Below are 86,456 nucleotides of genomic sequence, written 5' to 3'. Positions count from 1 at the left end.
CCTGATGACGGTGCTGATACCAACCCCATAGCGTGCCGAGGCCTGCCGTCGCGACAGCCCCTCCCGCTCAACCGACGCAACAACCCGTTCGCGAAGATCCATCGAGTAAGGCTTGCCCATCCATGCTGACCTCCTTGTCTCAGCAAGAAGGTTGAATCAGATTTGCACGCCTAAGGGAATCCTCGCCGATTCAGCCTCAATTCATCCCGCTCTAGCTTTCCGCGCAGCGGAATCGTCGCTCACAGGGGGAATACACCATGCGCAAACTCATTCTTTCTCTCGCCTTGCTCGGACTCGCGACTGTCCCGGCGGCAGCCCAGTCGATCGGCGGCACCTACGCTGTCGCCGGCACCAATTTCGACGGATCGGCCTATGGCGGCGAAGCGACGATCACGCTGACCAGCGAGACGACCTGCACGATCCACTGGGAAACGGGCGGATCGTCCTCGGACGGCATCTGCATGCGCAATGATGACGCCTTTTCGGCCGGCTATGTGATGGGCAAGGAAATCGGCCTCGTCGTCTACAAGGTGCACGAAGACGGCTCGCTGCACGGCCTGTGGACGATCGCCGGCAAGGACGGCAACGGCACCGAGGTGCTGACGCCGAAGAAATAAGCTCTACCGCTCCAGCCGCGGTCGTGATCTCGCGGCCTGTCCGGGAAACATTGCGGGCCACAACGAAACGCTGTGGCCCAGTCCTTTGGCGTTGCTGTTTGGAAACCGGCTGTTACAGGCTTAATCCGACACAACACCGGTAACGCCCTTGCCCCTTTCCCCAAACCTTCGCGGCGCGCTGTTCATGATCGTGGCGATGGTTGGCTTTACGCTCAACGACGCCATCACCAAATTCTCGTCGGAATCGATGAACATGGCGCAGGTCATGTTCATCCGGGGTGCCTTCGCCTCGCTGTTCGTCGGTCTGCTCGCCTGGCAGCGCGGGGCGCTGGCCAGGCCGGCCTCGATGCTGCAGCCGCTGGTGGCGATCCGCGTGATCGGTGAGGCCGGCGCCACCGTCGCCTTTCTCGTCGCCCTTGCCCATTTGCCGATCGCCAATGTCTCGGCCGTGCTGCAGGCGCTGCCGCTGGCGGTGACCATGGGTGCGGCACTGGTGTTCAACGAAGGTGTCGGCTGGCGGCGCTGGCTGGCCATCGCCGTCGGTTTTGCCGGCGTGCTGATCATCGTGCGGCCTGGGTTTGAAGGGTTCAGCGTCTATTCGCTGCTGGCGCTGACCAGCGTCGCCTGCTGCGCGGTGCGCGACCTCGCCACCAAGCGAATACCGCAGGCCATTCCGACATTGCTGGTGTCGACCGCCACGGCGCTTGCCATGACGGTGCTGGGCGCGGCGCTGCTGTCACCGATGGGCGGCTGGACACCGATGACGGCAAAAAGCACGGCGCTGTTGGCGCTGGCGGCAGTGCTGGTGCTGATCGGCTACCAGTTCATCATTATGGCGATGCGGGTGGGCGACATCTCCTTCATCGCGCCGTTCCGCTACACCGCCCTTTTGTGGTCGATCTTGCTTGGCCTGTTCATCTTTGGCGACCTCCCCGATCTGCCGATGATTCTTGGTGCCACGATCATCATTGGTTCCGGCCTCTATGCCCTCTACCGCGAGCGCGTCGTCGGCCGGCAAAAAACCGCCGCCGAAAGCGCTGGACCGGACATGGCGCCGGACGGCATATAGGCCCAGCCGATACATACAGACAGTGAGCGATGAGCCGAGACGTTGCAGGGATCATTCTGGCCGGCGGTCAGTCAAGGCGCATGGGTGGCGGCGACAAGAGCCTGCTTACCCTTGGCGGCGACAGCGTGCTGGACCACGTCGTTGCGCGTTTTGCGCCGCAGGTCGGATTGCTGACGCTCAGCGCCAATGGCGACCCGGCGCGATTCGCCCAAGTCGGACTGCCGGTGCTCGCCGACACGGTAACAGGCTTTGCCGGACCGCTTGCCGGAATCCTGACCGGGCTCGAATGGGCTGCCGCGAACACAGGGTGCAAATCACTTGTGACGGCCGCTGGCGATACGCCTTTTCTGCCAAACAATCTGGTTGAACGACTGACGGCGGCGACTGAAAAGCGTCCAGGTTCGATTGCCGTCGCCAGTTCGGGCGGCAAGCGGCATCCGACCTTCTCGCTGTGGCCTATGGATCTGCGCGACGCCTTGCGAAGCTTTCTGGTCGACGAGAACAACAGGCGGGTTTCCGCCTTCATCGACCGGCATGATTTTGTCGAGGTGGACTTTCCGATGCTTGCAGCCGGCGGGCACGAGATCGACCCGTTCTTCAACATCAACACGCCGGACGACCTTGCCGAAGCCGAACTGCTGCTGCAAAGCATGACCCCATGAACAGACGCGTCTTCGGCATCACCGGCTGGAAGAATTCCGGCAAGACGACGTTGACCGAAAAACTGGTCGCCGAGTTCGTGCGGCGCGGCTGGAAGGTGTCGACGGTCAAGCACGCTCATCATGATTTCGACATCGACAAGCCCGGGGCCGACAGCTTTCGCCACCGGCAGGCCGGCGCCACGGAAGTCGCGATCGCCTCCGGCAAGCGCTGGGCGCTGATGCACGAATTGCGCGGCGAGGATGAACCGACGCTGGAGGCGATCCTGGCGCGGCTGGCGCCGTGCGACATCGTGCTGGTCGAAGGCTACAAGCGCGAGGCGCACAACAAGATCGAAACGCGGCGGCTGGAGGCCAGCGACCGGGCGCCGCTCGCGGCAAACGACCCGCACATCGTCGCCATCGCTGCCGACTTTGCGGTTCCCGGCGAAAGCCTGCCGGTGTTCGATCTCGACGATGTGAAATCGATAGCCGACTTCATCGAGGGTACGACTGGTCTCGTTACTTGAGCCGTGACGCAACGGCAGAATAGCTTTGCCGATCGCGATGGTTTTACAGTTGCTTTTTTCCCGGAAAGAGTGGGAGTATCCCGATCAGCGGGCGGTCAAAGCACCGCCCCACAGAGCCGTACGGAACCACGGCCGGGACCATAAAGAGAGGACTATCATGCGTATTGCACTGCGTATCGCGCTCGCCGCATCGGCTGCGCTGCTGACGCTCGGCGTAGCCCAGGCCCAGGAAAAGACCCTGCGGATCGGCACCGAAGGCGCCTACCCCCCGTTCAACAACCTGACCGCCGACGGCCAACTCGTTGGCTTCGACATCGATATCGCCAAGGCGCTTTGCGACGAGATGAAGGTGAAGTGCACCTTTGTCGCGCAGGATTGGGACGGCATCATCCCGGCGCTGCAGGCCGGCAAGTTCGACGCCATCATTGCCTCGATGTCGATCACGCCGGAGCGTGCCGAGAAGGTCGACTTCACGAATAAATACTACAACACCCCGCCGGCGATCGTCGCGCCCAAGGACAGCGACATCAAGGGCGTGACCAAGGAAGACCTGGCCGGCAAGACGATCGGCGTGCAGGCTTCGACCACGCATTTCAACTACTCGACCGCAACCTACACCGACAGCACGGTCAAGCCCTATCCGACTGCGCAGGAATACCAGCTCGACCTGGCCAATGGCCGCCTCGACGCCGCCAATGACGACATCGTCGTGCTGCAGCAATGGCTGGATTCGCCGGACGGCGCCTGCTGCAAGCTGATCGGCGCGATCAAGCCTGACGTCAAGATCCACGGCCCGGGCGCCGGCATCGCGGTGCGCAAGGGCGAGACCGATCTGGTCCACCAGTTCAATGCGGCGATCGACGCCATCCGCGCCAACGGAAAGTACAAGGAAATCAACGACAAGTACTTCAAATTCGACGTCTATGGCGGCGATTCCTGATCGCAGCTTTCTGATCAAGAGAACGGCGGGATAGTCCCGCCGTTCTTGCAAGATGCCGGGCACGAGGGGTGACGCGGCGTGGCTCTCCAAAGAGCGGATGCGGGAGAACAGGCGAGCGGATGCAGAGCGTATGGACGCTTCTCAGTTGGGGACCCGATGGCTGGCTTGACGATATCGTCTCTGGTGCCGCCGTCACTGTTATTCTGGCGCTGGCCACGCTTCCAATCGGTTTGACGATCGGCTTTTTTGTAGCGCTGGGCAAACAATCCGAGGAACCTTCGCTGCGGGTTGCCGCCAACATCTATACGACGATCTTTCGCGGACTTCCGGAGCTGGTGACGCTGTTTTTGTTCTTTTTCGGCGGCCCGCTGATCCTGCAATATCTCGTCAGACTGATAAACCCTGAAGCGACCATCGACATCAACGGCTTCGTCGCCGGCATGATCGTGCTTGCGATCATCTTCTCGGCCTATGCCAGCGAGGTATTCCTCTCTGCTTTCCGGGCCATTCCAAAGGGACAATATGAAGGTGGCTACGCCATCGGCCTGTCATACGGGCAAACGATGCGCAAAGTGATTTTGCCGCAATTGCTCCGCATCGCGTTTCCGGGGCTGGAGAATTGTTGGCTGAGCCTGCTCAAGGACACTTCTCTGGTATCTGTGGTCGGCCTGGCTGAAACGCTGCGTCAAGCCGGTGTGGCCGCACGCGTCACCAAACACACATTCCTGTTCTTTAGCGTGGCCGCAATGGTATTTCTGATCCTGGCCATCATCTCATCCTTCGCCACCGGCGCCATACTGCGCTCGCTTGGCCAGCGGGAGGCACAGCGATGAGCATCGCAGCCGCTGTAGAACGGCCTCCTGTGCGTGCGCGCGGCTGGCCGCGTTCACGAATCGTCGGCCATGTGCTGGTGGGCATCTGGATTGCCGCCGGCGCCGGCATCGTCGCCTATCTGGCTTTGGCCGGGAACAGCGAGCTCTTTGCCAAGTATGGTCCCAGCTACCTGGAGGGGCTCGGCGTCACGCTCTCGCTGGTCGGCATCTCGATTGTCCTGGGCGCAATCCTGTCCCTGCCGGTGGCCTATGCACGCATGTCGCAAAACCGCATACTCTCCGGCATTGCCTACGGTTACGTCTATTTCTTCCGCGGCACGCCCCTGCTGGTCCAGACCTTTCTGGTCTATTATGGTGTGGGCTCGTTCAAGCCACAGCTCGAAATGGTCGGGCTCTGGGGCTTTTTCCGTGAGGCATTCAACTGCGGTGTCTTTGCCTTCGCCCTCAACACCGCCGCCTATCAGGCCGAGATCTTGCGCGGTGCGATTGAAAGCGTGCCGAAAGGCCAGTGGGAAGGTGCTGCTTCGCTCGGCCTGCACAAGTTGCAGACGCTGCGCAAGGTCATCCTGCCCCAGGCGCTGATCGTCGCGCTGAGGCCCTACGGCAACGAACTCATCCTGATGGTCAAGGCGTCCGCCATCGTCGCCATCATCACCGTCTACGACCTGATGGGCATGGCAAAGCTGACCTATGCGCGCACATTCGACATCCAAGCCTATATCTGGGTCGCGCTCGTCTATCTGGTGATGGTCGAGATCTTGCGGCACGCGATCGAATGGATCGAGCGGCGGATCACCATACATCTGAAGCGCTGACCGGTGTGCGCTGCGGCTGTGCCACTCAATCCTGACGCCGCGGCGGCTTGACGAATTCGCCGCAGGGCCTAGACGTTCGGCAAACAAAATCCCGTTTCCCGTCGGAAGGTAGAACTATGGCATCGGTGGCATTTCTCGGTCTTGGCGTCATGGGTTATCCGATGGCCGGACATCTCAGGAACAAGGGCGGCCACGACGTCACCGTCTACAACCGCACCACGGCCAAGGCCGAACAATGGGTTGGCCAGCATGGCGGCAGCTTCGCCACGACACCGGCCGAGGCCGCCGACGGCAAGGATTTCATCTTCTCCTGCGTCGGCAATGACGACGATCTGCGCTCGGTGACGACAGGTGCGCAGGGCGCCTTCGGTTCGATGAAGAAGGGCGCGATCTATATCGACAACACGACGGCGTCGGCCGAAGTTGCGCGCGAACTGGCGGAGAAGGCGCAAGCGCGCGGCTTTTCGTTCCTCGACGCTCCGGTCTCCGGTGGCCAGGCTGGCGCGGAAAACGGCGTGCTGACGGTGATGGTCGGCGGCGAACAGGAGGCGTTCGACAAGGCCAAGCCGGTCATCGATTCCTTCGCCCGCATGGTCGGGCTGATGGGGCCGGCCGGTTCCGGCCAGCTCACCAAGATGATCAACCAGATCACCATCGCCGGCCTCGTCCAGGGACTGGCCGAGGGCATTCATTTCGGCAAGAAGGCCGGGCTCGACATCGAAAAGGTCATCGAGGTGATTTCCAAGGGTGCCGCCGGTTCCTGGCAGATGGAGAACCGCCACAAGACGATGAATGCCGGCAAATATGATTTCGGCTTTGCCGTCGATTGGATGCGCAAGGATCTCGGCATCTGCCTCACCGAGGCCGACCGCAATGGCGCCAAGCTGCCGGTGACAGCACTTGTCGACCAGTTCTACAAGGATGTGCAGGCGATGGGCGGCAAGCGCTGGGACACCTCTTCGTTGCTGGCGCGCCTGGAGAAATAGGATTCGCGGTGGCCGAGCTTTCGCCTCAATCCAGTGCCGACGACATCGTCGCGTATCTGCGCTCGATCGGCTCGGAGGAAAATCGCCGTGGCATGCTGCGCTACGGCATCAAGATCGAACGTGCGCTCGGCATTCCACATGGGGTGCAGCGGCAGATTGCCAGGAAAATAAAGCGCAACCATGAACGCGCCTTCGAACTCTGGCAGACCGGCATCATGGAGGCGCAGTTCATCGCTTCCGTCACGGCCGACCCGAAGCGGTTCACTGCCGCGGATGCGAGGCAATGGGCGGCGTCCTTCGATTCGTGGGATATCGTCGACGGCGTCTCCGATCTCTTCGTCGATACGGACAGCTGGAAGGAATTGATCGGCGAGTTCGCGGCCGACGACCGGGAGTTCGTTCGCCGCACGGCGTTTGCCATGATCGCCTGGTCGGTGGTCCACCGGAAGAAAGAGCCGATAGCGACCTTCCTCGACTTCCTGCCGGTCATTGAAACGCATGCCACCGATGGCCGGAATTTCGTGAAGAAGGCCGTGAACTGGGCACTTCGCTCAATCGGCAAACGATCGATGGAGATGCACGGCGCTGCCCTTGCTGTCGCCGAGCGACTGGCGCAATCGACCGACAAGACGGCGCGCTGGATCGGCAAGGACGCCGTGAGGGAGCTGACCAATGCCAAGACGCTCGAGCGGATCGCCAGAAAAGGCTGATCTGGCAAAAATCCGCTTTGCCGAGGTAAATCGGGAAACGCGCGCCGAGTTCGAAAGCCTGTTCGAAGCGTCTGGTGGACCGAATTATTGCTGGTGCATGGCCTGGCGCCACTCCAGCCGCGAGCACATCCAGAACGATGAAAAGAAACGCATAATGATGGCGCGGATCGAGGCCGGCACGCCCGTTGGCCTTGTCGCCGAGCTTGAAGGCCGGACCGTCGGCTGGTGCTCGGTCGCGCCGCGCGAGACCTATCGCAAGCTGTCGCCGCAACAGGACGAAAGCGAGACTGGCATCTGGTCGATCGTCTGCTTTTATGTGCCGAGAGCCTTGCGCGGCGGCGGGCTGGCGGCGGCGCTGCTCGACGCTGCAATCGATCATGCCTTTGCTAAGGGCGCCAGGGCGATCGAGGCCTACCCTGTCGATCAGGCATCGCCGAGCTACCGTTTCATGGGGTTTTCCGACATGTTCAAGGCCCGAGGTTTCCACGAGGTCGGCGTGGCCGGCTCTCGCCGACATGTGATGCGGCTCGAGCGTTGACGCCCTTGGCCACGGCGGCTTTACTCCACCGCAAAGGGAGCGGCCAATGAGCAACCGTCTCAAATCGACCACGGCGCTCGCGGTCGCGTTGTTTGTGTCCGCCGCCGATGCCTCGGCCGAGACCGCGCACATATTCTGGAAGGATCTGCGTCCGGCGACACAACAAGCCGCCGAAAGCGTCGGCCTGCCGATGATCGCGGCCAAAATGCCCGACCATGGCGAGACGCTGTCGCTCAATCTGCAGGATAAGACCGTTCAGTTAGCCGGCTATGCCCTTCCGGTCGATCGCGATGGCGACGTTGTGTATCAATTCCTGCTGGTGCCGTGGACAGGTGCGTGCAGCCACATGCCCACGCCGCCGCCCAACCAGATCGTGCTGGTCACGCCCGCCCGCCCCTACAGGATGTCGGAGGCCTACCAGCCGGTTTCCGTCACCGGTGCGCTGCAGCCTGGCCTGGAGAAAAGCCAGCTGTTCATCCTCGACGGCGTCAGCGTCATCCAGTCGGGCTACACCGTGCGCAAGGCAGAGGTGGTGAGCGTCGACACGGTGCCGGACACGATCACGCTGCCGGTGAACTCGCCGTGGAGTTTCCTCAACAAAAAGAAGAACTAGCGAATTGAATCTCAAGCGGCGTTGGCGCCCGACTCCTTGTCCAGCACCATGTAGTCCAGCGGCATTTCGGTCGTGTACTTGATCTGCTCCATGGCGAAGGACGACGACACGTCGCGGATCTCGATCTTGGCGATCAACCGCTTGTAGAAGGCGTCATAGGCGGCGATGTCGGGGACCACCACGCGCAAGAGATAATCGACGTCGCCGCTCATGCGGTAGAATTCGACCACTTCCGGAAATTCCTGGACGACCTCCGAAAAGCGGCGCAGCCATTCATGGCTGTGCGAATTGGTGCGGATCGACACGAAGACGGTGACGCGCACATTGACCTTTTCATGGTCGAGGATGGCGACGCGCCGCTTGATGACGCCTTCTTCCTCGAGCTTCTGGATGCGCCGCCAGCACGGCGTGGTCGACAGACCGACTTTCTTGGCGACATCGGCGACCGCAAGCGTCGCGTCCTCCTGCAGGAGGCGGAGAATTTTTCTGTCAAGGCGGTCCATTGGGTGCTCCCTGATGCCTGTCGCCCAAAAGTGCGTAGCGGTTTTGGGACAACGACATGCATAAAAACAAAATTCAAAGCGTGTTACTTCCCTCAGGCGCGACGCGCTTTAAGGAATGGATTGCCTATAGTCCCTCTTATCTGGGGCTTTCACAAGAAAGAAATTCTGCCGGATGGTGCAAAAGCGAGTGATTTCTTGCTGAAAGCTCAACCGATGCGATAGCGGATTTCCGACCTCAGAAACGGCAGCAAATCCATTTCAAACCATGGATTCTTCTTCAGCCAACCTGTGTTACGCCATGATGGATGCGGCAGCGGCAGCACTTTCGGGCTGGTCGGCGCATCCCAGACGGCGCGCCAATCCAACACCGTCTCGGTCAGCGAGGACCGGCGCGCAGTGCCCCTATGCCAGGATTGCGCATAGAGGCCGATCGTCAGCACGAGATCGATGCGCGGCATCAGCGCCATCAGCGGCGCGCGCCAGGCCGGCGCACATTCGCGCCGCGGCGGCAGGTCCGCGCCTTTGGCGTCCTGGCCGGGAAAGCAAAAACCCATCGGCACGATGGCGAATTTTTCCGTGTCGTAGAACTCTTCGCTGCTGACGCCCAGCCAGCTTCGCAAGCGGTCGCCGGAGGCGTCGGTGAACGGCATGCCAGAGATATGCACCTTGGTGCCCGGCGCCTGGCTGGCGAGCAGGATGCGTGCGCTCGACGAAGGCCGCAGCACCGGGCGCGGCTCGTGCGGCAGCGGGCGGCCGACCGGGTTTTCGACGCAGATGCGGCAGGCCAGGACTTTTGCCGTGAGGCTTTCCAGTTCGGAGCTCATCCTCAGGCGGCGGCGCTCGGCCGGCTGGAAATCGCGCCGTGCCAGCGCAGCACGTTGGTGCAGTCTTCCGGCACCTTGATGCGCGCCGGCTTCATGAAGTCGATGGCGATCAGTCCGGTGATGTCGGCGATCGAATAGCTGTCGCCGGCGGCAAACTCGCGGTCTGCCAGCTCGGTGTCGAGGAGTTTCAGGAATTCGACCGCCTTGGGCTTGTTGGCCTCACCCCATTCGGGGATCTGAGGGATTTCCCATTCCTTCATCGCAGGATGGATGTGGCGAAAAGCCTGCGCGACGCAGCTCAGCAGATTGAACTCCATGCGCCTTTGCCACATCTCGACCAGCGCCTTGCCGAGCGCGCCCTCCCCGAACAGCGCCGGCTGCGGATGCAGTTCCTCGAAATAGCGGCAGATGGCAACGGATTCGGTGATGATCGTGCCGTCGTCGAGTTCGAGCACCGGCAGGCGCTGCAGCGGATTGCGCGAACTGACCGGCTCCTGCCTGTGTCCCAGCGCCCCCATGTCGACAGGCACCAGCGGAACCTCCAGCCCCTTTTCGGCGAGGAAAACCCTGACCCGGCGTGGATTGGGCGCGCGCCCACCATCGAACAGCTTCATTCCCTTCCTCCTCGATCTCTTCCGCGACTATAGGGCGCGCATTGATGCGTTGAGTATCACCAGAAGCGAAAAATCTCGCGCAGCGCGTCGCCGATCGAAGCCAGCGTGCCATGCTTTCTTTCGACCGGCCCGTCGTGGTGGGTTTCGCGCCAGTCATGCGGCTCGTCGAAGGTGCCTGCCCAGATGCCGGCCTTGCCGGCGCGGGCGCCGGCTTCCTCGATTTCGAAATCACCATAGGCAACCGCCCAGCCGGCCTCGACCTGGGCGCGGTTGAGATCCTTGCCGTCGACCTTGCAGTCGCCGAGCAGCCGGCCATAGCGGTCGCGTTGCCAGCCGCTGCAGTAGACGGGTTTGCCTGATATCAGTCGCACCAGGGACTGGCGCGCGAGCTTGCCGCAGGGATAGTCAGCGCCGTCCTTGCGGCAGGTCTGCGCATATTCGGGAGCGTCGATGCCGCGCATGCGGATGCGCTCGGTGCCGAGCGTGATCGAATCGCCATCGTTGACGATTGCCGCGCCTTGCGCCTTGCGTGTCTCGACCCGGTCAAGACGCGCCGCCAGAAGGATCAGCAGGCCGAGCAGGATGACGGTCAGTCCGTAGTCCACCAGCCTGCGCCACAGGCTTCGCGGCGGCCGCGGATTGTATCGCCGGCGAGGCCTTTGCGACCACGAACGGCTCATATGGCAAACAGTCTCTTAATCATTCGAACGTAGCTTAAGAATTTGAAATCGCTGCGCGTATGAATTGAAGTTTCCATGCCTTTGCTACGCTCGAACACAGCGGATAAATTCATTGTGGACCGCAGGAAACCCCATCGCAACAGCGATGTGGCGCGCGCGGTGCGCAAGACGCGCGACCGTCTCTCGCAGCAAGCCGGCAATCCCGATTTCGACCGCGAACTGCTGAAGCTGCACGCGCGCGCCATGGTGGGCGGCGCGATCGCCATTCCGTTGCTTGTGCTGGCAATCGCGGCGGCAGGGCTGTTTTCCGGCATGGACGCCAAGCGGATCGGTGTCTGGGCGTTGTTCACCCTCATCTGCTACACCGTCGTCGTGTTCATGGCGAGGCGCATCGAACGCACTGAAGCTTCCGAGCTCAACCCATTGCGAACGCGAAGGGATTTGCTCATCGGCCATTGGCTGTGTGGCCTCGGCTGGGCCTGGTTCGCCTGGCTCGACTGCAGCGCGTGCCAGGTCGACCAGTTTCAGGTGGTCAAGGCGGTGGTGCTGCTGCTTGCCATGGCGGCAACCGCCATCATGGCCTCGTCGCTGCGCGGCGCGCTGCTGGTGACCTTTGCCATTCCGGTGGCGGTCTATGCCTATTCCGGAGCCAAGCTGTGGCTGCCAGTCGAGGCGATCATGGTCGGGCTGCTGGTCGCCGCCCTGCCGTTCTTCGACTATGTCGCCAGCCATCTCAACCGCTCGTCGCTGATGCTCTTGTCGTTCCGCTCCGAAAAGGACGCGCTGATCGCCGAGGTGGAGACGGCGAAATCGATGTCGGACGAGGCAAGGCGGCGGGCCGAGGACGCCAATCTGGCAAAGTCGCGTTTTCTGGCCTCGATGAGCCACGAGCTCAGGACGCCGCTCAACGCCATTCTCGGTTTTTCCGAGGTGATGGCCAACGAGGTGCTCGGACCGATGAGCAACCCGACCTATCGCGACTACGCCCATGACGTGCACGAGTCCGGCCAGCATCTGCTCGACCTGATCAACGAGATCCTCGACCTGTCGCGCATCGAAGCCGGCCGCTACCAGCTCAACGAGGAGCCGGTGATGCTGCTGGCCATCGTCGAGGATTGCTGCCACATGATGGAGCTGAAGGCGCGCAACAAGGACATCCGCATCGTCCAGGATTTCGAAAGCACCCTGCCGCGTCTGTTCGCCGACGAACGCGCGCTGCGTCAGATCACGCTCAACCTTTTGTCCAATGCCATCAAATTCACGGCAACCGGCGGCGAAATCCGCGTTCGCGTCGGCTGGACTGCCGGCGGCGGGCAGTACATCTCGATCAAGGACAATGGACCGGGCATCCCTGAAGAGGAGATTCCGATCGTGCTTTCCGCCTTCGGCCAGGGTTCGATCGCCATCAAGAGCGCCGAACAGGGGACAGGGCTGGGGCTGCCGATCGTGCAGGGCCTGCTGGCCATGCACGGCGGCGAATTCGAGCTCCATTCCAGACTGCGCGAAGGCACCGAGGCGATCGCCATTTTCCCGCCAAGCCGGGTGATGGAGGAATTGCCGGCGCTGCCGACCCAGGCGGTAGCCGCCCGGAGACGTTGATAGCGCTAGAGCGGTTCATCGTTTCACGGAAACGATGAACCGCTCTATCTCTTTGTTTATCGCAATTCCGGACGGAAAACCGTTTCACACTTTTCCTGGGATTGCTCTAAGCTTTGACGGCCGCTGCCATCCCCGAACTGGTAAGCGCGGCGGCTTTCACCAGGCCCGCGGCAAGAGCCGCCCCTACCCCTTCGCCGTGGCTCATGCCGAGATCAAGCAGCGGGCGCAGGCCGAGCCGGGCAGCCGCCCGCGCCTGCCCCGGCTCCGCCGACAGGCCGGCAAGCAGGCAATGGTCGAGCGCACCCGGGTTGGCGGCATGCAGGACGGCGGCCGCAGCGGTCGCCGCAAAGCCATCGAGCAGCACCGGGATCTTCTGCATCCGGGCGGCGAGGATGGCGCCGGCAATCGCCGCGAATTCGCGACCGCCGACCCGGCGCAAGGCCTCGAGCGGATCGCCGAGATGAGCGCCATGAAACGTAAGTGCCGCGTCGACCGCTGCAGCCTTGCGTTCCTGCATCGCCGCATCGGCGCCCGAACCAGGCCCGACCCAGTCGGCGCCGCTACCGCCGAACAGCGCCGCACACAGGGCGGCAGCGACGGTCGAGTTGCCGACACCGAGATCGCCAAGGCAAAGCAGATCGGTGCCGCCGGCAATGGCTTCCATGCCGAAGGCCATCGTGGCGGCGCAGCCGCGCTCGTCGAGTGCTGCGTCCTCGGCAATGTCGGCGGTGGCAATGTGCAGCGCGAGATCGAAGACCTTCAGGCCGAGATCGTTGGCAATGCAGATCTGGTTGATCGCAGCACCGCCTGCCGCGCAAAGCTCGACCGCGTTGGCGGTCGCCGCCACCGGTCGTGGCGAAATGCCGTGCCGGGTGACGCCGTGGTTGCCGGCGAAGACCGCCACCAACGGCCTTGTCACCGCTGGCGGCGCGCGCCCGCTCCAGCCGGCGAGCCACGCGGCGATGTCCTCGACGCGGCCGAGCGAATTTTGGGGCTTGTCGGCTTTGGCAAACAGGGTGCGCACCCTGTTTTCCGCAACGGTATCGGCCGACGGCAGGTTTGCCAGCAGGTTACGAAAATCGTCGAAGGGCAGCGCGCTGGTCATGTCGTTCCTGATCGTCCGTGGAATTGATCAGCGGCATAGCCGCCTTGCCCGGCCGGCACAACCTTCCCTGACATTGGCGCGAAAGCAGTTGCCGGCGGCGCATTCCGAAGGGCTTGCATTGGCGTTGCCGTTGCACCATGTGGAGATGGAACGAGGGATTCCAGACGGACCCCCCAAGAGAGAGTCATGACGGCCATCGAATCCCCGTGCATCCTCGTCTGCTCGATCGACATGAAAACCGGCTTCTGCTTCGGCTGCGGCCGCACGCGCGAGGAAATCGGCGCCTGGATCGACATGACGCCGGAAACGCGCCGCAGCGTCATGGCCGAGCTGCCTGCCAGGCTGGAAATGGTCGAGCGGCGACCGCGCCGGGAAACGCGCCGTGGCCGCATGGCGCGCGAGCGCGGCGTCCTCTCGTGACCCGGCAACGCGCATGAACCGGCTGTTCTGGATCGTGATGTTGGCGATCGGCGTCGGCTTGGTCCTTCTGATGATCAACAATTCCGCCGGCAGCACTTTCGGCATTGAAAACAACGATTTCAGCCGGCTGATCTGGCTGGGCGCCTTCGGCGCGCTGATCAGCGCCGGTCTCATTCGATCGGGCCGGCCGCTCGGCGCCATGGCGCGCAATCTCGGCGCCTGGGGCGTCATCGTGCTGGCGCTGGTTGCCGGCTACCAATACCGCTACGAGTTGCAGGATTTCGCCAGCCGGATTACAGCCGGCCTCGTGCCCGGCAGCCCGCTGGCATTGGGCGTCGAGGACGGCCATGCCACCGTGACGCTGGACAAGGCCGACAATGGCCATTTCGAAGCGCGCATCATGGTGAATGGCACGGCGGTTCGCACCGTGGTCGATACCGGCGCGACCAGCATCGTGCTGACCGCCGAGGATGCCCGCGCCGCCGGGTTCGATCTGGATGCTCTGAGCTTCACCATACCGGTTTCCACCGCCAACGGCATGGCGCGTGCGGCCTCTGTCAGAACCGACACGGTGGCGATCGGTGATATCGTGCGCAAGGACATGGCGGTCATGGTCGCCGCACCCGGCGCGCTCGGCCAAAGCCTGCTCGGCATGAATTTCATCGGCTCGCTGTCTGGCTTCGACGTGCGCGGCGACCGGATGATTTTGCGCGACTAGACCATGATCCCGAAAAGTGGATACCGGTTTTCTCGGACAAACGAGAACCGTTTTGTCCAGAAGATCATGGTCAAACAAAAGATAGAGCGGCGGACCGCCGCTCGTCAGGCTGCCTGTTCGATACCGCCGAATTCCACCGCCGCAAAAGCCGCCTTCAGCACATCCGGTCCCGCACCTGGTCTCGTCGCGTCGGTCGACAGAATCTGCCGGTAGCGGCGCGCGCCGGGCAGGCCGTGGAACAGGCCGACCATATGGCGGGTGACATGGCCGAGTCGCCCGCCCTGCTCGATGTGACGCGCCGCATAGCCAACCATCGTATCGATCAGCGCGGCAAAGTCGAAGGCGGCGGGTTCGCCGCCATAGAACGCGGCGTCGACGCCGGCCAGGATGCCGGGCGTATGGTAGGCGGCGCGGCCAAGCATGGCGCCATCGACATGGTCGAGATGGCGAAGGGCTTCCTCGAGCGATTGAATGCCGCCATTGATGCCAATGAACTGGTTCGGCTTTTTGGCCTTCAGGCGATAGACCCTGTCATAGTCGAGCGGCGGGATGTCGCGGTTTTCCTTCGGGCTCAAGCCTTCCAGCCAGGCCTTGCGGGCATGCACCCAGAGCGCGTCGGCGCCAGCCGCGAAGACACCGTCCGCCAGCGCATCGAGCGCCGGTTCGGGATCCTGCTCATCGACGCCGATGCGGCATTTGACGGTCACCGGAATGTTCACCGCGGCCTTCATCGCCGCAACGCAATCGGCAACGACATCAGGCACCTTCATCAGGCAGGCGCCGAACGTGCCCGACTGGACGCGGTCGGACGGGCAGCCGACATTGAGGTTGATCTCGTCATAGCCAAAAGCCTCGCCAATGCGCGCCGCCTCGGCAAGTTTTTGCGGATCGGAGCCGCCAAGCTGCAGCGCGACCGGATGCTCGGTGGCATCGAAGCCCAGCAGCCGCTCGCGCGATCCATGGATGACGGCGTCGGCCACCACCATCTCGGTGTAAAGCAGCGCACGGCGCGTGAGCTGACGATGGAAGAACCGGCAATGCCGGTCCGTCCAGTCCATCATGGGGGCAACGGAAAGCCGGAATCTTTTGTAATCGCTTGTCTTGTCTTGCATTCCCGGGAACTCGCGCGGCCTCGATCCTTGCGGCTTTTCGCTGACTTAGGTGATTTCGCGCGATTTTCCTAGCCACAGCTGGCCTTGGACCCTGCCTTCACGCGGGAAAACCGGCCTTTCTGAAGCCTGACATGAAAAGCTCGAGGCCGACTTGGTCGGCGAACGGGAAACCTAAAAACAGCCGGAGAGTCAGGTCGTGTTTCCTCGTCAGTGCTTTCTCGACTTCAGCGCGCGCCTTCTGCGTCTCGCCCAAATGCGCGTACGCCGCTGCGAGGAAGCCATGAATGAAGAATTGGTCGCCGGCCTTCTGATACGAACCGACGGCTTCCGCGTACCTTCCAAGCAGGAAGAGGGAGCTGCCCTTCACCTCCCAGAACCATATCGGAGGTAACGGGTCGCGCTGGAGCGCAGTTTCGAGCACGTTCAGCGCCGTCTCGGCCCGTCCGCCGTAGTTGAGCCAGCTTGCGTAGTCCCCCGCTATGTTCACGTCTAGCGGGTTCAACGAGCGCGCTTGCCCGAAATGCACCCCCGCATCGCTGTGCTGGCGCATGTGCGTAAGCACCAGCCCCATGCTCTGGTGACAGACGCCATCGCTCCTGTCGAGAGCGAGCGCCGTTCGTGCCGAGTCCCAGGCCTTCTGTAGCGTGCGCGGATTGTTGTCGTACCAAAATCTGCCAACGAGGGCCTGCGCGAGGAAGGCGTGGCCTTGAGCGAACGTCGAATCGAGCTCGACACTTCGGACGAACAGGGGCTCGGACTTGTCCAGTTCATACCTTTGGAAGTGCGCGCGCCCCTGCAGGTAGTAGTCGTATGCATCCCAATCGGCCGGAGGCTTGCGTCTGGTCCGGCTCGCCGAATCGGCCTCTGTTTGGCCTTCCACCATCGAGGCGATAAGAGCCGCAACCTCGTCTTGCAATGCAAAGATGTCGTCGAGGGCCCGGTCGTACCGTTGGGCCCAAAGGTGGGTGCCGGTGGCGGCGTCAATCAACTGTGTGGTGATCCGAATGCGATCACCGAGCTTTCGTATGCTGCCTTCGACGAGGTAGCGAACTCCGAGTTTGCTATGGACTTCGGCAATGTCCAATGCCGGATGGCGAAACTGAAAAGATGAATTGCGTGCGATGACGAGGAGGGAGCGGAACCTGGCCAGCTCCGTAATTATGTCCTCGGTTATGCCGTCGCTGAGATACTGCTGGTCCTGATCGCCGCTCAAGTTGGCAAAAGGCAGCACCGCAATCGACGGCTTGCCGGACGGCGGTGTCGGTCTGAGGGATGCGCTCTCCACCGGCTCGACAGTCCCGGTGAAGCGGTAGCCGACGCGAGGCACCGTGGCGATCCACTCGCCGCCGTTATCAGCCGGACCGAGTGCCTTTCTTAGTGTCGCGATTTGGACGGTAAGGTTGCCTTCCTCAACGGCGGTGCCCGGCCAGGCAGCGTCCATCAGTTCGGCCTTGGTCAGGATCTCGCCGGGCCGTGCCGTCAGCGCAGCAAGCAGTGTCAGCCCACGATGCCCAACAGCGATCGGGATCTGCTCTTTAAGGAGCGTCCCGATGTCGGGATCGAGTACGAACGGACCAAAAGCGATGCGAGTCCCCTGCATGTGGGCATACTAGACGTTTCGGAAGTTTTCGGAACCGTTTCGACTGGCTAATTCAGCAAAAGCTAACGGAACGGAAGCGGCTCTGCGATATTGAATCAAAATTCGAGTTGGGGGAGTTCCGATGCGTAAGCGTGCCGGTGGGATCCGGTTGTTGTTCATTCCTCCATTGATCGTCGGAACTTCTTCACCTGTTCGACCGTGACGGCATCGACCGTGACGCGCCCGAGCACCTGCACGGTGACACGGCCAAGCTCCTCGTCGACAAAGACGACATCGCCCTCGAATGACATCCTGTCCCCTGGCTTCGCCTTTGGATCGACGATCGAATAGGGATGGATTGTTGGCCGTGAGGATGTGCAGGGTCACGCGATCGTCAATGCGTTTGCCCACAGTGGCGGTGATCGCCACCCTGTCACCGATGCTGATTTCCCGCGCCATCGGTAGGATTCTGTCGCGCCCGGCGGCATAGTCAAGAGGTTGCTAATATGTGATCGCCAGGCTCGGAACTCCGCGGACCATGGATTGTTGAACTGCAGCGGCGGGGTTCGTATCGGGTTCCGGCTGCTGGCCATGGGGCGGGACAACTTGGTCGGCCCGCGTCTTCATCACCGTTCGCAAGTTTTCCCCCCGCTAATGGCGTCCCCCGTTCGTAGGGCTATTGGCAATCGAGGAGCGTCAGGAAGAAATTGGTGCACTCGGCAGGGTTCGAACCTGCATCTGCCCGGGAGGTCCCGCTCTGTCCTAGTTTGAGCTACGAGCGCCAGTTTTGGCAGGCTAAAAGAACAGGGTTGTTCGATCAATTTAGAGATTGGGGTAACCGGCACATGCATTGGAAGTAGGTCAAGGTGCGATGAGCAGGCACTTTCGTTCGCTGCCTCACGGTGGCGGGATTCTCTATTTTCTGTATCGCCCTTTCTCGCACCAATAATGGACAACGACACCTGGTTGCGCCTGAAACAGAGCGGCTGCCATCTGACAATTCTCGCGGTTGTAGGCCTCTGCCTCCGTCGCATCGAACGTCGCAACATGGATCCGCATTTCGGCGGCAGCGGAGCTTCGGTAGAGCGTGTAGATGACGGAATCGTCAGCCTTGGGCGCGCAGCCGGCCAAGGCTGAAACCAACGCCAGGGCGCGGGATAACCTCATTTCATCATCATCGTATCCGCGTCGATCGACCACTCGAGAAAAGTAAGCAAGCGTTTGACGTTGACGTATTTCTCGGGCGGCATCGCACAAAGTCCTGCTCGATGGTCGGTCAGTCTGAATTCCGGTTGAGATAGGTATAGATGCCCGCGCCTATGGCGACGGCGCCCACGGTGATCAAGATGGAGGGCGCGCCCATCAGGGTGGCGACAACCGCCCAGACGATGGCAATGGCGATCGCACCGGCCGTTCCCAAAACCGTTTTGAGCCATTTGGGCATTGTCGTTTCTCCGGCCGGTGGCGATGACGAAGCCTCGCACGAACACGCGCGCTGTCACACTACATGAGGTGACGTGCAATCGAACAGACCGCAGCCTTGAATTGAAGCGCATAGCGAAGCTGCGCCGGCGCCTGTCAGGGCGCGGCGTCGAAATCACAAAGAAATGACCCTATCGCCTCAGCGCGTATACGCCGTCCATGTTTCCGCCGCCCATCGGCAGCGCCATGTCGTCGTCGAGCAGACGGGTTATGCGGGCAAAGCCCGTAAAAGCCTTCCTTGCCTCCTCCGCCGACATCCGGCCGGAAAGGGCAGCTGAGCAGCAATTCAGTGCGCATTGGTAGACAGGCCCGCGCCGCCCTGCCGGCCATTTCTGCAAAAACACCATCGCTTCGGCAACGCTATCGACTTCTTCCACTGGATGTCCCTGCCCGCGCGCAATGCGCACCGGCGTAAAGAAATGCAAGCGATCCATCGTATTCCTCCCGGGTCGATCGCCTCCGCTCGATCGAACCCCATTAAACTCACGACTGGCCATTTGGTTCCAGAAGAATCGGCGGAACCTCAAAAATAATGTGCGCTCCGGACGTCGTTGCCGTGCGTTCGTGGTTTTGTGCGGAACGTAAGGCCGGCTGACGCATTGGGGTCCTGTGATGATTTTTGAGGGACAGTTCATACCATGCGGATAGCCCATGTCGCGCCTCTGCACGAATCCGTGCCGCCGCGGCTCTATGGCGGCACAGAGCGGATCGTTTCCTATCTGACCGAAGCGTTGGTCGAACTCGGCCATGAGGTGACCCTGTTCGCCAGTGGCGACAGCCGGACGTCGGCACGATTGGTGCCGGGGCGCGAACGCGCGCTTCGTCTCGACCCGCGCCCGCTCAAGTCGGAAACCGCCGCACATCTTGCGATGCTCTCCGAGGTGAGGAAGCGTTCTCATGAATTTGATATCATTCACTTTCACCTCAGTCATTTCCTGCATTTCCCTTTCTTCGAAGGCATGGCGGAGCGGACGGTGACGACGCCGCATGGCCGGCTCGACTATGTCGATCTGGCGCCCGCCTATGAGCGTTTTCCGCGCTTTCCCATGATTTCCATCTCGCGCAACCAGAGAACCGGTCTTGCCAACGCCAACTGGCTGGCGACCATCCATCACGGACTGCCGACGGATATCTACCAGCCGACTTTCGAGACCGCGGCAGAAGAGCCGTACCTTGCTTTCCTCGGCCGGCTTTCTCGGGACAAACGCCCGGATCGCGCCATCGAAATCGCCTCCCGCTCCGGGATGAAACTGAAGTTGGCGGCCAAGATCGGCGATGATGACCGCGCCTATTTCCACGAAAAGATCGCGCCGCTGATCGACGGCGATCGCATCGACTATGTCGGCGAGATCGAGGAAAACAAGAAGGCGGCATTCCTCGGCAATGCGGGCGGCCTGCTGTTTCCGATCGACTGGCCGGAGCCGTTCGGCCTTGCGGCCATAGAGGCAATGGCCTGTGGCACGCCGACGATCGCCTGGAACTGCGGCGCCCTGCCCGAAATCGTCGATTCTGGTGTGACCGGTTTCGTCGTCGATTCGATCGACGATGCGGTCGCCTCGGTACCAGGCTTGCTGCGGCTCGACAGGCGCAAGGTGCGTGCAGCGTTCGAAAAACGGTTCTCCGCCATGCGAATGGCGCATGACTACGTCGCCGCCTATGAGCGCCTGATCGGCGTCCAGGAAGCGAGAGCTTCGTGAGCGGCGTCGCGTGGTCAAGGACCTGGAATGAATTCGACGGAGTTGTTGGCGGATGAACCAGCTCGACGAGCGCACGCTCGATCCCGCCGTAGCGCTGGCGTCGCTCGACGCAACCGCTCCGCGTGAACCACACCGGCTGTTTGCGCTGAAGCAAGGCGACTGCTTTGTCGTTGCCGATGCCTATGGCGATATCAGGGGCGCCGGCGACGGTTTTTTCCGCGACGACACCCGCGTGCTGTCCGAATTCCGGCTGACCGTCGGCGGCAGGCCGACATCGCTGCTTGGCGCCTCGCTGAGCCAGGACAATGTGCTGTTCACCAGCAACCTGACCAATTTGCCGATGCAGAGCGCCGCCGGCCGCGACATTCCGCAGGGCGCAATCCATATCGAGCGCATCAGACTGCTCTGGCAGGACCGGCTGTTCGAGCGCATCACCCTTTCGAACTACAGCCGGGAAAACGCCACCATCAGTGCTTCCCTGCACTTTGCCGCCGATTTCCGCGACATGTTCGAAGTGCGCGGCTCGACAAGGGCCAAGCGCGGCATGGCCCATGCGGCGGAGACGGAGGCGACATCCGTCCTGCTTCGCTATGATGGGCTGGACGGGCTGGCGCGCGCGTCGGCCTTATCGTTTTCGCAAGCACCGGATCAACTGGCGGCCAACCGCGCCGATTTCCTGCTTGCCGTGGCCAAGCGCAGCAGCGAGGTGCTCTATGTCGAGGTTGGTCCTGCGATTGCGGACGTGCCGGACCGAGACCGTTTCCGTGCTGCCGCGGCCCGCGCCCGCTTCGGCATGCGGGGCAAGCGCCGTCATGGGGCCACGGTGCACAGTTCCGGCCGTGTCTTCAACGACTGGATCGCCCGTGCCCGCGCCGATGTCGCATTGCTGACCACCGAGCTTGAGACCGGCCCCTACCCCTATGCGGGCATTCCCTGGTTTTCGACAGCGTTCGGCCGCGACGGCGTCATCTCGGCGCTGCAGATGTTGTGGCTCAACCCCGGCCTGGCGCGCGGCGTGCTGGCCTTCCTTGCCCAGCACCAGGCGACCGAAACGCTGGCGTTCAGCGATTCGCAGCCCGGCAAGATCATGCATGAGACCCGCAAGGGCGAAATGGCGGCGCTGCGCGAACTTCCCTTCGGCCGCTACTATGGCGGCGTCGACACGACGCCACTCTACATCCACCTCGCCTGCGCCTATGCCGAGCGCACCGGCGACATGGCTTTCATCGACGGCCTGTGGCCATCGCTCTGCGCGGCGGCCGAATGGACGGAAGAGGCAAGCCGCGAAACCGGCTTCGTCACCTACCAGCGCGCCGCCGAATCCGGCCTTGCCAACCAGGGCTGGAAGGACAGCTTTGACTCCGTCTTTCATGCCGATGGCCGCATCCCCAAGGGGCCGATCGCCCTGGTCGAAGTGCAAGGCTATGTCTTTGCCGCCTTCCGAGGCCTGGCGAAGCTCGCCCGCCGTCGTGGTGAGGACGACAGGGCCGATCACTGGGACGACCGCGCTGAGGCCATGCGGGCCGCTGTGGAGCGCGACTTCTGGCTGGACGATCTCGGTTTCTATGCGCTGGCGATCGACGGCGCCGGCGAGCCCTGCAAGGTCAGGACGTCGAATGCCGGGCATCTGCTCTTTGTCGGCCTGCCTGAGCCGGCGCGGGCACAGATGGTCGCCGACCAACTGCTTTCCGCCTCCTTCCACTCCGGCTGGGGGCTGAGGACGCTTGCCGACGATGCCGTGTTCTTCAACCCAATGTCCTATCACAATGGTTCGATCTGGCCGCACGACACCGCGCTGTGCGGCGCCGGCCTGGCGCGCTATGGCGAGCGGGAAAGCGTGGTCCGGCTGATGAGCGGCACGTTCGAGTCCGCCGTGCATTTCAACATGCGCCTGCCGGAACTGTTCTGCGGTTTTACCCGTGCGCCGGGCGAAGCGCCGATCGCCTACCCCGTCGCCTGTCTGCCGCAGGCGTGGTCGGCGGGTTCGGCCTTCATGCTGATGCAAGCCTGTCTCGGGCTGGAGATCGATGGCTGGGACGGCGAGATCCGAGTTACCCGTCCAAGGCTGCCGATCGGCATCGACACGCTGACGCTGCGCCATCTGGGTGTTGGGGACAAAAAGGTCGACCTGACGTTCCAGCGGGTCGGCGACCGCGTCGTCGCCTTTCTCGCCGACCGCCATGAAGGGCTGGTGCCGCTGATCGTCAGAACATGATCCGATCCGGACTGTGGCCGGAACCAGATCGCATGTTTGTGCGTTGCACAAACATGGGTTCGAACGGCGACCATGCGGCGACCATGTAGCCGGCGAGCGGTTTCAAATTCGAGAAAAGAAGTACGGCCGCCGAACGGCCGAAAGTGAGTTGGCATTTCAATGACAGACTATGGCGTCGACCTGCTCTGGGTTCTGATCCTGGTAAGTCTCGGTCTTTCCACCCTCGCGGTGTTGTTCTCGATATCTCGGCAGCGCCGCAGTCACCTACCGGCCGTTGAACGCACTGCCGGTGAGGACGTGGCCGCGGAAGCAGCGCGCAAGGTGATGCGCGAATTCGAAAAGAACAGCCAATCGGCCGATGCGGCGCTGGTGACATGGTCGCCCGAGACCTTGCGCAAGATCCTGGCCGACGACCTGCCGGAGGCGCAGGTCATCGTGGTGTCCAACCGCGAGCCCTATATCCACAACACCAAGGATGATGGTGGCATCGAATTACTGGTCCCGGCCAGTGGGTTGGTTTCGGCGCTCGAGCCGATCACCCGCGCCTGCGCCGGCACCTGGATCGCCTATGGTGGCGGAACAGCAGACCGTCTCACGGTCGACAAGGACGACCGCGTGCAGGTGCCGCCCGGCAATCCCTCCTACACGCTGCGCAGGGTCTGGCTGACCGAGGAGGAGCATCAGGGCTACTATCTCGGCTTCGCCAATGAAGGCCTGTGGCCGCTTTGCCATATCGCCTTCACCCGGCCGATCTTTCGCGTCTCGGACTGGGAGGCCTATGAAGCCGTCAACCGCAAGTTCGCCGATACGGTGGTGGCCGAAGCGCGCAACGAGCGGCCGATCGTGCTGGTCCAGGACTACCATTTCGCGCTGTTGCCGCGGATGATCCGGGAGCGGCTGCCCGAGGCGATCGTCATCACCTTCTGGCACATCCCATGGCCGAATTCCGAGGTGTACAGCATCTGCCCCTGGCGGGAGCGCATCCTGGACGGGCTGCTCGGCAGCTCGATCATCGGCTTCCACACCCAGTTCCATGCGAACAACTTCACCGAAAGCGTCGATCGATTCCTGGAAAGCCGTATCGAACGGGCGGATGCGGCGATCTCCTATGGCGGCCAGACGACTTTGGTGCACGCCTATCCCATCTCAATCGAATGGCCGGCCGCTCTCCTGGCAAAACTGTCTGACGTCGACGCATGCCGCGCCCATCTGCGCGAGCGGTTCGGACTGAAAGCGGACGTGAAGTTGGCCGTCGGCGTCGAGCGCCTCGACTACACCAAGGGCATTCTCGACCGTTTCCAGGCGCTGGACGAGCTGTTCATGAAATACCCGGAATGGGTCGGCAAATTGGTCTTCCTGCAGATCGCGGCACCCAGCCGCGGCACATTGCCGGCCTACAAGCTGCTCCATGACGAATGCCTGCGCTATGTCGACGAGCTCAACCAGCGCTATGGCAGCGAGGGCTACAGACCGATCATCATGGTGGCCGAGCATCATTCGCAAGAACAGGTCTACGAGATCTACCGCGCCGCCGACATCTGCATGGTCACCAGCCTGCACGACGGCATGAACCTGGTGGCCAAGGAATTCGTCGCCGCACGCGACGACGAACAGGGTGTGCTGATGCTCAGCACCTTTGCCGGTGCCTCGCGCGAACTTCTGGAGGCGCTGATCGTCAATCCCTACGATGCGGCGATGATGAGCGAGGTGCTGTTGCAGGCGCTGACCATGTCGCCGGAGGAGCAGCGCGATCGCATGCGCCCGATGCGCGAAATGGTGCGCGACAACAATGTCTACCGCTGGGCTGGCTCCATGCTTCTGGACGCGGCGCGCCTGCGCAAACGCGGCGATCTCGACCGGGCGACGGGCAGCACCGAGCGGCCCTCGAACACCGACAACATTATCTCCATCTTCGAGCGCAAGCGGAAGGTGGCGTCGTGAGGCGCCTCCAACAGCTATCGGCAGCAGAATTGCCGGAGGGGCGCTGGGCGCTTTTCCTCGATATTGACGGCACCTTGCTGGAACATGCAGATCACCCCGATGCGGTGTCCGTCAGCGACGAATTGCGCGGGCTTCTCGGCACCATCGAACAAACACTCGATGGCGCCGTCGCCTTCATCACAGGCCGCTCGGTTGGAGCCGCCGACAGGCTGTTTCATCCGCTGAAGCTGCGCGTTGCCGGTCTTTACGGATTGGAGCATCGGCTGACGCCTGACGGCCCGGTGGAAGTTGCCGACGCTCCGGCCGATGTCGACGCCCTTGCCAACGAGATCGAGGCCGAACTGGGCAGGCATAAGGTCTATGTCGAGCGCAAAGGCCCGATCCTCGCCATCCATACCCGCGCGGCACCGCATCTGCTGGCCCGGGCAACCCAACTTGTCGAAAAGGCTTTGGCGGAGCTTCCCAAGGGCTATAGGGTGATCCCGGGAAATGCCGGTGTCGAACTCATGCCGTTCGAGGCGGCCAAGGGCGCGGCCGTGCGGCGGTTCATGGCAATGCCGCCATTTGCCGGGCGACGGCCTGTCTTCCTTGGCGACGACGCGCCGGATGAAAACGGATTCGAGGCGATCAACGAAGCCGGCGGCATCTCCATCCGTGTCAGGCCGCGTGGGCCAACCGCGGCAAAATACGTGCTCGACGATGTGACCAGCGCCATAGGCTGGCTTGCCGCCAATTTCGAAAAATCGCCAGTATCCTGAGATTGATCGCCAAGCCGGCAGAAATTCGAATCAAGCGCGACCGTTGAATCAGCCGATCACCCATAAAAGCTGATCGATAAGCGCGATTTGCATTGAATATCTTTAAGGTCAAAGCCGGCAAATGGGCTGCTTGCCGGTTCCCCTGCGTCAGGCCTAACCTGCGCGCAGCCAACGCATGGTGGTGCGTTCGGCTCAAGGGGAGGATTTCACAGTGACCATACAAGGCGCATCGCCTGACCTGTACAATGAGGATCTCGCGCCGGCGACGGTTCGAAATTGGGGACCGTTTTCAATCTTCAACGTCTGGACGTCTGACGTCCACAGCCTGTGGGGATACTATCTCGCTGCCAGCCTGTTCCTGTTCTGCGGCGGCTTCGTCAACTTCATCATCGCCATCGGCATCGGCTCGCTGATCATCTATGTGCTGATGAACATGGTCGGCTATGCCGGCGTAAAAACCGGCGTGCCCTACCCCGTACTTGCCCGCGCCTCCTTCGGCATCTGGGGCGCCAACGTTCCGGCGCTGGTTCGAGCCATCGTTGCCTGTTTCTGGTACGGCGCGCAGACGGCGGCGGCATCCGGCGCCATCGTTGCGCTTCTGATCCGCTCGCAATGGTTCGCCGACTTCAACGCCAACACGCATTTCCTCGGCCATACCGGCCTCGAAGTGATCTGCTTCGTGGTCATCTGGGCGCTGCAACTGCTGATCATCCAGAACGGCATGGAAACGGTGCGCCGCTTCCAGGACTGGGCCGGTCCGGCCGTGTGGGTGATGATGCTGGTCCTGGCCATCTATCTCTGCGTCAAGTCAGGGAGATTTGCCTTCACCAGCGACATCCCGATGGATGTGCTGCTCGACAAGACCAAGGATGCGGGTGTGCCCGGCACGCCGGGGTCGTGGACATCGCTGTTTGCGGTGGCGGCGATCTGGGTGACCTATTTCTCGGCGCTCTATCTCAATTTTTGCGATTTTGCCCGCTATGCGCCCGACAAGGCGTCGCTGCGCAAGGGCAATATCTGGGGCCTGCCGATCAACCTCATCCTGTTCTCGCTTGTCGCTGGCGTCACCACAATTGCCGCCTTCGACGTCTACCACGAAGTGCTGTTGCACCCCGACCAGATCTCGGCGAAATTCGACAGCTGGTTCCTTGCGGCGCTCGCGGCGTTGACCTTCGCCGTGGCAACACTCGGCATCAACGTGGTGGCGAATTTCGTCTCGCCGGCCTTCGACTTCTCCAACGTCTTTCCCCGGCAGATCGACTTCAAGAAGGGCGGCTATATCGCGGCCGTGATCGCGCTGGTGCTCTACCCCTTCGCGCCTTGGGAAGGCAGTGCGGCCTCCTTCGTCAACGTCATCGGCGCGACGATGGGACCGATCTTCGGGGTGATGATGGTCGACTACTATCTGATCCGGAAGGGCGAGGTCGACGTCGAGGCGCTCTACAGGGAAGACGGCGAGTTCCGCTTCCAGGGCGGCTGGCACGTCAATGCCTTCATCGCTGCCGGCATCGGCGCCATCTTCTCCTCGATCCTGCCCAACTTCACCACCGTGCTGCCGTCGTGGTGGGGCGTCTATGGCTGGTTCTTCGGCGTGGCGATCGCCGGCGCCATCTACTATGTGCTGCGCAGCATGGCATTGGGTGCGGGCGCCAAGACGGCGAAGGCCTGAGCGCCGGCTAGCCTTCTCCCCTTGTGGGAGAAGGTGGCCTCGCGAAGCGAGGTCGGATAAGGGGCGTTGGACGGATCGCGACCTTGAAGAATTAAGCGCTTGAGAGTGCTTTGTTTTTCAGCGCCGCGTTTCTTCCAACACCCCACTTCCGTCTCGGCGCTACGCGCCGATCCACCTTCTCCCACAAGGGAGAAGGGAAGACCTAACCTCCTACCATCTCAGCCAACCTCCGCACCGTATTCCAGTTGCGCGCGGTGCCGATGCCGAGGCGTTTGTGGTTCATTGCCGCGAGCAGGCGCGAACTTGGCCTCTCGCGCGAAAATGCAACCCAGATGTCGCCGCCGACCAGCTGTACCTTCTCGTGCTCGGCGGCGTAGGCCTGCAGCGCGGCCACGCCTTCCGCGGGCGCAGGTTTGCGCATCACCCGCACGGCCACCTGGTCGCCTGCCGCGGCAGAATCGCCTGGGAATGGATTGCCGGCGGCGAGCTTCAGCCATTCCTCGGCCGTGCGCACGATGATATCGACGTGGCGGCCGAAGGTTTTTTCGAAGGCCGTTTCCAGCCGCTGTTCAAGCCTGGCGATATCGGTCGCCCGCGCCTCAAAGACCAGATTGCCGGTCGCAAGCAGCGTGCGCGGATTCTTCAGCCCTAGGCCTTCGGCCATCGCCTTGAGGTCAGCCATGACAACCCGACGCCCCTCGCCCAGGATGATGCTGTAGAGCAGTGCGACATAGGCCTGCATCGGTGCCAGCGCCTATACCAGGCGCGATTGCTCCACTGCCGCTTCGATGAAGCTGGCAAACAGCGGATGCGGGTCGAGCGGCCGGCTCTTTAGTTCCGGATGGTACTGGACGCCGATGAACCAGGGATGGTCAGGATATTCGACCGTTTCCGGCAGCACGCCGTCGGGCGACATGCCGGCAAACACCAGGCCGCAATCCTCGAGCCGCTCCTTGTAGTCGACATTGACCTCGTAGCGGTGGCGGTGGCGCTCGGAAATCTGCGTATCGCCATAGATGGTGGCGATTTTCGAGCCCTTGGCCAGGTCAGCCTGATAGGCGCCGAGCCGCATCGTGCCGCCGAGATCGCCGGTTTCCCGGCGCTTCTCCAGCATGTTGCCCTTCAGCCATTCGGTCATCAGGCCAACGACCGGTTCCTTGGTCGGGCCAAACTCGGTCGACGAGGCATGTTCGACACCGGCCAGCGAACGCGCCGCCTCGATGCAGGCCATCTGCATGCCGAAGCAGATGCCGAAATACGGCACTTTTCGCTCACGGGCGAACTTGGCCGCCAGGATCTTGCCTTCCGAGCCACGCTCGCCAAAGCCGCCGGGGACCAGGATGCCATGGACCTTTTCCAGCCACGGCGTCGGATCTTCCTTTTCGAAAATCTCGCTCTCGATCCAGTCGAGCTTGACCTTGACGCGATTGGCCATGCCGCCATGCGACAGCGCCTCGATCAGCGATTTGTAGGCATCCTTGAGGCCGGTGTATTTGCCGACGACGGCAATCGTCACCTCGCCTTCCGGATTGTGGATGCGGTTGGACACCTTCTGCCAGGGCTCCATGCGCGGCTTCGGCGCCGGGTCGATGCCGAAGGCGGCCAGCACTTCCGAATCCAGCCCCTCATTGTGATAGGCCATTGGCACGTCATATATGTGCGGCACGTCGAGCGCCTGGATGACAGCACTTTCCCTGACGTTGCAGAACAACGACAGTTTTCTTCGCTCTTCCTTGGGGATGGCACGGTCGGCGCGGACCAGCAGTATGTCAGGCGCGATGCCGATGCCGCGCAGTTCCTTGACCGAATGCTGGGTCGGCTTGGTCTTCAATTCGCCAGCGGTCGGGATATAGGGCATCAGCGTCAGATGCACGTAGACAGCGTTGTTGCGCGGCAGGTCGTTGCCGAGCTGGCGGATCGCCTCCAGGAACGGCATCGCCTCGATGTCGCCGACCGTGCCGCCGATTTCGCACAGCACGAAATCATAGTCGTCATTGCCGTTGAGGACGAAATTCTTGATCTCGTCGGTGACGTGCGGAATGACCTGCACGGTGGCGCCGAGATAGTCGCCGCGGCGCTCGCGCTCGATGATGTTCTTGTAGATGCGGCCGGTGGTGATGTTGTCCTGCTGGTTGGCAGAGCGGCCGGTGAAGCGTTCGTAGTGGCCGAGGTCGAGATCGGTCTCGGCTCCGTCATCGGTGACGAAGACTTCGCCATGCTGGTATGGCGACATCGTGCCAGGGTCGACATTGAGATAGGGATCGAGCTTTTTGATGCGTGCGCGATAACCTCGCGCCTGCAAGAGAGCCCCAAGGGCCGCTGCAGCGATGCCTTTTCCAAGTGAGGAAACCACGCCGCCTGTGATGAATACATATCGCGCCATGGGAGTCATCGCTTAACGCGGCCGAATTGATTCCGCCAGAGAAAAAACCGCCGCGAAGGCTTTTTCCAGAGAAGGCGCTCTGATCGTGTGCGAGGCAAAACAAAAGGGCCGGCTAGGCCGGCCCTTTCGGCAGAATGGATCAAGGCGTCAGATGATGACTACCTTGGTGCCCACTTTCACCCGGCTGTAGAGGTCCATGACGTGCTCGTTGATCATGCGGAAGCAGCCATTGGAGGCGCTGGTTCCGATCGACTGCGGCGCGATGGTGCCGTGGATGCGCAGATGGGTGTCTTTCTTGCCGTCGTAAAGGTAGATGGCGCGGGCGCCGAGCGGATTTTGACCGCCGCCGGGCATGCCGTCCTTGTACTGGCCATAGTGCTTCGGCTCGCGCTTCTGCATGTCGAGCGTCGGGATCCAGCGCGGCCATTCCTGCTTGTCGCCGACGGCGACCGTGCCCTTGAACTGCAGGCCTTCGCGGCCGACCGCGATGGCGTAGCGGCGTGCCGTGAAGGCCGATTCGACGAGGTAGAGGCGGCGGGCGCTGGTGTCGATGACGATGGTGCCGGCGCTATAGCCGGTGAATTCGACTTCCTGCGGCACGAACTCGGGCTTCACCTTAAACTGCTTCTTAGCTTGCCGCTTGGCGAGCGCCTGGTCGAGGGCACGCGTCTCAGGCAGCAAGGACATCGAGGAAGAAGACGTACCACCGAACAGGCCGGCGAAAAGCCCGCCGGTCTGCGGCTTTTGCCCAATCGGCTCGCTGCGCAATTCGCCATTGTTGCCGGTCAGCGCGACATTCATCGCCTCGGCCGGGATCGGCTCGGCCGACTGGATCGGCTCGATCGGTTCAACCGGCTCGATGATCTTGGTCTTCTTCGTGGCTGCCTTGGCGTCAGCCACCTGCGTTGCCGCGGACTGACCCTTCTTGGCAAGGAAGGCCTCGCGTACGGCGTCGGCCTTGGCTTTCGCCGCGTCGCGCATCGCCAGCTTGCGGGCCTCGAGCGCCTTGGCGCGGACGGCTTCCTTGTCGGCGACGATCTTGGCTTCGAGCTTGCTGATCTGGGCAAGGTCGTCCGACGTCGGATTTTTCTTCTTCTTGAGAAGCTTCAGCTGTGCCGCGTCGCTCTTGGCGGCGACGTTGACGATGTCGGTTGTTACTGCGGCCTTGTGAGCCGAATTGCCCGTTGGCATGGCCGCATAAGCGGGCGCACTCAGGCCGAGCACGGCACAAAGGCCGGCGAAAATGAAGCTGCGAAGCTGCATGGCGAAGATCCGATCGTTCAATGCTTGTTGCCCACGGCGTCGCCCGGCGTCCCCCAAGGACGCCGAAAGTGCCGCGCGCAATCTATAATCGAACTGAAGGAGCGGCCTCAAGCGTGGCGCATGGTCGAATCTTCGTGATCGTGTGGCATTTGCCGCGACTGTGTTGAAACAACAACAGATCGCGGCATCAGACCCGCCGATTACTGGTTCGGGACCTGCGGCGTGACCGGCAAGGTGACGCCATTGGCCGTCGGCGGTGTCGCCGAATCGGTAGCAGGCGGCGTGGCGGGAGCCGCTGCAGGAGCCGTTGCCGGAGGCGTCGCGGCGGCATCATTGCCCGACGGCGGCGTCGGCGCGGTGTTGCCGGACGGTGGCGCTGGTGGCGTGGTGCCGGGCAGCTGGTTGAGCACGCCACCCGAGGTGCCGGGGACGCGATCGAGGATGTCGATCGGCTTTTCGCCATAGCGGGCGACGATGGACAAGGTCAGCGACGTGACGAAGAAAGCCGCCGCCAGGATCGCCGTTGCTCGTGTCAGAGCGTTGGCCGCGCCGCGAGCGGTCATGAAACCGGAGCCGCCGCCAATGCCGAGGCCGCCGCCTTCGGAGCGCTGCAGCAGCACCACGCCGACAAGCGCGAGGACGACCATGAGGTGAACGACGATCAGTACGGTTTCCATAGATTATCCTGGCAAGGCCTTGCGCGGCCGCGATTGCGGCCGGTGATTTGGAGGCGGCTCAATACAATGCTTTGATGGCATTTCCAAGCCCGTGGGGGGAATATGGGAAGCAATGCGCCCTTTGCAACGATTTCGGCCCCGGCGCAGGCCTGCCCAACCGCCCTGACAGGCTGCGCCTACGCAATATTTAGATACGCTTCGGCGATGCCAAGAAAGTCCGCCGCCTTCAGGCTGGCGCCGCCAACCAGCGCGCCGTCGACATTCTTCACGCCAAGCAGTTCGACCGCATTGGACGGCTTGACCGAGCCGCCATAGAGGATGCGCATTTTGGCCGCCGCGGCCGTGCCGAGCAATTCCGCCAGTTTTTCGCGAATATGCGCGTGCGCCTCGGCGACATCGGCGGCGGTCGGCGTCAGCCCGGTGCCGATCGCCCAAACCGGCTCATAGGCAATGACGGTGTTGGCCGTCGTGGCGGTCGGCGGCACAGAGCCGGCGACCTGGCGCGAAAGCACGTCGAGCGTGGCGCCCACTTCACGCTCCTGCTTGGTCTCACCAATGCAGACGATGGCTATGAGCCCGGCCCGCCAGGCGGCGGATGCCTTGGCCTGAACGGTCGCATCGTCTTCGTTGCTTTGCTCACGGCGCTCGGAATGGCCGACAATCACGTGGCTGGCGCCGGCGTCCCTCAGCATCTCGGCCGAGATACAGCCGGTGTAGGCGCCGCTTTCCTTGGCGTGGCAATCCTCACCACCGGCCTTGACCGGGGTGCGCGAGAGAATTTCCGCGGCGTGCGCCAGCAAGGTCGCGGGCACGCAGACCAGCGCTTCGGTCTCGGCGTCGAGGCCGCTCATGAAGCCGTTGCCGATCATCCTGAGCTCATTGAGCGAGGCGCTGGTGCCGTTCATTTTCCAGTTGCCGGCAACGAGCGGGCGAATTCCAGGCGTCATGGGGTTGTTTCTCCGGGCGACATTGGGCTCTATTAAGCTCTCGCCCTCACTACCAAAATCAAGCCACAAAGCAATCGACACTGGGCCGGAAGGGCGCTATTGCGCTTGTTTCAGACTCGGCGCACGCGAAAATGCGCAAAAATCGGAAGTAACAATGCTTGGTATTTTGAGAAACGCGGCGGGCACCTGGGTCGCGAAAGCACTGCTGTCCCTGCTGGTGTTGAGCTTTCTGGCCTGGGGCGCCACCACCAAGATGGTGGGCGGGGTGCTGGCCGGTCATCATTCGGTCATCACCGCTGGCGGCACGACCGTTTCGATCACTGAATATCGGCTGGCCTATGATCGCCAGATCAGCGTGATGTCGCAGCAGTTCGGCCAGCGCATTTCGCGCGAGCAGGCAACCGCGCTCGGCATCGACAACCAGGTGCTGGCGCAGCTCGTGTCGGGCGCCGTTCTCGACGAGCAGGCGCGCACGCTCGGGCTCGGCCTGTCCAAGGACCGGCTGGCCGAACTCACGCGCGAAGATCCGGCCTTCAAGGGTCCCAGTGGCCAGTTCGACCGCAAGACATTCGAATACATGCTGCAACAGGTTGGCATGCGGCCGGAGGACTATCTGAAAAATCGCGCCCAGGTGGCGGTGCGCCAGCAGATCGTCGAGGCGGTCTCGGATGGCCTCAAGGCTCCGGACACTTTCTTCAAGGCTGTCGCGCTCTACCGCGGCGAGGACCGCACCGTCGACTACCTGACCTTGCCGAAAAAACTGGTCGAGCCGATCGAGGCGCCCGCCGACAGTGCGCTCCAGACCTATTTCGATGCCAACAAGAAAACCTATGCGGCGCCCGAATACCGCAAATTCTCCTATGTCAGGCTCGAGCCGCAAGACATCATGGATGTCAGCGCGGTGACCGACCAACAGGTCAGCGATGACTACAACAAGAACAAGGGCCGCTACACGACGCCGGAGTTGCGCACCATCGAACAGCTGGTGTTCAAGACGCCCGATGCGGCGAAGGCAGCGCTTGATTCGCTGAAGACCGGCGCCACCTTTGACAAGATCGTCACCGCCGAGGGCAAGACGCCGGCCGACACGCTGCTTGGCACGCTGGCGAGGGACAAGATCGCCGACAAGGCGGTGGCCGATGCGGCCTTCGCGCTCAATGTCAACGAAGTCAGCCCGGTCGTGCAGGGCGCCTTTGGTCCGGTGCTGCTGCGCGTCACCGAGATCAAACCGCAAGTGGTGAAGCCGCTGGCCGAGGTGTCCGACGAGATCCGCAAGGACCTGGCACTGGGCGAGGCAAGCCGCATCCTGCTGGATGTGCACGACAATTACGAAGACACCCGCGCCTCGGGCAGCACGTTGGCCGAAACGGCCGCCAAGCTGAAGCTGAAGGACGTCACCATCGAGGCGATCGATCGCACCGGCCAGGCGCCGGACGGGACGATCATCAAGGATTTGCCGGTGTCGCCGGACCTGATCAAGGCGGTGTTCGCCGCCGAACCCAAGACCGAGAATGAGGCCCTGACCACGACCGACAACGGCTTCGTGTTCTACGAGGTCGAGGCGATCACGCCGGCGCGCGACCGCAAGCTGGATGAAGTTCGCCAGAAGGTGGTGGCCGACTGGACGGCAGCGGAAACGGCCAAGCGGCTGATCGCAAAGGCCGACGAGCTGGAAAAGCGTCTTAAGGCCGGTACCACGCTCGATGTGATCGCCGGCGAACTCAAGCTCGAGAAACAGACGAAGCGCGGCGTCAAGCGCGAGGCCGACGACGTCGATTTCGGCAAGGAAGGGGCGGCCGCGATGTTCGGCGTCGGCGAAGGCGGGACCGGACTGATCCCCTCGCCCACCGGCGACGGACAGATACTGTTCAAGGTCGCGGAAGTGTTCGAGCCTGCCGGGGCCGATGCCAGCTCGGTGCCGGCCGATGCGCAGAAATCCTTCACCTCCGGCATGTCCGACGATCTGCTCGACCAGTTGGTGGCGCAGTTGCAAACGCAGTACGACGTTCGCATCGATCAGGCCGCCGTTTCCCAAGCCTTGAACAGATGAGCGCGCTGAAGACCCATATCGCCAAGGTCGCCACCGGGGCCGCTCTCTCGTTCGAGGAAGCGCGTGAAGCTTTTGACATCATCATGTCGGGCGACGCGACACCCGGCCAGATCGGCGGCTTCCTGATGGCGCTGCGCGTGCGCGGCGAGACGGTGAGCGAGATTTCAGGCGCCGTCGCCACTATGCGCGCCAAGATGCTGCGCGTCGTCGCACCGGATGGCGCCATCGACATTGTCGGCACCGGCGGCGACAATTCGCACTCGGTCAACATCTCGACGGCATCCGCCTTCGTCATCGCCGGCAGCGGCGTGCCTGTCGCCAAGCACGGCAATCGCGGGCTGTCGTCGCTGACCGGGGCGGCCGACGTGCTGACGGCGCTCGGCGTCAAGATCGACATTCCGCCGGAAACCATCGGCCGCTGCATCCATGAGGCCGGCGTCGGCTTCATGTTCGCGCCGGCGCATCATCCGGCGATGAAACATGTCGGCCCGACCCGCGTCGAGCTCGGCACCCGCACCATCTTCAACCTGCTCGGTCCGCTCTCCAATCCGGCGAGTGTCAGCCGGCAGATGGTCGGCGTGTTCCTCCCGGAATGGATCATGCCGGTGGCCGAGACATTGAAGGCACTGGGCACCGACCACGCCTGGGTCGTGCATGGCGACGGCTATGACGAGATCACCACCACCGGCGAGACCCAGGTGGCGGAGCTCGCCGGTGGCGAAATCCGCAGCTTTACGCTGACCCCGGAAGCGGTCGGGCTGAAGCGCCACACCAAGGATGAGTTGCGCGGCGGCGACGCCGCCTACAACGCCAAGGCGATGCGCGACATGCTGGGCGGTGCCGCCGGCGCCTATCGCGACACGGTGCTGATGAATGCCGGCGCCGGACTGGTGGTGGCTGGCAAGGCGACGACGCTGTCCGACGGCATGGAAGCAGCCGCGCAAGCCATCGACAGCGGCCGGGCGCTGCAAGTGCTCGACAGGCTGGTCGAGATTTCGAACGGATAGTGCGATGGCCGACATCCTGCGCAAGATCGAAGCCTACAAGCGCGACGAGATCGCGGCGGCCAAGCAGCGTGTGCCACTGGCCGAGATCAAGGCGCGAGCCAGGGACGCCGACGCACCACGCGGCTTTCTCGCCGCGCTCGAGGCCAAGCAAAGATCGGGCAGCTTCGCCCTGATCGCGGAAATCAAGAAGGCGAGCCCCTCCAAAGGGCTGATTCGTGCCGATTTCGACCCACCGTCGCTGGCGCAGGCCTATGAGAAAGGCGGCGCGGCCTGTCTATCGGTGCTGACCGATGCCCCGTCCTTCCAGGGCGCGCCGGAATTTCTCACCAACGCGCGCAAGGCCGTGTCCCTGCCCGCGCTGCGCAAGGATTTCCTGTTCGATCCTTACCAGGTCTACGAAGCTCGAGCCTGGGGCGCCGATGCCATCCTGATCATCATGGCCAGCGTCGATGATGCCCTGGCGAGCGAATTGGAAGCGACGGCATTCGAACTCGGCATGGATGCGCTGGTGGAAGTCCATGACGAAGCCGAGACGGACCGCGCGCTGAAGCTGTCGTCGCGGCTGATCGGCATCAACAACCGCAATTTGCGTACATTCGAAACCAGTCTCGAAACGTCCGAGCGGCTGGCGGCGATGGTGCCGGCCGACCGGCTTCTGGTCAGCGAGAGCGGTATCTTCACCCATGACGATTGCCTCCGGATGCAAAAGACCGGCATCGGCACCTTCCTCGTCGGCGAAAGCCTGATGCGGCAGCAGGACGTGGCGGCCGCAACGCGCCTGTTGTTGACGGGCAAGGCGCCCGCCGAGGCCATCTGACGATGACAGCCGCCCTCACCCATCTTGGCGCGCAAGGCGAGGCCAATATGGTCGATGTTGGCGACAAGGAAGAGACGACGCGCACGGCGATCGCCGAAGGCTTTGTCTCGATGCAGCCCGAGACGTTGAAGATGATCCTGGCGGGCAATGCCAAGAAGGGCGACGTGCTCGGCACCGCACGCGTCGCCGGCATCATGGCGGCCAAGAAGACGCATGAGCTGATCCCGCTCTGTCATCCGCTGTTGTTGACCAAGGTCTCCGTCGATATCGAGCCTGATGCAGCACTGCCCGGCCTCAAGGTCACGGCACTCGCCCGCGTCACCGGCAAGACCGGCGTCGAGATGGAAGCGCTGACCGCCGCCTCTGTGGCCTGCCTGACCATTTACGACATGGCCAAGGCGGTCGACCGCGCCATGGTGATCTCCGGCATCAGGCTGGTCGAAAAGACCGGCGGCAAGTCGGGCGACTACAAGGCAGGTCAATAATGGCACTGGTGCCGGTTGCAGAGGCGCTGGAGCGCCTGCTGGAGGGCGCGCAGCCGACGGGCAGCGAAAGCGTCGCGCTGCTGGACGCGGCCGACCGGGTGCTGGCGGAGCCGGTCGTTGCACTGCGCACCCAGCCGCCCTTCAACGCTTCCGCCATGGACGGCTATGCCGCGCGGGCGGTGGATGCCGGTTCAGTTCCGGCGCGGCTTTCGGTGATCGGCGTTGCGCCCGCCGGGCGCGGCTTTGACGGCATTGTCGGCCCGAAGCAGGCGGTGCGTATCTTCACCGGCGCGCCTTTGCCTGAAGGCGCCGACACCATCGTCATCCAGGAAAATGTCCGGGATCTCGGTGACGGCGGCATCGAAGTCACCGAACCGACGGCGGCGGAACGCAACATTCGCCGGCTCGGCCTCGATTTTTCCAAGGGCGATGTCCTGCTGGAAAAGGGCCGCCTGCTCGATCCGGCAGCGTTGTCGCTGGCGGCATCGGCCAACCATCCAACGGTCAGCGTGGTCAAACGGCCGCTTGTCGCCATCATCGCCACCGGCGACGAGTTGCTGCCACCGGGCAGCACGCTCGGTCCCGACCAGATCATTTCGTCCAATGCCTATGGCGTCGCCGCCGCCGCCCAGTCGGTCGGCGCCCGCGCGCTCGACCTCGGCATTGCGGCCGACCGCAAGGACGCCATCGCGGCGCTGGTGAAAAAGGCGGTCGCGGCGGGCGTAGACGTCATCGTTACGCTGGGCGGCGCCTCGGTCGGCGACCACGACCTCGTCCATGACGTGCTGACCGGCGAAGGCATGACGCTCGATTTCTGGAAGATCGCCATGCGCCCGGGCAAGCCGCTGATGTTTGGGCGGCTGGGCGACATCAGGTGCATCGGCCTGCCCGGCAATCCGGTGGCGAGCCTGGTCTGCTCGCAGCTGTTCCTGAAGCCGCTGCTGGCGCGGCTCGGCGGCCGCAGCCATCGCCAGGATATACGCGACGCAAAACTTGGCGCCGCGATGCCGGCCAACGATCTCAGGCAGGACTATGTGCGGGCCGTCGTCAGGGAAGACGCAGGTGCGCTGGTGGCGACGCCGTTCGGCATCCAGGATTCCTCGATGCTGCGAATGCTGGCCGACGCCAACGGGCTGATCGTGCGCGAACCGTTCGCCCCTGCCGCCGCTGTGGGCGCCACCTGCAGCGTGCTGATGCTGCGCTGAGCTTCTCTACTCCGCGATCAAGGTCCGGGTCAGAGGATGGTCCGGATCGACCAAACCGTCGATGATGTTGAAATGATGCCGGTCAGGCTCGACCACCGAGCTGGTCGCGGCACCGAGGCCGGTCCAGATATTGGCCAGCAGCGCACTCTGGCGCAGGAACTCGGCGCGCTCGCCACCGCCGACCCAACAGGTCAGGCGGGCCTTGTGCATCGGCCGCAGCAGCGCCGGGCTTTCCGTCAGCGCCTCGGCCTCTTCGATCGCCAGCGTCTGGTTCATGCCGGTGCGCATGATCGGGCGCAGATCGTGCACACCCGAGATCGATACGACATGGCGAATGCGCCGCGCGACATCGACCGCCAGAGGCGTGGTTGTCGTCACCATCCGGCTGGCCAGATGGCCGCCGGCGGAATGCCCGGTCAACATCAACGGCCCTTCGACCAGCGCCGCCGCCTTGCCGATCGCCGCGCCGACTTCGCTGGCGATGCCGCCGATGCGTATGTCGGGGCAGAGCGTGTAGGACGGCATTGCCACCGCATAGCCGTGACCGACAGCGCCATTGGCGAGGTGCGACCAGGTACTCTTGTCGAACGTCATCCAGTAGCCGCCATGGATGAACACAACGAGCCCCCTGGGCGCGGCATTGGGTAAGAAGAGATCGAGTCGGTTGCGTGAGTTATCGCCGTAGACAATGTCGAGCTGCGCCCTGCCCTTGGCCGAAAGAGCGTCGCGAAAGGCCTGCGCAGGCTCGTCCCATGCCGCGGGCCAGCGGTCGCTGCCGGCGATGTTGGCGCCGTTGGCATAGGCGTTGTCCCAATCGGCAATGTGATGTTCGAGCACTGGCGCCCTCCCCCTGGCGATGTGGCTTTTGCAACGTAGCAATGAGCATGGCGCGGGGCGCCGTCAATGCTTCGAGGCGAAAACCTTTAGGCTTGAAACAATTTTCGGCAGATGCGATGTTGCCTGTCCAGGCAACGCACGCCATGGTCACAAAGCAGGTGGGGACACAGCCGCGAAATGCTTGGACCGACAGCCCATACCGACACATTTACCCGCGACAATCTTCCGCCGCAGGAGCAATGGCCAAACTTCCTGCTCGACGGCTTTGCCTATCCCGATTTTCTCAATGCCGGGGTCGAACTGACCGACAGGCTGGTCGAAAAAGGCCTTGGCGACCATACCGCGCTGATCGGCAATGGCCGCCGCCGCACCTACAAGGAACTGTCCGACTGGACGAACCGTCTGGCGCACGCGCTGGTCGAGAATTTTGGCGTCAGGCCGGGCAACCGGGTGCTGATCCGCTCGGCCAACAATCCGGCCATGGTCGCCTGCTGGCTGGCCGCCACCAAGGCGGGTGCGGTCGTCGTCAACACCATGCCGATGCTGCGCGCCGGCGAGTTGGCCAAGATCGTCGACAAGGCGGAGATAACCCTGGCGCTGTGCGATGTCAGGCTGATGGACGAGATGGCGGCTTGCGCCAGGGACAGCCAGTTCCTGAAGCAGGTCGTGGGCTTCGACGGCACCGCCAACCATGATGCCGAACTCGATCGCGCGGCGCTCGACAAGCCGGTCGTTTTTGCCGCGGTGAAGACCGGCCGCGACGACGTCGCCCTGCTCGGCTTCACCTCCGGCACGACCGGCGTGCCGAAAGCGACGATGCATTTTCACCGCGACCTGCTGATCATCGCCGACGCCTATGCGCGCGAAATCCTCGAGGTGACGCCGGACGATATCTTTGTCGGCTCACCGCCGCTCGCCTTCACCTTCGGCCTTGGCGGGCTCGCCATCTTCCCGCTGCGCTTCGGCGCCGCCGCGACCTTGCTCGAACAGGCGACGCCGCCCAACATGGTCAACATCATCGAGACCTACAGGGCGACCATCTCGTTCACCGCGCCGACCGCCTATCGGGCGATGCTGAAGGCGATGGATGAAGGCGCCGACCTGTCGTCGCTGCGCGTCGCCGTTTCGGCCGGCGAGACGTTGCCGGCGCCGGTTTTCGAGGAATGGACGCAGAAGACCGGCAAGCCGATCCTCGACGGCATCGGCGCCACCGAAATGCTGCACATCTTCATCTCCAACCGTTTTGGTGACATGAAACCGGCTTCAACCGGAAAACCCGTTGGCGGTTATGAGGCGCGCATCGTCGACGACGAGATGCGCGAGGTGCCGCGCGGCACGACAGGCAGGTTGGCGGTGCGCGGCCCCACAGGTTGCCGCTACATGGCCGATATCAGGCAGAAGGAGTATGTCCGCGACGGCTGGAACCTCACCGGCGACACCTTTCTGCAGGATGAAGACGGTTTCTTCCACTTTGCTGCCCGCTCCGACGACATGATCGTCAGCGCCGGGTACAACATTGCCGGGCCGGAGGTCGAGGCGGCGCTGCTTTCGCATGCCGACGTCGCCGAATGCGCGGTGATCGGCGCCGAAGATATCGAACGCGGCCAGATCGTCGAAGCCCATATCGTGCTGGTGCAAGGCGTCTCAGCAAACCAGGAAACCGTCAAACGCCTGCAGGACCACGTCAAGGCAACGATCGCGCCTTACAAATACCCGCGCTCGGTGAAATTCGTCGACGCCTTGCCCAAGACGCAGACCGGCAAGATCCAGCGCTTCCGGCTGCGCGCGCCGAAAGGCGTTTGATACCAGCGCTCCCGATCAGGTGACAGCCGTCTTGACGGCGAAGCGCGCGTCCTTCCAGGCGCCGCTGCGCAGGATGTCTTCGAGCACCTCGACCGCCTGCCAGACATCGGCATAACCGACATAGAGCGGGGTGAAGCCGAAGCGCATGGTCGAGGGCGCGCGGAAATCGCCGATCACGCCACGCTCGATCAGCGCCCGCATGATCTGGTAGCCATGCTCGTGCGCGAACGAAATCTGGCTGCCGCGTTTATTGCCGTCGCGGGTGCTTTCCAGCGTCAGCCCGTAAGCGCTGCACTTGGCCTCGACGAGTTCGATGAACAGGTCGGCCAGCGCAATGCTCTTGCTTCGCACCGCCGTCATGTCGACATCGCTCCAGATGTCGAGCGCGCCCTTCAGCGTGCGCATCGACAGCACCGGTTGCGTGCCGCACAGAAAGCGGCGGATGCCAATGCCGGCGGCATAGCCCGGCTCGAAGGCGAAGGGCCTTGCATGGCCCCACCAGCCGGTGAGCGGCTGCTGGATGTCGGCCAGATGGCGCTCGGCCGCATAGATGAAGGCAGGGGCGCCCGGGCCGCCATTCAGGTATTTGTAGGTGCAGCCGACAGCGAAGTCGGCGTTTGCCTTGTCCAGTTCGACTGGCATCGCACCGGCGGTGTGGCAGAGATCCCAGACGATCAGCGCACCGGCATCCTGAGCCTTGCGCGTCAGCGCCGGCATGTCGCGCAGCTCGCCCGACTTGTAGTTGACGTGGTTGACCAGCACCACGGAGGTGCGTTCGTCGATCAGCTCTTCGATATCAGGCGCGTCGAAACCCGAAAGGCGCAGCTGAGTGTTCTTTCGCGTCGAGACCACGCCTTCGGCCATGTAGAGGTCGGTCGGAAAACTGTCACCCTCGGCGACGATGACCGGCCGCTCCGGCCGCATGGCCATCGCGGCGTGCAGCAGCTTGTAAATGTTGACCGAGGTCGTGTCACAGACCACCGTCTGGCCGGCGGCGGCGCCGATCAGGCGCCCAAGCTGGTCACCGAGCTCGAGCGGCATGTCGAACCAGCCGGCCGTGTTCCAGGCGCGGATCAGGTCATGCGCCCATTCCTCGGTCGCCGCCTTGCGCAACTCGTCGAAAGCGGCATGCGAGGCAGCCCCCAGCGAATTGCCGTCGAGATAGATCACTCCTTGCGGCAGCACAAAGCGGTCGCGCATGGCGCGCAGCGGATCCGCGGCATCCATCGCCTCGATGGCCGCCAGATCGGGAATTCCTGTCATGGTTTGTCTGCTCCCCCAACATTCGACGCAACGCCGGAACGACGGCATCCATCGGTCACCAGCGCTTTTCCACCACCTGGCATCGCGCGGCAAGGTTCCACCGATGACAAGCTGTCCGACCAGGTGCTGAAAATCAGGAGCCAAACCTGCCCAAGGTTGGCGTTTTGACTTCGTTTCGTTCACGGTGCATTAACCAAATCGCCCCGTCGATATGGCTGCAATTGCCCGCCATCTTTGCCGACTGACGGCCGATTCCAATGCCGCCTTTTGGGAACCCAGAGGCGGCAAACGGAAGCAGAATCAAGGCGATGAGGCGCGAACCGGTGAAAGCGCGGCGGTGCCGTTGGCGCGGCGGTATCGTTTCCAGAGCCCTAACATATTCATTAAACTTTAAACGGTTGCGGAACACAACTGGAACAGATAGTGTTTGTTCTGTGTTTGTTTTTCTGATTCTGGTTCGAAATCTCTGGTTCGAAACCCTTGGGGGCCGCCATGCTGACGCGCAAGCAACATGAACTTCTGATGTTCATCCATGAGCGACTGAAGGAGAGCGGCATTCCGCCGTCGTTCGACGAGATGAAGGAAGCGCTGGACCTTGCCTCCAAGTCAGGCATTCACCGGCTGATCACGGCGCTGGAAGAACGCGGCTTCATTCGCCGGCTACCCAACCGTGCCCGCGCCCTGGAAGTGCTGCGGCTGCCGGACTCGATCGCGCCCGGCCTCAACGCAGCGCGCAAATTCTCGCCGAGCGTTATCCAGGGCAGTCTTGGACAAGGCGGCCTCGGGCGGCAAATCAAGCCAGCGCCTTCGCGCATGCCTTCGGCCGGCAATGACGACGATGTGGTCGCCGCCGTGTCGATCCCGGTGATGGGACGCATTGCCGCCGGTGTGCCGATCGACGCCATCCAGCACCAGACGCATTCGATCTCGGTGCCACCGGACATGATCATGGGCGGCGAACACTATGCACTGGAGGTGAAGGGCGATTCGATGATCGAGGCCGGCATTTTCGACGGCGACACGGTCATCATCCGCAACGCCGATACCGCCAGCCCGGGCGAGATCATCGTGGCGCTGGTCGATGACGAGGAAGCGACGCTGAAGCGGTTCCGCCGCAAGGGCGCCTCGATCGCGCTCGAGGCCGCCAATCCGGCCTATGAGACCCGCATTTTCGGCCCGGACCGGGTCAAGGTGCAAGGCAAGTTGGTCGGGCTGATCCGCCGTTACTGAGCCGGCTTGACGGCTGATTTTTCGGGCTTCTTGTAGGGCGGTAGCCCCCTCGCTTCGCGAGAGAATTTTCGTTGGACGTGCCAGGGGCGGTATGGCTTGTCGACGGCAAAGTCGATCTCTGCCGGCCTGGTCGCCGATTGCGGATCGAAGAAGATGGCTGCGCTGCCCGAACGGGCAAGTTGTCGTTTGTTGACGACAAGGACCAGCGGATCGCGGCAAGGGTCATAGGCGGTGGCGTCGTCGATGACAATCAGGGTCGCGAAAGAGCAGGCTTTCCACGCGTTCTTGCGGTCTTCGACATAGGCGACGATCGCGCCGGAGGGATGCCGTGCAAGGCACAGCCCGGCTTTGCAATAGAAGGGCGAGCCTGGCGGCAATTCGGTCGGGTCGGCAATATCGAATTGTTCGCTGCTGTTGTCGAACGTCTCGGGCTCGACGATGGTTTCGGACTTTAGGGCGCGCTTCCAGTTGTCGGTCGTGAATTCGTTCGAACGCGCCCGGTTGAGGGCCAGCTCACCGCCGCCAATCGGCAGCGCAACCAGATGGGCGTCCTCGGAAATCAGCACGTCGGGCGTGCGTGTGTCGGAAATCGTCAGCAGGCCTGCGAGTGCAAATGGCAGTGCTGCCAGCCGAAGCCATGTCGTCGCCATGGTGGCGATGATCAGCGCGATGGTCGTCAGAAACACCGATTTGAGCGAGATCAACCCGACCGCATCGATCGGCGAGCGCTCCGAAATCCATGCCGACAGGGCGATCATCGCCGTCAGCCCCTTGCCCATCAAATACAGTGGTATTCCATCGGCGCCAAACGGCATCGCAAGGGCGCTGATCACGGCCAAAAGCATGACGACGGAGACGATCGGCATGATGGCCAGATTGGCGAACAGGCTGAGCGGCGACACACGCTGGAAATGCCATATGGCGAACAGCGCGGTGGCGCTGCCGGCGATGATCGAGGTCATGGCCAGACCGCCTGTCGCCAGCAGGAATTTTCGACTGAGGAAGGCTGGCAGTGAGCGCCGAGGCGGTGGTGACGTTGCCTTGCCCTCGCGGTAGTCGGACCAACCGGCATAGGCGCCGACCAGCGCCGCGGTGGCGGCGAAGGACATCTGGAAACTCGGGCCGACGACTTCGTGCGGCGACACCAGGATGACGGCGATGGCTGAGATCGCCAGATTGCGCATGGTGAGTGCTGCCCGATCGAACAGCACGGCGATCAGCATCACCGCCAGCATGATGAAGCTGCGTTCGGCTGCAACCACGACGCCTGAAATGACGAGATAGGCAGCGATGGAAATGAGCGCGGCAGCCGCGGCATATTTCTTGACCGGCCGGTGTGAGGAAAAATCCGGAAACAGGGCAAAGGCGCCGCGCAGCAGCGCCATGATGGTGCCGGCGACCAAGGCCATGTGAAGGCCGGAAATGGAGATGATGTGATAGATGCCGGTGCGCCGCATCGCCTCATTGATCTCTTCCGGGATGCCGGCACGCACGCCGACAATCAGTGCCGCGGCAATCTCACCTTCTGCGCCGCCGATTTTGCCCCTGATACGGTCTGCAATGTTCTCGCGCGCGTTTTCGATCGCGGAAGAAAGCCGTGCGGTAAGCCGCGGGGGGGCCACCGAGGCAATGGTTTTTGGGTTGCCGAGAAAGAAGCCGCTGGCGCCGATGCCGGAGTAATAGCTGTCGAAGGAGAAGTCATAGCTGTCCGGCCGCACCGGGCCGGTTGGCGCCATCAGCCTGGCATAACCGGTGATCAGGGAACCGGCGGTCATATCGGCGGGAACCGTGCGCGCCGAGAGCCTGACACGCTCCGGCGCGTAGCGCAGCTTGGGATAAGCGGTCGAGACCACGTCTAGCGTCAGCCTGACGCGGCCGCTTTCCATCTCCTCAAGGCTGACGACGCGCGCGGTCAGCCGTGTTTGAATCTCGGAACCGAGCATTTGCGTTCCGGCGCGCCAGGTCTCCAGCTTGGCGGCGACCACGCCGAGCGCGCACAGCATCGCAGCCATGCAGCACAGATGCGTCCTCGGCCACGACCGCGAGACAATGGAACAGGATGCCATCAGCATCACGAAGGCGATGGGTTGCAGAAAGCCCGGCTCGTTGGCCAGCGAGAAGTAGATGATCACGCCGGCGGCGAGAAAAACCGGCACCAGCAGGAAGGCGACGCCGCGGTCGAGTTCCGTGCCGGCGGCCACCGCGATGCCGCGGCGGATTGCGGGCAATGACGAACGGCGAAGCCTGCCGTGGAAGCGCAACACCGGACCGGTCGCGGGAGCTGGTACCGGCGTGGGACCATCGAGCGATGAAGGGGGGATGCCCAGGTCTGGCACCGGCAGCAAAACCGGCGTTTGCTCGACAAGCGGAACGTCGGCAAACAGCGACCGTTCGCTGACGCTTGTGGTCGCGCCATCGCTGTCGTCCACGCTGCGGCCTCGTCCAGCCATCGGGTCTGCCCCTTGCGCCCTAGACCTCCTATGCTACATGAACGCGCAACGCGCGAAAGTCCGCGAAACCACACCCGCTTCCTACGTTCCCCGAGAGTTCCATGTCCGACAAGGTCGTCACCCGTTTTGCCCCCTCGCCCACCGGCTACCTGCACATCGGTGGCGCGCGCACGGCGCTGTTCAACTGGCTCTATGCCAAGCACACCGACGGCACTATGGTGCTGCGCATCGAGGACACGGATCGCGAGCGCTTCAACGAGGCGGCTACCCAGGCCATTCTGGATGGGCTGACCTGGCTTGGGCTTTCCTGGGACGGCGAGGCCATATCGCAGTTCGAGCGTGCACCGCGCCACCGCGAGGTGGCCGAGGAGCTGGTGCGCCTGGGCAAGGCCTATTACAGCTATGAGACGCCAGCCGAGCTCGAGGCGATGCGCGAGGCGGCACGCGCCAAGGGCCTGCCGCCGCGCTACAATGGCCAGTGGCGCGACCGCGACCCCTCAGAGGCGCCTGCAGGCGTCAAGGGCGCCATCCGCATCAAGGCGCCGACCGAGGGCGAGACCGTCGTGCACGACCGCGTGCAGGGCGAGGTGCGCTTTCCCAACAAGGATCTCGACGATTTCATCATCCTGCGCTCGGACGGCAATCCGACCTATATGCATGCCGTCGTCGTCGACGATCACGACATGGGCGTCACCCACATCATTCGCGGTGACGATCATCTGACCAACGCCGCGCGCCAGACCGTCATCTACAACGCCATGGGCTGGGACGTGCCGTCAATGTCGCACATCCCGCTGATCCACGGCGCCGACGGCGCAAAACTGTCGAAGCGGCACGGTGCGCTCGGCGTCGAGGCCTATCGTGCCATGGGCTACCTGCCCGAGGCATTGCTCAACTATCTGGCCCGGCTCGGCTGGAGCCATGGCGACGACGAGATCATGTCGATCAAGGACATGGTTGCCTGGTTCGACATCGGCGATGTCAACAAGGGTGCAGCGCGTTTTGACTTCGCCAAGCTGGAGTCGATCAACGGCGCGCATATGCGCAAGATGGACGACAAGGCGCTGTTCGATATCTTCGTCGCCACTCTGCCCTATCTCGAAGGCGGGCCGGCGCTTGCCGCACGTCTCGACGACAAGCGCAAGGCGCAATTGATTGCCGCCCTGCCCGGCCTGAAAGAGCGTGCCAAGACGCTCGTGGAGCTGGTCGACGGCGCCGCTTTCCTGTTCGTCGAGCGGCCGTTGCCGATCGACGAGAAGGCAGCGCTGGTGCTGAATGCCGATGCACGCACGGTTCTGCGCGGCGCCCGCGCGGCACTGCAGACGGTTTCGGGCGACTGGACGGCCGCCAATGCGGAAGCCGCGATCCGCGACTACGCGCTGGCCGGTGGCCACAAGCTCGGCGCCGTGGCCCAGCCGCTGCGGGCAGCCCTGACCGGCAAGACCACGTCGCCCGGCGTTTTCGACGTGCTTGCCGTGCTTGGCCGCGAGGAAAGCCTGGCCCGCATCGCCGATCAAATCGATTAGGAGAGATCTGGCCCAAGAAGATTGGCATTGAAAGGTACGTTTCGCAGTGCAACATTAGGTCTTGGTCCAATCTGGCACGGAAATCCCCCTGCGGGCGCCAGCGCGCAGTCCGATGCCTTCGACGTGTTGCGTTGCAGATATCTGCCTTTGCCGGCATGACGAAACAAAAGGAGCTTGCAATGACCGAAGCTGCGACAAAACTGGAATTTGGCGGCAAACCGCACACGTCGACGGCAACGCTGGAACTCGGCGGCAAAACGCACGAGTTCAAGGTGCGAAGCGGCTCGGTCGGGCCTGACGTCATCGATATCGGCTCGCTGTACAGCACCACCGGTGCCTTCACCTATGATCCCGGCTTCACCTCGACCGCGAGCTGCGAGTCCGAAATCACCTTCATCGACGGCGATGCCGGCATCCTGTTGCATCGCGGCTATCCGATCGACCAGTTGGCCGAGCATGGCGATTTCCTCGAAGTCTGCTACCTCCTGCTTTACGGCGAATTGCCGACCAAGGCGCAGAAGGACGATTTCGATTACCGCGTGACGCGCCACACCATGGTGCATGAGCAGATGTCGCGCTTCTTCACCGGTTTCCGCCGCGACGCGCACCCGATGGCGGTGATGTGCGGCGTGGTCGGCGCGCTGTCGGCCTTCTATCACGACTCCACCGACATCTCCGACCCCTACCAGCGCATGGTCGCCTCGATGCGGCTGATCGCCAAAATGCCGACGATCGCGGCGATGGCCTACAAGTACCACATCGGCCAGCCCTTCATTTACCCGAAGAACGAGCTGAACTTCGCCGCCAACTTCCTGCATATGTGCTTTGCGGTGCCGTGCGAGGAATACAAGATCAACCCGGTGCTGGCGCGTGCGATGGAGCGTATCTTCATCCTGCATGCCGATCACGAGCAGAACGCCTCGACCTCGACCGTTCGTCTTGCCGGCTCGTCGGGCGCCAACCCGTTCGCCTGCATTGCCGCCGGCATCGCCTGCCTGTGGGGTCCCGCCCATGGCGGCGCCAACGAGGCAGCGCTGAACATGCTGGGCGAAATCGGTCATGTCGACCACATCCCGGAATTCATCGCGCGCGCCAAGGACAAGAACGATCCATTCCGGCTGATGGGCTTTGGCCACCGCGTCTACAAGAACTACGATCCGCGCGCCAAGATCATGCAGAAGACCGCGCATGAGGTCTTGGGCGAGCTCGGCATCAAGGACGATCCGCTGCTCGACATCGCCATGGAGCTGGAAAAGATCGCGCTGACCGATTCCTATTTCATCGAGAAGAAGCTCTATCCGAACGTCGACTTCTACTCGGGCATCACCTTGAAGGCACTGGGTTTCCCCACCACCATGTTCACCGTGCTGTTCGCGGTCGCCCGCACCGTCGGCTGGATCGCGCAGTGGAAGGAGATGATCGAGGATCCGCACCAGAAGATCGGCCGCCCGCGCCAGCTCTATACGGGCGCGCCCGAACGCGACTACGTGCCGATCGCCAAGCGCTGAGCAGGCCAAGACCGAACCGTCAAAAGCGCCCGCAAGGGCGCTTTCTATTTGTGGTGACCAGGTTTGATGTGGCGAAGCACGACATCGGCGGCGATGTCCCCGGACGGCCTGTCGGTCGTCATGCGCCGTGCGATCTCGGCGAAACCGTCCTTTTGCCAGGCACGCATGCCGGTCTCGGCAAACAGGGCCTCCAGCTGATGGGCCAAATTGTCCGGCCTGACATACTGGTCGTAGAATTCCGTGATCAGCGCGCGGTCGGCGATCAAATTGGGCAACAGCGCCGACCAGACGTTGATGACATGCTGCGCGATCAGGCGCGCAATGGGGTCGAGCTTGTAGCAGGACACCATCGGAACACCGGACAGCGCCAGCTCCAGGGACACCGTTCCCGAGGCGATCAGAGCCGCATCGGCCTTGCCGAAAGCCTGCCATTTGCGTTCGGGGTCGAGAATGATCTCCGGCGTCTCGTCCCAGCGAGCCACCGACGCCCTGACCAGGTCGGCGACATGCGGCACGGTTGGCAACAGCAGGCGCAAGCGGTGCCCCCGCGCGCGCAGTGCCGACACTGTCTTGCCAAAGGGCTCGATCAACCGGCGCACTTCGCCGCGGCGCGAACCGGGCAGCACGAGCAATGTCTTCACACGGTCATTGGACAGGTCGCGTGGCAGGCCTTGTGCCCTAGCAGCACCTGCCAGGCCCGCGTCATGGGTGAGGCGATGCCCGACATAGGTGCCGGGCGGGCCGCCAAGGCGGGAGAGCGCCTTCACCTCGAATGGCAGAATGCACAGGATGTGGTCGACATAAGGCTTCATCGCCACAGCCCTGCCCGGCCGCCACGCCCAGACGCTCGGGCAGACATAGTGGATGATCGGGATTGCCGGATCGGCGGCACGCACCTTTTTTGCCACCCGCAGCGAGAAATCCGGGCTGTCGATGGTGATGAGACAGTCGGGTTTTTCAGCCGCGATCGCCTTTGCCGTCTGGCCGATCCGCTGGATCAGCCGCGGCAGGTCGCGCAGGATGGCGCTAAATCCCATCAGCGCGATTTCACTGCCGTCGAACAGGGAGTTAAGCCCGTGCGCCTGCAAATGGCGGCCGCCGATGCCGACCAGCTGGATGTCGCGGCCGGTCGCGCGCCTGAGCCCCTGGACGATGTCGGCTCCAAGCAGGTCGCCGGATTCTTCGCCGGCAACGATGGCGATCTTCAGCGGCTTGTCAGTGGCCATGCGCCAGCTCCGCTGCAGGCAGACCGACGATGAATAGGCCGAGCGCATTGGCATTGGCGATTGTGGCTGGGCCTTCAAGGACAAGCGAACGCCCGGCCTCGATGGCAATGCCGGCAAGCCCGGCGGCATGCGCTGCGGCAACGGTCTGCGGGCCGATGGATGGCAAGTCGGCACGCAGTTCCTGACCGGGCTTGGCGCATTTGACCAGGACACCGCGCGTGTTGCCGGCGAGCCTGCCATGACCACGCAATTGTGCCGTCCGCTCAAGCAGCCCGTTGGTGCCCTCGATGCCTTCCAGGGCAATCACCCGGCCACCGATCGCCACGGCGGCCTGGCCAATGTCCAGCGCGCCGATGGCTTTTGCCGCCGCGCGGGCAGCCTCGATGTCGCGCCAGTCGGATTTTCGCGGCTCGGCCCTGGTCAGCGAGCCCTCGGCCGCGGCCAATTCAGGAACGACCTCGTGAGCACCGACAAGCTTGATGCCTCGCGCTTGCAGACCTCGCGCCACAACCTTCAACAGGCCGTCGTCACCGCGGGCCAGTGCCCTGATTACCACGGGAATCACGGCGATCAGGCTGAGACTTGGTCGCAGACTGGTCAGCCTTGGCCGGCGCCTGATCTCTCCTGCGAGCACCAGATGTGTAATTCGGCGTCGCTTCAGCAACGGCACGAGTGAGCCGATGTCCTCCAGAGCAAGGGTTTCCTGCTCGTACCCGGCGAGGTCCGGTATACGGTCGACTTCGCCTTCCATCAGGATGATAACAGGCGGATATCCGCGCTCCGCCAGTCCGACTGCCACTTCGACCGGCAGGCTGCCGCCGCCGGCAATGATGCCGACTCTGGAGCCTGGCGCGAGATCTAGCGTCGTTCCGCTGACCTCAGTCTTCGTCATCGGTATCGCCGTCACCACCCTTGAGCGACGGGACGGCGTAGTGCCGCTTGCCGCGACTGGCGATGAAATCGATGATTTTCATTGCGGTCGGCGACGCGGCGAATTCCGCCTTGGCGAATTCGATGTTCTCGCCGACGGTGCGGGAGCGATCGAAGATCGTCCGGTAAGCCTTGCGCAGCACATGGATTTCCGAGCGCGGCAGGCCGGAGCGCTTCAGGCCGATGATGTTGAGGCCGCGCAGGCTTGCGCGATTGCCGACGGCAATGGCAAAAGGGATGACGTCACCGACGACAGCCGAGCAACCGCCGAGAAAGGCGTTGTCGCCGATGCGGACAAACTGGTGCACGGCGGTAAGGCCGCCGATATAGACATTGTCGCCGACCTCGCAATGGCCGCCCAACGTCGCGCCATTGGCGAAGGTGGCGTTCTTGCCGACGACGCAATCATGCGCAATGTGGGCGTAGGCAAGGAAATTGCCGTTGTTGCCGACCGTCGTCTCGCCGCGACTGGAATCGGTGCCGAGATGCATGGTGACGCCTTCGCGGATCGTGCAGTTCTCGCCGATGATCAGGGTGGTTCGGCCGCCCTTGTGCTTGGTGTTCTGCGGCGGCCCGCCCAGTGTCGCCATCGGATAGACCTTGGTCGAGGCGCCGATGGTGGTTGCGCCCAGCACTGAGACGTGGCTGACCAGCTCAACGCGATCGCCAATCACGGCGTCGGCACTGATGTGACAGAAAGGCCCGATACGGGCGCCTTCGCCGATTTGAGCGCCTTCCTCGATGACCGACGAAGGATGGATTGATGTCTGGATTTTCATGAGCATTCGATCGTCAGCCGCTGGTGACCATCATCGCCGAAATCTCGGCCTCAGCGGCCTTGGCGCCGTCGACCAGAGCTTCACAGGCGAATTTGAGCAGATTGCCACGTTTCTTGATTTTTTTGACATAGATTTTCAACTGGTCGCCAGGGACGACCGGCTTGCGGAATTTGGCGTTGTCGATGGTCAGGAAATAGACCAGGGATGGTTTTTCGGCGGCAAGGCTGCGGATGCAGATGGCGCCGGCGGTTTGCGCCATTGCCTCGACGATCAGCACACCCGGCATCACCGGCTGATCGGGGAAATGACCTTGGAAATGCGGCTCGTTTATGGTGACGTTCTTGATGCCGACGGCGGAGTCATCGCCATCGATGTCGATGATGCGATCGATCATCAGGAACGGATAGCGATGCGGCAGGAGCTTCATCAGCCCCAATATGTCAACCGCCTCCAGCGTCGTCGCCGCCGTCATATCAGCTATTCCCCCCGTCGCCCTGCTTGCGCGTCCTGGCCAGCTTGCGCAGCATGGCAATCTCGCGCATGGCTTCCGCCATCGGCTGGGCCGGATAGCCCCCCCAGATCTCGCCGGCAGGCACGTTGCTCATAAATCCACTTCTCGCAGCAAGCTTGGCCCCTGCCCCTATGGTCAAATGATCCGCAAGACCGACACCACCACCCATGGTGACGTTGTCGCCTACAGTTACGGAACCGGAAATACCCGAAAGCCCTGCGATGATGCAATTGCGGCCGATGCGAACATTATGGGCGATCTGCACCAGATTGTCGATCTTGGTGCCCTGGCCGATGATGGTATCGGACATGGCGCCGCGATCGACCGTTGTGTTCGAGCCGATCTCGACATCGTCCTGGATGATGACACGGCCGATCTGCGGGACGCGCTCCGGTCCCTTGGCGCCGCCCACGAAACCAAAGCCGTCCTGTCCGATGCGGGCGCCGCCATGGATGATGACGCGGTTGCCGATCAGCGCATACTGGATGCTGGTGCCCGGGCCGATGTAGCCGTCACGGCCGATCTGGCAGGAAGGACCGATCACCGCATGGGGAGCAACGACGGTTCCGCTGCCGATGGAAGCGCGCGGACCGATGACCGCGCCGGCCTCGATGATCGCACCCGCCTCGACATGCGCCGTCGGGTCGACATGGGCATGCGGCGAGACCCCGGTTTCGCTGGTCATCGGTCCCGGCGTGGCAGCCGCCGGGAAAAGCAGGCGTCCGACCATCGCGAAAGCCTGTTGCGGACGCGGATGGACCAGAACCGCAACGCCCGTCGGCGCCTTGACAGCAAATTCGGCGGGACAGAGGACCGCCGCAGCCTTCAGGGACTGCATCAGCGCAAAATTGCGCTTGCCGTCGACGAAGACGAGCGCATCCTCGCCGCCCTCGTTCGCCGGTGCCAAGGCTGCAATCGATATGTGGGATTGGTCGGAATCGACAAGCATCGCGCCGGTCAGATTCGCGACTTCGCCAGCCGTGTATCGGCGTGAGGGCGCGAAGAACACCGGATCGGTCATTCCAAAAGCAATATCCAGCTAGGTCGGATCACTTTCTTCCGGACCCCAACGGCCCGGAAGCATCGTTACCCGCAGATCAGAAGCGGGTCGATATGCCGAAGTTGAATTCCTGCACGTCGTCAGTCGCTTCCTTCTTGACCGGGATCGCGTAGTCGATGCGGATCGGGCCAAACGGCGATGCCCACATCAGCCCGAGACCGACCGACGCGCGCAGTTGCATGCCGGTTGACGTTGGGTCGACACCAGTGACCTTGCTGCCATAGAGCGTCGCCGCATCGGCGAAGACCGCACCGCGCAGACCGAAGCTTTCCGGGATCACAGGTAGCGGGAACTGGGCTTCGGCCGAAGCATTGAAATACGTTGTGCCGCCGAGATGGTCGCCGCTGGTGCCCAGAGCCACCGGGCCGATACCGCCGTAGGCAAAGCCGCGGATCATGCGGTCACTGCTCTGGAAATGATCGAAGACGCGCAGGTCGTCACTGCCATAGCCATAGATATGGCCGGCGCCGCCCGAAACAAGCCCCACAAGATCCAGCTGCTCTGACAGCGTCTGGTAGACACTGGTACGGCCGGTGACCTTGACGAACTTGGCGTCACCGCCGAGGCCAGCCACTTCCGTGGTGGCAGTGGCGTAGATGCCTTCATGCGGATTCTTCATGTCGTCGATGGTGTTGTAGACCAGTCCAAGGCTGACCGACGACTTGATCCACGGGCTTTGTTCCACACCATCCAGGATCGCGGTGGAGATAGTGCACTTGGTGGGATCGTAAATCCCACTGGTCAAGCAACCGTCTGCAATCGCGTATTTTTCTTGCGCGATGTTATACGCCAACTGGGTCGAGATGCTGTCGGTGATCGGCAGGCCGAAGCGAACCGTCGCTCCCAACGTCTCGCTGTCGTAGTGGTCGTAGTTCCGGGTCTGCTGGAAGATGTCGAAGCCGGCGGCAATACGCCGTCCGAGGAAATAGGGCTCGGTGAAGGACAGACTGTAGTCGCGGGAATTCTTGCCGCCACCCGCCGAGATCTTGATGAACTGGCCGCGGCCGAGGAAGTTGCGCTCGGTGATCGAGCCTTCGACAGATGGACCTGCCGTGTCGCCACCGGTCGAATAGCCGGCGCCGACGGAGAACTCGCCGGTCGACTTCTCGACCACATCGACCACCAGCACAACCTGGTCGGGCTCGGAGCCGGGCACCGTCGAGATGTCGACTTTGTCAAAATAATTGAGGTTTTCCAGCCGCTTCTTCGCGCGCTGGATGAGAACCTGGTTGAAGGCGTCGCCTTCGCTGACGTCGAATTCGCGACGAATGACATAGTCACGCGTGCGATCGTTGCCGCGGATCTCGATGCGCTCGATATAGGCCTTGGTGCCCTGGTCGACCGTGTAGACGACCGAAATGGTGTGGTTCTCGAAGTTGCGATCGCCGCGCGGCGTCACCTGGGCAAAGGCATAACCGGAACCCGCGACCTTCTCGGTCAGCGCGATGATCGAGTCCTCGACATCCTTGGCGTTGTAGACGTCGCCCTTGTGTGTCTGGACCACTGATTCCAGCGACTTCGAGTCGACCTCGGGGATCGTGCTCTCGACGCTGATGTCGCCGAAATTGTAGCGGTCGCCTTCCTGCACGGTGATGGTCACCGTGTATTTGTTTGTCGTGTCGTCGAGTTCGCCGACCGCGGAAACAACCTGGAAATCGGCATAGCCGTGATTGTAGTAGAAGCGACGCAGCAGTTCCTGGTCGGCGCGCAGCTTGTCCTCGTCATAGACGTCGTCACGCAGCACGAAGGACAGGAAAGTCGAGCGCTTGGTAGCGATGACATCGGACAGGCGGCGGCTCGAATAGGCGCTGTTGCCGACGAAATTGATCGAAGCGATCTGGGTGCGGCCGCCTTCATTGATGTTGAAGACCACGTTCACGCGGTTGTCGCCGAGATCCATGATCTGCGTGGTGACAGCGGCGTCGTCGCGGCCGATTCGCTTGTAGGCAGCCTTGACCGCCTCGACATCAGCATCGAGAGCTGCTTGCGAAAACGTGCCGCGCGGCTTCAGCTGGACTGCTGCCGCCAGGGCGTTGTCCTTTAGCTTCTTGTTGCCCTGGAACAGAACCTGGTTGACGACCTGGTATTCGGAAACCTTGATGACCAGCGTCGAACCGACCTGGTTGATCTGGACGTCCGAGAACAGTCCAGTGCCGAACAGGGCCTTGACCGCCTCATCGATATCGGAGCTGGAAAAGGCCTTGCCGGGCTTGATGGTGACGTAGTTGCGGATGGTATCGGCGTCGACACGCTGGTTGCCGCTGACTTCCACTCTGCTGACAACAGCAGCCTCTGCCGCAGATGTGGCAACGAACTGCACTGCGAGCGCGCCTGGCACAACCAGAGCGGCGGACAAAGCCACCGCGGACGCGGCGCTCAGAAACTTGGATGCTGCCTTCATCGGGCTTTTGTACCTTTTCTCGAAGTCCCCACGGCGAGAAAACCGGACGTGCGGTAATTTCTCCTACCGTATTAACCGGATTTTCCCTACACGCAAGGCTTCTGGTTAATTTGTAATTACTTAACCCTGGTGCGTGGCTTTCGCGTCACTCATACCCCCCTGCATGGTAAACGGCGTCTCAACATTGGTCGTGCCGAAGCCAAATTCCTTCATGATTTCAGCACCCAAACAGATCGTTCCAGACAACGAAGACCATGAAGCCGAGCACCAGAAGCAGGCCGGCCCTGTAGACCATTTCCATCATCCGTTCCGACACAGGCCGCCGGATGACAGCCTCCACGCCGTAGAACAAGAGATGGCCGCCGTCGAGGGGGGGAATCGGCAGAAGGTTGAGAAACCCTATCCCGACTGACAGCCCGGCAACGAGTTGCACCAACCACAGGAAGCCCAGTTTTGCCGCCTGCCCCGACATCTTCGCGATCTTGATCGGGCCGCCCAGCTGGCATTTGTCTTCGCGGCCGACGACGAATCGCTGCAGAAACTGGCCGGTGCGCTGAATGAGGTGCCCCGTCTCCTCGACCGCGGCGCCTACCGCTCCGACAGGGCTGTAGGTGATCAGCCTGGGCTGACCGACTTCATTGTTGTTGACGACGCCGATTACCGCCACCTTGCCCTTGTTGCCCAGCGCATCCGTCTGCTCCATCGGTTCCGGCGTCGCCGTTACGGTGACCTCCTTGCCGTCGCGCAGCATGATGAACGTGATGGCATCGCCGCCGCGGCCCGAAACCAGGCGCTGGACGTCGGCGAAGGTCTCGACCTTGCTGCCGTCGACAGCAACGAATCGGTCGCCGGGCAGAATGCCGGCCCTTTCCGCCGGACTGCCGGCAGTAACTTGAGCCACCATCGGCTCCCTCACGGGGCGACCATAGGCCGAAAACAACACGGCGAAGACGGCGATCGTCAGCAGGAAATTGAACAGCGGCCCGGCCACCACCGTGGCCGCGCGCTTCCAGATCGGCTGGGCGTGGAAGGCAATCTTGCGCTCCGCATCGGTCAGCGTTTCCAGATCTTCCGCGCTGGGCTGGCTCGACGTGGCGTTCATGTCACCGACGAATTTGACATAGCCGCCAAGCGGTATGGCGCAGAGCTTCCAGCGCGTGCCATGACTGTCGTTGAAGCCGAAAAGTTCGGGGCCGAAGCCGATCGAAAAGGCTTTCACGCCGATGCCGCACCAGCGACCGACGAGGTAGTGGCCCATTTCATGGACGAACACGACCACGGTCAGCACGAACAGGAAAGGCACCAGCGTGCCGAGGACGAAGCCCTGCGTGCTGAAAACCGCGTGAAGAATCTCGTTCAATTCATGCCCTCAAATTCCATCCGCAGCGCAGCTCGCGCCGCGACTGTGACATTAATCCGGGCGAATCCGTGGCGCGCGCCATTCTTCGCCCTGAAAATGCTGCTCAAGCCGGAAACAACCCCTGCGCCGGATGATCGGCGGTCGCCGAAATCCAGCCGATGACGTACAGGGCGAAAGCCGCCGCGACAAGCCCGTCGACCCTGTCCATGACGCCGCCATGGCCCGGTATCAACGCGCTGGAATCCTTGCGGCCGTGGCGGCGCTTGACCCATGATTCGAAAAGGTCGCCGGCCTGGGCGACGATCGACAGCACCAGCGCGACCAGGCCAAGGACACCAAGATTGCCGGCTCCGGCCGCAGCAGCCAAAAGCACCCCCGCAACCACGCCGCCGACGGCGCCGCCGAGCGCACCGCTCTGCGTCTTGCCGGGTGAAATCGACGGCGCCAGCTTTGGGCCGCCGACAGCGCGGCCAACGAAATAGGCAAAAATGTCGGTCGCCCATACCACCGCGAACAGAAACAGGATCGCAATCAGGCCGGAATGGTCGCCGTCGCGCAACAGCGCCAGCGAAAGACCGGAAACAGCGGCATAGGCAAGGCCAGGAGCATCCCACTGGGTTGTTCCGCCAATCCGTGCGGCGACAGAAGTGACGACAACAAGGGCCACGACAAGAGGCAGCAGCCAGGACGCCGGCAGGCCGGCGATCAAGGCACCAATGAAAACAAGAAGCAGCGCTTCCGGCAGAAAGCCGAGCCCCGCAACGGCGGCCGGGCGCGACATGCGCGTCCATTCATAGAATATCACCGCCGCCATGGCAGCGCAAAGCAAACGGAACGACAACCCGCCGAGCCAGGTCAAGCCAAGGGCAATCGCGGCCAGAACGACTGCCGAGACGACACGAAGCTGGAGATTGCTCATGCCGGCGCCGGTCACGATGCGACGTCTTGGGCGGCAAGTCCGCCAAAACGGCGCTCGCGGCCGGCGAAATCGCGCAATGCGTCAGCCAGATGCTCACGACTGAAGTCGGGCCAGTAGCAAGGCAGGAAGACAAGTTCGCTGTAGGCTGCCTGCCACAAAAGGAAGTTCGACAAACGAAGCTCGCCGCTGGTGCGTATGACCAATTCCGGATCGGGAATGCCTTGCGTGTCGAGGGAGCCGGCAAAGGATTCGACTGATATCGCCTCGCTGGCGAGTTCGCCGCGCGCCACGGCCTCGGCGAGCTTGCGCGCCGCGCGCACGATCTCGTCGCGTCCGCCATAGTTGAAAGCGATGACCAGGGTCAGCGACTCGTTGCCAGCGGTCAGCGATTCGGCCTCTTCGAGTAGGCCCCTGATGTCGGGCTGCAGCCCTGCCCTGTCACCGATGATCCGCACCCGCACGCCGCTCTGGTGCAGCTCGGCAAGGTCGCGGCGGATGAACAGCTTCAACAGACCCATTAGGTCGCTGACTTCGGCTTTCGGCCGCGACCAGTTTTCTGACGAGAAGGCATAGACGGTCAGGAAGGAGATGCCGAGACCGGGTGCTGCGCGTACCGTCTTGCGCAGCGCCTCGACGCCGGCGCGATGGCCGGCGAGCCGCGGCATGCCACGCGCCTTGGCCCAGCGTCCGTTTCCGTCCATGATGATCGCGACATGCGCGGGCGTTGCCATGTTCTCGCTTTCGGGCCAGCCGATGGCCAGACCCTAAACCTGCATGATTTCAGCTTCCTTATCGGAAAGCAGGTGGTCGATGGTGCTGATCGTCTCGTCGGTCAGCTTCTGGACCTGATCGGAGCGCTTGCGCTGATCGTCCTCGCTGATATCGCCGTCCTTTTCCGCCTTCTTCAGGAAATCCATGCCGTCGCGGCGGACATGGCGCACGGCGACGCGGGCATTCTCGGCATAGCCATGCGAAATCTTGACCAGCTCCTTGCGGCGCTGCTCGTTGAGCTCCGGCAGCGGAATTCTGAGATTGGTACCGTCGACGATCGGGTTGAAGCCGAGATTGGATTCGCGGATGGCACGGTCGACCGCGCCGACCATCGACTTGTCCCAGACCGAAACCGAGATCATGCGCGGCTCGGGCACCGACACATTCGCCACCTGGTTGATCGGCATGGTTGTGCCGTATGCCTGAACCTGGATGGCGTCGAGCAGGTTGCCGGAGGCGCGGCCGGTGCGCAGCGAAGCCAGGTCGTGCCTGAATGCGGCGATCGCGCCATCCATGCGCCGCTTGAGATCGTCGAACTCACCACTCATCATTGTCTCCTCGACCCGTTTGCCCGGGTTCACTGCTTGTGTTCGAGCCTCACTCCGAAAACCCGGTTTTCGGGATCTTGCTCCGGATCAATCGTCGGCAACGACCGTGCAACGGCCGCCGCCCCTCAGAATGTCGCCAAAACCACCCTTTTCGTGGATCGAATAGACGATTATCGGAATGTTATTTTCGCGCGCAAGTGCAATCGCCGCGGTATCCATGATCGAAAGGCCTTTGTTGATCACTTCGGCATGGCTGATGCGCTCGAAGCGCGTCGCGTGCGGATCCTTCTTGGGATCGGCCGAATAGACACCGTCGACCTGGGTGCCCTTGAACAGCGCGTCGGCGCCGATCTCAGCGGCGCGAAGCGCTGCGGCCGAATCGGTGGTGAAGAACGGATTGCCGGTGCCGCCGGCGAAAATGACGACTTTGCCCTGGTTCATGTAGGCGGTCGCCTGGCGTTGCGAAAAGCTCTCGCAAAGCTCGGGCATGGCGATTGCCGACAGCACCACGGCGTCGACGCCGATCTTGTTCAGCGACGTGCGCAGCGCCAGCGAGTTGATGACGGTGGCGAGCATGCCCATGTGGTCGCCGGTGACGCGGTCGCCGCCCTTGGAGGCTACGGCCACGCCGCGAAAGATGTTGCCGCCGCCGATGACGACGCCGACCTCGATGCCCAAAGCGCGGGCCTCGGCGATGTCGGCGGCGATGCGATCGACCACCGACACGTCGATCCCGAAATGCTGCTCACCCATCAACGCTTCGCCTGACGCTTTCAGCAAGACACGTCGAAAGAGAGGCTTGGCCGTCATCTGGTTCCTCGAAAATCTCGGCGCGGGAATTCGGGAGGCAAAACCGACCCCGCTTCGCCCGGCGGTGCTGTCACGATGCGTTGACCCGATACACGAAGGGCGCGGCGATGTCACGCCGCGCCCTGTCGCAAATTCCCAGCCGTTTCGCGTGCAGCCGATCAGTTGCTGCTGATGCTGACGGCTTCGCCTTCGACAACCACCGGCGGTGCATAGCCGGAAGGCTTGTCGCCGGTCGCGGTGCCGCCGGTAACCCTGGCCTGTATCTCGGAACCGAAATACGAATGGGGAAACGGTGCCGGAACGCGGCTGACCGCATCCAGCCGATCGCGAAGGTCAGGGGGAAGCGAGAAGTCCAGCGCCGCGAGATTGTCCTGCAGCTGAGCAAGCTTGGTGGCTCCGAGGATGACGGAGGCGATGCCCGGCTGCGTCGCCACCCAGTTGAGTGCGACCTGGGGCATGCTGCGGCCGAGTTCAGCGGCGACGTTTTCGAGTTCGGCCACGATCGCCCAGTTGCGCTCCGTGAATTTCTGGAACCCCGGATGGGTGGTGTTGCGGAAACCATCGAGCCGGCCAACGTTTCCGCTCTGGGTCGGCCGGTATTTGCCGCTGAGTAAGCCGCTGGCCAGCGGGCTCCACACCATGATGCCGGCGCCATGGCGCGTGCCGAAGGGCACGAATTCATGTTCGATGGTGCGCTCGGCGAGCGAGTATTCGAGCTGCAAATCCGAGACCGACTCATAGCCGCGCAGTTCGGCGATCGCCTGCGCCCGACCGGCATACCAGGCCGGCACGTCGGACAGGCCGATATGGCGCACCTTGCCCATGCGGACGAGGTCGTCCAGCGTGCGCATGACCTCCTCGGCCGGCGTCAGCCTGTCCCAGACATGCAGGAGATAGAGGTCGATATAGTCCGTGCCCAGCCGCTTCAGTGAGGCGTCCACGGCGCGCAAAATGTTCTTGCGGCCGTTGCCGCCGCCATTCGGGTTGCCAGGCTCCGCGTTGAAGGTGAACTTGGTGGCGATGACCGCGTTGTCGCGCATTCCACGCTCGGCGATGAATTCGCCCAGCCAGGTCTCGCTGGTGCCGCCGGTGTAGAGGTCAGCAGTGTCGAAGAAATTGCCGCCGGCCTCGACATAGGCGTCGAACATGGCGCGCGCGGTTTCTCTGTCCGCCCCCCAGCCCCATTCGGTGCCGAAGGTCATTGTGCCCAGCGCCAGCCGGCTGACCCTGAGGCCGCTGTTGCCAAGGGTGTAGTAGGTCATGCTCATGATGTCGTTCCGTTCCTGATCCGATGTTCAACGCCGATCCTGCCCGGGGGTCGTCTTGACCCAGGGATTGCCGCGCTCATGCGTCATGCGGAAGGTGAAGCCATCCACTTTCCAGCCTGCGCCGGAACGGATGAGATGGTGTTCGTAGGTGCCCCAGACTTCCCACAGCGGGTCGCCATTGCCTTCCATCCGGTTCCAGGCATAGGCGTTGGAGAAGACGGTCGCAGCGCCGGCGGCCATGACGACCTGATGGTTGGTGCGCAGATGCAGGCTGGTCTTGCTGCCCCTGAGATTCGCTGCCCAGGTTGCGATCAAATCGTCCGACGCGATGGTGGCCGCAGGCTGTCCGCTCAGACTGCTGAAGTCGACCGTGACGCGGTCGGCGAAAAAGCTGCGGGCGAGCCGCCAATCCTGGGCATCGACAGCGCGATCGATGGCATCGGCGATGCGGATGACGGCACGCTCATCGGCGAGCGCCATTGCCCGAGGTGGTTCAGCCCCGCCAGCGCAAGGCTTGCCGCGAAGGTAATTTGCTTCAGCGCACTCATCTGCCTTCTCCTTTGCGCATCGGCCCGCTGCCGATGTGTTGGCGAGAATGTGGAGCAGTTCGCTGACATCTATAAGATTGCATTGTTCGCAAGCACTATGCGATATTGCTCATGAATGGATCGGGACCTGCTCAGCCATCTGCCCGTCATCGTCGCCGTTGCCCGGCGCGGCGGCTTCGCGCTTGCCGCGGCCGAACTCGGCATGAGCCCGTCCGCGGTCAGCCATGCGGTGCGCCTTGTCGAGGAGCGCATCGGCCAGCCTCTGTTCGCGCGCACGACGCGCAGCGTCTCATTGACCGAAGCCGGCAAGGCACTGGTGGAGACGGCGGCCCCTGCCCTTCAGGACATTACAGAGCGAATGGACCGGATCCGTGCCATCAAGGGCCGACCCTCGGGCCTGCTCAGGCTCAACGTTCCCAACATCGCTGTTCCGCTGGCGGTGACGCCGGTGATCGCGGCGATGGCGGAGCGCTATCCGGATGTGACCGTTGAATTGCTCACCGAGCAGGGGCTGGTCGACATTGTCGGCGAGGGTTTCGACGCCGGCATCCGGCTGGGCGAGATGATCGCGCAGGATATGGTCACGGTCCGGCTGACACCGGCATTCAAGGCCGTCATCGTTGCCTCTCCCGCCTATATCGGACGGCATGGCCGTCCACGCAGCGTGGCCGATCTCGCCAACCACAATTGCATCGGCTACCGGCTTGTCCGCTCCGGTGCGCTCTACCGCTGGGACCTGACCGAGGACGGCAAGGATGTCGTTGTGGAGGCGAAAGGTACGGTCATCGTCACGGATTCGCTTGCCGCGATCGACCTGGCGCTTGCCGGAGTCGGTCTAGCCTATGCCTTCGAACCTTTGGTGCGCGCGGATCTTGCCGCAGGCCGGCTGGTGCAGATCCTGCCGCAGACGGCGATCGAGGAGCCCGGCCTGTTCCTCTACTTCCCGCGCCGGGCGGCGATGGCGCCGAAGCTGCGGGCCTTCATCGATTCCGCACAAGAGATCGGCCGGACATCCTTGCGGACACCCGGCCGAGTTGCCTGAGCTGAGAAGCCCCTCTTCAGGGACTATTCTAAAGGACTATTTCTTCACCGCAGCCGCAACTTCCGCCGCGAAATCGGTCTCTTCCTTCTCGATGCCCTCGCCGAGCGCGAAGCGCAGATAGGCGGTGATCTTGGCCGGAGCGCCGATGTCCTTCTCGGCATCCTTCAGCGCCTTCTCGACGGTGATGTCGGGATTGAGCACGAAAGCCTGCTTCAACAGCACAACCTCTTCGTAGAACTTGCGCATACGGCCCTCGACCATCTTTTCGATGATCGCTTCCGGCTTGCCGGACTGGCGCGCCTGGTCGGAGAAGATCGCCTTCTCGCGCTCGACCGCTGCCGGATCGATCTGCTCTGCGGTCAGCGCCAGCGGGTTGGTGGCGGCGACGTGCATGGCGACCTGGCGCCCAAAGGCGTTGGCGGCATGCTCATTACCCGTGGTCTCGATCGCGACCAGAACGCCGAGCTTGCCAAGACCGTCGGCAACCGCGTTGTGGACGTAGGTAGCGACTGCGCCGTGCGGAACGGTCAGCTTGGCCGAGCGGCGGAAGCCCATATTCTCGCCAATGGTACCGACGGCGTCCTTGATGGTGTCGGCAACCGACTTGTCCGAACCCGGATACTTTGCGGCAGCCACAGCCTCTGTCGTGCCGTAGGCGAGAGCAACCTTGGCAACATTGGCGACGATTTCCTGGAAAGCGGCGTTGCGGGCGACGAAGTCAGTCTCGGAATTGACCTCGACGACAGCGGCCTCGCGGACGCCGTTGTCGACACCGATCAGGCCTTCAGCCGCGGTGCGGCCAGCCTTCTTGTCGGCCTTGGAGATGCCCTTCTTGCGCAGCCAGTCGACGGCCTCTTCCATATTGCCGTTGGTCTCGGTCAACGCCGCCTTGCAGTCCATCATGCCCGCGCCGGTCAAGTCGCGGAGTTCTTTGACCTGTGCAGCCGAAATGCTCATTGTCGCCTCTTTGGTTTAAAATGCGCCGACGCACCACCGAATCTCGGTGATGCGCCCAACGCCAGCGCTTAGCGCGCCAAAATATGAGAAATATGAAGGCCGGAGCCGGCCTTCGACTATCAGGCTTCCGGGGTCTCGGCGGCCGGGGCCGGATCGAGCGCAGGCTCGACCGGAGCTTCGACCGAAGCGCCGATGTCGACGCCGAGCGCGCCCTGCTGGCGGGCGATACCGTCAAGCGCTGCCTTGGCGATCAGATCGCAATAGAGCTGGATGGCGCGAGCCGCGTCGTCATTGCCCGGGATCGGGAAGTCGATCTTGTCCGGATCGCAGTTGGAATCGATGATGGCGACAACCGGGATGCCGAGACGCTTGGCCTCGAGGATGGCAATCGCTTCCTTGTTGGTGTCGATGACGAACATCAGGTCGGGCGTCGAGCCCATGTCCTTGATGCCGCCGAGCGCCTTGTTGAGCTTCTCGCGCTCGCGATCGAGGTTGAGGCGCTCCTTCTTGGTGAGGCCCTGGGCCTCGCCGGCCAGCATCTCGTCGAGCTTGCGCAAGCGCTGGATCGAGTTCGAGATCGTCTTCCAGTTGGTCAGCATGCCACCGAGCCAGCGGGAGTTGACATAATACTGGGCCGAGCGCTGTGCGGCGTCGGCGACGATGTCGGACGCCTGGCGCTTGGTGCCGACGAACAGCACGCGGCCGCCCTTGGCGACGGTGTCGGAAACCTGCTTCAGCGCCTGGTGCAGCAAAGGCACCGTCTGCGAGAGGTCGATGATGTGGATGTTGTTGCGGGCGCCATAGATGTAAGGCGCCATCTTCGGGTTCCAGCGGTGGGTCTGGTGGCCGAAGTGAATGCCAGCTTCCAAAAGCTGGCGCATGCTGAAATCAGGCAGTGCCATTCTTAGTTCCTTTTCCGGTTAGCCTCCACGGACACAGGCATTTTTGGACTTTGTCCTCGAACGCCACCGGAGGTTTCAGCCGGATTTCTCCCGGGAAGACACCAAAGTCCGTGTGTGGAATGAGCGCGCATATAGAGGGGATGCGCGATAAAGGCAAGCGCTGTGGCGCCCTGCGGTTCAGCGTGCGGCGATCAGCGCACCGGTGCCAATCATGGCGCCACCGGCAAACCTGTTCATCAGCCGCATGCGCCGCGGTGTCCTGAACCAGCCCGAGGCTCTGCCTGCAAGTGCCGCATAGGCGCCCATGGTGACAATGTTGACGCTGATCACCACCGCAATCACCAGCAGCCCGTCAGCGAAGGTCATGGTGTTGAGATCGAGGATCAGCGGCATGATGGAGGCGTGGAACAGGATCGCCTTGGGGTTGCCCAGCGCGATCGAGGCGCCGAGGAAAAACGATCGCGACAACCTTGCCTGTTCTGCCTGCAACCCATCCGATTGCGCGGCGGCCGACCGCCACATCCTGATACCGAGAAAAACCAGATAGGCGGCACCTGCATATTTCAGGGCGAGAAACACCCATTCGAAGGTCTGGGCCAGCGCCACCAGGCCCAGCAGGGCCAAAGTGACCAGCACCGCGTCTCCGGCGGCGACGCCGAGGCCGGCCATGAAAGCCCTGACAAAGCCGCGCGACACGCCGTTGGTGATGACGGCAAACATCGCCGGACCCGGCGTGGCGGCGGCGAGCGTGATGGCGACGCAATAGGCCACAAAAGCCGTCAATGTCATGACCTTATCTTCCCTTTCGGTACCCGCACGCGCCGGAAGATCGCGACGATCTCCTCGCGGCTGCATTCAATCGCGCCGAGCCGTACCGCGCGATCGCGTTCAAAGCCGGTTATGTCATAGTGCGGCGCCGATGTCTTCGGCGGACCCTGGTAGGACGAGCGCTTGATGCCAAGCTTAGCCGCGAAACGATGCAGTTCGTCGGTGTCGTCGGCCATCAGATGGCACCAGCGATGACCGACCCATTTCCAGATCGCCGCGTCGACATAGACCGCCATGACGGCTTGGCAGGGCTATTTCGCCGGACAGGGCTTCGACTGATCGAACAGCGACAGATTGACCAGCTTGCCGGTCATCGAGAAGTCGCCATAGTCCATGACGAGGTCGCGCGTGATGCCGTTCTCGTGCAGCTTGAAGCTGATCCGGTATTCCGGCACCTCTTCGCCTGACTTGTCGGTCTCGTCGAAATAGGCGATGTCGACCGGCCAGTATTTGTCGGTGGCAAGCTTGGCCAGCGCCGGCGCTTCCGGATCGGCCTTGTCGGCATCCGTCTTCTTGCCGACGACGACAGTGGTGGTCATCACCTTGTTGGCGTCTTCCGAACCGTCGAAGAGATTGGTTTCGTAGAAGCTTTCGCCCTTTTCGGCCTTGCCGATCAATTCGACCAGATGCTGGGTCGGAAACTGGGTGGCCGCCAATTCAAGGCTGCTTTTCTCCGGCTTGTCGATATCGACCTTGAGCCCCTTGGTCTCTTTCGTGGCGATGCCCTTGACCTCCTTGTCGAGGTTCTGGTCGACGAAGGACTTCGTCACGAACGAGAAGGTCTTGCCTTCGGCATCCTCGAAAGTGGTTGTCTGCTGGTCGGTCAGCCTTGTGTTGTCGTTGGTGGCGATCTGGGTGACGAAGCGGAATTTCACCGTATAGCCTTCACAAGGCGAGCCGTTGAACTCATAGACCATGCGGCCGGAAATGCCTGTAATGCCGGAGCGATCGGACGCCTTGTCGAGGGTGAGATCATAGACGGCGCGATGCGCCTGCAGTGCCGGCACGGCAAAGGCGGGAGCCATCGAGAAAACCGCCGGCAGCAGAACGGCGTGAAATGCGAGGCGCGTTGCGCGCATTGAGGTGCTCCGATCGTCGCGGCTGATGGCAGGCCGCAGGGAAAGATGGTCCAGCTTAAAAAAAGTCGTGGCGGAAGCGAGGCAAAAATAGCAATTTCGGCCCCGCCTGAGCGGCGTCACCAAGCAATAGGGAAATACCATGAGTGAAACAATCGAAAAGCGGCTAAGCGATCTCGGCGTGACGCTTCCGGTCGCCGCCGCGCCCGCCGCCAACTATGTGCCCTATTGCCGGTCCGGCAATCTGCTGTTCACCGCCGGACAGCTGCCGCTGAAGGACGGCAAGCTGCAGGCGAGCGGGCTGCTCGGCCGCGACGTCGACACGGCGGGCGGCAAGGAAGCGGCAAAATGCTGCGCGATCAACATCTTGGCGCAAGCCAAGGCAGCCCTTGGCGATCTCGAAAAAATCCGCCGCCTGGTGAAGATCACCGTCTTCGTCGCATCGACGACCGATTTCGTCGAGCAGCATTTGGTTGCCAACGGCGCCTCCGATTTTCTCGTCGCCGCACTCGGCGAGCGCGGCAAGCATGCCCGCTCCGCCGTCGGGACCGCCTCGCTGCCGCTTAATGCCGCAGTGGAAATCGAAGCGATCTTCGAAGTCGAATGAGCCTGACATGACAGACCTTTCCTGGCTGACCGCCCGCCCCGTCGCCCATCGCGGCTTTCACGACATGAACAAGACACGCTGGGAGAACACGCTTTCGGCCTTTGCCGCGGCTGCCGAACGCGGCTACGCGATCGAATGCGATGTGCACCTGTCGTCGGATGGCATTCCGGTCATCATCCACGATGGCGATCTCAAGCGGCTGACCGGCCAGGACGGCTTCGTCTGGCAGCGCACGGCAGCGGAGATGACGACGCTCAAGATCGGCGCCACATCAGACCATCTGCCGACGCTGCAGGAGGCGCTCGATCTGGTCGATGGCCGCGTGCCGATGGTGGTCGAGCTGAAAGGGGTTGCCGGCCACGACGAAGGTCTGGTGGCGAGCGTCGGCAGGCTGCTCAAGCGCTACAAGGGCAAGGCGGCGATCATGTCGTTCGACCATTGGCTCATCCGCGACTTCCCCAAATACGCGCCCGGCATCCCCGGCGGACTGACCGCCTATGGCAAGGACGTCAAGCTGATCGAGGCGCATTTCGCCATGCTGGCAAACGAGATTGCCTTCACCTCCTATGCCGCGGGCGACCTGCCGAACCAGTTCGTCTCGTTCGTGCGCGAGAAGCTCAAGATGCCGGTAATCACCTGGACCGTGCATGACCAGCCGGCGGTGGACCTGACCTTCAAATATGCCGACCAGATGACGTTTGAAGGGTTCGAACCCGATCACGTCAAAGTTGCCTGAAGCCGGGCTTGTACGGACCCGCGCGGAGCTTAAATAAGCCTCATGGATCAAGGTGATGAAGGCGACGGGCAAGCGGTGGATGCAGAGTATTCGATCCGCGTCGCCGCCGGTATCGGCGCCTTCACCTGCGACGAATGGAACGGTTTTGGCGGCACCACGCGCGGCGACACAGAAAACGGCTACAACCCTCTCGTTTCATTCGCCTTTCTGGGTGCGCTTGAGGATTCCGGCTGCGCCGTGCGACGCACCGGTTGGCAAGGCCATCACCTCAGACTGGAGACGGCGCAAGGCAAGCTGCTCGGCGCCGTGCCGTGCTATCTGAAATCGCACAGCCAGGGCGAATATGTGTTCGACCATGGCTGGTCGGATGCATTCGAGCGCGCCGGCGGGCGCTATTATCCAAAGCTGCAATGCGCCGTGCCGTTCACGCCGGTCACCGGTCCGCGCCTGCTGGTCAGCAAAGGCGAGGACAGCCGCACCGTCAAAGCCGGCCTGGCGGCCGGGTTGAAGGCGGTGACAGAAAAGCTCGGCGTGTCTTCCGCGCATGTCACCTTCGCGCCGCAGGACGATGTCGAAGCCCTGGTGGGGGCGGGATTCCTGCATCGCACCGACCAGCAATTCCACTTCTTCAACGAAAGCTTTTCGACCTATGACGACTTTCTCGCCACGCTGGCTTCGCGCAAGCGCAAGGCGATGAAGAAAGAGCGGCGCGAGGCGCTCGCCGACGGCATCTCGATCGACTGGCTGACCGGCAAGGATCTGACCGAAAAGGCCTGGGACGATTTCTTTGCCTTCTATATGGACACCGGCAGCCGCAAATGGGGGCGGCCTTATCTCACCCGCGAATTCTTCTCGCTGATCGGCGAACGCATGGCCGAAGACATCCTGCTGGTGATGGCCAAGCGCAACGGGCGCTACATTGCCGGCGCCATCAACTTCATCGGTTCGGACGCGCTCTACGGGCGCAACTGGGGCTGCATCGAGGACCACCCGTTCCTGCATTTCGAGGTCTGCTACCATCAGGCGATCGACTTCGCCATCGAGCGCAAGCTGAAAGTGGTCGAGGCCGGTGCGCAAGGCGGGCACAAGCTGGCGCGCGGCTATCGGCCGGTGACCATGCACTCGGCGCACTATTTGGCACATCCCGGCTTGCGCAATGCCGTCGCCGACTATCTCAAGCGTGAACGGCGCGAAGTCGAGCGGATGAGCGAATATCTGGAAGAGCACACCCCGTTCCGCAAGGATCTGGCGGACTAGGCGATCTCTCCTGGCTGTCTTGCCGGCCTCGGGCGGCTTCGCTAAACGGGACGGCGAGATAAATCCGGAGCGCCTGCCATGGCTGAAGCCGCCTACGACGCCAGCAACATCTTCGCCAAGATCCTGCGCGGCGAGATCCCCTCGCACCGCATCTACGAGGATGATGCGGTTGTCGCCTTCATGGACGTGATGCCGCAAGGGCCGGGCCATACGCTGGTGGTGCCGAAGGCGCCGTCGCGCAACCTGCTGGATGCCGATCCGGCAACGCTCGGTGCGCTCTTTGTCATCGTGCGGAAGATGGCGCTGGCGGTCAAAAAAGCTTTTGGCGCCGACGGCGTCACCATCCTGCAGTTCAACGAGCCGGCTTCGGGGCAGACCGTCTACCATCTCCATGTGCACGTGATTCCACGCTTCGAGGGCGTCCCGCTGAAGCCGCATACCGGCGCGATGGAGAAGCCGGAGGTGCTGGCTGCAAATGCCGAAAAGATCCGCGCGGGGCTGGACGACTGAAGGCTGATCGCGCGGCTGACGACGCACATCGGAAGCAGTCGCTTCCCGAACGGGACAGAACAGGCCTTGCCGGGCAACGGCTTGAGCCTGGCGCGACAGCTGCGAATTCGAATCATCTGTTTAGGAAAATATCAAACCCTCTGCCTGTAGGATGCCGCGAGGCGACGGGCTTTGGGTCTTCAAAATCATGGACAGTTCGGTTGCGGTCTCGAGACCCTTGGCGAGGGCAGCTTACGGCCGCACCTTTCTGCGCGCTCTGACGGATGCTTGCCGGCGGCACCGACTGCTGCACGCGATGGCCATCGCCGCCCTGCTTCTGGCAACCGTGGTCGGCATGCAAACCGGAAACATGCCGGATTTCGGCGCCCTGAAGGAATACGCGTACTACCTTGTCATCGCTTTCTGGATGTGCGGCTGTGTCTTCGCCGTCGGCAGCTTCTTTCACCTTGCGGTGGTCAAGCGTGATCGTGAGCCGCTCGGCACATTTCTGCGCTCAATGGGCAGCTTCTTCGGCGACGCCGAGCGCACAGCCAACGGCCTGAATGGCCTTGCGGCGGCCATTGTCTTTATATCCGCCGTCGGCGTGCTCAAGGGGGCGATTGCGATCCTTTCGCCTTTCGCATGGGACCAGGCGTTGGCTCACGCCGATCGAGTTCTCCACTTCGGTCGCGCGCCCGATGAATGGCTATGGTTTATCGTCCAGTCGCCGCTCGCGGTGAGGATGCTCAACATCGCGTATAATTTCTGGTTTATCGTGCTCATTGCCACGGTCTTCACCGCCTGCATCACGCGCAAAGACACACGGCTGCGGCATCAATTCCTGATGAGCTTCATGCTGGCATGGATATTGGGTGGCTTCCTGCTGGCGATGGGCCTGTCGTCGGCAGGGCCGTGCTATTATGAGCGGCTGGGGTTCGGAAGCGACTTTCATCCCTTGATGCAAGCGCTGGCTGCCGCCGATCGCGTCTACCCGATCTGGGCGCTCAGCACGCAGGACCTTTTGTGGAGCGGCTACACCGGCGCGAGCAAGGGCAGTATCGGTATATCCGCCTTTCCATCCATGCACGTGGCGATGGCGGTGCTTTTCGCTCTCTACGCGACGCGCCGTTCCCGACTGGCCGGTATTCTTATGTGGGCATTCGCCGGCATCATCATGATCAGCTCGGTCGTCCTTGGCTGGCACTATGCCCTGGACGGTTACGCGGGCGCCCTGGTGTCGCTCGCAATCTGGAAGGCGTGCGGATACTTCCTGGCCCGCTTCGCGCCAGAAGAGGGCCTGCTTGCCCCAGCGGCGATCGCTTCCGTCTGCGAGCCGCAAACCCCATAAAAAAAGCCCCGGGACCGGGGCCTTTTTTACGGGCGAACTGATCAGTTCTTGCGGGGCAGTTGCGGTACCAGGCTGCGCTTGCCGCCATCCTTGCCCTTGGGCTCCGGCTTCTGCGCCACCAGCTTCCTTACCGCCGGCTTTTTCGCCAGGGCCTTCTTCTGCTTGGGCGCGTCTTCCGGCTCTTCCCTCTTCGGCTTGACCGGCGCTTCGTCGGCGAGCGATTCGAGCTTCAGGCCGGTTTCTCCGGTCTCCTTCTTCTCGACGGTGACGCGCACCGTGCCGCCCTTCTTCAGCTTGCCGAACAGAACCTCGTCGGCGAGCGGCTTCTTGATGTGCTCCTGGATGACACGGCCAAGAGGCCGGGCACCCATGCGCTCGTCATAGCCCTTGTCGGCCAGCCAGGCGATCGCGTCCGGCGACAGGTCGAAGGTGACGCCGCGTTCGGAAAGCTGGGCCTCGAGCTGCATGACGAACTTCTGCACCACCTGATGGATGACCGGCACCGGCAGCGAGCCGAACGGGATGATCGCATCGAGACGGTTGCGGAACTCCGGCGTGAACAGCCGGTTGATCGCCTCGACATCGTCGCCTTCGCGCTTGGTCGACCCAAAGCCGATCGCCGCGCGCTGCGCATCGGATGCGCCCGCATTGGTGGTCATGATCAGGATGACATTGCGGAAGTCGATCTGCTTGCCGTTGTGGTCGGTCAGCTTGCCGTGGTCCATGACCTGCAACAGGATGTTGAACAGGTCCGGATGCGCCTTCTCGACTTCGTCCAGCAACAGCACGCAGTGCGGATGCTGGTCGACGCCGTCGGTCAACAGGCCGCCCTGGTCGAAGCCGACATAGCCGGGAGGCGCGCCGATCAGCCGCGAGACGGTGTGGCGTTCCATGTACTCCGACATGTCGAAGCGGATCAGTTCGACGCCGAGCGAGGCGGCGAGCTGCTTGGCCACTTCGGTCTTGCCGACGCCGGTCGGGCCAGAGAACAAATACGAGCCGATCGGCTTTTCCGGTTCACGCAGGCCGGCACGCGCCAGCTTGATCGCCGATGTCAGCGCGCTGATGGCGGTGTCCTGACCGTAGACGACGCGCTTCAACTCGATATCGAGGCCTTGCAGCACCTTCTCGTCGTCGGCCGAAACCGTCTTCGGCGGAATGCGGGCCATGGTGGCGATCGTCGCTTCGATCTCCTTGATGCCGATGGTCTTCTTGCGCTTGGCTTCCGGCACCAGCATCTGCGAGGCGCCGGTCTCGTCGATCACGTCGATTGCCTTGTCCGGCAGCTTGCGGTCGTTGATGTAGCGCGCCGACAGCTCCACCGAGGCCTTGATCGCCTCGTTGGTGAACTTCACCTTGTGGAATTCCTCATAATAGGGCTTCAGGCCCTTCATGATCTCGATAGCGTCCTCGATCGTCGGCTCGTTGACGTCGATCTTCTGGAAGCGCCGCACCAGTGCGCGGTCCTTTTCGAAGAACTGGCGGAACTCCTTGTAGGTGGTCGAGCCGATGCAGCGGATGGCGCCTGACGACAGTGCCGGCTTCAACAGGTTCGACGCGTCCATGGCGCCGCCCGATGTCGCCCCTGCCCCGATCACGGTGTGGATCTCGTCGATGAACAGCACGGCGCCCGGATAATCCTCGAGCTCTTTGACGACCTGCTTCAGCCGTTCCTCGAAATCGCCGCGATAGCGGGTGCCGGCCAAAAGCGTGCCCATGTCGAGCGCGAAGATGGTGGCGTTGTGCAGCACTTCGGGAACGTCGCCCTCGACGATGCGCTTGGCGAGGCCTTCGGCGATCGCCGTCTTGCCGACGCCGGGATCACCGACATAGAGCGGATTGTTCTTGGAGCGGCGGCACAGCACCTGGATGGTGCGGTTGATCTCGGACTCGCGGCCGATCAGCGGATCGATCTTGCCAGCCTTGGCCTTGTTGTTGAGGTTGACGCAATAGGCGGTCAGCGCGTCCTGCTGCTGCTTCTTCTTGCCGCCTTCCTCTTGCGGCTCGGAGCCGTTCTGGCCGTTGCCCTGCTCATCGTCGGCGCCGCGCGGCGAGCGCGTTTCCGAGGCGCCGGGACGCTTGGCGATGCCATGCGAGATATAGTTGACCGCGTCGTAGCGGGTCATCTGCTGTTCCTGCAGGAAATAGGCGGCATGGCTCTCGCGCTCGGCGAAGATGGCGACGAGCACGTTGGCGCCGGACACTTCCTCGCGGCCGGACGACTGCACATGGATTACCGCGCGCTGGATGACGCGCTGGAAGCCGGCCGTCGGCTTGGAGTCCTCGTCGTAGCCGGTGACGAGATTGTCGAGTTCGGTATCGATATAGGTGAGAACCGTGTGCTTGAGTTCATCGAGATCGACATTGCAGGCGCGCATGACGGCGGCCGCCTCGGTGTCGTCGATGAGCGCGAGCAGCAGATGTTCAAGGGTTGCGTACTCATGGTGCCGCTCATTGGCGAGCGTCAGCGCCTGGTGGAGCGCCTTTTCCAGGCCTTGGGAGAAAGCCGGCATGTTACCTCACTTCTTCTCCATCACGCATTGCAGCGGATGCTGATTCTGTCGGGCGAAATCCATGACCTGGGACACTTTGGTCTCGGCCACCTCGAATGTATAGACCCCGCACTCGCCGACCCCATGATTGTGAACATGAAGCATAATGCGTGTGGCGGCTTCGCGGTCCTTCTGGAAAAAGCGCTCCAGCACATGAACCACGAACTCCATGGGCGTGTAGTCGTCGTTGAGGATGAGGACCCGATAAAGGCTGGGCTTCTTGGTCTTGGTTTTTGTGCGCGTGATGACGGCCGTACCGCGACCGGCCTCATTGCCGTCGCCGTCGCCACTTTGCATCCGCGCCACTCGTCTCGTGGCAGTCAAACCGATCGTCACGTATTCCTGCCTCTTTCGAATCCCCATGCGAGTTCGACATGTAGGTGTTCGATGGACGATTTTAAGCCCTTTAGGTTAGCTGACAATATGGCTAGGTGGCCAAACTTGGCTGATTTTCAAAATCGTGAAGGTGAGAAGCCCGCAATTTGGACCCGGCATGAAAAAACCCGGCCGCGTGTTCGCGACCGGGTCTGATTCACAGGCCCGAAAGGCCGTTTTCGCACTGACTGGCGAAATTACTTCGCCTTGGCGACGATCGATTCGAACGGCTTGTAGGCTTCCTTGGCGAGTTCGGCGTAGAGATCGCCAAACTTGGTGGCCTCGGCGACGAAGCTCTCATAGGACTGCTTGGCGTAGTCGGACTGGATCTCGATCGCCTTTTCCAGCGACTTGGCCGAAATGATCTTCTCGACCGCGGCGCTGCCGGCTTCGAAGCTCTTCTTGGTGTATTCGCCTGCCTCGGTGGCAATCGCCTGGGCGCCCTTCGAGAGCGAGGCGAAGCTCTTCAATCCGGTGTCGGCAAGGTCTTTGCCGTATTTGCTGAAGTCCTCATAGGTCTGGGTCATTTCACGCTTCCCTTGGGTTGAGGCGCCCTTGCCTGAGCGCTTTTGTGCAATGCACGTCAATATATTGTGCGCTGCACAAAAAGTCAACATTTCTCCGGCTGCGAGGCCTCGGCTGCGCCGGCAATGGCTAAAATTCGAATAAAGAGAGGTTCAAGCCCGAAGAAAATGGTGAACGCGACGGTTACCATAAACGGATTGGTAACGCTGGCCACGGTAGTTTGGCAGGAAGTGAGGCAGGACCCTTTGCAGCCTCCGACGCAACGAAAATTCAAGGGAAGTATCAGTGCGTAAGGCGTTGTCGGGCTTCGTTTCCAAATCCGCGTTCTCTCTCAAAACGATCATGATCGCCGCTTTGGCGATGTCATTCGTCGTCGCGGACGTTGCTTCATCGATGGCAGCCAAATCGGCGGCCATCGTCGTCGATGCGAAAACCGGCAGGGTGCTTTATTCGTCCGATGCCAACGGCCGGCGCTACCCCGCCTCGCTCACCAAGATGATGACGCTTTACCTGACCTTCGAAGCGCTGGCGAAGGGCAGGATCAGCAAGAACACCCCGGTGCCATTCTCGGCCAATGCCGCCGCGGAGCCGCCGACCAAGCTCGGCGTCAAGGCTGGCGGCTCGGTCAGCGTCGAGACGGCAATCCTGTCGATGGTGACCAAGTCGGCCAATGATTCAGCCACCGCGCTGGGCGAAATGCTCGGCGGCAATGAAGCCAGCTTCGCCAAGATGATGACTGCCAAGGCGCGGCAGCTTGGCATGAACGGGACGGTTTTCCGCAACGCCAACGGCCTGCCCAACCCCGGCCAGTTCACCACTGCCCACGACATGGCGATGCTCGGCATCGCGTTGCGAGAGCATTTTCCGCAGTATTACGGCTATTTCTCGCAGCGTTCGTTCCTCTACGGACGCCAGCGCATCAACGGCCACAACCGGCTGCTCGGCCGCATCAAGGGCGTCGACGGCATCAAGACCGGCTATACCCGCGCCTCCGGCTTCAACCTCGTCTCGTCGGTTTCCGATGGCAACCGCCGCCTCGTTGCCGTCGTCATGGGCGGCACCTCTGGCCGTAGCCGCGACAACCAGATGGCCGGGCTGATCAACGCCTATATGCCGAGGGCATCGACCCGCGGCGACGGCGCCTTGATCGCCAAGGCCGGCGGCGACAATCCGATCAAGGCGCTGGCCAAGGTCTTGCTGCCCAAGCACGACGCGCCGACGCCCGACGACAAGCCGGTGGTTGAAGACGATGCCGTGGCGTCCAACGACGATCCGACAGCTACGGTTGCCGAAGCTACGGTTGCCGACGACGCGACGGTTGCCGAGGACGACAGCGACGCCGTGGTCGAAGAGACCACGTCCGTCGTCAAGACCAGGAAGGTCAAGACCGTCATCGTGAAGGCGCCCCAGGTTGAAACGGCGCAAGTGGTGGCGGCCTACGCCGAACCCACTCCGGCGGTCGACCCGGTCAACACCGCGTCGGTGCCGTCCGGTTGGGCGGTGCAGGTGGCATCTTCGCCCAAACAGTCCGAAGCGCAGGCTTTCCTCGACAAGACGGCCAAGCAGGCGCCGAAGATCCTGGCAGCTGCCTCGGGCTTCACCGTCGCTTTCGACAAGGACGGCGAGACCTATTATCGCGCCCGCTTCGGCGGTTTCGGTTCGAAGGATGCCGCCTGGAATGCCTGCACAGCTTTGAAGAAGAAGAAAATCGCCTGCTACGCCGTCCAGCAATAGGCCGGCGTGGAAGATATCTCCCGGAAATTTTTTGCGTCGAAGGAGACTAGTTGTGATTGGAGAGCAAGACGTCCTTGGCTTCGTTAATTCGCGCCGCCAGGAAAGACGTGCCACCGATATCGGGGTGCAGGCGCTGCATCAGGCGGCGGTGCGCCTTGCGGACATCCGCCGCGGCGGCCCCCGCTTCAAGACCAAGGACCTTGTAGGCCTCCTCCTTAGTCATGGCGCCCGAACCTGGCGCAACACCCAGCCCTTCGCCACCGTTCGTCTCAGCGTCTTTGCGCCAGACGGGAAATCTGCCGTCAAGATACGTCTCTAGCAGCTGACGGCTCTCCGGGTCACCGGGGAGTTCGCGGTAGAGCTGCTGCAGTTCGGCCAGGCCCATCGCGCCCAGCATCTTGCCCTCATGGCGGCCGGCCAGCACAAGGCCCTCCAGACCGCCAGTATCGTGATCAAGCTCCATTTCCAGCGCCGCGGTGCGCACCGTCGAGCGCTTGCCCGGCGCCGGCTTTGCCGTCTGCCGTTTCGTCCGCAGCGAACCATACCAGGCAAAGGCCCCGGCCAGGATGACGCCGGCGATGGCTTCGCGGCCGACAACAAGCACGGCGACGCCGACCAGCGCCAGAAGAACCGGCCCAACCGTGCGCATGCCGCTCGCCAGTTTTTGCGGGTCGGCGCGCAGGAAGATGATCACCGCGCCCAGAAGCACCAACAGAAATGCAACGAATGAGATAATTGCGCCCATCAGTTCCCGCCGCCCCTGAGATGCTCGATCATCAGCCGGTCTTCCGGCCTGCCCCTGGCTTCGAGCGCCTTCAGCCCGCCGGTCGCGAACACCGCAACCGCCGAAAGCAGTCCCGCCAAGGTCGCGGCAGCCCGCCGATCAAATCGGAACCAAGCCCCTTTGGACAACCGCGCGATCTCCTTGAACGCTTGTTCTGCGCCGGAATCATGACCTTCCTGAAAGACGAAGACAGGAACGCCATGCAGGCCGAGACTGCCGGCCTTTTCGGCGAGGTCGTCGATATTCTCTTCCATCGCATCGCCGATATAGACCAGCGCGTTGACCTTGGCCGTGGCCGTCTGTTTCAGCGCATGCGTCAGCACCTTGCCGATCTGGGTATGGCCGCTGCGGCATTCGATCCGCGTCATCAGCTGCTTCAAGGCATTGGTGTCGGTGACGAAAGCCGACGAACGGCACTCGCCAAGGCCGCGAAAATAGACCAGCTGGACGCTGAGCTTCCCGGCCTTGCCGACGGCGTCGAACATCTGGCCCTGCAGCTCACAAGCGAGATCCCAGGTCGGCTGCCGGCTCATCGTCGCGTCGAGCGAAAGGATCAGCCGGCCCGAACCCGTAGCCGACACAGCAAGCGTCCTTGCCTGACGAAGAAAGGCTTCGATCTCGCCGGCATTGGATTGAGGTTTGACCGGCGCGGGATTGGCCCGTGCGGGCACGGGCTGCTTCTTGTCGCTCATGAAAACAAGATGTGGCGTTGTTCGACCGCTTGCAAGCCCTGCCCAGGGCAACATTGGGGGCCAGAGGCTTGGATTCGCTGGGATCAGAGCAGGCCGAGATCGGCAAGCTCGCGCCGCAGTTTTGGCGGCATCTCGATCAGCCCGGCCTTGCCCTTGCCGAGATCGAGCGGCGCATCGGCAGGTTTGAGGTAACGCCAGCCCTGGAAGGCGCGGCGCGGCTGCCAGTCGGTGCGCACGACCTCCGGGTCGAGCATCAGATGGCAGCGGCCGATGCCTTCGTCGTCGGTAAAGGGACGGATTTCGGTAATCAGCTGGCGGCACTGGACATTGCCCTTGATGACCCAATAGAGCGAACCGCCGTCGGTAACCTCGGCGCCACGCGTCGGCACCATGCGGGTTGTGTGCCAGTGTTCGGCCGGCTCGCCGGCGCGGCGCCGCTCATCGAGGCGGAAGGCGATCCACTCTTCGAGGTCCTCGACGCTGTCGCAGCCGACACAGAGTTTTAGGAGATTGAGAGCCATCGCTTAAGGTTTAGTCCGGCGCGCGGAGGCGTCAACGGCCATGCCCGACTTCTCCACAGCACCAGTGTGGGCCAGAGCCCTCAGCACTCCACGACATTGACGGCGAGCCCACCAAGGCTGGTTTCCTTGTACTTCTCGTTCATGTCGAGGCCAGTCTGGCGCATGGTCTCGATCGCCGCGTCGAGCGGCACGAAATGGACGCCGTCGCCCTTGATGGCCAGCGAGGCGGCGGTCACCGCCTTGACGGCGCCGAGAGCGTTGCGCTCGATGCACGGCACCTGAACCAGCCCACCGACCGGGTCGCAGGTCATGCCGAGGTGATGCTCGAGCGCGATCTCGGCGGCGTTCTCGACCTGCTCTGGCGTGCCGCCCATGACGGCACAGAGGCCTGCCGCGGCCATCGCCGAGGCCGAACCGACCTCGCCCTGACAGCCGACTTCAGCGCCGGAGATCGAAGCATTGGTCTTGATGATGCCGCCGACGGCCGCCGCCGTCAGCAGGAAATCGCGGATGCTGGGCTGGTCGGCCTCGGGATGGAAATGCAGCCAGTAGCGCAGCACAGCCGGCAATGTACCCGCCGCACCATTGGTCGGCGCGGTGACGACGCGGCCGCCGGCGGCGTTCTCTTCATTGACCGCCATGGCGTAGATCGACAGCCAGTCATTGGCGAGCAACGGGTTTGGCTTGTTCTGCTGCCACTGCTCCTGCAGCTTGTCGTGCAGCATGCGCGCGCGCCGGCGCACTTTTAGCCCGCCCGGCATGATGCCGTCCTGCGACAGGCCGCGATCGATGCAGCCTTTCATGGCGCTCCAGATGCCGTCGAGCCCGGCGTCTAGCGCCTCGCGCGTCATCTGCGTCTCCTCGTTGACGCGCTTCATCTCGGCAATGGAAAGCCCGCTCTTGGCCGCCATCTTCAACATCTCGACGGCGTTCTTGAAGGGATAAGGCACTTTCTTGCCTTCTGTCGTCACCGACCCTTTCACCTTCATCCGCTGCAGCTCTTCTTCCGAAACGACGAAGCCACCGCCGATCGAATAATAGATGCGCTTGAGCAGCAGGCGGTCGCCGGCATCATAGGCGTAGAACGCCATGCCGTTGGCGTGGCCGGTGAGCGGCGTTTTCCTGTCGAGCACCAGGTCCGTCGCCGGATCGAAGCGATAGGAAGGATGACCGGGCGGCGAAATCCGCTTGTCGGCGGCGATGCGTGTGGCGATGCCGTCGGCCTGATCAGGGTCGACCGTCTGCGGCGTCAGGCCGGCAAGACCAAGCACGACAGCGCGATCCGAGCCATGGCCGATACCCGTGTAGGCGAGCGAGCCGTGCAGGCTGGCGCCGATGCGATCGACCTTGACGCCGGCCGGACGCGGCCAGTCATCACCCAGGATCTCGTCGAGAAACCGGGCCGCCGCCGTCATCGGTCCCATCGTGTGCGAACTCGACGGTCCGATGCCGATCTTGAACAGGTCGAAAACCGAAAGGAACACGCTGCGCTGTCTCCGGGAGTGCGATCAAGGACTCCATATAGGAATTCTCATAATGTTTCCGCTCTTTTGAGGAGCGCGGCGCAGCACCAGCCGACCTTGTTTGCTCCGGCAGCGACACGGTCGCGATCGACCATCGAAGCAGCCCCGCTGCTTGTGGTAAAAGCAACGCATGGGCGATTCCTTCCACCTGTCGACGGCCGATCTGGCGGCGCTGGCTTTCTTTCTCCTCGTGTGGGTGCTGCATACGCTCGCCTCCGACGGAAAGCTGGTCAGTCGCGTATCACTGACGACGGCGATGAATGCGCAGCGCGAAGCCTGGATGCGAACCATGGCCGAGCGCGAGATCCGCATCGTCGACACCGCCATCATGAGCGGCCTGCAGCAAGGCACCGCCTTTTTCGCCTCCAGCTCGCTGATCGCGCTCGGCGGCTGTTTTGCGCTGCTTGGTGCCTCCGACCAGGTTCTGTCGGTGCTGAGCGACCTGCCCTTGGGTGGCGCGCCGTCACGCGCGGCCTTCCAGGTGAAAGTGTTCGGACTGGTGCTGATCCTGGCCTTTTCGTTCTTCAAGTTCGGCTGGGCGTACCGGCTGTTCAACTATTGCTCGATCCTGATCGGCGCGGTGCCGATCCCGCATGGCGAAGCGTCACAAAATCCGGTGACGCAAACGGCGGTGTGGCGCGCGGCGCGCATGAATATGCTGGCCGGCAAGCACTTCAATTCCGGCCTGCGTGGCGTGTTCTTCTCGATCGCCTATCTCGGCTGGTTCGTCGACCCGATGGTGTTCGTGCTGTCGACGCTGCTGCTGCTGGCAGTGCTGGTGCGCCGCCAGTTCTTTTCAGCGGCGCGGCAAGCCGTGATCGGTCAGCCGCCGGGGCCTGGAAAAGGCTGATCGATACGGCCCGACAGCCAATAGGCGAAGAGGCCGATCCACTCACGGATGGCCATGGTGGTGACCTGCAGTGAATCGGCGGGGTTGTCGCGGAACAGGCCGATGCCTTCCCGCCCCGAGGTGCGGTAGTCGACCGGCCAGGGAACGGTTGCAAAGCCTGATTTGTCGAACAGCGCCTTGGCGCGTGGCATGTGGAAGGCCGATGTCACCAGCAGCCAGGTTTCGCCGGGCTTCGGCGTCACCAGCCCCTTGGTGAAGACGGCGTTCTCGTAGGTGTTTCGAGATTTGTTCTCGAGGATCAGGCGGTCGGCGCTCACGCCAAGGGCGGTCAGCAGGCGTRGTGCGGTGGTGGCATCGCCCTCGCCATCGAGAAACAGTTCGCCGGTGCCTCCGGATACAACCACCTTCGCCTCTGGAAAATGCCGCGCCAGTATGGCCGTCTCGACCATGCGGTCGCCGCCGGAGTTCAATTCATAGCCGCCGCGCACCAGATTGATCGCGCCCTCAAAACCGCCGCCGAGGACGACGATGCCGTCGACCTCGTCCGGCATAGATGGCTTGGGAAAGCGCTCTTCGAGAGGATTGAGCATCATGGCGCCAAGCGAGGTCCAGGCTGACAGCGCGAGAATGAGGAAGGCGAACACGCTGCCCGTCGCCGCCCATCGCCGGCGGCCGACCACCGCCGCGAGCAAGCCTGCCAGCAGCAGGAAAATCGCCAGGTTGAGTGGCTGGACGAAAAACCAGAAGATCTTGGAGAGATAGAAGAACATTGCCTGCCTATCACCAGTTCAAACTTTGACGGCCGATGAAGTGCTCGATCGCACTCGCCACATCTTCCGCCTCCGGACGGCTCAATTCCCTGCCGAAATCAAGCGAGCCATTCGCGTTGGTCAAGCGCATGACTTCCGACAGTCCGGCTTCATCCGTTGGGTAGGTATGATCGAGGATTTCGACCTTAAGGTGCCCTTTCAAGGGCAATGCCGAACGATTTTGCAAAGAACCCCTGACCTCGCGCGCAGCTGCGGTGTTGGTTAGCCGCAGGGTTTCCTTGCCGAACACCAGCCAGACAAAATCCTTGCCGAGGAAATAGGTGAAGAGGGCAATGACCGCCACGAACGACAGCAGGCCGATAGTGCCGCTGGTGATCGTCGCAGGCGACGTGTCTCTCAATCCCATGTAGCCGGTGTAGGCTACGATCGAGGCCCCTATCAGGGCAAAGCCTGTCCTGAAATCGGAGGTGCGTGGCGGGTTGGTGATCAGCAGTTCGTCTCTCGTCTCGACGATGGAAATACGAGACGAGGGCGGCATCCTACCACCACTTCTCCGGCTGAAATGTGCCGGCCGCCTGCTCGATGACGGCAGCGGTCTGGAACAGGGTTTCCTCGTCGAAGGGCCGGCCGATGAGCTGCAAGCCGAGCGGCAGGCCCTTGGCGTCGAGCCCAGCGGGCACGGCGATGCCCGGCAGGCCGGCCATGTTCACGGTCACCGTAAAAATGTCGTTGAGGTACATTTTCACCGGATCGGCGGCCATGTCTTCGTCGGCGATACCGAAGGCGGCCGATGGCGTCGCCGGGGTCAGGATCACATCGACGCCGGCGGCGAAGACGTTTTCAAAATCGCGCTTGATCAGGTTGCGCACCTTCTGCGCTTGCAGATAGTAGGCGTCGTAGTAGCCGGCCGACAGCACATAGGTGCCGATCATGATGCGGCGCTTGACCTCGCGGCCGAAACCGGCGGCGCGGGTCTTTTCATACATGTCGACAATGTCCTTGCCCGGCACGCGCAGGCCGTAGCGGACGCCGTCATAGCGAGCGAGGTTGGACGACGCTTCGGCGGGCGCGACGATGTAATAGGCCGGCAGAGCGTATTTGGTGTGCGGCAGCGAAATGTCGACGATCTCGGCGCCGGCGTCTTTCAGCCAGGCAATGCCCTTCTGCCACAGCGCCTCGATCTCTTCCGGCATGCCGTCGACGCGGTATTCCCTGGGGATGCCGACCTTCATGCCCTTCATCGGCTTGCCGATCGCCGCCTCGTAGTCCGGCACCGGCCGGTCGACCGAGGTGGTGTCTTTTGGGTCGACGGAAGCCATCGACTTCAACAGGATCGCGGCATCGCGCACGTCGCGGGCGATCGGCCCGGCCTGGTCGAGCGACGAGGCAAAGGCGACGATGCCCCAGCGCGAGCAGCGGCCATAGGTCGGCTTGATGCCGACCGTGCCGGTGAAGGCGGCGGGCTGGCGGATCGAGCCGCCGGTATCAGTTGCGGTGGCGCCGGCGCACAGGAATGCCGAGACCGCGGAAGCCGAGCCGCCCGACGAGCCGCCGGGCACCAGCTGCGCGTTGTCCAGCGTGCGGGCCGTCTTGGTGCCGCCAGCGGAGACAAAGCCGCCATCGCCCTGATGCGTGGTCGGCATCACCAGCGTGTCGAGGCGCGAACGCCGCCACGGGTTGACGACCGGGCCGTAGTAGGAAGTCTCGTTGGACGAGCCCATGGCGAATTCGTCCATGTTGAGCTTGCCCAGCATGACAGCGCCGTCGGCCCACAGATTGGCGGTCACGGTCGATTCGTAGCGTGGCTTGAAGCCGTCCAGCACATGGCTGCAGGCCTGGGTGTGGACGCCCTCGGTGCCGAACAGATCCTTGATGCCGAGCGGGATGCCTTCCAGAGAACCGCCCTCGCCCTTCGCCAGTTTGGCGTCGGAGGCCTTGGCCATGTCGCGCGCCTTGTCGCCGGTGACGACTATATAGGCGTTGAGCGCCGGGTTGGCGCGCTCGATCGCCGAGAGATAGGCCTCAGTGATCTCGGCGGCGGTGATCTCCTTGGCGCGCAATTTGGCACGGGCCTGCGAAATCGTCAGCTGGGTCAGGTCGCTCATCAAAGGCTCTTTTCATAAAACACCGACCATTCGGAATCGGGATAATCCAGCACCGGGCCGCAGCGCGAGAAGCCGGCACGTTCGTAGACGGTCCACGCCGCCGGATGGCGGTCGCCGGTTTCCAGCACCAGACGCTTCAACCCTTCGTCGCGGGCCAGCGCTTCGACACGCTCGACAATCTTCGCGCCGATCTTGCGGCCGCGATGCGAAGGCCGCGTGTACATGCGCTTGACCTCGCCGACGGTGCTGTCGTGGCGCTTCAGCGCGCCGCAGCCTATGGCCAGGCCATTGTCGCGGGCGATGAAGACGGTGGTGTCCTCGCCGGCCATCTGCTCGACGGTCAAATGATAGCAGTGCTCGGGCGGCGTCAGTTCGAGCAGCGTCGCGTTGAGCTCCTCGACAAGCCCGCGCACATCGTCCTGCAGCGGCGTCTCAATGGCGATCTCGATTGCCATTAGCCGCTTACTCCACGACCTTTGGCACCAGGAAGAAATTCTCTTCGGTGGCCGGAGCGTTGGCGACGATATCGGCGGCCTTGCTGCCATCGGTGACGACGTCCTGGCGCTTCTTCATCTCCATCGGTGTCACCGAGGTCATCGGCTCGACGCCGGAAACATCGACCTCGTTCAACTGCTCGACGAAGCCGAGAATGGCGTTCAGCTCGCCGGTCATGCGCTCGGCATCCTCCTCGCTCACCGCAATGCGGGCGAGACGCGCAACGCGCTTCACTGTCTGAAGATCAACGGACATATTTGTCGCCTTTGGGAAAACCAGCCCGCGCTATAGCGGCGCGGCGCAGCCTACGCAACTGCATCGTGTCGGGGTTCAGGTCGCGATGCCGACGCGGTTCTTCGGCATGCGCAGCGGGATGGGCAATTCAAAAAGGCGTTTCTCGGTTGAACACATGCCGCAGGCCGCCTCGTCTTCCAGCGCGGCGAAGGCCTTCAACGCCGCCCGCGAGCAGCCGGGCGCAAGCGGTTTGTAGGCAAGATAGGGATCCCATTTCTCGGAAAGGCGATATTTCGCCTTCTGCATCGGCAGATAGGCCAGCGGCGCACATTTCCAGATGCTGCCGTTGTAGAGCTGTTTGCAGTGGCGGGCCGGACAGACCTCCCAGCTGGCGCGAACGTCACCATCGTCAAAGGGCAGCATGGTGTCGCCAAAGCCTTCATAGCGCCGGGTCCAGTTCTTGCTCGACGGGTTGATTATGGCGGCCACGCCATGGTCTCGCCGCCACGTCTCCAGCAAGGCGAAGATCGGTTTCAGTTTCTCTGTGTATTCCAGCGAATCATGATGGATGGAGATGACCAAATGCGCCCTGGGATCGGCGGCGAGGATGGCCGGCAACGTCGGATGGCGGTGCAGAAAGAAACCGTTGCTGATGATTTCGATGCGCGCCCGCGGCCAGTGCCGCCGCACCAGGCCGACAAAACGCGGCAGTTCGGGATGGATCGTCGGCTCGCCGCCCAGCAGCTTGAACAGCGTCACCGATACGCGCTTGCTCCAAAAACCCATCCAGCGATCGGCCTCTTCAAGGGAGACCGTGCCGGCGTGGGCATGGTTGGAATAATGCGAGCAGCTCTCGCATGTCAGGTTGCAACCATGCGCAACGTGCAGTTCCAGCGTCTGGAAGACGGGTCGCTCCAGACCGAGAAGCGACCGCGCCCATTTCAGGATGGCCATAGGGTCACGCTATCACGCCGCATGCGTTGTATCGTCCTCTCCCAGAGCATTCATCCTATGGCAAAGCCACACCGTCGCAGAGGAAATAGCTGCCGCCATTGCCGCTCTGCTCACCTTCGTCGGCAACCGGGCGAACCGAAACCAGGTCGATCTGGCTCGCGTTCATTTGGGTAACAGACAAAACATCGGGAAAGACATTGTCCGGCTCCTGGCAGAGGGCGGTCACCACCCAGCTGGGCGCACTTTTCGCCTTGGCGATCTGGAGGAACTCGCAACTGTATTCGACGCTTTCCAGGCCGCGCGCCGACAGCACGACGTTGCCGGCATCGATCACGGTCTGCAAAGTATCCTTCTTGGCCTGCGCGCAAAGCTCCTTGGACTGCAGATAGACGCCCTCGATGAAATCTTCCGCGGCGGCCGCGGGACAGGCCGCAACCAACATCGAGATGCAAAGAGATTGTCTCAAAGCCATGGTTTTATTCCATTTTTTCGATAAACTGTGTCTCACTCTACAACGTGATGGTCTGGCCTATTTTCGGCAAGGCGACCTCAACACCCGATCCATCCAGTCCGGCCACGAACTTTTCAGCGGTCTGGTCGATGATCGGGAACGTGCCGAAGTGACAGGGTACCACCGTATCGAAGCCGAAGAAACGCCGGCAGGCAAGGGCTGCCACGGCACCGCCCATGGTGAAGCGGTCGCCGATCGGCACGATGCCGATCTTCGGTTCGTGCAGTTCGTTGATCAGCGCCATGTCGGAGAAAATGTCGGTGTCGCCCATATGGTAGAGCGTCTTGTCCTCGGGGAAATGCAGGACCAACCCACCGGGATTGCCGAGATAGACGTTCTGGCCACCCTCGATGCCAAACGACGAGGAATGCAGCGCCTGGACGAAGGTGGTGGTGAAAGCGCCGCAATCGACGGTGCCGCCGAGATTGCCGGGATTGATCCTGTCGCCGCTGACGCCCTTGCCGACCAGGTACATGCAGATCTCGTAGTTGGCGACCAACTGGGCGCCGCTCTTCTTCAGCACCTCCACCGCGCCGCTGACGTGATCATTGTGGCCATGGGTCAACAGGACGTGGGTGACGCCTTCCGCAGGACCTTCCCAGCCGCCCGTCCATGACGGATTGCCGATCAGATAGGGGTCGATAAGGATGGTGGCGCCTTCGGTCTCGACGCGAAAGGCCGAATGTCCGTACCAGGTCAATTTCATCAATGCATTCCTCGATTTTTGCCGTGCCAAAGGATAGAACGCCGGCAGCCTTGAGATCAAAGGGTTACTGTGTCCGTTGCGCGTTTGACAAAACAC

General features: G+C 62.6%; 89 protein-coding genes, 1 tRNA gene and 1 pseudogene. 36 read left to right on the top strand and 55 right to left on the bottom strand.

What is annotated here, in order from left to right; translation table 11 throughout:
- A pseudogene (locus tag AC1DVW_RS16590) lies at positions 1–120 on the bottom strand (IS630 family transposase); the annotation flags it as partial.
- Between the two features lie 137 nt (positions 121–257).
- Here AC1DVW_RS16590 and AC1DVW_RS16585 point away from each other — a divergent pair.
- The 11 genes from AC1DVW_RS16585 to AC1DVW_RS16535 all read left to right on the top strand — a co-directional run bounded on the left by AC1DVW_RS16585 (position 258) and on the right by AC1DVW_RS16535 (position 8,289).
- Positions 258–617, top strand: a complete 360-nt coding sequence (locus tag AC1DVW_RS16585) for a hypothetical protein (RefSeq protein ID WP_477324372.1) — start codon at positions 258–260, stop codon at positions 615–617.
- A gap of 148 nt (positions 618–765) precedes the next feature.
- On the top strand, positions 766–1,686 hold the full coding sequence (locus tag AC1DVW_RS16580) for a DMT family transporter (protein WP_477276164.1): 921 nt from the start codon (positions 766–768) through the stop codon (positions 1,684–1,686).
- 29 nt (positions 1,687–1,715) lie between these two features.
- Entirely contained in the window at positions 1,716–2,348 is a 633-nt protein-coding gene (gene mobA / locus AC1DVW_RS16575) for a molybdenum cofactor guanylyltransferase MobA (protein ID WP_477247013.1), read from the top strand.
- Complete coding sequence (gene mobB, locus AC1DVW_RS16570) at positions 2,345–2,854, top strand: molybdopterin-guanine dinucleotide biosynthesis protein B (RefSeq protein WP_477324370.1); 510 nt, start codon at positions 2,345–2,347, stop codon at positions 2,852–2,854. The genes mobA and mobB overlap by 4 nt, the downstream gene beginning before the upstream one ends.
- Before the next feature lie 157 nt (positions 2,855–3,011).
- On the top strand, positions 3,012–3,794 hold the full coding sequence (locus AC1DVW_RS16565; RefSeq protein WP_477247017.1) for an ABC transporter substrate-binding protein: 783 nt from the start codon (positions 3,012–3,014) through the stop codon (positions 3,792–3,794).
- Positions 3,795–3,913: 119 nt separating this feature from the next.
- Entirely contained in the window at positions 3,914–4,627 is a 714-nt protein-coding gene (locus AC1DVW_RS16560) for an ABC transporter permease (RefSeq protein ID WP_477276170.1), read from the top strand.
- A complete protein-coding gene (locus tag AC1DVW_RS16555; RefSeq protein ID WP_477276172.1) occupies positions 4,624–5,442 on the top strand; it encodes an ABC transporter permease in 819 nt (272 codons plus the stop codon). Before AC1DVW_RS16560 ends, AC1DVW_RS16555 begins: the two co-directional genes overlap by 4 nt.
- A 116-nt stretch (positions 5,443–5,558) precedes the next feature.
- Positions 5,559–6,428: an NAD(P)-dependent oxidoreductase gene (locus AC1DVW_RS16550; RefSeq protein WP_477276174.1), complete on the top strand. Its 870-nt coding sequence runs from the start codon at positions 5,559–5,561 to the stop codon at positions 6,426–6,428.
- An 8-nt stretch (positions 6,429–6,436) separates the two neighbouring features.
- Positions 6,437–7,138 (top strand): DNA alkylation repair protein, encoded by a 702-nt coding sequence (locus AC1DVW_RS16545; RefSeq protein WP_477276176.1) that lies wholly within the window; start codon positions 6,437–6,439, stop codon positions 7,136–7,138.
- Positions 7,101–7,676 carry a GNAT family N-acetyltransferase gene (locus AC1DVW_RS16540; protein ID WP_477324368.1) on the top strand — a complete coding sequence of 192 codons (576 nt, stop codon included), beginning with the start codon at positions 7,101–7,103 and terminating at the stop codon, positions 7,674–7,676. Before AC1DVW_RS16545 ends, AC1DVW_RS16540 begins: the two co-directional genes overlap by 38 nt.
- Before the next feature lie 46 nt (positions 7,677–7,722).
- Positions 7,723–8,289: a DUF3299 domain-containing protein gene (locus AC1DVW_RS16535; protein WP_477324366.1), complete on the top strand. Its 567-nt coding sequence runs from the start codon at positions 7,723–7,725 to the stop codon at positions 8,287–8,289.
- A gap of 11 nt (positions 8,290–8,300) precedes the next feature.
- On the opposite strand, the gene AC1DVW_RS16530 is transcribed toward AC1DVW_RS16535, so the two are convergent.
- The 4 genes from AC1DVW_RS16530 to AC1DVW_RS16515 all read right to left on the bottom strand — a co-directional run bounded on the left by AC1DVW_RS16530 (position 8,301) and on the right by AC1DVW_RS16515 (position 10,910).
- Positions 8,301–8,792 (bottom strand): Lrp/AsnC family transcriptional regulator, encoded by a 492-nt coding sequence (locus AC1DVW_RS16530; RefSeq protein ID WP_477247033.1) that lies wholly within the window; start codon positions 8,790–8,792, stop codon positions 8,301–8,303.
- A 206-nt stretch (positions 8,793–8,998) separates the two neighbouring features.
- A complete protein-coding gene (locus tag AC1DVW_RS16525) occupies positions 8,999–9,616 on the bottom strand; it encodes a uracil-DNA glycosylase family protein (RefSeq protein ID WP_477324364.1) in 618 nt (205 codons plus the stop codon).
- A 2-nt stretch (positions 9,617–9,618) separates the two neighbouring features.
- Positions 9,619–10,230, bottom strand: coding sequence for a glutathione S-transferase (locus tag AC1DVW_RS16520; RefSeq protein WP_477324362.1), 612 nt, complete (start codon positions 10,228–10,230; stop codon positions 9,619–9,621).
- Between the two features lie 56 nt (positions 10,231–10,286).
- Positions 10,287–10,910, bottom strand: a complete 624-nt coding sequence (locus tag AC1DVW_RS16515) for a thermonuclease family protein (RefSeq protein ID WP_477324360.1) — start codon at positions 10,908–10,910, stop codon at positions 10,287–10,289.
- Between the two features lie 75 nt (positions 10,911–10,985).
- Here AC1DVW_RS16515 and AC1DVW_RS16510 point away from each other — a divergent pair, with 75 nt between their 5' ends.
- Positions 10,986–12,509: a sensor histidine kinase gene (locus AC1DVW_RS16510; protein WP_477324358.1), complete on the top strand. Its 1,524-nt coding sequence runs from the start codon at positions 10,986–10,988 to the stop codon at positions 12,507–12,509.
- 106 nt (positions 12,510–12,615) lie between these two features.
- Here AC1DVW_RS16510 and AC1DVW_RS16505 read toward each other — a convergent pair whose 3' ends face one another.
- Positions 12,616–13,614, bottom strand: a complete 999-nt coding sequence (locus AC1DVW_RS16505; protein WP_477324356.1) for a nicotinate-nucleotide--dimethylbenzimidazole phosphoribosyltransferase — start codon at positions 13,612–13,614, stop codon at positions 12,616–12,618.
- A 186-nt stretch (positions 13,615–13,800) separates the two neighbouring features.
- Here AC1DVW_RS16505 and AC1DVW_RS16500 point away from each other — a divergent pair, with 186 nt between their 5' ends.
- Together AC1DVW_RS16500 and AC1DVW_RS16495 are read left to right on the top strand one after the other, a co-directional pair.
- Positions 13,801–14,034, top strand: coding sequence for a DUF1289 domain-containing protein (locus tag AC1DVW_RS16500; protein ID WP_477324354.1), 234 nt, complete (start codon positions 13,801–13,803; stop codon positions 14,032–14,034).
- Between the two features lie 13 nt (positions 14,035–14,047).
- The gene (locus AC1DVW_RS16495) at positions 14,048–14,752 is read left to right on the top strand and encodes a TIGR02281 family clan AA aspartic protease (protein ID WP_477324352.1); all 705 of its coding nucleotides are present in this window, start codon (positions 14,048–14,050) and stop codon (positions 14,750–14,752) included.
- 104 nt (positions 14,753–14,856) lie between these two features.
- Here AC1DVW_RS16495 and dusA read toward each other — a convergent pair whose 3' ends face one another.
- The 7 genes from dusA to AC1DVW_RS16460 form a co-directional block, all read right to left on the bottom strand.
- Positions 14,857–15,864: a tRNA dihydrouridine(20/20a) synthase DusA gene (dusA, locus tag AC1DVW_RS16490; RefSeq protein ID WP_477324350.1), complete on the bottom strand. Its 1,008-nt coding sequence runs from the start codon at positions 15,862–15,864 to the stop codon at positions 14,857–14,859.
- Positions 15,865–15,961: 97 nt separating this feature from the next.
- Positions 15,962–17,464, bottom strand: coding sequence for a winged helix-turn-helix domain-containing tetratricopeptide repeat protein (locus AC1DVW_RS16485; RefSeq protein WP_477324348.1), 1,503 nt, complete (start codon positions 17,462–17,464; stop codon positions 15,962–15,964).
- A gap of 155 nt (positions 17,465–17,619) precedes the next feature.
- Positions 17,620–17,754, bottom strand: coding sequence for a hypothetical protein (locus tag AC1DVW_RS16480; RefSeq protein ID WP_477324346.1), 135 nt, complete (start codon positions 17,752–17,754; stop codon positions 17,620–17,622).
- Between the two features lie 397 nt (positions 17,755–18,151).
- A tRNA-Gly gene (locus AC1DVW_RS16475) sits at positions 18,152–18,225 on the bottom strand.
- A gap of 133 nt (positions 18,226–18,358) precedes the next feature.
- The gene (locus tag AC1DVW_RS16470; RefSeq protein ID WP_477324344.1) at positions 18,359–18,700 is read right to left on the bottom strand and encodes a hypothetical protein; all 342 of its coding nucleotides are present in this window, start codon (positions 18,698–18,700) and stop codon (positions 18,359–18,361) included.
- Positions 18,701–18,719: 19 nt separating this feature from the next.
- Positions 18,720–18,887 (bottom strand): hypothetical protein, encoded by a 168-nt coding sequence (locus AC1DVW_RS16465; RefSeq protein WP_477324342.1) that lies wholly within the window; start codon positions 18,885–18,887, stop codon positions 18,720–18,722.
- 169 nt (positions 18,888–19,056) lie between these two features.
- Positions 19,057–19,359 carry a DUF982 domain-containing protein gene (locus AC1DVW_RS16460; protein WP_477269704.1) on the bottom strand — a complete coding sequence of 101 codons (303 nt, stop codon included), beginning with the start codon at positions 19,357–19,359 and terminating at the stop codon, positions 19,057–19,059.
- A 204-nt stretch (positions 19,360–19,563) separates the two neighbouring features.
- Here AC1DVW_RS16460 and AC1DVW_RS16455 point away from each other — a divergent pair, with 204 nt between their 5' ends.
- The 5 genes from AC1DVW_RS16455 (at position 19,564) to AC1DVW_RS16435 (ending at position 27,205) form a co-directional block, all read left to right on the top strand.
- On the top strand, positions 19,564–20,622 hold the full coding sequence (locus tag AC1DVW_RS16455) for a glycosyltransferase family 4 protein (RefSeq protein ID WP_477324340.1): 1,059 nt from the start codon (positions 19,564–19,566) through the stop codon (positions 20,620–20,622).
- A gap of 52 nt (positions 20,623–20,674) precedes the next feature.
- Complete coding sequence (locus AC1DVW_RS16450) at positions 20,675–22,837, top strand: amylo-alpha-1,6-glucosidase (protein ID WP_477324338.1); 2,163 nt, start codon at positions 20,675–20,677, stop codon at positions 22,835–22,837.
- 159 nt (positions 22,838–22,996) lie between these two features.
- The gene (locus AC1DVW_RS16445) at positions 22,997–24,778 is read left to right on the top strand and encodes an alpha,alpha-trehalose-phosphate synthase (UDP-forming) (protein ID WP_477324336.1); all 1,782 of its coding nucleotides are present in this window, start codon (positions 22,997–22,999) and stop codon (positions 24,776–24,778) included.
- A complete protein-coding gene (gene otsB, locus AC1DVW_RS16440; RefSeq protein WP_477324334.1) occupies positions 24,775–25,536 on the top strand; it encodes a trehalose-phosphatase in 762 nt (253 codons plus the stop codon). Before AC1DVW_RS16445 ends, otsB begins: the two co-directional genes overlap by 4 nt.
- Positions 25,537–25,747: 211 nt before the next feature.
- A complete protein-coding gene (locus AC1DVW_RS16435; RefSeq protein ID WP_477269694.1) occupies positions 25,748–27,205 on the top strand; it encodes an NCS1 family nucleobase:cation symporter-1 in 1,458 nt (485 codons plus the stop codon).
- A 202-nt stretch (positions 27,206–27,407) separates the two neighbouring features.
- Here the strand turns inward: AC1DVW_RS16435 and AC1DVW_RS16430 are convergent, their stop codons facing one another.
- From AC1DVW_RS16430 to tpiA, 5 genes are all read right to left on the bottom strand, one after another.
- Positions 27,408–27,947, bottom strand: coding sequence for a DUF1697 domain-containing protein (locus AC1DVW_RS16430; protein ID WP_477324332.1), 540 nt, complete (start codon positions 27,945–27,947; stop codon positions 27,408–27,410).
- A 12-nt stretch (positions 27,948–27,959) separates the two neighbouring features.
- Positions 27,960–29,597 carry a CTP synthase gene (locus tag AC1DVW_RS16425; RefSeq protein WP_477269690.1) on the bottom strand — a complete coding sequence of 546 codons (1,638 nt, stop codon included), beginning with the start codon at positions 29,595–29,597 and terminating at the stop codon, positions 27,960–27,962.
- A 138-nt stretch (positions 29,598–29,735) separates the two neighbouring features.
- The gene (locus AC1DVW_RS16420) at positions 29,736–30,851 is read right to left on the bottom strand and encodes a L,D-transpeptidase (protein WP_477269688.1); all 1,116 of its coding nucleotides are present in this window, start codon (positions 30,849–30,851) and stop codon (positions 29,736–29,738) included.
- 200 nt (positions 30,852–31,051) lie between these two features.
- Complete coding sequence (secG, locus tag AC1DVW_RS16415) at positions 31,052–31,528, bottom strand: preprotein translocase subunit SecG (protein WP_477247071.1); 477 nt, start codon at positions 31,526–31,528, stop codon at positions 31,052–31,054.
- Between the two features lie 176 nt (positions 31,529–31,704).
- Positions 31,705–32,475, bottom strand: coding sequence for a triose-phosphate isomerase (gene tpiA / locus AC1DVW_RS16410; RefSeq protein WP_477324331.1), 771 nt, complete (start codon positions 32,473–32,475; stop codon positions 31,705–31,707).
- Between the two features lie 154 nt (positions 32,476–32,629).
- On the opposite strand from tpiA, the gene AC1DVW_RS16405 reads away from it, so the two are divergent.
- From AC1DVW_RS16405 to AC1DVW_RS16385, 5 genes are read left to right on the top strand one after another with little or no spacing between them, the layout of a single operon-like run.
- Entirely contained in the window at positions 32,630–34,525 is a 1,896-nt protein-coding gene (locus AC1DVW_RS16405; RefSeq protein ID WP_477324330.1) for a peptidyl-prolyl cis-trans isomerase, read from the top strand.
- The gene (gene trpD, locus AC1DVW_RS16400) at positions 34,522–35,532 is read left to right on the top strand and encodes an anthranilate phosphoribosyltransferase (RefSeq protein ID WP_477324329.1); all 1,011 of its coding nucleotides are present in this window, start codon (positions 34,522–34,524) and stop codon (positions 35,530–35,532) included. The genes AC1DVW_RS16405 and trpD overlap by 4 nt, the downstream gene beginning before the upstream one ends.
- Positions 35,533–35,536: 4 nt before the next feature.
- Positions 35,537–36,349, top strand: coding sequence for an indole-3-glycerol phosphate synthase TrpC (trpC, locus tag AC1DVW_RS16395; RefSeq protein WP_477324327.1), 813 nt, complete (start codon positions 35,537–35,539; stop codon positions 36,347–36,349).
- 2 nt (positions 36,350–36,351) lie between these two features.
- Positions 36,352–36,834 (top strand): cyclic pyranopterin monophosphate synthase MoaC, encoded by a 483-nt coding sequence (gene moaC, locus AC1DVW_RS16390; RefSeq protein WP_477324325.1) that lies wholly within the window; start codon positions 36,352–36,354, stop codon positions 36,832–36,834.
- On the top strand, positions 36,834–38,039 hold the full coding sequence (locus tag AC1DVW_RS16385; RefSeq protein WP_477324323.1) for a molybdopterin molybdotransferase MoeA: 1,206 nt from the start codon (positions 36,834–36,836) through the stop codon (positions 38,037–38,039). The genes moaC and AC1DVW_RS16385 overlap by 1 nt, the downstream gene beginning before the upstream one ends.
- A 6-nt stretch (positions 38,040–38,045) precedes the next feature.
- Here the strand turns inward: AC1DVW_RS16385 and AC1DVW_RS16380 are convergent, their stop codons facing one another.
- Positions 38,046–38,876: an alpha/beta hydrolase gene (locus AC1DVW_RS16380; RefSeq protein ID WP_477324321.1), complete on the bottom strand. Its 831-nt coding sequence runs from the start codon at positions 38,874–38,876 to the stop codon at positions 38,046–38,048.
- A gap of 177 nt (positions 38,877–39,053) precedes the next feature.
- Between AC1DVW_RS16380 and AC1DVW_RS16375 the strand changes: the two genes are divergently transcribed.
- Complete coding sequence (locus AC1DVW_RS16375; protein ID WP_477247087.1) at positions 39,054–40,679, top strand: AMP-binding protein; 1,626 nt, start codon at positions 39,054–39,056, stop codon at positions 40,677–40,679.
- A 15-nt stretch (positions 40,680–40,694) separates the two neighbouring features.
- Here the strand turns inward: AC1DVW_RS16375 and kynU are convergent, their stop codons facing one another.
- Complete coding sequence (gene kynU / locus AC1DVW_RS16370; RefSeq protein WP_477324319.1) at positions 40,695–41,942, bottom strand: kynureninase; 1,248 nt, start codon at positions 41,940–41,942, stop codon at positions 40,695–40,697.
- Between the two features lie 492 nt (positions 41,943–42,434).
- Between kynU and lexA the strand changes: the two genes are divergently transcribed.
- Positions 42,435–43,172, top strand: coding sequence for a transcriptional repressor LexA (gene lexA / locus AC1DVW_RS16365; protein WP_258601763.1), 738 nt, complete (start codon positions 42,435–42,437; stop codon positions 43,170–43,172).
- Here lexA and AC1DVW_RS16360 read toward each other — a convergent pair.
- Positions 43,166–45,622, bottom strand: coding sequence for a ComEC/Rec2 family competence protein (locus tag AC1DVW_RS16360; RefSeq protein ID WP_477324317.1), 2,457 nt, complete (start codon positions 45,620–45,622; stop codon positions 43,166–43,168). The two genes, lexA and AC1DVW_RS16360, sit on opposite strands and share 7 nt — an antisense overlap.
- 101 nt (positions 45,623–45,723) lie before the next feature.
- Here AC1DVW_RS16360 and gltX point away from each other — a divergent pair, with 101 nt between their 5' ends.
- Together gltX and gltA are read left to right on the top strand one after the other, a co-directional pair.
- Positions 45,724–47,148: a glutamate--tRNA ligase gene (gene gltX / locus AC1DVW_RS16355; RefSeq protein WP_477269668.1), complete on the top strand. Its 1,425-nt coding sequence runs from the start codon at positions 45,724–45,726 to the stop codon at positions 47,146–47,148.
- Between the two features lie 179 nt (positions 47,149–47,327).
- Positions 47,328–48,656 carry a citrate synthase gene (gene gltA / locus AC1DVW_RS16350; RefSeq protein ID WP_477247095.1) on the top strand — a complete coding sequence of 443 codons (1,329 nt, stop codon included), beginning with the start codon at positions 47,328–47,330 and terminating at the stop codon, positions 48,654–48,656.
- 44 nt (positions 48,657–48,700) lie between these two features.
- On the opposite strand, the gene lpxB is transcribed toward gltA, so the two are convergent.
- The 13 genes from lpxB to AC1DVW_RS16285 all read right to left on the bottom strand — a co-directional run bounded on the left by lpxB (position 48,701) and on the right by AC1DVW_RS16285 (position 61,719).
- Entirely contained in the window at positions 48,701–49,882 is a 1,182-nt protein-coding gene (gene lpxB / locus AC1DVW_RS16345; protein ID WP_477324315.1) for a lipid-A-disaccharide synthase, read from the bottom strand.
- The gene (locus tag AC1DVW_RS16340) at positions 49,872–50,774 is read right to left on the bottom strand and encodes an LpxI family protein (protein ID WP_477324313.1); all 903 of its coding nucleotides are present in this window, start codon (positions 50,772–50,774) and stop codon (positions 49,872–49,874) included. Before AC1DVW_RS16340 ends, lpxB begins: the two co-directional genes overlap by 11 nt.
- Positions 50,761–51,591 carry an acyl-ACP--UDP-N-acetylglucosamine O-acyltransferase gene (lpxA, locus tag AC1DVW_RS16335; protein WP_477247203.1) on the bottom strand — a complete coding sequence of 277 codons (831 nt, stop codon included), beginning with the start codon at positions 51,589–51,591 and terminating at the stop codon, positions 50,761–50,763. Before lpxA ends, AC1DVW_RS16340 begins: the two co-directional genes overlap by 14 nt.
- Positions 51,592–51,604: 13 nt before the next feature.
- The gene (gene fabZ / locus AC1DVW_RS16330) at positions 51,605–52,072 is read right to left on the bottom strand and encodes a 3-hydroxyacyl-ACP dehydratase FabZ (RefSeq protein WP_477247205.1); all 468 of its coding nucleotides are present in this window, start codon (positions 52,070–52,072) and stop codon (positions 51,605–51,607) included.
- Positions 52,065–53,123 carry a UDP-3-O-(3-hydroxymyristoyl)glucosamine N-acyltransferase gene (gene lpxD / locus AC1DVW_RS16325; protein WP_477247101.1) on the bottom strand — a complete coding sequence of 353 codons (1,059 nt, stop codon included), beginning with the start codon at positions 53,121–53,123 and terminating at the stop codon, positions 52,065–52,067. Before lpxD ends, fabZ begins: the two co-directional genes overlap by 8 nt.
- A 76-nt stretch (positions 53,124–53,199) precedes the next feature.
- Complete coding sequence (bamA, locus tag AC1DVW_RS16320; protein ID WP_477247103.1) at positions 53,200–55,563, bottom strand: outer membrane protein assembly factor BamA; 2,364 nt, start codon at positions 55,561–55,563, stop codon at positions 53,200–53,202.
- A gap of 217 nt (positions 55,564–55,780) precedes the next feature.
- Positions 55,781–56,923, bottom strand: a complete 1,143-nt coding sequence (rseP, locus tag AC1DVW_RS16315) for an RIP metalloprotease RseP (protein WP_477324311.1) — start codon at positions 56,921–56,923, stop codon at positions 55,781–55,783.
- 103 nt (positions 56,924–57,026) lie between these two features.
- Entirely contained in the window at positions 57,027–57,842 is an 816-nt protein-coding gene (locus AC1DVW_RS16310; protein ID WP_477324308.1) for a phosphatidate cytidylyltransferase, read from the bottom strand.
- An 11-nt stretch (positions 57,843–57,853) separates the two neighbouring features.
- Complete coding sequence (locus AC1DVW_RS16305) at positions 57,854–58,573, bottom strand: isoprenyl transferase (RefSeq protein WP_477247109.1); 720 nt, start codon at positions 58,571–58,573, stop codon at positions 57,854–57,856.
- Positions 58,574–58,606: 33 nt separating this feature from the next.
- Complete coding sequence (frr, locus tag AC1DVW_RS16300) at positions 58,607–59,161, bottom strand: ribosome recycling factor (RefSeq protein WP_477247111.1); 555 nt, start codon at positions 59,159–59,161, stop codon at positions 58,607–58,609.
- A gap of 87 nt (positions 59,162–59,248) precedes the next feature.
- Positions 59,249–59,971, bottom strand: coding sequence for a UMP kinase (gene pyrH, locus AC1DVW_RS16295; protein WP_477247113.1), 723 nt, complete (start codon positions 59,969–59,971; stop codon positions 59,249–59,251).
- A 158-nt stretch (positions 59,972–60,129) separates the two neighbouring features.
- Complete coding sequence (locus tag AC1DVW_RS16290) at positions 60,130–61,239, bottom strand: aldo/keto reductase (RefSeq protein WP_477324306.1); 1,110 nt, start codon at positions 61,237–61,239, stop codon at positions 60,130–60,132.
- 27 nt (positions 61,240–61,266) lie between these two features.
- Positions 61,267–61,719: a nuclear transport factor 2 family protein gene (locus AC1DVW_RS16285; protein WP_477324304.1), complete on the bottom strand. Its 453-nt coding sequence runs from the start codon at positions 61,717–61,719 to the stop codon at positions 61,267–61,269.
- 183 nt (positions 61,720–61,902) lie between these two features.
- Between AC1DVW_RS16285 and AC1DVW_RS16280 the strand changes: the two genes are divergently transcribed.
- Positions 61,903–62,829: a LysR family transcriptional regulator gene (locus tag AC1DVW_RS16280; protein ID WP_477247119.1), complete on the top strand. Its 927-nt coding sequence runs from the start codon at positions 61,903–61,905 to the stop codon at positions 62,827–62,829.
- 36 nt (positions 62,830–62,865) lie between these two features.
- On the opposite strand, the gene tsf is transcribed toward AC1DVW_RS16280, so the two are convergent.
- The 5 genes from tsf to AC1DVW_RS16255 all read right to left on the bottom strand — a co-directional run bounded on the left by tsf (position 62,866) and on the right by AC1DVW_RS16255 (position 66,595).
- Entirely contained in the window at positions 62,866–63,786 is a 921-nt protein-coding gene (gene tsf / locus AC1DVW_RS16275; protein WP_477247120.1) for a translation elongation factor Ts, read from the bottom strand.
- Positions 63,787–63,905: 119 nt separating this feature from the next.
- Positions 63,906–64,688 carry a 30S ribosomal protein S2 gene (gene rpsB / locus AC1DVW_RS16270; protein ID WP_477247122.1) on the bottom strand — a complete coding sequence of 261 codons (783 nt, stop codon included), beginning with the start codon at positions 64,686–64,688 and terminating at the stop codon, positions 63,906–63,908.
- 177 nt (positions 64,689–64,865) lie between these two features.
- Entirely contained in the window at positions 64,866–65,477 is a 612-nt protein-coding gene (locus tag AC1DVW_RS16265) for a LysE family translocator (RefSeq protein ID WP_477247124.1), read from the bottom strand.
- On the bottom strand, positions 65,474–65,752 hold the full coding sequence (locus tag AC1DVW_RS16260; protein WP_477247125.1) for a DUF4031 domain-containing protein: 279 nt from the start codon (positions 65,750–65,752) through the stop codon (positions 65,474–65,476). Before AC1DVW_RS16260 ends, AC1DVW_RS16265 begins: the two co-directional genes overlap by 4 nt.
- 15 nt (positions 65,753–65,767) lie before the next feature.
- Positions 65,768–66,595, bottom strand: a complete 828-nt coding sequence (locus tag AC1DVW_RS16255; RefSeq protein WP_477247126.1) for a cell envelope integrity EipB family protein — start codon at positions 66,593–66,595, stop codon at positions 65,768–65,770.
- 139 nt (positions 66,596–66,734) lie between these two features.
- On the opposite strand from AC1DVW_RS16255, the gene AC1DVW_RS16250 reads away from it, so the two are divergent.
- From AC1DVW_RS16250 to AC1DVW_RS16230, 5 genes are all read left to right on the top strand, one after another.
- Positions 66,735–67,199: a RidA family protein gene (locus AC1DVW_RS16250; protein ID WP_477324302.1), complete on the top strand. Its 465-nt coding sequence runs from the start codon at positions 66,735–66,737 to the stop codon at positions 67,197–67,199.
- Between the two features lie 7 nt (positions 67,200–67,206).
- Positions 67,207–67,935 carry a glycerophosphodiester phosphodiesterase gene (locus AC1DVW_RS16245; protein ID WP_477247130.1) on the top strand — a complete coding sequence of 243 codons (729 nt, stop codon included), beginning with the start codon at positions 67,207–67,209 and terminating at the stop codon, positions 67,933–67,935.
- 42 nt (positions 67,936–67,977) lie between these two features.
- The gene (locus tag AC1DVW_RS16240) at positions 67,978–69,192 is read left to right on the top strand and encodes a GNAT family N-acetyltransferase (RefSeq protein WP_477324300.1); all 1,215 of its coding nucleotides are present in this window, start codon (positions 67,978–67,980) and stop codon (positions 69,190–69,192) included.
- Positions 69,193–69,270: 78 nt separating this feature from the next.
- Complete coding sequence (locus AC1DVW_RS16235) at positions 69,271–69,702, top strand: HIT family protein (RefSeq protein ID WP_477324298.1); 432 nt, start codon at positions 69,271–69,273, stop codon at positions 69,700–69,702.
- Between the two features lie 295 nt (positions 69,703–69,997).
- The gene (locus AC1DVW_RS16230; protein WP_477324296.1) at positions 69,998–71,029 is read left to right on the top strand and encodes a phosphatase PAP2 family protein; all 1,032 of its coding nucleotides are present in this window, start codon (positions 69,998–70,000) and stop codon (positions 71,027–71,029) included.
- A gap of 41 nt (positions 71,030–71,070) precedes the next feature.
- On the opposite strand, the gene clpA is transcribed toward AC1DVW_RS16230, so the two are convergent.
- The 4 genes from clpA to AC1DVW_RS16210 form a co-directional block, all read right to left on the bottom strand.
- The gene (gene clpA, locus AC1DVW_RS16225) at positions 71,071–73,542 is read right to left on the bottom strand and encodes an ATP-dependent Clp protease ATP-binding subunit ClpA (protein ID WP_477247137.1); all 2,472 of its coding nucleotides are present in this window, start codon (positions 73,540–73,542) and stop codon (positions 71,071–71,073) included.
- Positions 73,543–73,548: 6 nt separating this feature from the next.
- A complete protein-coding gene (clpS, locus tag AC1DVW_RS16220) occupies positions 73,549–73,878 on the bottom strand; it encodes an ATP-dependent Clp protease adapter ClpS (RefSeq protein ID WP_477247207.1) in 330 nt (109 codons plus the stop codon).
- A 275-nt stretch (positions 73,879–74,153) separates the two neighbouring features.
- On the bottom strand, positions 74,154–74,483 hold the full coding sequence (locus AC1DVW_RS16215) for a phasin family protein (protein WP_477247139.1): 330 nt from the start codon (positions 74,481–74,483) through the stop codon (positions 74,154–74,156).
- Positions 74,484–74,633: 150 nt separating this feature from the next.
- Positions 74,634–74,897 (bottom strand): hypothetical protein, encoded by a 264-nt coding sequence (locus AC1DVW_RS16210; RefSeq protein WP_477324392.1) that lies wholly within the window; start codon positions 74,895–74,897, stop codon positions 74,634–74,636.
- On the opposite strand from AC1DVW_RS16210, the gene AC1DVW_RS16205 reads away from it, so the two are divergent.
- On the top strand, positions 74,824–76,215 hold the full coding sequence (locus AC1DVW_RS16205) for a D-alanyl-D-alanine carboxypeptidase (RefSeq protein WP_477324388.1): 1,392 nt from the start codon (positions 74,824–74,826) through the stop codon (positions 76,213–76,215). The two genes, AC1DVW_RS16210 and AC1DVW_RS16205, sit on opposite strands and share 74 nt — an antisense overlap.
- Before the next feature lie 46 nt (positions 76,216–76,261).
- Here the strand turns inward: AC1DVW_RS16205 and AC1DVW_RS16200 are convergent, their stop codons facing one another.
- The 4 genes from AC1DVW_RS16200 to AC1DVW_RS16185 form a co-directional block, all read right to left on the bottom strand.
- Complete coding sequence (locus AC1DVW_RS16200) at positions 76,262–76,960, bottom strand: DnaJ domain-containing protein (RefSeq protein WP_477324294.1); 699 nt, start codon at positions 76,958–76,960, stop codon at positions 76,262–76,264.
- A complete protein-coding gene (locus AC1DVW_RS16195; RefSeq protein ID WP_477324292.1) occupies positions 76,960–77,691 on the bottom strand; it encodes a vWA domain-containing protein in 732 nt (243 codons plus the stop codon). Before AC1DVW_RS16195 ends, AC1DVW_RS16200 begins: the two co-directional genes overlap by 1 nt.
- An 83-nt stretch (positions 77,692–77,774) precedes the next feature.
- Positions 77,775–78,212: a DUF1489 family protein gene (locus AC1DVW_RS16190; protein ID WP_477324290.1), complete on the bottom strand. Its 438-nt coding sequence runs from the start codon at positions 78,210–78,212 to the stop codon at positions 77,775–77,777.
- A gap of 80 nt (positions 78,213–78,292) precedes the next feature.
- Positions 78,293–79,696: an L-serine ammonia-lyase gene (locus AC1DVW_RS16185; protein ID WP_477269618.1), complete on the bottom strand. Its 1,404-nt coding sequence runs from the start codon at positions 79,694–79,696 to the stop codon at positions 78,293–78,295.
- A gap of 169 nt (positions 79,697–79,865) precedes the next feature.
- Between AC1DVW_RS16185 and AC1DVW_RS16180 the strand changes: the two genes are divergently transcribed.
- The gene (locus AC1DVW_RS16180; RefSeq protein ID WP_477247149.1) at positions 79,866–80,585 is read left to right on the top strand and encodes a DUF599 domain-containing protein; all 720 of its coding nucleotides are present in this window, start codon (positions 79,866–79,868) and stop codon (positions 80,583–80,585) included.
- Here AC1DVW_RS16180 and AC1DVW_RS16175 read toward each other — a convergent pair.
- The 8 genes from AC1DVW_RS16175 to AC1DVW_RS16140 form a co-directional block, all read right to left on the bottom strand.
- On the bottom strand, positions 80,558–81,355 hold the full coding sequence (locus tag AC1DVW_RS16175; RefSeq protein ID WP_477324288.1) for a YdcF family protein: 798 nt from the start codon (positions 81,353–81,355) through the stop codon (positions 80,558–80,560). The genes AC1DVW_RS16180 and AC1DVW_RS16175 overlap by 28 nt on opposite strands.
- 10 nt (positions 81,356–81,365) lie before the next feature.
- Entirely contained in the window at positions 81,366–81,893 is a 528-nt protein-coding gene (locus AC1DVW_RS16170) for a hypothetical protein (protein WP_477247153.1), read from the bottom strand.
- Between the two features lies 1 nt (position 81,894).
- The gene (locus tag AC1DVW_RS16165) at positions 81,895–83,460 is read right to left on the bottom strand and encodes an amidase (RefSeq protein WP_477247155.1); all 1,566 of its coding nucleotides are present in this window, start codon (positions 83,458–83,460) and stop codon (positions 81,895–81,897) included.
- Positions 83,460–83,915, bottom strand: a complete 456-nt coding sequence (locus AC1DVW_RS16160) for a GNAT family N-acetyltransferase (RefSeq protein WP_477324286.1) — start codon at positions 83,913–83,915, stop codon at positions 83,460–83,462. Before AC1DVW_RS16160 ends, AC1DVW_RS16165 begins: the two co-directional genes overlap by 1 nt.
- Before the next feature lie 7 nt (positions 83,916–83,922).
- Positions 83,923–84,210 carry an Asp-tRNA(Asn)/Glu-tRNA(Gln) amidotransferase subunit GatC gene (gene gatC, locus AC1DVW_RS16155; protein WP_095793007.1) on the bottom strand — a complete coding sequence of 96 codons (288 nt, stop codon included), beginning with the start codon at positions 84,208–84,210 and terminating at the stop codon, positions 83,923–83,925.
- Between the two features lie 75 nt (positions 84,211–84,285).
- Positions 84,286–85,143, bottom strand: a complete 858-nt coding sequence (locus tag AC1DVW_RS16150; RefSeq protein ID WP_477324284.1) for a radical SAM protein — start codon at positions 85,141–85,143, stop codon at positions 84,286–84,288.
- Between the two features lie 55 nt (positions 85,144–85,198).
- Positions 85,199–85,615 (bottom strand): hypothetical protein, encoded by a 417-nt coding sequence (locus tag AC1DVW_RS16145; RefSeq protein WP_477324282.1) that lies wholly within the window; start codon positions 85,613–85,615, stop codon positions 85,199–85,201.
- Between the two features lie 37 nt (positions 85,616–85,652).
- Positions 85,653–86,360 carry a metal-dependent hydrolase gene (locus AC1DVW_RS16140; protein ID WP_477324280.1) on the bottom strand — a complete coding sequence of 236 codons (708 nt, stop codon included), beginning with the start codon at positions 86,358–86,360 and terminating at the stop codon, positions 85,653–85,655.
- Positions 86,361–86,456: the final 96 nt, after the last annotated feature.

This window comes from Mesorhizobium sp. P3_B5 (assembly GCF_056402815.1).
The sequence above is the reverse complement of the archived record's forward strand: the minus strand, read 5'-3'. Positions and strand labels throughout refer to the sequence as shown.

Bases quoted from the DNA above. Each gene is read 5' to 3' on its own strand.
- AC1DVW_RS16585 (WP_477324372.1), top strand. From the start codon at position 258: ATGCGCAAACTCATTCTTTCTCTCGCCTTGCTCGGACTCGCGACTGTC.
- mobA (WP_477247013.1), top strand. From the start codon at position 1,716: ATGAGCCGAGACGTTGCAGGGATCATTCTGGCCGGCGGTCAGTCAAGG.
- mobB (WP_477324370.1), top strand. From the start codon at position 2,345: ATGAACAGACGCGTCTTCGGCATCACCGGCTGGAAGAATTCCGGCAAG.
- AC1DVW_RS16565 (WP_477247017.1), top strand. From the start codon at position 3,012: ATGCGTATTGCACTGCGTATCGCGCTCGCCGCATCGGCTGCGCTGCTG.
- AC1DVW_RS16560 (WP_477276170.1), top strand. From the start codon at position 3,914: ATGCAGAGCGTATGGACGCTTCTCAGTTGGGGACCCGATGGCTGGCTT.
- AC1DVW_RS16555 (WP_477276172.1), top strand. From the start codon at position 4,624: ATGAGCATCGCAGCCGCTGTAGAACGGCCTCCTGTGCGTGCGCGCGGC.
- AC1DVW_RS16550 (WP_477276174.1), top strand. From the start codon at position 5,559: ATGGCATCGGTGGCATTTCTCGGTCTTGGCGTCATGGGTTATCCGATG.
- AC1DVW_RS16540 (WP_477324368.1), top strand. From the start codon at position 7,101: ATGCCAAGACGCTCGAGCGGATCGCCAGAAAAGGCTGATCTGGCAAAA.
- AC1DVW_RS16535 (WP_477324366.1), top strand. From the start codon at position 7,723: ATGAGCAACCGTCTCAAATCGACCACGGCGCTCGCGGTCGCGTTGTTT.
- AC1DVW_RS16530 (WP_477247033.1), bottom strand. From the start codon at position 8,792: ATGGACCGCCTTGACAGAAAAATTCTCCGCCTCCTGCAGGAGGACGCG.
- AC1DVW_RS16525 (WP_477324364.1), bottom strand. From the start codon at position 9,616: ATGAGCTCCGAACTGGAAAGCCTCACGGCAAAAGTCCTGGCCTGCCGC.
- AC1DVW_RS16520 (WP_477324362.1), bottom strand. From the start codon at position 10,230: ATGAAGCTGTTCGATGGTGGGCGCGCGCCCAATCCACGCCGGGTCAGG.
- AC1DVW_RS16515 (WP_477324360.1), bottom strand. From the start codon at position 10,910: ATGAGCCGTTCGTGGTCGCAAAGGCCTCGCCGGCGATACAATCCGCGG.
- AC1DVW_RS16510 (WP_477324358.1), top strand. From the start codon at position 10,986: ATGCCTTTGCTACGCTCGAACACAGCGGATAAATTCATTGTGGACCGC.
- AC1DVW_RS16505 (WP_477324356.1), bottom strand. From the start codon at position 13,614: ATGACCAGCGCGCTGCCCTTCGACGATTTTCGTAACCTGCTGGCAAAC.
- AC1DVW_RS16500 (WP_477324354.1), top strand. From the start codon at position 13,801: ATGACGGCCATCGAATCCCCGTGCATCCTCGTCTGCTCGATCGACATG.
- AC1DVW_RS16495 (WP_477324352.1), top strand. From the start codon at position 14,048: ATGAACCGGCTGTTCTGGATCGTGATGTTGGCGATCGGCGTCGGCTTG.
- dusA (WP_477324350.1), bottom strand. From the start codon at position 15,864: ATGCAAGACAAGACAAGCGATTACAAAAGATTCCGGCTTTCCGTTGCC.
- AC1DVW_RS16485 (WP_477324348.1), bottom strand. From the start codon at position 17,464: ATGCAGGGGACTCGCATCGCTTTTGGTCCGTTCGTACTCGATCCCGAC.
- AC1DVW_RS16480 (WP_477324346.1), bottom strand. From the start codon at position 17,754: ATGTCATTCGAGGGCGATGTCGTCTTTGTCGACGAGGAGCTTGGCCGT.
- AC1DVW_RS16465 (WP_477324342.1), bottom strand. From the start codon at position 18,887: ATGCCCAAATGGCTCAAAACGGTTTTGGGAACGGCCGGTGCGATCGCC.
- AC1DVW_RS16460 (WP_477269704.1), bottom strand. From the start codon at position 19,359: ATGGATCGCTTGCATTTCTTTACGCCGGTGCGCATTGCGCGCGGGCAG.
- AC1DVW_RS16455 (WP_477324340.1), top strand. From the start codon at position 19,564: ATGCGGATAGCCCATGTCGCGCCTCTGCACGAATCCGTGCCGCCGCGG.
- AC1DVW_RS16450 (WP_477324338.1), top strand. From the start codon at position 20,675: ATGAACCAGCTCGACGAGCGCACGCTCGATCCCGCCGTAGCGCTGGCG.
- AC1DVW_RS16445 (WP_477324336.1), top strand. From the start codon at position 22,997: ATGACAGACTATGGCGTCGACCTGCTCTGGGTTCTGATCCTGGTAAGT.
- AC1DVW_RS16430 (WP_477324332.1), bottom strand. From the start codon at position 27,947: ATGCAGGCCTATGTCGCACTGCTCTACAGCATCATCCTGGGCGAGGGG.
- AC1DVW_RS16425 (WP_477269690.1), bottom strand. From the start codon at position 29,597: ATGACTCCCATGGCGCGATATGTATTCATCACAGGCGGCGTGGTTTCC.
- AC1DVW_RS16420 (WP_477269688.1), bottom strand. From the start codon at position 30,851: ATGCAGCTTCGCAGCTTCATTTTCGCCGGCCTTTGTGCCGTGCTCGGC.
- secG (WP_477247071.1), bottom strand. From the start codon at position 31,528: ATGGAAACCGTACTGATCGTCGTTCACCTCATGGTCGTCCTCGCGCTT.
- tpiA (WP_477324331.1), bottom strand. From the start codon at position 32,475: ATGACGCCTGGAATTCGCCCGCTCGTTGCCGGCAACTGGAAAATGAAC.
- AC1DVW_RS16405 (WP_477324330.1), top strand. From the start codon at position 32,630: ATGCTTGGTATTTTGAGAAACGCGGCGGGCACCTGGGTCGCGAAAGCA.
- trpD (WP_477324329.1), top strand. From the start codon at position 34,522: ATGAGCGCGCTGAAGACCCATATCGCCAAGGTCGCCACCGGGGCCGCT.
- trpC (WP_477324327.1), top strand. From the start codon at position 35,537: ATGGCCGACATCCTGCGCAAGATCGAAGCCTACAAGCGCGACGAGATC.
- moaC (WP_477324325.1), top strand. From the start codon at position 36,352: ATGACAGCCGCCCTCACCCATCTTGGCGCGCAAGGCGAGGCCAATATG.
- AC1DVW_RS16385 (WP_477324323.1), top strand. From the start codon at position 36,834: ATGGCACTGGTGCCGGTTGCAGAGGCGCTGGAGCGCCTGCTGGAGGGC.
- AC1DVW_RS16375 (WP_477247087.1), top strand. From the start codon at position 39,054: ATGCTTGGACCGACAGCCCATACCGACACATTTACCCGCGACAATCTT.
- kynU (WP_477324319.1), bottom strand. From the start codon at position 41,942: ATGACAGGAATTCCCGATCTGGCGGCCATCGAGGCGATGGATGCCGCG.
- lexA (WP_258601763.1), top strand. From the start codon at position 42,435: ATGCTGACGCGCAAGCAACATGAACTTCTGATGTTCATCCATGAGCGA.
- AC1DVW_RS16360 (WP_477324317.1), bottom strand. From the start codon at position 45,622: ATGGCTGGACGAGGCCGCAGCGTGGACGACAGCGATGGCGCGACCACA.
- gltX (WP_477269668.1), top strand. From the start codon at position 45,724: ATGTCCGACAAGGTCGTCACCCGTTTTGCCCCCTCGCCCACCGGCTAC.
- gltA (WP_477247095.1), top strand. From the start codon at position 47,328: ATGACCGAAGCTGCGACAAAACTGGAATTTGGCGGCAAACCGCACACG.
- lpxB (WP_477324315.1), bottom strand. From the start codon at position 49,882: ATGGCCACTGACAAGCCGCTGAAGATCGCCATCGTTGCCGGCGAAGAA.
- AC1DVW_RS16340 (WP_477324313.1), bottom strand. From the start codon at position 50,774: ATGACGAAGACTGAGGTCAGCGGAACGACGCTAGATCTCGCGCCAGGC.
- lpxA (WP_477247203.1), bottom strand. From the start codon at position 51,591: ATGAAAATCCAGACATCAATCCATCCTTCGTCGGTCATCGAGGAAGGC.
- lpxD (WP_477247101.1), bottom strand. From the start codon at position 53,123: ATGACCGATCCGGTGTTCTTCGCGCCCTCACGCCGATACACGGCTGGC.
- bamA (WP_477247103.1), bottom strand. From the start codon at position 55,563: ATGAAGGCAGCATCCAAGTTTCTGAGCGCCGCGTCCGCGGTGGCTTTG.
- AC1DVW_RS16310 (WP_477324308.1), bottom strand. From the start codon at position 57,842: ATGAGCAATCTCCAGCTTCGTGTCGTCTCGGCAGTCGTTCTGGCCGCG.
- AC1DVW_RS16305 (WP_477247109.1), bottom strand. From the start codon at position 58,573: ATGGCAACGCCCGCGCATGTCGCGATCATCATGGACGGAAACGGACGC.
- frr (WP_477247111.1), bottom strand. From the start codon at position 59,161: ATGAGTGGTGAGTTCGACGATCTCAAGCGGCGCATGGATGGCGCGATC.
- pyrH (WP_477247113.1), bottom strand. From the start codon at position 59,971: ATGACGGCCAAGCCTCTCTTTCGACGTGTCTTGCTGAAAGCGTCAGGC.
- AC1DVW_RS16290 (WP_477324306.1), bottom strand. From the start codon at position 61,239: ATGAGCATGACCTACTACACCCTTGGCAACAGCGGCCTCAGGGTCAGC.
- AC1DVW_RS16285 (WP_477324304.1), bottom strand. From the start codon at position 61,719: ATGGCGCTCGCCGATGAGCGTGCCGTCATCCGCATCGCCGATGCCATC.
- AC1DVW_RS16280 (WP_477247119.1), top strand. From the start codon at position 61,903: ATGGATCGGGACCTGCTCAGCCATCTGCCCGTCATCGTCGCCGTTGCC.
- tsf (WP_477247120.1), bottom strand. From the start codon at position 63,786: ATGAGCATTTCGGCTGCACAGGTCAAAGAACTCCGCGACTTGACCGGC.
- rpsB (WP_477247122.1), bottom strand. From the start codon at position 64,688: ATGGCACTGCCTGATTTCAGCATGCGCCAGCTTTTGGAAGCTGGCATT.
- AC1DVW_RS16265 (WP_477247124.1), bottom strand. From the start codon at position 65,477: ATGACATTGACGGCTTTTGTGGCCTATTGCGTCGCCATCACGCTCGCC.
- AC1DVW_RS16260 (WP_477247125.1), bottom strand. From the start codon at position 65,752: ATGGCGGTCTATGTCGACGCGGCGATCTGGAAATGGGTCGGTCATCGC.
- AC1DVW_RS16255 (WP_477247126.1), bottom strand. From the start codon at position 66,595: ATGCGCGCAACGCGCCTCGCATTTCACGCCGTTCTGCTGCCGGCGGTT.
- AC1DVW_RS16250 (WP_477324302.1), top strand. From the start codon at position 66,735: ATGAGTGAAACAATCGAAAAGCGGCTAAGCGATCTCGGCGTGACGCTT.
- AC1DVW_RS16245 (WP_477247130.1), top strand. From the start codon at position 67,207: ATGACAGACCTTTCCTGGCTGACCGCCCGCCCCGTCGCCCATCGCGGC.
- AC1DVW_RS16240 (WP_477324300.1), top strand. From the start codon at position 67,978: ATGGATCAAGGTGATGAAGGCGACGGGCAAGCGGTGGATGCAGAGTAT.
- AC1DVW_RS16235 (WP_477324298.1), top strand. From the start codon at position 69,271: ATGGCTGAAGCCGCCTACGACGCCAGCAACATCTTCGCCAAGATCCTG.
- AC1DVW_RS16230 (WP_477324296.1), top strand. From the start codon at position 69,998: ATGGCCATCGCCGCCCTGCTTCTGGCAACCGTGGTCGGCATGCAAACC.
- clpA (WP_477247137.1), bottom strand. From the start codon at position 73,542: ATGCCGGCTTTCTCCCAAGGCCTGGAAAAGGCGCTCCACCAGGCGCTG.
- clpS (WP_477247207.1), bottom strand. From the start codon at position 73,878: ATGCAAAGTGGCGACGGCGACGGCAATGAGGCCGGTCGCGGTACGGCC.
- AC1DVW_RS16215 (WP_477247139.1), bottom strand. From the start codon at position 74,483: ATGACCCAGACCTATGAGGACTTCAGCAAATACGGCAAAGACCTTGCC.
- AC1DVW_RS16205 (WP_477324388.1), top strand. From the start codon at position 74,824: ATGATCGCCGCTTTGGCGATGTCATTCGTCGTCGCGGACGTTGCTTCA.
- AC1DVW_RS16210 (WP_477324392.1), bottom strand. From the start codon at position 74,897: ATGGCCGCCGATTTGGCTGCCATCGATGAAGCAACGTCCGCGACGACG.
- AC1DVW_RS16200 (WP_477324294.1), bottom strand. From the start codon at position 76,960: ATGGGCGCAATTATCTCATTCGTTGCATTTCTGTTGGTGCTTCTGGGC.
- AC1DVW_RS16195 (WP_477324292.1), bottom strand. From the start codon at position 77,691: ATGAGCGACAAGAAGCAGCCCGTGCCCGCACGGGCCAATCCCGCGCCG.
- AC1DVW_RS16190 (WP_477324290.1), bottom strand. From the start codon at position 78,212: ATGGCTCTCAATCTCCTAAAACTCTGTGTCGGCTGCGACAGCGTCGAG.
- AC1DVW_RS16180 (WP_477247149.1), top strand. From the start codon at position 79,866: ATGGGCGATTCCTTCCACCTGTCGACGGCCGATCTGGCGGCGCTGGCT.
- AC1DVW_RS16170 (WP_477247153.1), bottom strand. From the start codon at position 81,893: ATGCCGCCCTCGTCTCGTATTTCCATCGTCGAGACGAGAGACGAACTG.
- AC1DVW_RS16165 (WP_477247155.1), bottom strand. From the start codon at position 83,460: ATGAGCGACCTGACCCAGCTGACGATTTCGCAGGCCCGTGCCAAATTG.
- AC1DVW_RS16160 (WP_477324286.1), bottom strand. From the start codon at position 83,915: ATGGCAATCGAGATCGCCATTGAGACGCCGCTGCAGGACGATGTGCGC.
- gatC (WP_095793007.1), bottom strand. From the start codon at position 84,210: ATGTCCGTTGATCTTCAGACAGTGAAGCGCGTTGCGCGTCTCGCCCGC.
- AC1DVW_RS16150 (WP_477324284.1), bottom strand. From the start codon at position 85,143: ATGGCCATCCTGAAATGGGCGCGGTCGCTTCTCGGTCTGGAGCGACCC.
- AC1DVW_RS16145 (WP_477324282.1), bottom strand. From the start codon at position 85,615: ATGGCTTTGAGACAATCTCTTTGCATCTCGATGTTGGTTGCGGCCTGT.
- AC1DVW_RS16140 (WP_477324280.1), bottom strand. From the start codon at position 86,360: ATGAAATTGACCTGGTACGGACATTCGGCCTTTCGCGTCGAGACCGAA.